Below are 115,343 nucleotides of genomic sequence, written 5' to 3' on the forward strand. Positions count from 1 at the left end.
CTTACACTCCTGCAGAGTGGGACTATAAATCACTCAGCTTTTTAGAAACTGGAACAGGGGTATTGCGATTCACCATGCCTGTAGAGACATGGCAAAGTCAATCTGATAACAACACTTCATATTTATGGCATAGAGTTAGCGAGCTTGCTTCATTTGAAATAGATACCACAGAAGCGCCCACACTTAATTACCTTGGCAGCAGTAAAGTAGATTATTCAAGTATTAGCCCAGAGGCCGCGCCATATGTATGGGGTGGGCTAGACAGGGCAGTAATACACAGCGACGACTTGTATTACATTCATGGCAATTATATTTGGCATAGCTTATGGCAAACACCAAGTGACAATAAAGGCCCACTCTAAAAATAAAAGTTTACGCATAATGCCCTAACTGGGTATTACCAAAGCTGGCTGCTGCCAGCTTTTTTTTATTCTAAATGACACGAATACCCAAATCTCAATTGTTTTGAGGGACTAAATCTAACTCTCGCTTCGTCAAAGATATCTATTTATTTGTAAAGGGGCTTTACATGTTTGAAAGAGAAAAACGGGGTATAAAAAAGGCGGAGGGAAACTGAGAAAACCCTCCGCCTAAAGCGTACTCTTTAACTGAATCGATACTCATAAACTAATACGGGCGATTAGTTTATAAATTCATCTTTTCAAGGGAAAAGAAAGTACATCACTTAAAACAGTTGTTACAATATAACAAAACATAAAGTGTTACAACATCACATTTTAAGTTTTTTTAATTAATTTTGTTTTTAAAGGCAACAAATGAAAAATGCCAACTTTAAGCTGGCATCAATCTAGGAAAGAATTTGGTTAAGTCAGTGCTTTAATTATAAGCAGCTTTGTATTTAAGGCGGTAGCTATGTAACAGCGGCTCGGTATAGCCATTAGGTTGCTGTTCACCTTCGAATACTAAGGCTAACGCCGCTTGATACGCTAGATTACTTGTTAGACTCTCATTACTTGATGCCATTGGCGTATAGTGTGTGTCGTGCTGATTTTGCGTATCGACCACTTCAGCCATCTTGGCAAATGTCGCTTGTACTTGCTCCGTTGTACAAATGCCATGTTTCAGCCAGTTCGCGATATGTTGACTTGAAATACGCAAAGTCGCTCGGTCTTCCATTAAACCAATATGATTAATATCAGGCACTTTTGAACAGCCAACGCCTTGGTCTATCCAACGCACCACATAGCCCAAAATCCCCTGTGCGTTATTCTCAAGCTCAGATTGAATATCTTCTTTGCTCAGCTCTTCATCAAGCAGCAGAGGTGGCGTTAATAAGTCATCAAGTGACGCTTGCTGACGCGCTTTCAGTTCAGCCTGAATAGCAAAAACATCCACTTGATGGTAATGCATCGCATGCAGCGTTGCCGCTGTTGGAGAAGGCACCCAAGCCGTATTGGCGCCCGATTTAGGGTGAGCCAACTTTTGCTCCATCATCATTGCCATTTTATCTGGCATCGGCCACATGCCTTTACCGATCTGCGCCTTGCCACTGAAACCGCATTTTAGACCAATATCTACATTTTGATCTTCATATGCCGCTATCCAAGGTTGTGCCTTGATCTGAGCCTTTGGCAATACCGGACCCGCCACCATAGAGGTATGAATTTCATCACCGGTTCTATCTAAGAACCCTGTGTTAATAAATACCACGCGAGATTTAGCTTGGTTAATACATGCCATTAAATTCACGGAAGTCCGACGTTCTTCATCCATAATACCCATTTTTAATGCGTTTTCAGGCAAACCGAGTAAACCTTCAACACGAGAGAATAGGGTATTGGTAAAGGACACTTCTTCTGGACCATGCATCTTAGGTTTAACGATATTGACGCTCGCCGCTGTCGAATTTTTAAATGGGCTATTACCTTGAAGATCATGCATTGCACACAGCGACGTGATCACCGCATCCATGATCCCTTCAAAGATCTCTTCACCATTTTGATCTAAGATCGCAGGATTCGTCATTAAATGCCCTACATTACGCACAAACATCATGCTGCGACCTTTCAAGCTCAAACGCTCACCACTCTTACTGATATATTCACGATTGGTTTCTAAGCTGCGCGTCAGTTCTTGACCATCTTTTATAAACGTATCCGTTAGGGTACCTTTCATCAAGCCTAGCCAATTGCTGTAAACACCGACTTTATCTTCAGCGTCAACAGCGGCCACAGAGTCTTCACAATCCATGATGGTCGTTAACGCAGCTTCAAGTAAAACGTCTTTGATCCCCGCTTTGTCGGCTTGTCCGATAGGGTTGTGTGGGTCAATTTGAATTTCGATGTGTAAATCATGATGCTTGAACAATAAAGCCGTTGGGTTCTGTGCTTGACCTTGATAGCCCACAAACTGTGCAGGTGTCGATAGTGAGACTTGCGAGCTGTCATTCAACGTAACAACAAGTTGTTCGTCTAGCACTGAGTAGTTGGTACTCTCAATATGAGAGCCTGATTGCAGTGGCAGGGCAATATCTAAAAACTGTCTAGCGTAAGCCATTACTTTAAAGCCACGCACCGGGTTATATGCTTTTTGCTTTTCAGCGCCGTCTTTTTCTGGCAATAAATCCGTGCCGTACAAAGCATCATAGAGCGAGCCCCACCTTGCATTCGCCGCATTCAATGCAAAACGCGCATTGCTTACAGGCACAACCAGTTGTGGGGCTGCTGTGAGCGCAATCTCTGGTTCAACGTGTTCAGTTGTAATATTTACTTCTTCAGGCTCAGGCACTAGATAACCAATTTCAGACAAAAATGATTTATAAGCCTCTGCATCCCATTGCCCTTGCTGCTTATGAAAGGCATCAATTTGCAACTGAAGCGTATCTCGCTTTGTCAGTAATGATTTATTGATTGGTGTAAGTTCATTGACCAGATCTGCAAAACCTTGCCAAAAAGTCTCTGCTTGCAAACCGGTGCCCGGCAAAGCCTGTTGATTAACGAAGTCATAAAGTTGCTGATCTATGGTTAAGCCAGCTTGTTGAACTGTTGCACTCATGAATATCTTCCTAAGCATAAAATTTGAACGGGTTTAGACAAACCATATCTTAAAAACAGCGAAAACCTAACCCCTAATCCATTCACAAAAAGAATACCCAAGATAAAAACTATAAATTTAAAAAATTATAAAAATCGGCCTAGTGTTGAATTAAGCGCCAAACAGAGCAAATAACCAACAGCTTTATGGTGTCACTCTCATAAACATGAATAAAAAGTTACACAGCAACCCGTTCGAAGGATTTTTATTATGACTAGCTATCAATCAAAACTTGACCACTTCAGCACACTTTGCCAAACACAGGGCAATACGTGGCAATCAATCAGTCCTGAGTTTGCAAGCCGCATGAATTTGCAAAACCGCTTTAAAACAGGCTTAGACATCGCAAAGTACACTGCAAAAGTGATGCGTGAAGACATGGCGGCCTATGACGCAGATAGCAGTCAATACACTCAGTCTCTAGGATGTTGGCACGGCTTCACTGCACAGCAGATGATGATGGCAGTTAAGCGCCATCAAAAAACGACTAAACGCTCTTACGTTTACCTAAGTGGCTGGATGGTTGCGGCACTTCGCTCTGAGTTTGGTCCACTACCAGATCAAAGTATGCATGAGAAAACCTCAGTACCTGCACTTATCGAAGAAATTTATACTTTCTTAAAGCAAGCTGATGCGCGTGAACTCGATCATCTATACAAAGAGCTAGATGAAGCAAAAGCAAATGGCGGTGACGTTGAAGCTGTACTGAGCAAAATCGACAACTTCGAAACACATGTAGTACCAATTATCGCTGATATCGACGCAGGTTTCGGTAACGAAGAAGCAACATACCTTCTTGCTAAAAAAATGATTGAAGCGGGCGCATGTGCCATTCAAATTGAAAATCAGGTATCAGATGCAAAACAATGTGGTCACCAAGCAGGTAAAGTAACTGTGCCACACGAAGACTTCTTAGCAAAAATTAACGCTGTTCGTTATGCATTCCTTGAACTCGGTGTTGAAGATGGTGTAATCGTAGCGCGTACTGACTCACTAGGTGCAAGCCTGACACAAAAAGTGCCAGTATCTAAAACTCCGGGGGATTTAGCTAGCCAGTACAACGCATTCTTAGACACAACACCAGTGTCAAGCGGTGCAGACCTTGAAGAAGGTGAAATGGCAATTAAGCTAAACGGTGAACTTTGCAAGCCAGTGCGCCTAGACAATGGCTTATACCAATTCAAAGAAGGCACAGAAAAAGACCGCGTAGTACTAGATTGTGTGACTAGCTTGCAATCAGGCGCTGACTTACTGTGGATTGAAACTGAAAAGCCAAACGTCAAGCAAATCGCAGAGCTTGTTAATCGCGTTCGTGAGCAAGTACCCAATGCAAAACTAGTATACAACAACTCACCTTCGTTCAACTGGACGCTTAAGTTCCGCGAGCAAGTATACACAGAGTGGCAAGCACAAGGTAAAGACTTATCTGCTTACCCAGATCCGTCTCAAGACATCAAAGCATTGATGGCACCTGAGCTAGATAGCTCAGAGCTTGCAGCTGCGGCAGATGTACTAGTACAAAACTTCCAAAAGGATGGCGCACGTGAAGCGGGTATTTTCCACCACTTAATCACGCTACCGACTTATCACACGGCCGCACTAAGCACAGATATTCTTGCTGAAGGCTACTTTGGTGACCTAGGCATGCTGGCTTACGTACGTGATGTTCAACGTCAAGAAATCCGCCGTGAACAAGCGTCTGTGAAACACCAAGACCTAGCAGGTTCAAACATCGGTGATACACACAAAGAGTACTTCTCTGGTGATAATGCACTAAAAGCAGGTGGTGAAGCCAACACCATGAACCAGTTCTAATTTTTGAGTCATATAGTTCCTTATCAGCAAAGGGCCCAATCGGGCCCTTTTATCATTTAGAGTAACCTCACTAAAAATATGTAAAGGGCCTTTACACTCCACATTTCAATCACAATTTGCGCTTAAGATTCAATAAATATTTCCCTTCAACAAAGCCATATGAAACGTTTTACCTTGTTGTTAGCGGCTTTGGCCTTTAGTTTAAGCGCCGCACCGTTAACATCAGAAATAATTTCTGAAGCCAAAAAGCTCACCAAGGAAGGTAAACTAGATGTCGCACTGAAAACGCTCGAACGAGAAAAACAGTTAATTTTTCAACCTCAGGTTAATTTACAAAGAGCCAAAATAGCCCGTGAGCAAGCGCAATATAACCAGGCCATAGAACTACTTTTGCCGCTACTTACACTGCCTGAGCAAACTCTTGATTTTAGATATAACGTGAATAAAGAGTTAGGGGTTAATTACCGTAGAAACATGAACACGGATAAAGCAGAATATTATTACTTAGCGGCAAAGCAAATCGCACTTTCGTTAGATGATGATGACCTTATAGCGCAATCAATGATAAACCTTGGTGTTTTATATGAAGCCCAAGGTGCATTTGATAAAGCGATGGAGCAACAAACCAAGGCACAAAAAGCGTTAGAAAGCTCAGATAACAATGAACTAAAGGCAGCCAATTACTACAACCTGTTTGGTTTATCCAATGTACTACGCCAAAGGACTCAAGCGCGTTTTTTCCTTGAGCAAGCCCTTGTTTATGATAAAAAAACCGGCCATAAACGCAATATAGCTTCGACAGCCCTAACGCTCGCACAACTATCGGCTAAGGAAGATGACTATCAAAACGCCATTCCTCAATTAAACGAAGCTATCTCGTTATTAGAACAGTTAAGTGCCAATGAAAGCTTATCTAGTGCGCATGGAACTTTATTCAGTATTTATGCAAAACAAAATAAGTTCCCTGAAAGTTTATGGCATGCAAAAAAAGAAAACGCATATGCTGAAAAGACTGAATCTACAGTGCGTAAGTTTTGGTCTTATATTCATTTGGCGCAAGCTTATATTCAACAGCAGCAACCTGATATCGCACTAGAATATCTTGCGCTATCAAAACCTCTTGCAATGTCATTTAAGTCAGCTTTTTTTTCCCATCAATTTAACCTGTATTCAAGTAAAGCCTATGCGCAAAAAGAAAACTATGAAGACGCTTATTCATATTTACTTAAAGCAACCGCAGACTTTAAAAGCGTCGCTAAAAATATCGAAGAGCGCGATGCCGTCACAATTAAGAAACGCTTAGACAATTTACTTAAATCACTTAAGCTCGCACAAGAAGAAAAGAAACATGCTCTAACAACTATTGAGTTAGAAAATGAAACCCTGCAAAAACGTATTTGGTTATTAGCCAGTTTACTCATCTCAGCTATGAGTGGTTTTGTTATTTATGCTTATTACATAAAGCAAAAAAATACTCACTATAAGGCTCAAATGTTTCAGCACAACCTAGAACAAAAGGAACAAATGCTTGCTGATATTTCTCATGAACTTCGCACTCCCCTGAGTGTACTTAAACTACATATTGAAGCCCTAGAACATAACCTGATTGACGATAAACTTTTAGCCTACGGCAAGATCAATGACAAAATTGCACAACTGAATAATCTTATTTCTGATGTATACCAACTATCTCAATTACAAAACAAAGCACTCTATATCGACTTGCAAGAAATCGATTTACACCAGCTTACGCAAAAGTTTATGTCCGATATTAAAGTACTTACAGAGCAACATCAGCTAAGGTTTATAAGTGACATCGACTTTGCTACAAATACGGTATTGAAAACGGATCAATCAAAGCTCAAACAAGTTATACTCAATCTTGCGAAAAATGCTTGTCTCTATACGGATGCGCCCGGACATGTCAGACTGAAGGTAAGAGCAAATCATACCCAAGTGTTTATTCAACTCGATGATTCTAGCCCAGGTGTGAGTGATGAAGACTTACCAAGGCTTTTTGAACGACTTTACAGGGTTGATAAATCTCGCTCTCGGGCCTTAGGCGGTTCAGGATTAGGGCTGTCAATTTGCCAAAGCTTAGTTCGTTCATTAAAAGGCAATATAGTTACCAAACATGGTAAATCAGGTGGATTGTGTGTTCAGGTCACTTTGCCAATTAAAAGCAACGCATAAAGCTTAATAACTCAATTTGTAGGCTACTCTGGGCCTACAAATTTACTCCACATTCACTCCATTTTTCTTCCACATTGGTTTGTTTTAATAACGCCATTTACACGGGAGAAAGAATATGTCTCAACCAACTTTAAAACATGGCGATTGGGCGAAAATCATTGAAACACGCCAAAAGCAAAATAGTACCCAGAAATCACGTAACTCATCGTTCAAATTTGTCTCTATTGGGCTTGTCTTCCTGACTATTTTTGCGGTTTTTTATTGGACTAGTTTACCTGCAACTCAAGCAGAAACACCACTGTCAGATGACTCGCAAACTCGCATTGCACGCTATTTTTCAAAACAATTTATGATGGGCACTTGGCAATTAGATGAAGTAAAGTTCAGTGAATACGGTGTTATCACACATGTTCGAGTACCTGAAAAGTTAAACATGGACGGTGACGTACTAAGAAATTACATACAACACTCTCTTTGTCCGCCAGCAAGCAGTGTGATCTGGCAAGATGTTAAAACACATCCTCTGACTCTAAATTTATTTGTGTCATTGCAACGAAAGGGGCAAAAGGCCAAATGTAATAACCCTAATTCAAGACAAAACAGTTAACCCAACAAAACTAAAAGGACAAAGGAGCCAAAAGGCTCTTTTTTTATTACTATTCTAACTCTAATCGGGCTCTTTCTTGCAAAGCCTCTGGCAGCTCTTTGGTGACTGACACGCCGAGCTCTTTAAACTCTGAAGCTTGTTTGATTAAATTACCTTTGCCAGCATAAAGCTGAGAAAAGGCTTTCTCATAACTCTCTTTGGCTTTATCTAATTGAGTTCCCACCCCTTCCATACTACTGAGAAAACCATTGAGCTTGTTATAAAAACGCTCAGCACGTAAAGCAAGTTCACGGCTATGCTTTGATTGCTCTTCAAAACGCCAAAGCTGTTTGACGATGTTAAGGCTAGTTAAAAGTGTAGTGGGTGTCGCCACTAAAACATTATGCTCTAACGCATGTTGATAAATGGCTGGATTATGTTTAACTGCCGCAATAAATGCCGATTCTACAGGAATAAACATGATCACCACTTCAGGTGAGTTGATCCCAGGTAGCTTTTCATACCGTTTATCGCCCAACTCCTTAATACGATCTGCCACAGCCTGATAGTGCTGGATTAAGGCAGTTTGCGCTTCAGCATCACATTCCGCATTCACATAACGAGTGTATGCATTTAATGATGTTTTAGCATCAATGATTAAGTGCTTTTGTTGGGGAAGGTAGACCAATACATCCGGTCTAAACTTGCCAACTTCAGTGGTAAAAGACGCTTCTCTTTTGTAATCATCACCCGCTCTTAAACCCGCACTTTCTAAAACATTTTCAAGCATAAGTTCTCCCCAATTACCTTGGGTTTTCTTTTGTCCTTGCAGTGCTGTCGTTAATTTATCAGCTTGTTCAGTGATTAATTTATTATTTGCTTGCAGGTGTAACAGTTCGGTTTTTAATGCTGCGCGCTGCTTAAGTTCTTCACTATGAATAGCTTCCATTTTGTCACGAAAGCCTTTTAATTCACCTTGAACTGGTTGCAGCAATTGACCAATTCTTTCTTGGCTTTGTTGCCCAAAACGCTGCGACTTTTCTTCGAAGATTTGATTAGCTAAGTTTTCAAACTCTTGTTTCAATTGAATCTTGGTTTGCTCTACATGATTAAGCTGAGCTTCTAATGCTGCTTGTTTTTGATCTGATGATGCTTTTAATTCAGCTAACTCAACCGCAATGAGGCTTTTCTCTTGCTGTAGTGTTTGTAGATTTTGTTCTCCCTGTTGCCAAAGCTTATGGAATTGTTGTGCCTGAAGTTGTTTCTCACTTAAGCGAGCTTGAGTTTGTTGAACTTGACCATGCAGCTGCAACTTATCATTTTGTAGCTGTTGCACTAATTGCTGCTCAGCTTTGTGAGCCTGCTGGAATTGCGCTTGTTGAGCAATATGTTGCTCAAGTTGTAATTCAAGTTGATGGATTAAAGATTGTTTTTTTACAAGGCGTTGCCAAAAAAAGGGCAAAGGAGCAGCAACGCCTAGGATACCGACTAAGCCATGTACCCAAGTTAATTGCGAAATAAACGAATCAATCATATCAACCTCTTAATATTATTATTAGGCTGATAATACCTCAGACAAGGGCAGGGTTCACTAATGGGTTAAATTGCCGTGTCTATTTGCTGTTCATCAAAACGATACCCAGCCCCATATACAGAACCTACCAGCTTAGAAGATACACCTATTTGCTTAATCTTCTTACGGATATTTTTGATGTGGCTGTCGATAACACGATCAGAAATATCAAAATTATCAGGTTGGATAAAGTCTAGAATTTGTTGACGAGAGAAAACACGACTAGGCGCTTTATAAAGCAGTGCAAATATATCAAACTCAACTTTAGTTAACGGTAAAGCTTGGCCTTTAAGCTTTATCAAAAGTTGCTCTTCATCTAACAGTATTTTTTCTTCTTTAACCTCTAAAGGGGCGCAACGACGAAGAATAGCCCTTACTCGCATCACAAGTTCAGCAGCACTAAAAGGTTTACACACATAATCATCAGCACCAAACTCAAGGCCTCTTAGCCTGTCAGCTTCAGCGACTTTTGCCGTCATCATCAAAATAGGCACCATTGAAAATTGTCTGATCTGCTTCATGCATTCAACCCCATCTTGATTGGGGATCATAATGTCCATTAAAATGGCATCAGGTTTATGTTGAGCAACCCAATCGACAACCTCTGCACCATCGGCAATATGGGTGACTTCGAATTGAGCGGCTTTAAAAAATAACATTACCTGCTCGGCAATGTCATATTCATCTTCAACAATTAGAATATGTGGCATGGTTTCTTATTTTATTACTGAGTCTTTAGACATTTTAGTTGTTTAAGCTGAGCTTTAACACTTTGCTTTAGCTCATACGATAAAGTTTCATCAAATAAAAGCATAGTTAAAATGCTTGAAAGATCTTCACTACTGGCAACTTCTGAAAGTAAATCCTGATCACAAGGTGAAAGTGGTTCAATAAAACTTAATTCAGATTGTTGATGGCAAAGCATAATCGACTCCAAACCGTCTAAAGAATGTAACTTAGTAAGCGATAGGGTAATTAAAGCAACACAATGTGGATCAAATGTGGAATGATGAAAAGCATTTAAAAAAAATGGCCAACTATTAAGTTGGCCATTAAAAACAAGTAAGTTAAGGGGGGAAATAAAACAGTAACTCTGCATCACTGTACTTATGGACTGCCCTTAATCGAGTTAGTTCAAAATAATTTTAACTTTTTTAGCTTTGCAATAATGCAAGCATTTGCTCCTCATTAAAACTATTGAAACTCATATGCTTGTCATTAAATAACGCATCGACCAGAGCCTGCTTTTGCTGCTGCATAGTAAACACTTTTTGCTCTATTGAATCAGCCATAATTAACTTATAGACAAAAACAGGCTTATCTTGTCCTATTCGATACGCTCTATCAGTCGCTTGATTTTCTACCGCCGGGTTCCACCAGGGATCAAAATGGATCACGGTGTCAGCTTGTGTCAGATTCAGTCCGGTTCCACCCGCTTTTAAACTTATCAAAAACACGTTGCTCTCACCTTCTGTGAACGTCGAGATCACTTTGTCTCTGTGACGTGTTTGGCCCGTAAGTATACTGAATGTAATACCAAGCTCATTACAATGCGCTGCAATCAAATCAAGTACTGACGTGAACTGACTGAAAATAATCACTTTACGGCCCTGCGCAAGCATTTCAGGCAGATGTTCACCCAGCCAAGCCAATTTGGCACCTACTTCAGAAGTTTCACTATCTACCAATTTAGGATGACAACAAATTTGTCTAAGCTTCAAAAGGGCATCTAAAAATGCCAATTTACTTCGCTCAACACCTTGTTCTTTAAAGAGTTCTAAGAGTTTATTTTCTAGTTGTTTTTGTATATTTGAATATAACTGAGCTTGTATTGGCGCAAACTGTAACTCTTTCACTAATTCAGTTTTACTTGGTAACTCAGTCGCTACTTGTTGCTTGGTTCGACGCAATATAAAAGGCGAAATAAGGTCTTTAAGCTCCGAGACACGGCTTTGGTCTTGCTCTTTTTCTATCGGTTGCTGGAAATAACCTTTAAATTGCTGCTTGGTACCTAATATTTCGGGCATAACGAAATCGAGCAATGATTTAAGCTCTAGCAAATTATTCTCAACCGGCGTGCCACTGAGACAAAGCTTAAACTGTGCAGACAATTGCTTAACACACTTAGAGACTTGCGCCGCTTCATTTTTAATGTACTGCGCTTCGTCTAGCACAATCGAATCGAAGTCGAGCCCTTTATAATACTCCAGATCGCGTTTCAATAATGGATAAGTGGTCAAGATAAAACGTGCACCATGAAGGTTGTTTAATACCTTATCTCGTTGACTGCCATGGACCGTCGTCAAATGTAAATTAGGCGCAAAACGCGCAAACTCATTTTGCCAATTCCCTACCAAACTCGTTGGACACACTATTAAGCTCGGCTTAGTCACTAAGGTATTATGCTGATTAATAAAGTAAGCAATAACTTGCAGTGTTTTACCTAATCCCATGTCATCAGCAAGGATCCCCCCTAGCTGATGGCGGTGTAGAAACTTCAACCAATTTACGCCCAGTTCTTGATAATCTCTTAATGTAAATAAATCACTGCTATGATTACTTGGTTTCAATTGAACTTGATCAGGGCTATTAAGCTCACTGAAGTAATCGAGCAGCTTTTTATCTTTACATTCGATGTTAAGTTCATCGATAGTAAATAGTTGCTTGATCACCGACAAAGGGAATTTAAATTGCGCACTTGAAGCGTAATAACTAAACCGCGCTTTTAAAGACATCAACTTATCATAAGCGCGTCTTTCAAGCGCATAAATTTGTTTGGCAATTTCCACATAATAGAAGTGATTCGCGAGTGTATTTACTTCAAGCTCAGCATGCTTGTCCCAGTCAAGCAAAACAGGGTTAGAATCGAGTAACACTTTGCCTGTGATATGATGATGCTTGTCCCTTTTCAACAATAAAGACACTTTTGTTGATATAACCGAACTCGATTCAGTGATCTCATCTACCCGCCAACCTTTGCTTTGCAAGTGACCTCTTATTTCATGGTTAAACCAATGGATAAATGCACCATCTTGTTGAAGCAAAACAAAAAGTTCATCTTCAAAACGCAAGCCTAGACCTAATAAATATTGTTCAGAGCGTTTCAAAGTTTTGCTGATTTCTGTATTTTTTGCATCTGTCTTTAGCGATGAGATCAGCTTAAAACCAAAATATGCGTCTGAGGCAACTAATTTAAGCTTTAAAGGGACACCTGATGACTCTAGCCCTGTTTGCGCACCATTTGGCATGCTGACGATATTATCAGCAAATACCTCTTGGAATCGCTTCACAACTTGCATCAGTTGATCATTCGGTACTGCAGGCATCGTGTTGATATGTGCTAGCTCTAGGGCACTCAACGCACTATTGATTCGACCTATGGTATGTGTATCTGTATCCAAATAGAGCGGTGGCTCAGTCTTAATAAGGTGCCAATTTTCAATTCCCTCAATCGACGCAACTAATTGTGACTTATCATTCTTTTGCTGCCAGTTAAGAGCTAGGTTGGCCTGGTGGCCAAGCTTTAAAAATGTTCTACTGTTTTGTAAAAAAAGTCGCTTTGTTTGCAAAAGCTGATTAACCGCTTCAAAGCCCCACTTTCCTGAAAGCTCATAATGACCAGGTGAGTTTTGAGAACGAACCCAACTAAATAGTCTAAAGTCAGACTCAAGCAAGCCTGGAGGGGCTACAGGGCTATTTAACTGAGGTTCAGTCAATAAACGACCTAATGGGTACTGACCATCAGGACGATAGGGCGACATTTTGGGGTAAAGCAAAAGTTCCTGACCGGTTGGTTCGAGCGTAAACAGCAAGACATTATCAGTCTCAATAGATTCGCCATGTTGCAAACTTGCTAACTCATTAAACCAATCATTCACTAGAAATGCTTCACCAAAGCCGCCTGAATGCTCAACTTTTAGCTTCAGGAGAACAGCAGCAATATGTCGACATTTAGCATTATTAGAGCAGGTACATTGAGCATCTACACTCGGGTTATTATTTACTTTAGTAATTTTAATATGTTGAGAGAAGGTATTACCAAAATTGCCTATGACTTGACTATCGATCGTAGAAAAGTCTTCGCTATGTTCTAAAAAACTAATTTGGGAATTATGAAGATACTCTTTTGCTTTAGATAAAAGGCTACTATTGAAGTACTGCTTTAAAAAACGCTCAGAAAGGGGAAATTGAGTCGCTTGCTCTTGTTTTATTTCCTCAAAAAGAGCAAATAACTGTTCTTTAGATAACTGCGTTGACATTTAATTCGCGTAAAAATCAAATCATCCGCCCAGTATATGGAAATATCACCAGCGAATAAACCCAATAACCTAGATATAGCAAAAAACTTAACTGGTAAGACAAGATCTAAATTTAACAATGAAAAATAGAAGTAAAAAAAGGGCCAAAGCCCTTAATTAATTGTAACTTGCAAGCAACTTTTGTAATTGCTCTAGACGTTTGTCGGTGATGACCTGATTATTAATTTTTATTGTTATGTCACCGCTTTTATTACTTCTTTGCAGATCAATAAATTCATTGCTAAACAGAGACTCGTTTCGGCGGACAGGCTGCTCAACATTAATCAGGAACTGAGTAATTTTGATAGCACGTTTCTCATCACTCATTTCTTCAAACATAAAAGATTGGTTACGTAAATCTTCTAACAACAAGAAAAACATATCTTGATCTTTTTTAATTGCGTCTATTAATTTCTTTGCAGCCTCACGACCTAAGTGATTTGGCGTTGGGTAGTGTTGCAATACTTTTAAAGGAATTTGTTCGAAAGCTTTTAATGAATCAGCGATTGCAGTGTGAGATACCCCTTCAAGCTCCGCAATCTCTCTGTAAGAGCCTTTCTTACCTTGAGCAATAAGTTCTTGCTTAGTATAAGCATAAGCTTGTCCTAGCTCCCACAAGCTAGGTGCAATATATTGATCAGAAGAAACCGCTAACAGTTTTGCATCTTCATCATTAAAATCAGGGGAAGAAAGCACGACATAATCAGCATCTGCAAGTAAACAGGCCTTACGGCGTCTAGAGCCAGATAAAACCCATTGAACATCGCCTTTTGACCAGCATAATGCAGGGTGGAGATTGCGTTGGTCATTTTTGATTGCAGGGAGAATGTCAGCAACTGATTTATGAGAAAGTAAACTTTGTTCACGGCGATTTTGACCAAATACTCTGGTTTGAGATTCAATATCGCTGTGTTTGATCACCTGACACGTTAATGTGATCGTTCTATTTGGATCACTCGGTGCCGGCATAGTTAATACTTCACCGACTGAAGCTTGTTCAAGTAACTCATCTAAGCTACTGGTACTTACAGGCGAAGCAAAAGGGTCTAAGCGAGTGTCATTTTTACGTTTTTTAGCCATGTAAAACCTATTAACCTTGTTGTTCTAGAGACGATTGAGTTGAAACCCAGTTTGAACGGATCAGCATTTCAAGTTCATCTACGACATCTTTGATATTTTCTTGAGATTTGATCAAAGATTCACGACTAGCAAGGCTATCAGAAGTTTTTTGATCAAAGATCGTATTGAAAGAAGAGGAACTCGCGGTAATAGCAGAACTATGGTTGATTGGATAACTCATAACCTGACGTCCAAAAGCACTACGAACATCTTTGACGATATCTCGTTGTGAATGATTACCTTTAACATAATTAGTAACAAGGAACTGCATAAAATCCCAACCTTCATGACCTAAAGCTGCAACTGTATGGTAAATCTCACCTAAACGTTTCAAGTATTTATTGTTTGCATCGAAGTCAACCGCTTCAGGATGAACAGGTATAAGCATCGCAGTAGAAGCCATTAATGCGTTATAAAACATGAAGTTTAAAGAAGGAGCAGTATCAATTAGAATAATATCGAACTGGTCTTCTACAGGCTTTATCACTTTTTCTAGCAATTTGTGATAATGACGTGTTTGTTCATAACTAGAGGACTCTTTTAATTCAGTTGCAGTTTCATGTTCAAAATAAAAATCATCCATCCCAGATGGTAAAAGACGGATATTTGGTATATGAGTTGACTGAAAAGCTTCACTAACGACGTCCGACCAAACTTCACCTTCGTCTAATTCAATACAATCGCGCATGAGATCACCAACAGTAATCGGCTCTGGGTCTTGAGAAGGAAAAAAACTAGAAGAAGAACCCTGAGGATCAAGGTCAATAATACCGATACGATAACGTTTGATATTTGTTGTTGCTAATGCAGCAGCGATGTTCACTAGAGATGTTGTCTTGCCACACCCACCTTTTAAAGAGTTAATGACAATAACTTGAAGCTTATCATTCTCTTTTCGCTGATCATGAGAAATTCCCATAATTTCAGCCATCGCAAAAATATTAGATAATGTGTAAGCATAATGACCGTTAGCGCCTTTTTGAATATTCAGCTTATCAAAGTCACCTTGGTCATGTCTTCGTTTGAGTGTTCTATTATTACAGCCAAGTAAGTCAGCAGCTGCTTTTTGTGTATATGTACGAAGCTCTTTTTCATCGCTTTTTAAATGAGCGCGATAATGTTGGATTCTACCTTCTAGAGACTGTTCAGCAACTTCTGCTGTGGCCTTTAAAAGTTTATAGGTTGATAGTGCGCGAGTATTAATTGACATACATAATATCCTTAACTTTATGCTAAAGATTATAATGTCCATAACTTTAATAGTAAACAACAAAAAAAGAAGACATTTGTAAAATTGTTACTTATAAAGAATAAATAAAAAGATTAAGTATGGTTAAATATAAGGTAATTAAGGTTAAGGTAGGAAAAAACTTAACTAAACAACTGATTTTAAAGAATATAACTTAAAATAAAGGATCACATTTTGACGAAGTAAAGATCAGATCTTTATTAACATGCAGATCATGATTTTACTAACTGTAAAATCAGATGAATACTTATCCACAGCTTGTAAACAAATTTATAAACATAAATAACGAAGAGATCAGATTTTTACTAAGATATATCAGATAGTTATGCACGGATCATTTGTGTATTGATTGTAATAAGTTAATAAAGATCTGATCTGTTCTTAGTACAGATCAGATCTTTATTAATTTGGAACTAGGTTATACACAGCAATAACGATAAGGTTTACCTTAAAACCATTAAAAGATATGACAAATCGACTTTGACTTAGTAAAATTTTGATTTGTAAAATGAGTTAGTAAAAAAATGATCTTAATAAAAATCAGGTTCAGATCAGTTTTTTACTAACTTTAATTATTAACTTTTGCTGTGGAATATGTTGTTATACCATGTCGTCGAAATTTGGAAGTAAAACAATGAGCCGAAAGGTGAACATCTCAGTAGATAATCTACCTGATTCATTACGTGGGCAAATTCATGGAGTAGAAAGTGCAACCGATAATGAAAATTTAGCACTATTTACAGATAACAAAGATGTTCGTATTACACTTGACAGTGCTGCACATGAACTTCGAGCGTATTCTAATACATTCAACCATTATGATCTTTGGGGTCGCTTTGTTCGTTCAGGTCATAAAAAGTTACCACTAGAAGAAGCACCGAAAAAAACAATAATAACACGACGTATCTCTGAAAAAGTTGATGGTATTCTCTATGAAGGTGAGATAAAAATTACGCCTGCAGTAGTGAGTACTAAACTTGAAGGCGAAGAAGTTGAATGCTTGGTTTGGCCATCTGATCGTGAAGAAAAAGTAGAAAGAGCATTAATTAGACTTGCCTCCAAAGGTAAAATTGTAAAAATCAATTTTAAGTCCGGTATTCAATATGCTGTTATATTTTCTATGAACGAATTGGCGCAGGAATTGAAAGCTGTTGGCCAATCTATGCCTTACCCACAAATTAAAGAATCACTTGAAGCACTTCAAGGTTCTAAATTATCATTTAAATATTCAGCTACAGATACTAAAAACACAGATATTGATGATTCTTTCTACGAATCTAATATGAATTTTCTTTCTTCCTTGCACTTTAGTGGCAAAAAAGGGCAGGGTGGCAATGTAAAATGTGTTGCTTGTTTGAACGCATTTGTTCATAACATGATCGATAACCTGGAATATAAAGGTTACTATTTCAACAGAGCACAAGAATTAAAGCGCGGTTTATCTCGTTGGATGATGCTTCGTTTGTATCATTTATGGCGATATGCAGCACCAGGAAAAACCTACCATTTTAGATTGCTTTCTATCATGGAAAAATACGGTTCTATTTATTCAACAGATGAAATAACCGAAAACAAACTGAAAGCATTGCGCCGAGATATGACAACGACAATGAAAGATTTGATCGAAAAAGGTGCAATTTCTGAATATGATATAACCAATGTAAAAGATGATAAAACTGGAAAAATCATCGATTATGTTTATGAGATGCATCCTTCAGAAGAGTTTTGTGATGAAATTCTGACTTTAAATAAACAAAATAAGAGAATCGAAATTCAAGGTGGTAAACGATTAGTTGAAGCTGTTGAAGTAATAGACGAAGATGTACTTGAAGAGATTGTAAAAGAGTAAACCTTGTATTTACTCTTTTTTCTCTAGATAAATTCTATCGACTAAAAAATTATACTCTCGTTTTCTTGGATCACTCACACTTGCATCATAGTTAAGAAGACTACCCACTTTTAATTTCTTGCTTGGATTTAACATAATAAAAGGTAAAGCACCACTTACATGGTATCTATTGCTCGCAGTAAAGCGAATATTTACTTCTGGCGTTACTCTAGTTGGTCTTCTTATTCTTAATTTAGAATCTGCCTGTAAACTTTGGACTCGAAGTTTTTCAGTTTCAACAGCCTTTAACCATGACTCTTGATCTATAGCTCGTGGGTTAGAATATTTAGAAGAACGATCTAGCATTTCTAGCGCTGCATCTTTGGTTAAAGTTTTAGTTGCATGCTTCTTCATCCAAGAGAATCTAACCGAAAAAGGTGATTCTGATTCGCAGTGGATTTTTCGATATGCAGCTAAAGTAATTAAATTAGGGACTGCAGAATGAACGGCTTCAAAACGTGCGTCATTATTAGGAATACTAAGAATTAACTCTTTAAACTTTGCCTTTTCAATGTTTATTGAATTGATCCTATTTTGCAAATGTTTAAATTTATCCTCAACTAAAACAATACCAGGGTGCCTTGTTAAAACTTTGCCACTTTTGCCAGATTCTAAAAATAAATCATTATATGAAAAAATAATCTTTTTTAAGGCTTCATCACCAGTTAATTCATTAACAATAATTTTTTCAGGAGCAGTATGTTCTTGCTCTTTATTATAGCCTGGCAGAGAATAATAATTAGCTGAAATAATATTTGCTGATTCAAGTTCTTTAGAGAAAAGTTCTAAATGATTTTGCAGCAAATCGAATTGTGCTTTGATAAGAAAGTTGATATTCATTTATGTTCAAATAATAACATTTATAGTATGATGTGTTCTTTAATTATATCATAAAATGACACCTTATAAAATTTATTCTTGTATTGCGTTTTCGTGAGGGATAATAACATTTTCATTATAGTCGAGAGTAAGACTAACTGTATTAAAACACTGAGACGAGATAAAAACGTTTTTCAATAACAGTTCTGCAATAAGGAATTGAAAAATACCTATTGTTTATAAAAAAGGAAGTAGTTGAAATAGTTACATTCTCCTAAAAATTTAGGATTTCAGTATCCAGCTGAACATTGAAAACAAAAACACCTTAATACAAACTTGGCAAAGTCAATGGTGTTCATGAAAAATTAAATGCATTAGCAAAATAACACTTAAATACGAGATTATATTTGATAAAACGTTAGTTATCTCTTGGACAATATTTCTCTCATTAAATTATAGGTAGTTAGAATTAGATTTTGGAAATCAACACATGAAATGTCTGCAACGTTAATTACAAAAAGACAAGATTAATTCTATTTCCTTGGTAGATAATAAATTCAGCAGTGTAATTTTTGCAATATTTAAGTATGATGTGTTCTTTTTTATAACACATTGAGCTAACGATTGTCTAATCTTGTTTAGCTTCAAGAATTAAATAGTTTTGGGGTTAAGTTAAATTGGGTTATGAATTACTATGGTGACATAATGATTATTAAGTAAAAAGTGTTAACTCTGTTTCAATAGGGCAAAAAATTATGTTGCCTAAAATTCAAGATTCAACAATGAAACTTTGAAAAGAAAATAAGACTCTTAAATACCAAAGCGTTGACGCACTAAAAGAGATCAAAGGCCAAAACTTAGAACAAAATAGCTATATAAATTATTAATAGCAAAAATTAAAGATATGAATAACCACTTTTACTTAGAGACTTAAACTGAAATTATGATCTGTTCATTTATATTCTTAAGAGAAAATTTGTAAAATTTCATGCAGACCTAATTTCAACCAAATTAGCAAAGCAACTTCATAGAACTATATGAAAATAAAAAATATCAAATGTCGGTAATTGATATTTATGAGTCTATTACTAGAACTCAAAGAAGTTTGAATTTATCTTAAGAGATATTTAGATAAGCGAAGTTAAGATTATCTAAAATTTTGGCTTGGAATTGTTTTGATACACAAATTTGTAATAACAGTCATGAAAACAGTAGTATCTTTATTGGTGTAGTTTTCAATAATGAGCAAAAAGATGAATTAGTTACCAAATAGATCTCTTGGTAATTAAATTAATATTAACTTAAATGAAATTGTTATAGATTGAGATCATTGAGTACATTCAATGTTCTATAGTCTAAAATGTATAATTAATGAAGGTATTCTTATTATTGTAATACGATACATACCATACGGATTTAATTTAATATTAACTACATTTAATCTCGTTCTATACGGTATTTAAAAAATATAATTTATAACAGATATTTAAGAACAGCATATCTGTTATGACATGATACAAATGAAAACAGTGCATCGAATACATCAACATTAAAAAAGCAATTTGATTGTAAAATTTAACGACTCAATCAATGCGCTTTATTTGCTGATCCGACAATGTATTAGCACTTTATTGAATTCATGAGAAATAACTACACTTCTTCGGCTAACTTTCGATGATTTCCGAAAGATTAGAGACTTAAAATTAATCTTGCATTTCTATTATTAAAAGTTCAGTTTTAAATTAAAGATGATTAAAGGACTTTAAATCTAAATAGTAAATTTCTGTATTTTTAAAGCTCTTGTAATAAAAAAACTTATAGCGCATCTATGGAAAGGGAGTGGCATAAAGTTTTTCTCAATGATGCTGATAACTTTAGATACTTATAGTTATAAAAGATTGATAAAAATATCGACGTATGAAACATACAAACCTCATGACTAATTACAATTAAGGCTTTGAAAATAATTCACACTAAGAAAACTTCAGAAGAATAAATTAACTACCAACAACTTCAATAGCAAATGGAAAAAGAGTTTATCAAATAAGTCAGCTCTTAGCGAAATAACCTTTAAGAAATATCTAAAAAGTAACGAAATTATCCTATTTTGGAGTTAAAAATAAATGAAAACTATAAATCACAGTGTACTTTTCTAGCAAGATGAATGACTTAAACATTCATTTTGACAATGGTTTAGCCTGAATTACATAGATTTTGCCTTTTCCTGATCTGCAAATAAATTCTAACTCTGTGTATATGAAAGCTTAAATAGTATGATGTGTTCGTAAATTGTCTTGCTAAATCTTATGATGTGTACTTATTGTGGTGATCTAGTCTTGTATTCCTTTGTAATGCGCCGTTTACGTATACTAAATTATTTTGTATGTTGTGTTCTTTGTTTGTGTTGTTAATATTGAGATCAAAATCACAATGTTGTAAGTTGTCAGTGTTCAAAATAAATATAGGAATGAGGAATGAACAACTGGAATCCAAATAGCTGGAGAGATTTTCCAATCGTCCAGCAACCTGAATATCCGGATCAGGCACAATTAAAACAAGTCGAAAAACAACTAAACTCTGCTCCACCATTAGTATTCGCAGAAGAAACTAGAAGCCTTTACAAAAGTTTAGCTGACGTGTGTGAAGGGAAAGCCTTCTTACTTCAAGGGGGTGATTGTGCTGAATCATTCTCTGATTTTAGTGCTGCAAATATTAGAGATACGTTTAAAACATTACTTCAAATGGCAGTAGTACTAACTTATGGTGGAAAATGCCCTGTAGTTAAAATTGCAAGAATGGCTGGTCAATATGCTAAACCTAGATCATCGGACTATGAAACCCTTGATGGTGTGTCATTACCATCGTACCGTGGTGATATTGTAAATAGCTTTGAATTTACTGAATCTGCTCGTATACCTGATCCAAACAGATTAATGACTGCATATCATCACAGTGCAGCAACATTAAATTTATTAAGAGCATTCGCACAGGGTGGTTTAGCAGATTTACACCAAGTGAACCGTTGGAATATGAGTTTCGTCGCTGCAAACCCATTAAAAGAAAAGTTCCAGCAATTAGCAGATAGGATTCAAGACGCACTTCAGTTTATGGAAGTGTGTGGAATTGACTCGACTGTTGCACCAAGTTTAAAAGAAACTTCGCTTTATACTTCTCACGAAGCATTACTGTTAGGTTATGAAGAAGCGCTAACTCGTAGAGATCACCTAACTGGTGATTGGTATGACTGTTCATCGCATTTTGTATGGATAGGAGAACGTACTCGACAACTAGATCATGCACATATCGAGTTTTTCAGAGGAATAAAAAACCCAATAGGCGTAAAAGTAGGGCCAGGCATGAAGCCTGATGAGCTAATTGAATTAATAGATGCCTTAAACCCAGAAAATATACCTGGTAGATTAACGCTAATAACAAGAATGGGTGCAGATATCTTACCCGAAAAGCTTCCAGCACTTGTAAGAAGAGTACAGGAAGAAGGTCGTAAAGTAATTTGGTCTTCAGATCCAATGCACGGCAATACTGAGAAAGCGACTACTGGGTATAAAACACGCAGCTTTAACAATATCTTACGTGAAATTAGTCAATTCTTCGCTGTACATAAATCAGAAGGCTCATACGCAGGTGGTGTTCATTTAGAAATGACCGGCCAGCACGTAACAGAGTGTACTGGTGGTGCATATGGTTTATCGGATGAAGATTTAGCACAACGATACAGAACTCAATGTGACCCAAGACTAAATGCAGATCAAGTTTTAGAGCTAGGTTTCTTAGTTGCTGACTTATTGAAGGATGCAAGAAAATAGATCTACTTTGATTGAGCAAGATATCAATTAATTTATAAACCCCACATTTTTTAGTGGGGTTTATATGATTAAAATTATCCAGAAATTTGAAGAATACAGATTTAAAAACTAGTACTTGCGCCTTACTAAGCCAGCTTCAGAAATAATTTTTGCAGAAATCTCTTCTACTGAGTGTTTCGTAGAATTTAAGTAAGGAGTTTTATGCTTCTTAAATAACATTTCAACTTCTCTCACCTCAATACGGCATTGACGTATTGACGCATATTTAGAGTTGGCCATACGTTCTTGTCTAATTAATGACAGCCTTTCAGGGTCTATCGTTAACCCAAAAAGTTTGTCTTTATAGGGTAATAAACATTTTGGGTAATTGCCTTTTTCGAGATCGTCTTCAGTCATCGGGTAGTTCGCAGCTTTGATACCATACTGCAAGGCAAGATATAGACTAGTCGGTGTTTTACCACTTCGACTCACTCCAACGAGAATAATATCTGCTTCTTCATAGTTCTTTATATTTGCGCCATCATCATTTGCCAATGCGTAGTTAACAGCGTCAATCCTGAAGTCATAGCTTGATTCGTGTATTGAGTGCGTTCTATGAATACGAGGAACAGGTTCTGTTTTTAGTTCTTTTTTAAGAACATGGCTGGCCAGTGTTAAAAAATCATAACAAACGGCATTACTAGATAAAATAATATCGGACAATTCCGGATTAACAAAGGTGAAAAATACTAAAGGGGTTTCACCATCTGCACTAACTGTATTATTGATTAATTCTTTGATTTCTTTTGCTCTTTCCACTGTTTCTACGAAAGGAATGGTTTTATGTTGAAATTCAACAGGAAAAAGTGAAAGAGTCGCATGACCAAAAACTTCAGAGGTAATGGCTGTTCCATCCGAAATATAAAAAGCAGTTCTCATAAATAAGCCTAATGAAATTTGTTTATTTTCCTTATCGCGGTTTACGCGACTAGCTTTGCCAGTGTAGAATGCACTCGACTATACTAATGGTCAAACAATCTCTCACATTTATTACAATTTGTTTATGGAGACAGTTCCGTGCAAGACTACGTTCTCTGGTATCAAGAGTTAGGTATGCAAGATGTACCTCGAGTGGGTGGCAAAAATGCGTCACTTGGGGAAATGATTTCAAACCTAGCAAACGCTGGTGTACAAGTACCAGGCGGATTCGCTACTACCGCCGAAGCCTTCAATGAGTTTTTAGAGCAATCAGGCTTAAACGAAAAAATTCACAAAATCTTAGACACATTAGACGTTAATGACGTTAAGACCCTCGCTAAAGTTGGTGCTGATATTCGTCAATGGATCATCGATACACCTTTCCAACCAGAACTAGATAAAGCAATTCGCGATGCATATAAAACGCTCCATGGTGATGCTTCTGCAGACGTTTCTTTTGCTGTTCGTTCGTCTGCTACTGCAGAAGATATGCCTGACGCATCATTTGCAGGTCAGCAAGAAACTTTCTTAAATGTTCGTGGTATTGACGCTGTAATGGTTGCAATCAAACACGTATTTGCTTCGTTATTTAATGACCGTGCAATTTCTTATCGTGTTCATCAAGGTTATGATCACCGCGGTGTTGCTCTTTCTGCTGGTATTCAGCGTATGGTACGTTCTGACAAAGCATCTTCAGGTGTAATGTTTAGTATCGATACCGAATCAGGTTTTGAAGATGTTGTATTTGTAACATCAAGTTATGGTCTTGGCGAAATGGTTGTACAAGGCGCTGTTAACCCGGATGAATTTTATGTTCACAAACCGACTTTGGCCAAAGGTAAACCTTCTGTAGTTAGAAGAAACCTTGGTTCTAAAGCAATTCAAATGGTTTACTCAAGTGATGAATCACACGGTAAACAAGTTGAAATTATAGATATAGAACCTGAACTATCAAATCGTTTTTCAATCACAGATGAAGAAGTACAAGAACTAGCAAAGCAAGCTGTGATCATTGAAAAACATTATGGCCGTCCGATGGATATCGAATGGGCTAAAGATGGAAATGACGGTAAACTTTATATCGTTCAAGCGCGTCCAGAAACAGTGCGCTCGAATGAAGACGCAAACGTGATGGAACGCTTCCAACTTAAAGCACAATCTAATGTTATTGCAGAAGGTCGTGCTATCGGCCATAAAATTGGTTCTGGTGTTGTACGAGTACTTAATTCAATCGATGAAATGGATAAAGTACAAGTTGGTGATGTATTAGTTACTGATATGACAGATCCAGATTGGGAACCAATCATGAAACGTGCAGCTGCGATCGTTACAAACCGTGGCGGCCGTACATGTCACGCAGCAATCATTGCTCGTGAACTTGGTATTCCAGCTGTAGTTGGTTGTGGTAACGCAACAGACTTAATCACTAATAACCAAGAAGTAACTGTTTCTTGTGCTGAAGGTGATACAGGCTATATCTACGAAGGCAAGCTTGATTATGAAGTAATTACTTCTGAAATTGACTCTATGCCTGATTTACCAATGAAAATCATGATGAATGTTGGTAATCCAGACCGTGCGTTCGACTTTGCTAAGTTACCACATGCTGGTATTGGCCTTGCGCGTTTAGAGTTTATTATCAACCGAATGATTGGCATTCACCCTAAAGCATTAATCAACTTTGATACACAACCAGCTGATTTACAAGCTGAAATCAAAGAAATGATAGCAGGTTATGCTTCTCCAGTTGAATTCTATATCGAGAAACTAGTTGAAGGTATTGCAACTTTAGGTTCAGCATTTGCACCAGAACGCGTTATTGTACGTATGTCAGACTTTAAGTCGAATGAATATGCGAACTTGGTGGGCGGTCAGCAATATGAGCCGGAAGAAGAAAACCCAATGATTGGTTTCCGCGGCGCGTCTCGTTATATTTCTGAAGATTTCCGTGAATGTTTTGCTCTAGAATGTGAAGCTATTAAACGTGTAAGAAATGGCATGGACTTAACGAATGTTGAGATCATGATACCATTTGTTCGTACATTAGAAGAAGCAGCTCAAGTAATACAACTACTTGAAGAGCATGGCTTAAAACGTGGTGAAAATGGCTTAAAAGTAATCATGATGTGTGAATTACCATCAAATGCATTACTAGCTGAAGAGTTCTTAGAATACTTCGACGGTTTCTCTATTGGTTCTAACGATTTAACTCAGTTAACATTAGGTCTTGACCGTGATTCTGGTTTAATCGCACACCTATTCGATGAAAGAAACCCTGCAATTAAGAAGCTTTTATCTATGGCTATTCAAACTGCTAAAGCCAAAGGTAAATATGTTGGTATCTGTGGCCAAGGTCCTTCAGATCATGAAGATTTTGCTGCCTGGCTTGTTGAACAAGGGATTGATTCTGTATCTTTGAATCCTGATACAGTGTTAGAAACTTGGTTGTATTTAGCAGATAAACTTAAAGCAAACTAATTGAAAAGCCGGCAATTGCCGGCTTTTTTCATTTTACTTTGTCTAATCTGTAACAAACATTTCTAAAAATTCGCTGTAATTTCTTCAAATAGATTCTAGCTTTAGGGTAATAAAAAGAAAAACACATTAGAGCAACCAAACCAAATATGATTGAAGGACCAGGCACAACAAAAAAGATTATTGCTAATATTACAAATAGACAACCTAAACTCAAAGTAAAAAATTTCTTCATAGCAGCCTCCTGTATTAAATAATAGCAAGTTAAATATAATTTTCTGTTTCTAACTGTAACAAAGAATATAAAACTCAATTTTCTTAACATTCTACCGTGATACAATAGAGTCATAAGTAATAAGTAAAAACCGTCATGATTGCTCAAATTTCTCAACAAGATAACGCAAATGAATTAATCAATAGCTATATAGATAAGCTTAAAAGTTCAGGCTTTACTGGTGATCTTGATACCAGTTACGCAACACGTATTGTTAATTCAACTGATAACAGTATTTATCAAGAAGTCCCTCAAGCTGTCGTTTTTCCTAAGTCAAATAAAGATATACAAATAGCACTTCAAACAGCCAACCAAGATCCATTTTTGTCTTTAACATTTGGACCGAGAGGTGGAGGCACAGGCACTAACGGGCAATCACTTACACCCGGCATTATTCTAGATTTATCACGACATATGCGTGAAATTATAGAAATAAATGAAGAAGAAAAATGGGTAATAGTTCAAGCGGGTGTGATTAAAGATCAGTTAAATGATTTTTTAAGACCCTTTGGATATTTCTTCGCTCCAGATTTATCAACGAGTAATAGAGCGACAATAGGCGGCATGATAAATACCGATGCTTCTGGCCAAGGTTCGTTAGTATATGGTAAAACCAGTGATCATGTTTTAGGCTTAAAATCATACTTGGTAGATGGCACCGAGTTAAACACAAGTAAAATTACTAAAGAACAAGCTGAGTTATTAGCAGAGCAACAAGCAAGTACGTCATCTGTATATAAGCAAGTACTTACTTCCTGTGAAAACAACAGAGAATTAATTCTAAAGAAGTTCCCGAGACTCAATCGTTTTTTAACTGGTTATGATTTAGAAAATGTTTTTAATGAAGATCTATCTACATTTGATTTATCAAGAGTAATAACAGGAAGTGAGGGCTCACTTGCGGTAGTTTCAGAAGCAAAACTTAATATTACACCCATTGCACCTTTTAAAACTTTAATAAATATAAAATATGATAGTTTTGATTCTGCACTTCGTAATTCTCCATTTTTAGTTGATGCCGAAGCAACATCCGTAGAAACCGTAGATAGTAAAGTTCTTAATCTAGCAAAAGAAGATATTATCTGGCATTCAGTTTCAGACCTTATTCAAGATGTACCTGACAAAGAAATGTTGGGTTTAAACATGGTTGAATTCAATGGAGAGACAGAAAATGAAATGGATGACAAGATTAATAATCTTTGTAATAAACTTGACGCACTGATCGAAAATAAACAAGCAGGTGTTATCGGTTATCAACTAACAAACGATAAATCTGAAATTCTTAAAATTTATACGATGCGTAAAAAGGCAGTCGGGTTACTTGGTAATACAAAGGGAAAACAAAAACCTCTCGCTTTCGCGGAAGATACGGCCGTTCCTCCTGAAAATTTAGCAGACTTTATCGCTGAATTTAGAACATTGCTTGATAGCCATAATCTACATTATGGTATGTTCGGTCATGTAGATGCAGGTGTACTTCATGTTAGGCCAGCACTCGATATGTGCGATCCTGAGCAAGAAAAATTACTTAGAAAAATTTCTGATCAAGTCGTATCACTGACAGCTAAATATAATGGTTTGATGTGGGGCGAGCATGGTAAGGGCTATCGCAGTGAATATGGTCCTGAGTTTTTTGGTGAAACACTTTTTAACGAACTTAGAAAAATAAAAGCAGTTTTCGATAAAAACAATAGATTAAATCCTGGAAAAATATGTACGCCAATAGAAAGTAAAGACTCACTTGTTTCAGTTGATGGCCAAAAAAGAAGTTGGTTTGATCGCAAAATAGATGTCACTGTTAAAGACAGTTTTGAAAATGCCATGAATTGTAATGGTAATGGACTGTGTTTTAATTATGATGATGACACACCAATGTGTCCATCTTATAAAGTTACCAAAGATAGACGACATTCACCAAAAGGGCGAGCATCATTATTTAGAGAGTGGTTAAGAATTCAAGAAGAGCAGGGCGTTAATCTACTCGAAGTTGAAAAACAGTTAATTAATAAAGAAAATGATACTACTTGGTGGGAAAGGTACCGAAACTCTGGTTCGAATAATTACGACTTTAACCATGAAGTCAAAGAAGCGATGGATGAATGTTTGGCTTGTAAAGCATGTTCTTCAGCATGCCCAATTAAAGTAGATGTTCCTACATTTAGATCACGATTCTTAAATTTCTATCACAGTATTTATTTACGACCAGCTAAAGATTTGCTCGTAGGAAATGTTGAAGCAACTGCGCCACTTATGGCTAAATTTCCTAGGCTAAATAATTTTATTGTAAACAATTTCCCTGGAAAACAATTCATTAATAATATAATTGGCTACGTAGATACACCTAACTTGAGTGTACCTACAATATCTGAACGCATAAAAACAAAAAACAAATTTGATTTCGAAAAAGTTAATTTACTTTCTGAATCTGAAAAAATTAATTCAGTTTTAATCGTACAAGATCCGTTTACTAGTTTCTATGAAGCAGAACTTGTTGCAGCAACGATTAAACTTATCGAAGCATTAGGAAAAAACGTTTTTGTTCTGCCATTTGTTCCAAATGGAAAACCTCAACATGTTAAAGGTTTTCTTAAAGAATTTAAAACGACTGCAAAAAATTCAAGCCAGTTTCTGAATCAAGTTGCAGAATTAAACATTCCTATGATTGGTTTAGATGCGTCTTTAGTAATGGTATATAGAGACGAATATAAAACAATTTTAAACTCTGAAGATAGAGGTCATTTTGAAGTTAAACTTGCACATGAGTTGTTCGAATCATTTGATTTTAGCTGCATAAAAATTAACAGCAATTCTAGCTTTACTCTGTTATCTCACTGTACAGAAACAACAGCAATGCCGTCAGCATCAAAAATTTGGAAAAATATTTTTTCTCAGATAGGTTTAGAACTAAAAACACCTACAACTGGTTGTTGTGGTATGGCTGGAACTTATGGGCATGAAAAGCAAAATTTTGATAAATCTAAAGTGTTATATGAATCTTCTTGGAAAAAGAAGATAGAAAATGAACAAATAGAGACTATTTTGTCGACCGGTTTTTCATGCCGCTCACAAGTTAAACGATTTGAAGGTAAGAAGCCACTTCATCCAATTGAATTTATTGCTTCTAAACTTTAAATATATGATTAATGTGGTTGAAATAATTCAACCACATTCAATTTAACATAATAAAATTGCACTATTATAAAGTTCTCTTAGACCCAGACTTTGCACGATCTGACACATTAGTTTGTACGTAAATCTGGTCTGTCGTCGCAATTTTTGAATGCCCAAGATCTTCGGAAAGATGTTTCAGTGGTCGATGTTTTGCATCATGTGTTGCACCTGTATGGCGAAGCCAATGAGATGTAGCTGCTTTAAGTTGTTCTGATTCATCTTCGAAACCGTCTCTTCCTAATTTTTCGATTGCAAGATCAAAACTTTCTTGTACTATTCTTCTTATCTGTCTCACATTCATTCCACCTTGACCTCGTAATTTATGAAGGATAGGGGATGGATCATCTGCGCGAGGTAAAGATTCATAACCTCTATGAATACGATACCTTTTCAAATACTCCAAAAATTCTTCACTCAAAGTTACGTCTCTGAGTTTGTTACCTTTACCCATCACGCGCAAAAACCAATAACTGTCTGAATCTTGCCAGAAATGACTCATTACAGGTGACCACTGAGGCCTATCTGACAGTTCAGAAATTCTAAGATATAAACCTTTTAAACAAGCTAAGGTGAATAAATTCCTTTCGAATTTGGGCTCTTTTTCACATTTATCTTTTGTCACACCGAAAACATATTCCCACTGAAGGTCACTTAGAGTATCAGGCATATTGATTTGGGATTGCACAACTAAATATGGAGAATTTTTTTTCACTACAGGCACATAGTTAAAAGCGGATTTTTCTTCTAACTGTGCAAATTTATAAAATACATTTAGCGCAGTAAACATGGCTGCAAGCGTTTGTTGACTCACGCCATTTTCTTTTTCTATAAAAGGTCGCCATTTATCATTAAAACATTTTATGCCGTCTTTATCTTTGAACCGCCATTGTACAGAATTTGTAGACCAAGATTTTTCAGGCTTAACCATGAAGTCGACATAAGCTTCTATATCTTCACGCTTTAAATTGAAAACTGATGACTTTGTAAAATGCCAAGACCATAGATATAAACGTTCGATTTCATTTCGAAAACGATTGAATGTTGCCTCAGATTTTCTTCCGTAAACATACAAAAACTTTAATAAAAATTCGTAATCCGAAGTTATAAAGTCATGTTTAGAGTTTAGTGTTGTGAGTTTAGACTCTAATTCAGGATATTCGGTTTTAAGGGTAGCATCTTCAACATGGGCAATCATGTATCTTAATTGCTTAACAGTATCAACTAACGGAAAAATCATGTTAAGTCCGATATTGGTTAGTATTGGACATAGTTTAGATATTTCAAACGTCTATGTAAACTAAAGTTTTAACCTAAAGTCACACTCTAATGTATATCAAATATTATTTAACATAACGTAAATTATACGATATTAACTAAAGAAGGAAATAATGCTAAAATTTACCCTCAATTATTAGTTGGCCAATAAAAATGAATGAACAAACCTTTTGGGAAATTTTAGAAAAAGTAATTCAATCTCCAGAAGATCAAAATGAAACGCTTAAAACAATATTAGCAAAATTAACGAGCAATAATATCGAACGTTTTGATGCAATTTATACAGAAAAACTTAAGAATCTTTGGCATTGGGATAACTGGGCGGTTGCGTTTATTATATGTGGTTGTAATACGGAGTATGATTTTTTAGATTTTTGTAATTGGTGTTTAGTACAAGGAAAAGAATTTAATATAAAACTTACTAGTAATCCAGACGAGCTGTTCGATTATAACTTTCCAATTAAAGATAATTTACCTTACCCTTATATTGATGAACTTGATTTGGTGCCTGGTCTATTATTTGAAGAATTAACTGGTGAAGAACTGCCGTATCATCAAGTAGTTAACTTTCAACCTAAGGGAAAAAGGTTTAAAAATAAACCTAAGTCCCTTAAAGAAAATTATCCAAATTTATTTAATAAATTTTGGAAAAAGAATTAATCGATAATAATTCTTAACATTCTTCTTAATGGTTCAGCTGCTCCCCAAAGTAGCTGATCACCCACAGTAAATGCACTAATATATTTCGGCCCCATCGTTAATTTTCTAATACGACCAATTGGTATATCTAATGTGCCTGTTACTTTTACAGGTGTTAATTCTTCTGCTGTAATAACTCTATCATTTGGAATAACACGAACCCATTCATTATGATTAGCAAGAATGCTTTCGATCTCTTCGACACTTAAGTCTTCTCTTAATTTTATGGTCATTGCTTGGGAATGACAACGCATTGCGCCGATTCTTACGCATAACCCATCAATTGGAATTGGTGAGCGACTTGAACCTAAAATTTTGTTTGCTTCAACTTGCGCTTTCCACTCTTCTTTTGATTGACCAGAATCCATTGGCACATCAATCCACGGAATTAAGCTTCCAGCTAAAGGTACACCGAATTGATCTTTAGGAAGAGAGTCAGATTTTATTTTCTCAGCAACAAGCTTATCTATTTCAAGAATTGCTGAACTTGGATCATCTAACAGTGCTTTAACTTCTGAATTAATTTCACCCATTTGAGTGATTAATTCACGCATATTACGCGCACCAGCACCAGAAGCTGCTTGATAAGTCATTGGAGAAACCCACTCAATTAAGTCACGTTCGAATAGACCACCAAGTGCTAACAACATCAAAGAAACAGTACAATTACCACCAACAAAAGTCTTAACGCCCTGCTCTAAGCCTTGCTTAATCACATCATTATTGACTGGATCTAAAACAATAATACTGTCACTTTCCATTCTTAGTGCAGAAGCAGCATCAATCCAAAAGCCAGCCCAGCCTGATTCTCTTAAATGAGGATAAACTGATTTTGTATAATCACCACCTTGGCAAGAAATAATAATGTCCATTTCAGACAAAGCAGAGACATCATTTGCATCGAGTAATGGTTTTGGTGTACCAGCAAAATCAGGCCCTAACTGACCAGTTTGAGAAGTTGTAAAAAAATGCGCTTCAATGTTGTCAAAATCATTCTCTTGCTGCATACGCTCCATTAATACGGAGCCCACCATACCACGCCAACCAACGAGTCCTACTCTTTTCATATTCATTTACCTTGTTTAAATTATTTAGAATCATTGCGTGAGTCTAGACGTCTAAAGCTACCAAAATTGAAATTATTTAACTAGTTTTATCTTTGCTAATTTACAAACTTTCATGCAGCAACTGTCTTTCAATATAAAGTAAGATGTGTTCGTTTTCGATTTAAATAAAAGCCCATATTTATATGGGCTTTATCTTCAATCCTTGAAGAATAGATTAAAATTCCATTGATACATCTAAACTGATCTGTTGTGCCATTTCTTTCTCACGGATCAACACATCATTTTGCTGTACTTCAAAGTTTTGACCCAAAAGATTTTTAACTTTGAAAGTCACTGTTGTATTAAAGTTAGGATAGTAGCTGTAAACAACATCTAAAGAATTGATAGGCTGTTCATATGCATCATCAAAGCCATTTACACCAGCAGCAAGTATGCGGTCACCAAAAACATTATATATAACAGAAGCTTGATGATTACCATTATGAGAGTCATAGTTCAATTGGAAGTTTGCTACGTATTTAGAATGACCTGTCATACGGCGTTTTAAGTTTGTTAAGTCGCCTTTATCTGATTCAAGGATCTCAACTTCAGAATCGCTTAATGTCACGTTACCAGAGGTAAAGAATGCTCCGCCAAGCGCATCAGCAGAAAGTTCCATCAACCATTCAGCCTCAATGCCGTACACAACTGCGGAATCAGCATTTTCAAACTCGAGCGTAAAACGACCATCAGACTCAGTAAGTTGCGCTTCTATTGGCTTATCAATATCTTTATAGAAAGCACCAACAGAGTAGTTATCGCCATTATCCATATAGAACTCAGCTCTAAAATCAAAGTTATCTAAGTAACTAGACTCTAAAAATGGGTTACCTAATGTACGATAATCTGTTAGAGGATCCTGATACTGTACCGGCGTTAGCTCACGTAAATCAGGACGAACCACAGTCTGACCATAACCAAAACGTAATTGATGTGATTTTTCGCTATACGTCATAGATAGTGCACCGAAGAAATCATCCTCCATTACACTAGCTTGTTGAATAGCCTCTTCACTTAACTTATCAGCAAGTAAAGCTGGATCAAATGCTGAACGAGAAAATGCAAGTGCTACTTGTCTAAAGTCTTCATAGCGAACACCACCTGATACACGCCAATTTTCTCCGATCAAGTAATCAATGCTACCAAAGTATGCATCAATTTTTTGTGCTGCTAAATAGTCATCAGCATTTGGCTCTTGGAACAAGATTTCAACATCAGTCTGATCAATTACTGAATCAACACTAAAATATGAGCCTATACCAAGTGCTTGTTTTTCATTATCTGCAAGTGAAAGTTGTTGATTTTGACCGAAGCGATAATTAAAGAAGTCCGTTCTATAATCACGTGTTTTATCAACAAAATAGCCACCAGTTTTGATTTCAAGCTCAGAGCCGTCAAAGTAAAAAGCTTTACTTGCGTTCCAACCCCAATTTTCAACCTTATCTTCCATATCAACGAAGCGATATAAGAAAGGATTACCACCTAGGCTACCGTTATAAACCGTTTCTTTGTATTGACCATTTTCATAGTTATCACGAACAGTAATTTCTAATTCGCTTGGAATTTCAGTTGTAGCTGTTGAATCAGTGTAATGCCAATCAAAACCTACACCATCTAATACTGACCAAGTTAAGTTATGTGTACCGCGAATTTGTAGGATCTCTAATTCACGCTGCTCAAAAGAAGTCGTATTCTTACGCTGCACTTGACCATCTTCAATGCTAAGTGACTTTGAAGGCTCTTGATACAATGCGTAAGAAGCTTCATCTTCTGTATCACGTAGCATCATATAACCAGCATTCACATCATGACCGTCCAGTTTATAGCCTAGGTTTAACGAGGCATTTAACTTAACGTTGTTTTTAGTAACATGCTTATCTTCTTTTGCAGAATAACAGTCAAAATTTTCCTTACTACAATCTAATTCTGAGGTATCAATTGTAGATAAAACTGAATTAAATTCCTTTGAATTTGACCATTCATTGTCATAAGCAAATGATGTCAGAAATCCTAATTGGCCACCAAAACCAAATACATCATCTAACCTATCGCCGTAAACAAGTTTAGCACCGAAATCAGGATCTAAGTCTTTTTCAACCATGCCAAAATCACGTGGTAAAGCTTTGATCAGAGATTTATTGATTGCAACTGCTTCAGCTTGACTGATATCAGAGCCCTGCTTTTGTGATTCAACCGCACGAATATTTCTAGTTGAAATATCTGATAAACCATTTACATATGTGTTTAGCGCCATTTGCATTTCAGCAGGTATAGCTCTCAGACCGTCATCTTTACCTAACCAGTCGTCGTCACTGCCATTATAAACTAGGCCACGATCATTAGTGTCTTTATATGCGCCACCGATCTCAATCTTGAATACACGATCTGAAGGGATACTTTTTGTACGGATATTTACATCACCACCACCGAATGCAGCTGGCATATCTGGTGAGTATGCTTTTTGTACCGCAAGAGATTCAATGATACTAGAAGGGAATATATCTAGTGGTATAACGTTACGAGTTAAATCCGGGCTTGGCACTAGCGCACCGTTTAAACGAACACTTGAGTAACGTTCGCCCAGTCCTCGTACATAAATAAATTTATCGTTTACTAAGCTCAAACCAGTTACACGGCGAAGCGCAGACGCGGCATCACTATCACCAGTTCTTGAAATTTGCTCAGAACCCATGATGTCAGCGACGAATGCTTGGTTTTTACGTTCTTCTATTACGGCACTTGCGCTACCTTTTAAGCGACTTCCAACTGCAACAACTTCTTCAATTTCTTGTGCAGTTTCATCAGCAGCGATAGCTTGTGTAGTCGGTGCCAATAAAGAAAGTAATGATAAGGTAATTAGATTTGCCTTAAATTGCTTTATTGGTTTCATAATTCATTCCTCTAAACCAAATTGATTCAAGAAGGGCGCAATACTGCGCCCTGAATACCATAATTAATGGTTTAGATTATTTAGTACGTGCAATTGAGGCTGCAACGAACTTAGACCATGTGCTTTCTTCACCTTCAGCTAAAGCACCTACATAAGCAACGTCTTTGAAGAAGCTGTTAGATTCGCTTAACTTAGCTGATTCAACTGCAACTGTATTTCCGTCTTTATCTGTAATAACAGACTTAGTAGATACACCATCTGCAGCTAATACATTATCAAAGCTTGAGAAACCGATTAGTTTATTCATTTCACCTGCTAAGAACCATTGTTCAATATTGAAGTCAGCTAAATCACCAGTCAGTGGCGTTTTAACTTCTTCGAAATTAAGACCACAAGCGAAAATTGAATTCATGAAAGTGATGTCACCAGCTTTAGCATTAGCATGTACACCTTCAGCACCTGACTGGTCTTTTTCGTTATAAAGGTCAAAACAACCAGCACCGGCTTCTGTAGAAGAGTTTACGAAAAGCATGTTAGCAAGTTTTGCTTTGCCCCACTCTTTCATCTCCATACCTGCGCCAGTACGACGGCCTTCAGCACCTTCTTTACCATTTGCAATTACTGTCGCGTTTGCGATAGTTGGATAAGACACTGTTGTAACAAGACCTTGGCCATCTTCTGAAGTTGGATCTTTCTTAGCACCATCCGTTTCAAAACCATGGTTACCGTACTCTTTAGAGTGAACTAAAATGAACTGGCCGTTACCTTTCCAACCTTCATCCCAGTCGATACCGTCATCGCCAGTCTCTGTAACAACAACGTGGCTGATATTTACAGAACCACCAAATAATTCGATACCATCATCAAAACCGTTATGAACATGAATGTAATCAATTGTAGTACCTGAACCAACAGCGTTTAATGTAAGACCGTTAAGTTCATCACCTTCAACACCGTAACCTGCATATTTAATAACAACGTGCTTCAATGTACCACTGTCGTCTTGAGGGTCATTACCGCCATAGTATGAAACAATACCTTCAGCCTTGTGATTACACATGCCTGCATTTGCGTCAGTTTCAGAACAACGGATTGAATGACCTAAACCGTTAATCTGTACACCACCCCAGTCACCAATTGCTGCAGTTGTTGAATCATCGCCGTCGAACTCTGCGTAGCTAGAGAAAACGATTGGCTTATCTACTTCACCAATTGCTTCAATGTTTGCACCACGTGCAATACGAATGAAGTTTTCTGGCTTAGTGAAAGCAACATTAACACCAGCTTCGATAGTAAGTGTTGGACCATTTACGTCAATTGTGCCGCCGTTTGAAGTGTCTACGTCAGTACCGATGAAAAGTGCACCTTCGAAGATGTGCGCACCGCCATTTGGTAAAGCTGGAATTAAGAAAGAAGCAGTAATGTCTTTTGCATTACTTGCAAATGCTTGGCTGTAGATACAGTTTTTGTTTTCGTTGTCTGCTTTACCTTTAAACTCTGCACCGTCCATTGTATAAGATGCACATTCAAGTGTTTCTGTAGGAGGAGGAGTAGTACCACCATTATTTCCTGAGTTATCTGAACCTGTATTGTTTGTAACGTTGCTTGTTGAGTTGTCAACACGGTTATCATTTGTTGTTGGTGTTACGTTGATATCACCGCCGCCACAACCAGCAAGTACAAGTGCAGAAGTAATTAAGCTAGCTTTAAAAAACCCAGAAAGTTTCATTTTAATCTCCAAAAAAATATTAAGTCGTTATAAGCGCAAAAAAGCTTGATGCATAAAGTAATGGAGATTTGTTACTGTTGGGTTACATAAAATATAAAGTTAAATGACAGTATTAATACAGTTTGATTAAAGGTAATAAATATTATATTGCAGTATAAAATAGAAAAAGCCGCTCCAGCTATACTGAACGCGGCTTTGGTGTTGCGATTTTGTTTATATTATAAAAGTGCTTTTTTCAAGCTTTCTGAATGTAGTTTTTCTTTCTCAACAAACTTAATCCATTGTTTGGCTAATCTAGCTGATTTTTTGTGTTTTTCAGCTTGCTCAAAAGCAATAATGGAAGCATCAAAATTTTCTAAGTTATATTGCGCCATACCAAGTGCAACATATGCGTTGGATTCAAAATTTAAATCACCTTTATCAAGGGCTTCTCTGGCATAATCAGCTGCTTCCTCAAATTTTTCTAGATTTAAATACACTTCGGCTAACCTTTGTGCATAGTTACCATGCTTTACTTTGCTTGTTGCCTTTTTAAAATGATCAATAGATTTTTCATCTTCCTTTGCTTGTACAAAAGCTTCAGCTATGAAAGCCTGGTTCTTTGCGGAATCTTCAATCTTTCCGTTTACAATCCCTTGTTTCAATGCCTCAGCAGCTTTAAAGTTCAAACCGTTATACATATAGACTTGAGCCAACTGCATTATTTCGTTTTTAGATTGAATAAAGCCTTGCTGCTTAGCCGCCTCAAGTATAGCCAGTTGCTTTTTACTTTCGCCCACTTCCCCATACATACCACCAAGTTGCACCCAATACTCAGGTTTGTTAAAAAGCTTAACCATCTTTTCTAGTACAACGACAACTTGCTCAGGTTTATTCAGTGAATAGTAAAGAGCTCGTTGTAAAACTAGCCAGTTCTCCTTTGGCAGCTCATTTTTACTTTCAGATAAATTAATCGCTACATTGATGCTCTCTAAAGCTTGGTCATACTGTTTTTGCAAGTAATGCGCGTTGGCTCGTAGGACATAATAGCTATTTGCAATCGGTTTAGTGTTACCACTTTTCCACTTATCAAGATAAGTGATTACTTTCGTATAATCATTGCTAGCCATAGCAAGCTGAGCCAGACTAAAAGTCGTAGATTGTCTCAAAGATTCAGGAATTTGCTCTTCTGAAATCACTTTCTCAAATGATTCAATCGCCTTATCTAACTGATTTTCGTTATAGTAAATAAAGCCATAGAAGTTATACATCATCGCAACTTCGTAAGCATTCATACTACTTGATCTGGCCTTAATATTATCTAACGCTTCAAGACCTTCTTTAACTTGACCTTCATCAGCCAATTTTTGAGCTCTCGCTAACTGGCTGTACACTTTGTTTCTAAGTGCTGGTACTCGCTTAGTTTTAGTTTCTGCATAGACTGTATTAATATCTGTTAAGGGCGTGACCGATAACAAACTTGGCAAAACAGACGCTGATAAAACAATACTAACGGTTAAAGTTAACTTTCTAATATTCATTACATTTCCTCGCAACACTCAAAAAAACTAACCATTAATTTGGAAAGAGATTTTGTTTTGAACACCGGCCACTTCAACCGCTTCGCCATTTACAACACGCGGTTTGTATTTAAATTTGAGTGCTGCATCTAAAGCAGCTCTGTCGAAAATACTCTGAGGCTCTGCTGTAATCACCTTAGGCTCTCTCACTGTGCCTTGTTTAGTCACTATGAACTCAACAATTACATAACCTTCAATGCCACGTGAAAGTGCACGTCTAGGGTATACAGGTGCTACTTTTACAATTGGAAGATACTCACCATCGCTTGACTCAAGTGCCAAACCACCGCCTAAATCTACATCAGCCTGAACATCTGCACTGAAGTCGAAATCAGCGCCTGCAGCATCTAAATTGTTTGCCTGCATTTGAGGTGCTTCCATAGGTGGAGGTGGCTCTTTAGGTGTTGGTGGCTTTTGTGGCTTTCGCTCTTTCTTTTGTACAGTTTCTTCTTTCTTTAACCTTACAAAATCAAGGACCTGGCCCTTAGCAGGATCTGTCATCACGCCTTCACCGCTTTGGATCAAAGCCTGCATCCCTAAAAATAGGAAAAAGGTGATCGTAGCGGCAATCAGTAAAGCGGTTAAATAACGCATCTTTGCTCCTATGATTCTTGTGCAGCAATCGATACATCAAACGCACCTGCAGCACGTGAAGCATCCATCACCTTGATTAACAACTCTGTTGTGGCTTTTTTATCTGCCTGAATAACTACACTACCCTGAGGATTCTCAGCTTTTAGTCGTTCGATGTTCGCCTGTACAGCACGAATATCAATTTGACGTTTGTTAATCCAAATTTCACCTTTATCAGAAATCGCAACTAGAATATTTGCTCGTTGCTTTTTAACGGCTGTTGCAGCTTCTGGACGGTTTACATCAATACCCGCTTCTTTTACGAAAGAAGCTGTAACGATGAAGAAAATTAGCATGATGAATACAACATCAAGCATTGGTGTCATGTTGATTTCTTCAGCTTCTTCTTCTTGAAAAACTTTTGCTAATGGTGCTCTCATAATTCTTTACCTCGTGTTACTTAGTGATCTAGCAACAATTTATCTTCTAACAACTCTACTTCACGTTTCGCTTTGCGCTGTAAAAATGTCACAGCAAATACACCTGAAAGTGCACCGACCATACCAGCCATCGTTGGGATAGTGGCTTTGGATACACCCGCAGCCATTGAACGTGCGCTACCTGTGCCTGTGATGGCCATTACATTAAATACTTCGATCATGCCTGTAACTGTGCCTAATAGACCCAATAAAGGACATAAGGCAACCATGACACCAATGTATGGCAGGTTTGTATTTAACTTAATACCAATGCGCGAAATCTGAGCTTGTTTAATTTGTTCCGCATTCCAGCTATTACGCTCTGAACGTGCTTTCCAGCTAGCGATTACCTCTTTGCGCTGTTGACGGTATAAACCGAATAGATAGATAAAGCGCTCTAAAATAAGTAACCACATTGCGAAGATAAGGACACCGATGACCAGGAGTACCTGGCCACCTGTATCTAGAAAGCTGCGTAGTGCGTTAATTGCATCTAGCAATAAAACCACGTTTACGCTCCTTTCTCGCTACGCTCTGCAATAATGCCAGCGCTTTGTTCTTGCAAAATAAGTAACAAGTTACGTGAACGCGTATTTAAAAGCGTGTATAAGAATACGGTTGGGATAGCAACAACTAGACCCAGTACAGTTGTAACAAGTGCCTGCGAAATACCACCCGCCATCAGCTTTGGATCACCTGTACCAAATAAAGTGATTGCTTGGAAAGTGTTAATCATACCCGTTACTGTACCTAGTAGACCTAGTAATGGTGCTACAACCGAGATAATCTTGATCAGGGTTAAATTACGAGTGATTTTAGGCATTTCACGAAGTATTGCTTCACTTAGCTTTAACTCAAGTGTGTCGTAAGCAACATCTGGATACTGCTCTTTAACTTTCATCACACGACCTAGCGGGTTATCTTCACGCGGTGTCGTGTCTTTAAGTTGACGATGAATTTTAGCACTCATCAGCATTAAACTAATGAAGCGTTCAAGTGCGATAAGTAAGGCAATAACACCGGTTGCTAAAATAACATAACCAACAGAGCCACCTTGATGAACTTGCTCTTCTGTATTTGGTGCTTGAACTAAAAGGCCTAAAATAGAACCGCCAGTTGGGTCTAGTGCAAAATCAACGACTCCGCCATTAGCTGCTTGTAAATCTGCCGCTGAAGTCTGATAACGTGCAACCGGCTGTCTTGTTAGTTCAGAAATTGTGTTAGTAACCGGGTTGAAAGTTAAGTATTTACCATCAGCAATTAAGTTAAACGCGCCAACACGTAAAACTTGTTTATTTACTTTCTCACCACCAGCAATAATGACTTCTGCGTTATAACGAGAAACCTTGCCTTGCTCTGTCATTTCACGTTGTAGTTCGAACCACACCTTTTCAATGTCTTCAATTGAAGCAAGTTTTGAGCTTGAGCCCATCTTTGCAGCCATTTCATCCATAAATGCACTACGACCTGAAATTTCAGCAGAAACGACAGATGTTTGGAACTTATTACTTGCATCACCAGAAACTTGTTGAAGTACACCAAATAACTCTTTAAGCGTACCCATACGTTTACTTAACGTATCAGACAAGTTTTGAAGCTTGATTTCATTTTCTTCAAATGACGTTTCTAAACGCTCTGATCGAGCTAATTGCGCATTTCTGTCTGAAGTAAGCTTACGAAGTGCCGCATCTTGCTCATTGCGTTTTGCAACAAACTCTGCCTCTCTCGCTTTATTTTCAGCAGTTTGTGCTACTTGGCCTTGCTCTAGCGTTTTAAGTAACGCATCTAAGTTAAGTTCTTCGGCCATTGCTGCGCCTGATAAACCGAATGTCGTCGCTAAGATCGCAGCTTGACAGAATTTCTTTAACAGTTTCATTTTAAGACCTCTTATTTCGCAGCGTTGATTGGAAGCGTTAGCATATCTGGGGCAAGTTGCTTACGTGCTATGCGTAGTGCTTTGTTAATTTGGCTGATATTCGTATCTGGTAATTCTTTGAATTGTTTTGATTCTTTTTCCCAAATACCTGCCATCTTTCCATCTTTAGTGACATACATCAGCTCTAAACGACCGACACGCAAGAAGTCAACTTCACGCTCTTGACCAGCAACATTAATAAGCGCTGGGTAGGCTTCAATGGTGCGACCGTATTCAACTTCAACTTGGTAAGCTTCAAGTACACGACGGAATTTTTCACTTGATGTCACATCAGCACGTTCCATCATTTCACGAAGCTTTGAAACGCGCTGCTTGCGCTCTTCTAATAAGAAAGGAACATCTAAAGCAACAAACTGCTCAAGGCCAGTGATCATGTTAAGCATTAACGGTGTGATCTGGCGCTCAATTACTGACACTTGATCCATTGATGCATTGATGTCAGCCATCTCTGCTAATTGGTTTTGAATTTGTTTATCTAATTGACTGTTGTAAACCATCAAACCATCAATTTCTTTATTTAATGTTTTGAATTGTTGTAATTTCGACTGCATAGAATCAGAAATAGAGTCAATTTTTCCCTGAGTTTTTAAAGCAGAGTCATTAATCGCTGCACTTTTTTCAACAACAGGATTTAAAGAATTGGCGTGAACACCAGTTGCTGTTGCTAAAACACCTGCAAAAAGCAGAGGGTTAATGCACTTCATCGCATACACCTTAGATTGATTGTTATGAAATTGCGTGCAGTTTAAATAGGTAAAATGACAGTGGTGTTGCGCAAAAAATACAATTTTATTACAGATGTAATAATTGATTTAAATTACTTGACAGAAGCGAGATATAATTAATTAGGTCTTATATCGATTTTAAATTTTCATTTATAGTTATAGTTATAGTTATTAAAAATATAAAAAGCTCCAATAGGAGCTTTTTATAATAAAAATTATAGTTAGTTAAACTTTAAACTTTAATAACATCTCTTCTAAGTTTTTAAATTGAGCTTGAAGTGTTCTACACTCTTCTAAAGTCTGATGAAGGTTATCGACACCTTGTTTACTAATATCGCTGATGTGATGAATATCAGAATCTAAGTTATGTATAACATCATTTTGTTGTTGAGTTGCACTAGCTACAGCATGGTTAACGCCATCAATTGCATCTATGGCAGATGTAACAGACTGCATTTTATCACCTGCGGCAGCAGCTTTATCTGCACTTTCTGATGAATCTTTCAATGCTTCAACCATAACGGCAACGGCTGTACTAGAACCAATTTGAAGGTCTGAAATGGTATTTTCGATTTCTTGAGTTGACTCTTGTGTACGTTGTGCAAGTTGTCTCACTTCATCAGCTACGACTGCAAAACCTCTACCGGCTTCACCTGCCCTAGCTGCTTCAATTGCGGCATTAAGCGCTAAAAGATTAGTTTGTTCACTTACACCTTTTATCACTTCAAGTACTTGTCCAATACTTGCTGAGTGCTGATCAAGACTGGTTACTGTATCTTGTGCTTGAGCCATCTTATCACTTAAAGAAGAAATCCCTGCAATATTAGAATTAAGCACATCTTGGCTATCTGCACTTAGCTTATTTGCTTCAGAAGCAAGTTCAGATGCATTATGTGCATTACTACTTATTTCTTGCGCACTAGAAGACAATTCATTAATTGCAGTTGCAACACTATCAGTGCGTTTCGTTTGATCGTTATACAAAGAAAGCGCATCATTTGCTTGCTCATTCATACTGGTGATAGATTGTTGTAGGGTTAAGGTAGATTCTCGAACTTGCTTAATTGAGTCATGGATCTTGTCAACAAAGATGTTAAATTGAGTTGACAATTCTCCAAATTCATCTTCATTGGAGCAACTTAAGCGTTGAGTTAAATCACCTTCGCCTTGCGCAATGTCTTTAATGGCGTCATTTAACTCTTTGACAGGCCTCATCAAGTATTTAAGCAATAATTGAAGCATCACAACAATTGCAACAACACCGATGACAAGATAAATCAAAGCCATGTTTCTAAATGAAGATACCGAAGAGTAGGCAATCTCTTTATTAATTACGACACCTAGATACCAATCAACGTTATTAATGCCTTTCATAGGCACGAAAGACACTATTTTTTCTACACCCTCTAACTGCATTTCAATAAACTCACTTTGAAGAGATAGACGCTTTCCAAACAAGTCAGTCATTGGTTTGTCATTTAATCTGGTATTTGGGTGAGAAAGAATTCTGCCTTCACTGTCTAGTAAAAATCCATAACCAAAGCCTAAAAAATCAATTTCGTTTATGATATCTGTGATGATGGCCATATCAATATCGCCACCAGCAACAGCGCTTAATCGACCACTTTCAAATAAGGGCACCACAGCAGAGATAGTTAACTCATTTGTCGTGACATCTATATAAGGCGTAGTAAATGCGGTAGAGCGCTTTTGTTCAGCCAGTTTATACCATGGCCTTGTTGTCGCGTCATAATCTGCAGGTAATTGAATTGATGGGTCATCTAAAACAAATGTGCCATCTGGCATACCAATGTAAGTATTTTTAAACTCACCTGCGATATCAGCTGTTTTTAAACGTCGTAAGATGTCTAATTCTGTGTCTGACTGTTTATGGCCTTTTGCAACTGACTCTACAATTTTAAGCCTGTCATTAAGCCAGTTTGCGATATTTTGGGAAACTGAATTTGATATTTCATGCAAAACAGCGGTAAGTTGTTCTTGTGTTTGGGCTCTCATAACAATGAAGTTATTGATTGTGAATAGCCCTAAGATGATCACTAAAACCAAAGACGCCGCGGCAGTAACTTTGGTAGAAAAACGTAATGATTGGAGCATGGGGATCCTACTTATTTTTATATGAACGCAACCTTTGCAACTCTTTTTTAACAAATTTTTTAGTGTTACGCTCTATATAATCGACAGAAATTCATAAATCTTAAGCACAATTAGTATAGAACATGTATTTTTTGCAATTGCAGCTTAAGTACAAATAAGTAAAATGCGTAATATTTTGCAAGGAGCGAACTAGAGTGACTATACACTCCAGGCTATGGTTGTTTTGTTTCCTAGCTTTATTAACTTCAAAAGCAAACGCTTCAGGTATTGCTGAACTCAAAGCAATTCAAAAGCTACCAAATAATGAGCTCAAACTTAGATTTTTTGGGCAGATTGATACCGCAAGCCTGACTGACCAAATTACAGCATGCGAATACTATGTTTCATTCTCAGATGTACTTAGTAATATGGGTCAAATTGATGAAGCAAAAAAAATACTACAAGATGAACTTGATTTTCCTACCTATGAATACAGCCACATAAATAGAGCACGTTTATTTAAAAAGTTAGCAGACATTCAGTATCACAACGATGAGTATGACATTGCACGTGAGACCATTATAAATGCGATTAATCACTTCAGAAAATCAGATAGCATTGAACTTTTAACTGGTGCAATTTCAAGGCAAGCATCAATAGAGCTTAGGACAAGTAACTATCAAAAAGGACTTGATATTGTTAGCGCTTATCACAAAAACAACAAAGAAAAATTAAATAAAAAGAATCTATCTTCTATCTATTACTTTTATGGTCGTGCTTATGATCATTTAGGTGACTTTCAAACAGCATTAGAGTACAAGTTAAAAGGCTATCAAATTATCACCAATCTCGAAGTGTCTGATAACAAAATGGCCAGTACTCTGTATGGTATAGCCGACTCTTACAACAAGATTGGTGAACATCAACAATCCTACAAAAAATTTCAAGAAGCACTCGTGTTAGACAGAAAAACTGACAACAAACAAGACATAGCACACAGCCTAACTAAATTGTCTAATCAAGCCTATAAGATTGAAATGTATGATATTGGAATTCAACATGCTCAAGAAGCAATAGATGTTTTTGGTTCTATAGGTAATAAACGAAATGTCGCCTGGTCAACACATAACATGGCTTTAAACTATGCTGGAAAAGGTAATTTAGAAAAAGCACTTTCACTTGAGGAGAGTAATTTAAGCTTCTTGGTACACATCGTAAAAGACTACCATCTAAAAACCTCTGTTTGGAATCACCTTGGTGAATTAAATCTAGCAATTGATAATCCAAATAAAGCACTCAATTATGCTAAACAAGCATTCGAAATTGGTGAACTGGATACATTGAAAGATAGAAGGCAAGCTAGTCTTAACATCATGCATCGTGCTTACTCTAAAATGAACGACTTTGAAAACGCTTATTTGGTACAAAATAAATTACTTGAATTACAGTCTATTGCGCATAAAGAAAACTATGCAAATAGATTAGCTTTTTTAAAAAATACAATTGAAGCTAAAGAAAAAGAACAAAAACTCGTAGAGAAAGAGCAGGAAAATTTAATCATAAGTAACGCACTAGCGCGTCAGCAAAACCAACAAATGGTCTTCATCATACTATTTACTGTATTCATATCTTTCACACTCATTATATATATTAAAATAAGACAAAGGCGTGTATTAGAACAACAACAAGGCTTACACCTTAATAAACTACTAGAACAAAGAAACCAATTATTTTCACAAATAGCGCATGATCTCAGTAACCCTGTTACAGTAGCTAGTTTGCATATTGAAGCAATGCAGCATGACATAATTGAGTGTAAACCAGAAAACCTTTCTAAAATTAGTGAAAAGCTTACAGATCTAAACCACTTAGTTAAGGACTTAGCAGGTCTTGCTAAACTTGAAACTGCGAATTTTACATTAACGACTAAACAAACAGATTTAAACAAGTTTGTTAGCGATATTCATGATGAGTTGGCGACTCAAACTACAGAACAAAAACTGACAGTTGGGAGTAGTGAGTTTAATGAAACTTTTGCTCAGATAGATCCATTTCGAGTCAAACAATTAATTGCAAATTTATATAGTAATGCAAAAAAATACACATACAAGAGTGGCCAGATTGACGTGCATTTTGCAGCATGTGAGCGTTATTTTAAAATAATCGTACAAGATAGCGCGCCATCTGTGCCAAAAGAACATTTAGGGCAAATTTTTGACCATCTATTTCGAGTTCCAAATATGTCGAACACAGAAACACCCGGCCATGGCATAGGATTATCCATTGTTAAGCAAATTGTTGAATTACATCAGGGTGAGATTAATGCATCAGAGAGCGAATTAGGTGGATTGAAAATAGAGGTTGATTTACCGCTAAAATAAATTATGCAAAGTAAAAGCTAGATAAAAAGCTCTAGCTTTTTACTGAGTTTGAATTAATCACAATCAAATTCTGGCCAATCTACAATGTAGTCTTCAAAATCTTCTTCAATATCGACGGTATTGTCTTTAGTGACTCTACCTTGAATACTAATTCCAAAATCATTCATTTTGTCTTTTGTGCCACTATTCAGTAAAGGGTGCCAACTTGCTAAGCCCCTGCCCTCATAAAGGCGTCTGTAGCTACAACTATTAGGCATGAAAAAAATATCTTTCAGGTTTTCTTTGGTGAGTTTGACACACGATGGCACGAGCGTTTGTCTTTCTGTATAACGTGTACATGCACACGTCTGTTCATCAATGTACTGACAAACTAAACTTGAATATATAAGTGCTTCTCCCTCTCGTAGGTGATCTGTACTTGAAAAGTCCTCTTCATCACTGTCTATAAATGAATGTAGACAACACTTACCACACCCATCACAAATGCTTTCCCACTCTTGGTCATTCATTTGCTCAAGCGATTTAGTTTGCCAAAATTGTTCTGCGCCCATTGTTTTCTCAAATTACTATAAACGCGTAAATTTTACTTGATGCAAGCAAGACAAGCAAAGGGCCAACAAATGTTGACCCTAAAAGCCCAAATTAGCGTTGTAATTCAACCCATTTTTTAATCTTAGATTCTAGAATTGGCATTGGCAGTGCGCCATCAATCAAGATTTGAGTATGAAATGCTTTGATATCAAATTTGTTACCAAGTTGCTGTTCTGAATAATCTCTTAGCTCTTGAATTTTAAACTGACCAACCTTGTATGAGACAGCTTGTCCTGGCCAACCAATATAACGCTCAACTTCTGCCGTAACATCAGACTCAGCCATAGACGAGTTCTCTAGCATAAACTGAATTGCTTGTGCTCGCGACCAGCCCTTTGCATGAAGGCCTGTATCAACGACAAGCCGCATCGCCCTTAATTGTTCGTCAACTAAGCGACCATACCACATGAGTGGATCTGTGAATAAACCAAGATCTTTACCAAGGCTTTCTGCATAAAGCGCCCAACCTTCAGCAAATACAGTGTACCCGCCAAACTTTCTAAAGCTTGGAAGACCCTTTACTTCTTGCTGAAGCGCAATTTGAAAGTGGTGACCAGGTGCGGCTTCATGAATAGATAAGGTCTCTACTAAAAACTTCGGCTGTGCCTTTAAATTATGCGCATTTATATAAAATACACCAGGTCGACTGCCATCAGGTGCAGGTGCAGCATATGATGCACCCGCTGCAGACTCAGCTCTGAAGGCTTCAACCAACTTTACTTCGTAATCCGCTTTCGGTTCTACATCAAATAACAGTGGCACTCGCGCATCTATTTTTTTCTTAACTTCCACATAGGCATTGATCAATTCATCTGAAGATTTGAAATAGAACTGTTCATCTTCTCTTAAAAACTCGAAGAAAGCTTGTAAGTCACCGTCAAATTTTAATTGTTCTTTTACCCATTCCATTTCATTTCTTATACGCGCAACTTCTTTTAAACCAATTTCATGGATTTCATCCGCACTCATGTCTAAAGTGGTATGGTTCGCAATCTGATATTCATACCAAGCTTTACCATTCGGTAACGAGCTATACCCAACACTTTCACGGCTGTTAGGTAGGTACTCTGTGTTCAAAAATTTAGTCATTTTCTTATATGCTGGAACAAGCTTTTCAAGAACCATGAATTTGTATTTAGCTGTTAACTGTTCTTTTTCAGTTTTTGTGAAAGAGTCAGGGAAGTTATTAATTGGTCCCCAGAAAACTGATTGAGTTTCGTCTTCTACAATATGGGCTTCAAACTGAGGAATGAGTTTAGTTGTTAGAGCTTTAGGTAAAACAACGCCTTTTTCTATCCCCAGGCGCATATTCGATTCAATACCTGCAAGCCATTCAATAAATCCATCAGCTCGAGAAACAAAGTTGTTATAATCTTCAACGCTATTAAATGGCTGAGCGCTTTGTCCTGAGCCTAGGCCGGCAAATACATTATGCAAACCAGACATTTGATTGATTGGCATCATATAACTTGGAAATTCAAAACCTTGTTTAGAAAAGGCAAGATCACGTTTTAGGATCTCATAACTCAGTAATGATTGACCAGACAAGTTATTTTTATCAATTTTATCTAGCTTCTGTTGATATGACGTTAGTAATTCATATGTTTCTTTAAGACTTTCATCGGTTGCAACAGCATCAAACTTATCATTGACACCTTGCCTGCCCATATACGTGCCTGAAATTGGGCTAAGTTCAACCATTGAGTTAAAGTAATCTTCACTTAAACTGTTAACGAGTTCATTTTGATTAAGCTGTTTGATAGATTCTACAGAACGCTGTGTATCAGTGCCTGTGGCACTGCAACCGACCAAAGAAGCAGTTAAAGCGATAGCTATTAGAGAGTATTTAAACATCATGTGTCCTTATTAAGGTATTTATGACAGTGTGCCAGAGCTTAATAAAAAAACCATGTGTTAATTTAAGTTTAAACGCTTTGTTACACTTTTAAAGGCAACACAATATGAACACTTAATCCACCCAGCGGTCCGTTTGAGGCGAAAATGTTTCCTAGATTCGCTTCTATAATTTGCTTACATAAACTTAAGCCAACGCCTTTATGTTTACTTGAGTTTTGTCTTGCTTCATCTAAGCGCACAAGGGGGTTGAATATGTCATTTAATAAATCTGAAGAGATAGCTTCTCCTGAGTTATCTATATTTATACTAAGTGCATCTGATTCATTATCAATGTTTATTGAAATATTCATTTGTGAACCTCCATGTGCAATGGCATTATCACAACACTCATTAAATACAGTGATCAGGCCTTGTTGATCGTAGTCTAAAAGCAGTTCCTTTTGTTTAGCTGGTAAAGAATTCTCATCAGGAAGTGCCAAACTCAACTTTGTTGTGTCTACATTGATAGATTGAATGTGTAATAATAAGTCTTTAACTGTATATTGTTTCACTGTTAAAGTTTGGATATTTGGCGATACTTGCATTAAATGATCGATAAACGAATTGAGCTCATCAATTTTATTCATCAATTTGCCGTAACTTGTGTGCACATTATCTACAATATTTTGCTGCAGTGATTCCACTTGTACTTTCATCACTGTCAGTGGCGTTCTTAATTCGTGAGATAAATCAGCAAATAGCTTTTCTTCTTTTTGTTTCACGGCTTCGATACTCGACTCTTGCTGAAGTTTCTCTTTATGAAGATTCTGATTTAAAACATCAACTTGTGTTTCAAGGTATGTTACGAGTTGATTTTGTACCGATTTATTTTGTATCGCCAGCGCGACGGTAAACAGGCTAACCTCAAGTAAATACCCTATTTTTATGTAATCAGAAATCTCAAGACTTGGAAAAATATTGCCGTAACTTGCACCGACAATCGTCAATATATTTACAAATAAAACATGATTAAAGAGGCTTAAAGAAAAAACTCTTATCCCTGGGGCTTTTTGATACCAACTCCAATAAGCGGTATATAAGAAAAGAGGAATAATCAAAGTGCTCAAGACTAAATTAAAAAATACTGTGTTAAACCACAATGAAACCGGGATGAGAACAAGATATGCGTATAATAAATACGTATAGATTTTACAAAGCACAGAATTAAATTGCTTAAATTGTAAGAAACTCTTGATAAACAGCAAATGAAAAATTGGCACTGATGTCATTAATAAAGTTGAAAATAAGCTGGACTCACCGCCTAACATAGGCCAGAAATATTTTGAGGTGAAGCCAGACATGTCTAACACAATCATTAAAAAAGTGAATGTCCAGAGTGCATAGAAAATATTGGTTCTATTAGGGTTAAAAAATAGATTTACACTAATTATGAGTAAAATAGCCATGACAACACCGGCTATTGCACCATTAATGAGAGTACTTTTTTGTGAGGTGGCTAAATAATGATTGTAGCTATGCAATCGGATATTGGCAGGCGCATTTGCAAACGTTCTGTATTCAACCAATAGTATGTGTTTTTTATTGTTGTTTAAATTTATAGGAATATAAAGCTGGGGGTCATAAATCGGTCTATCATAAAATGTGTCATTGCCATTAAGTTGAAATTTTAACTTTAAACTTGTGCCCTCAATTTCGTAAATCCGAAACAGGGGAAGTCTTGCATAACCAAAAGAGAGATACCAATTTTCTAAATCAGATTGATTATCTACTTCAAGTTTAAGCCATTTACTGTAATTATGAATTTGCGGCTTTTGTTTTAGACTATGCGCTTCAACCCAATTTTTTTTATCTCTAACAGTGCTATAGTCAAATAAATTATTGTCATAGTTAAGGTGCATCAAGGAAAAGTCCTTGAGTTCATAGACCGTACCATGCTCATCTAGCACTAAATCGCTTGCTTTGACAGCAAAATTGGATAGGACAAAACACGCACTTAATACAATAAAATAACAAAAACGCATCAAATAGAGTCAATTAAGAATTATTAATATTTACAATTTATGAACCAACTATGGATCAAATATGGATTGTATCAGATTACACACTAATCTGATTGTAAATGAATGTAAAATCATAAATCTGTAACTATATGTTTCTATAGTGTTCTCATTTAATTTTATGTCATTAAACACTTGAATGATTACACAATCGTCAGGATGAAATATTTCTGTAATATTTCTCTGTTTTAATGCCGCCTGAAACAAAAACTTCATGAAAATGCCATATAAGGCATAAACAAAACGAGAACATTATGAGTGCTTCTAATCAGCAAACACTTTTCAATAAAATCTTAAACTGGGCAGCAATTGCTTTCCTAGTTTATTTAGTATTAGTTGCCGTTGGTACAGTCAGTGGTGGTTTTAAATTAGCATCAGGTGGTAGTGCTGGTGCGAAAGAGATTTTCTCATTCGCAACTAATCCATTTGTTGCTTTATTACTTGGTGCACTTGCAACTGCACTGGTTCAATCATCTTCAACGGTAACATCTGTAATTGTAGGTTTAGTTGCTGGTGGATTGCCTATAAGTATTGCAATTCCTATGGTAATGGGTGCAAACATTGGTACTACAATTACTAATACATTAGTTTCTATTGGTCATATACGTTCTAAAGAAGAATTCCAGCGCGCATTTTCTGCATCAACAGTTCATGACTTCTTTAATCTTCTTGCAGTATTAATCTTCTTACCACTTGAGATTATGTTCGGCTTATTAGAGAAGTTTGCATCTAGCTTGGCACATTTATTTGTTGGTGATGCAGATCTTTCACTGAAAAGCTACAACTTCATCAAGCCACTAGTAAAACCTGCTGTAGGTTTAGTGAAAGACGCAGTTAGCTTCTTAGATGGCAAAGCTGTTGGTATTGCAATGGTAGTTATCGGTATTGCAATGATTCTATTTGCCGTAACTACGCTTGGTAAGTTATTGAAAAAAGCTCTTGTTGGTAAAGCAAAAGATTTACTTCACCGAGCCATCGGTCGTGGACCAATAGCAGGTATCACCTCAGGTGCTGCAGTTACAGTAATGGTTCAATCATCTTCAACCACTACCAGCTTAATGATCCCTTTAGCGGGTAGCGGTGTTTTCACAACTCGTCAAATTTACCCATTTACGCTAGGTGCAAACATTGGTACTACCATCACAGCACTGCTTGCAGCTACATCTATCACAGGTCCAGCAGCAGAAGTGGCACTCACTATTGCCCTAGTTCATGTAATGTTTAATGTATTTGCAGTAGCCCTAATCTATGGTATGCCTTTACTACGTGAGATTCCATTACAGCTTGCTGACAAGCTTGCAAAAATTGGCGCTGAAAATAAACCTGCAGCGTTAGGCTATGTACTAGGTTCATTCTTCGTACTACCTGGACTAATCATGTTCGCAGTAAGATAATATACTGAAGTAAAAATGAAAGAGGAGCCCTGCTCCTCTTTTTTGTTTTTTGATCTCCTTAATATTTATTCAATAATTTCCTTGCAATTGAATCCTGCTAAGTCTAAATTGATTTTCAAATTATATTGAAACTTTAAAAATGATTTTATCTCAGAAATTAGAAAACTTTGTATTGCACTGTGGTGAAATGGGTAGCCGTTGGGGTTTTAACAGAACGATTGGTCAAATGGTTGGTCTGTTGGTTATCAGTGAACAGCCTCTTAGTGCAAATGAGATTGCTGAAGCACTTAGAATAAGTCGTGGTAATGTCAGTATGGGCATCAAAGAACTACAATCATGGCAACTGGTTAAAGTCATTCATGTGCCTGGTGATAGGAAAGAATACTATGCACCAAATGGGTCTATTTGGGATTTGGCAAATAAAGTTTTTGAAGAACGACGAAAAAGAGAAATCGATCCGACACTTACTTTGCTTAGAGATTCGATTATAGAACCGGCTCAGTCTAATGAAGAAGCTTATGCGCAAGAGCAAATGCAGCAGATCCATGACTTATTAGAGACGGTTACTAAGTGGTCAGCCGAGTTACAAAGGCTTTCACCTGAACAATTACAAACTCTGATGAAACTTGGCTCTTCGGTCAGTAAAGTAATAGATTTGAAAGATAAGCTTTTAAAGAAATAATTTCACACTTGCAGGCATTAAGCCCAATCAAAAATGGCAGCTATGAAGCTGCCTTTTTTTATATGAGATTCGTACTAGATTTTTGGATAGCCAATTCTATCTGATAAATAGCCAACACTTGTTGCAAAGTAATAAGAGCGATTCCAATGCATTAAGGCTTTATAGTTATCATACGCTAAATACATTCGTCCATTTATGTCATCTGGCATAACTAACGCAGCTGTAATATCTACTTTAGGCAAGTCTGAACCATCCGCTCTTCGTAAACCCAGAGCTTGCCAGTCACTTAAAGAACGCTCTGAATCTTTCCAGTATTCCAGCCATTGCTTACGCGTTTTTGTACCACGCTTTAGAACATATTTATGATCAAAATTTTCAGGTAGTTGAATTTGACGACCCCAAGTAAGATTGTCATTCCAACCAGCTTGTTTTAAATAATTAGCAATGGAAGCAAATGCATCAACTTCTGTGGTCCAAATATCTTTTCGCCCGTCCCCATCATAATCAACGGCATAAGAATTAAAAGATGTTGGCATAAACTGAGTTTGACCCATTGCACCAGCCCAGGAGCCTTTGAACTTATCTAAACTAATATGACCATCTTTTAATATATCGAGTGCAGCCCAAAGCTGACGCTTATATAAAGCCTCTCGTCTGCCATCGAATGCGAGTGTAACAACAGAACTTATAACAGGATGACCACCTTGAATACGACCGAAGTTACTTTCAAGTCCCCATAGGGCAACGATAAATCTAGCTTGTACGCCATATTCTTTCGCGATCGTCTCTAAAACAGGCTTATGCTTTGCATATAGGTTTCGAGCTCTATCAACTTTCCACTGAGGAACGCGTTTTGGTAAATAAGTTTCCAAAGTCTCAACCACTTCCGGTTGATTTTTATCCGCTTTTATAACTTTCTTTTTGAATTTAACGGTTGCAAAAGCTTCGTTGACTAAGGTCTGACTATAACCCTTGTCTAACGCTTCAACTTTTAATTTTGAAACATATTCATCGAATTTTGCTTGTGTATTAGCAAAGGCTGAAAATGATAAACTCGAAGCGATTAATATGGGCAGAACAATTTTAGTCACTATCTACTCCGTTTTGTTTTTTTAATTCATCCAAAAGATTCTCTTCTTTTGGTGGTAATTGTAAATAAAACCCTTTTTCAGTTAACTCAGACTGAACAAGAACAATATCAGCAACACCTAAACGTTCTCTCTTAGATAAATCGAACATCATGACGTAAATTGGTGTGCCAAACATACCCATTAAAGGTTCAGGAATTTTGCTAAAATCATCACGTTTTTCAATGTAAAGGTAAGTATCTGCTCTTTTTGAGCTTTTGTAGACCGCAGTTAGCATTATAACCCTATAAATTCTTGCTTATATCTTGACAGCACTATAACATGACTAAAAATATAATTGGAAAGTTTAACGAGCAACAACTAAGCCTGATTAAGCTTTACTGCAATGCTCAATACCCTGTCTTTCTAATTTTATAAACTGGATAATTATAAGAACTGCGTAATATGTCTGAACAAACATTCGAGTTGAAAGGCAATCTTTTCACTCTTTCTGTATTACATCTATTTACTGTCGACTTAGCTCTATTACGCAAAGAGCTAGACGAAAAGATTTCTCAAGCACCAAAATTTTTCCAAGGTGCGCCTATCGTAGTTAATCTTTCTCAGGTTCAAGAAGAATCAATTAATTTTCTTGAACTTCGCAATGCAATTTCAGCTTTACAACTTAACCCTGTTGGTGTTTGTAACGGTTCTGAACATCAAAATAGCTCGGCTAAAGAAGTTGGCCTGTCAGTACTTAATTACAGTCAAGACGTGCAAAAGCCAAAATCTAACACTTCGACCGAGGTTGTTGAAAAAGAAGTTTATTCACCGCCGCAAGTCATTCAAACAACGGTGCGTTCTGGGCAACAAATTTATGCTAAAGGCAGAGACTTAATCGTGCTTGGAGCGGTAAGTCACGGCGCTGAAGTGATCGCAGATGGTAATATTCATATTTATGGTACTTTGAGAGGCCGAGCAATAGCAGGCGCTTCAGGTGCAGAAAATGCGGCAATTTATTGTCAACAATTAAAAGCTGAGTTAGTTTCAATCAATGGAAGCTATTGGTTAAGTGAATCACTTCAAGGTGAATATTGGGAACAACCAGCACAAATAACACAACGTAACGAATCTCTAGAAATAACAGCTTTGGTCAAAGGATAATTCAGATGGCAAAAATTATTGTCGTAACTTCAGGTAAAGGTGGTGTAGGTAAAACTACCTCTAGCGCAGCGATTGGCACAGGCCTGGCGCTCAAAGGATACAAAACAGCCATTATTGACTTTGATATTGGCCTTAGAAACCTCGATTTAATTATGGGTTGTGAACGCAGAGTTGTTTATGACTTTGTTAACGTTATTAATGGCGAAGCAAACTTAAATCAAGCACTTATCAAAGACAAAAGAGTCGAAAAACTCTATATCCTTCCGGCATCACAAACACGTGACAAAGATGCGCTTACTAAAGAAGGCGTAGAAAAAGTTTTAAATGAGTTAAAAGAAGAGTTTGACTATATTGTATGTGACTCGCCTGCAGGTATAGAAGCTGGTGCTATGATGGCACTATACTTTGCGGATGAAGCAATTGTAACGACAAACCCTGAGGTATCTTCTGTACGAGATTCAGACCGAATCTTAGGTATTTTACAGAGCAAATCTCGTCGTGCTGAACAAGGGTTAGATCCAGTTAAAGAACATCTACTTCTTACTCGCTACAACCCTGAACGTGTAAACGCAGGTGAAATGTTGTCTGTGGAAGATGTACAAGAAATCCTTGCTATTGACCTTCTTGGCGTTATCCCTGAATCAACAGCAGTGCTAAATGCCTCAAACTCTGGTCAACCTGTTATCCTTGATAATGAATCTGATGCTGGTCAAGCTTACGCTGATGCAATTAATCGCTTACTCGGTGAAGTCGTTGATTTCAGATTCTTAGAGGTTGAGAAGAAAGGTTTATTCAAGCGTATATTTGGAGGATAGAATGTCATTACTCGATTATTTTCGTTCAGAAAAGAAATCAAGCGCTTCGCTGGCTAAAGAGCGACTTCAAATTATCGTTGCACATGAACGCTCAAAACGAGGCACACCTGATTACTTGCCACAATTAAAGCAAGATATTTTAGATGTTATTAGAAAGTACGTGAAGGTCGATTCTGACGCTGTAAACGTCCAATTTGAACAAAATGAGGATGATTTAGCAGTCCTTGAACTTAACGTTACATTACCGGATGACGAAAAGTCTTAATTATAAGGCCTAGGCAATGCCTAGGCTTTTTTATTTTCATCGACAAACTTTAGCTATTGCCATTCCTCAAGAGCGTCTTTTAAAAACTCCCATCGCCAGGATTTAAGTAGTTCTGGCCTAATTAATAAATCCCTTGTTTCATCAGTGTGTTTCCATTTCCAACTGATCAATTGATTAATTTGTTTTTTTGAAGCAAATACATCAGCAGGAACTTCAGTGGTCAAAGCCACTTGCTTTATTTTAGTTGCAATGTCTTTTGCAGCTCTTTTGTATTGAGGATAATCAATCAAGCGAAGTAATTTCTCAGGACATGCTTCTATATCGACTAATTTCGCTTGCTCGATCAGGTTTAGAATTTCTTTACCAGAGCGATTCACTTCCATAGCCTCTACACCTGGGATATTTCTCAAAGAAGAAAGGCTAGTAGGCCGACGCCTTGCTATCTCAACCATATTTTGTTCTTTTAAAACAAAATTCAAAGCTAAATTTTTGTTCTTAGCTTTATCCCTTCTCCACGGCGCAAGCAGTTGTAAAGCTGCTAAATCTCGTGGTTTAAGTTGCCACGCATTTTTAATATCTTGATAGAGTAATTCATCTGGTAATTCGTAAGAACGTTTCTCAATAACCAATTGGCTTTCTTCAAGTACAATATCAATTAAACCCTTTTCAGAGATTTGCTTATTAATATGCTCAAAACATGGCAATAGGTAAAACACATCACTGGCTGCATAATCTAATTGTTTCGTTGTCAGTGGTCGCTGTAACCAGTTTGTCCTTGATTCACTTTTATCAATCTCTATTTCAAGGATTTGCTTAACCATATTGGCAAAACCAACACAATTGCCTTCACCTAATAATTGCAAAGCAAATTGAGTATCGAACATTGGGGTTGGTACAAAACCAGCAAAATTATTGAACACTTCAATGTCTTCAGACGGTGAATGAAGTATTTTTAATACATCATCTGATCTCAAAACTTCCCAAAAAGCAGAATAATCTAACTCTGCTAATGGGTCTATTAATGCTAAGTTTTTTCCATCATAAACTTGGATCAGTGCAACTTCAGGATAAAAAGTACGACGACGCATAAACTCTGTATCTAATGCCAATATAGTGGCGTCACCAATTGCTGTTACAAATTCATCTAATTGTTGTTGCTCTGTAATGACTTGGTACTGCACTTTCACTCCTAAGCCTTGGGTTATAAAAAAACCGGCTTTCGCCGGTTTTTATCAATCTTTTAAAGCACGTCTTAGTATTTTACCGACGTTAGTTTTTGGTAACTCGTCACGGAACTCTACTAGTTTCGGTACTTTATAATTGGTTAAATTATCTCGACAGTGATTGATTATATCTTTTTCTGTTAAAGATAGGTCTTTTTTCACAATAAATACTTTAACTTGTTCACCACTTACTTCATGCGGTACACCAATAGCAGCAACTTCAAGTACACCATCGTGCATGGCAACAATTTCTTCGATTTCGTTCGGGAACACATTGAATCCAGACACTAGTATCATGTCTTTTTTACGGTCAACGATGTAGAAGAAACCTTCGTCATCATAAGTTGCGATATCACCCGTAGCAAACCAACCATCCTTAAGACACTCTGCAGTAGCTTCTGGACGATTATAGTAACCTTGCATGACCTGTGGGCCTTTAACGCAAAGCTCACCAGCCTCACCTTTCGGTGCTTCTTCGCCATTTTCAAGAATAATTTTAAGTTCAGTACTCGGGGCAGGTAAACCGATTGACCCATTGTAACCATCTAAATCATATGGACAAATTGTAACAAGTGGTGCACATTCAGTAAGACCATAACCTTCCATTAGCTTACTCTTAGTTACTGCTTGCCACTTTTCGGCTACCGGACGTTGAACGGCCATACCGCCACCTAGAGACATTTTCAAATTAGAAAAGTCTAAATCAGAAAATCCAGGCGTATTCAATAAGCCATTAAATAAAGTATTTACACCTGTGATAGCAGTGAACGGATGCTTAGCCAACTCTTTTACAAACCCAGCCATGTCACGCGGGTTGGTAATTAAGATATTGTGACCACCATATTTCATAAATGTTAAGCAGTTCGCTGTTAATGCGAAGATGTGATAAAGGGGAAGTGCCGTAATAACAACTTCTTTGCCTTTATCAAGTACATTGTCTAAACAACCCGAAACTTGCTCTAAGTTACCCACCATATTGCCATGTGAAAGCATTGCACCTTTAGATACACCGGTAGTACCACCCGTATACTGTAAAAAAGCTAAATCATCTCTATGAATATCAGGTGCTTTGTACGCATTCGGATCAGCACTAACGACTTCATTAAAAGGGATCGCGTTTGGTAATGAAAATGGCGGGACCATCTTTTTCACGCGCTTAACCACAAAGTTAACTAAATGCTTCTTTACACCGCCCAACATGTCGCCAATTTGTGTAAGTACAACATGTTTGACGCTTGTCTTACCAATCACACTTTCAAGCGTATTAGCAAAGTTTGCAAGAATAAAAATTGCTTTTGTCTCAGAGTCATTCAATTGATGCTCTAATTCTCGCGCTGTGTATAAAGGGTTCACATTAACAACAGTACAACCAGCACGAAGCACACCTAGAATGCTAATTGGTGTTTGCAACAAATTCGGCATCATTACCGCAACCTTATCGCCTCGACCTAACCCTAATGTATTTTGTAGATAGCTAGCAACTGCTTTTGTTGCAATATCAACTTGTTGATATGTCATCGTTTTTGACATATTGCTGTATGCAGGTAATGACGCATACTCTGTAAAACTTTTGTCAAATAATTCAAGCAGTGAGTTGTAGTGCTCTGGATCAATTGTTTCAGGCATACCTTTTGGGTAACGCTTTAACCAAATTTTATCCACAGTAACTCCTCGTTTATCGTTCTTATTTTAATATTAACCTTAATATATCTAAGGCACTTTAACAATTGAGCAAAAACTCTAATTTACCGATATTCCCACATTTTTCGATAATGTACAATCAAGTTTCATTATATGCGTCGAAATGAGATGAAATTGTTTGTAAAGTTTGCGCTGCATTTTGCATATGACAATGATGACCTCCTGGCATAAAAGATATCGTCAAATTTAGAAAACAATGTCTGAATAATTCTAGTTGAGTATCTATCATAGAGTATCCCTGATCTGCTTTTATAAACAAAGTTGGGGTGTTTATACCATCTAAACAAGACAAAGCTTGTGCTGTAGAGAACCTGAAACCTGAATGTTGCTTTAAACGTGGATCAGTTTTCAGTTTAACGCCATGTTCTACAAAATCCGTATTACGTTTCATCAAAAGTTCTGCGTTATCATAATCTAATTCTGAAACCTTCATTCTTGCCTTTACAACATCATCAAAACTTATAAACGATTTGCTTACCAAGCTCTCAAATGATTTCTTTCTTTGTTTAAAAGCGTTTAATAATTGCTGTTTTGTGTCGCTCGGTTTTGTTGTGACTATCCCTATTCCATCAATCAGAGTCATAGCTGCAATGCGTTCAGGATAACAGGCGGCATATAGATTACAGATCATGGCCCCCATAGAATGCCCTACTAAAAAGACTTTTTTGAAATCAAGCTCTTCAATTAGTGTTCTCAAGTCATAAACATAATCAATAAAATAATAGTGGGCATCATGACTTTTCCATTCTGATTCTCCATGACCCGGTAAATCTATAGCAAGCCAAGTATAGTCCTTAGTATTTACTTTCTCATTCAGCATGGGTTTGAAGCTGTCGCAATTATCCAGCCAGCCATGAATACAGAGGACTAAACTTTTTCCATTACCTACAATTTCCCCTGATAAACCGAGTTTTTTTAAAACACTTAGCATGTTTTTTTCGTAACTTGTCATATTTTAATTATTTATTAAACGCTTAACTGATAATATCTTCCTCTTACTTAAAACTAAAAGCAAAACAATTCAACAAACATTTGCTATGCCTTGAGTCGATTAATAATTAGTTATTTTTAAGGTTTATCTTGTTGAACACACGGGAAGAAATAAGGAATACATATGAAGTACGCGATGAGTGCAGTAACTGCATCGTGCTTATTGGCATTCGCTAATCAATCTTTGGCTGCTGAAGCACCAAAAAATATTATCTATATGATAGGTGATGGTATGGGTCCTGCTTTTACCACCGCATATCGCTATTACTCGGACAATCCGAATACTAAAGTGGTAGAACCCACTATTTTCGACCAGATACTCGTTGGTATGGCACACACCTACCCTGACGATGATACTTACGTTACTGACAGCGCCGCTGGTGCCACAGCTCTAAGCACAGCAATCAAAACCTACAATGGTGCGATCGCGGTCGATACACATAAAAAACCTTTGAAAACCATGCTTCAAGTGGCAAAACAAAAAGGCATGCGTACTGGTTTAGTATCAACTTCACAAATAAACCACGCAACACCCGCAAGCTTTGCAGCGCATAATGAATCTCGTCGTAATTATGATGAGATCGCTGATGATTACTTCGACATAAAAGTTGCAGGAAAGCTACCCGTCGATTTAATGCTTGGTGGTGGAGTGCAATATTTTAAACGCAGTGACAGAAACTTAGTTAAAGAGTTTGAAAAAGCAGGTTATCAATATACTTCTGACTGGCTAAAATTAAATCAAATTGAACAATTACCAGTACTGGGCCTATTCGCTGACAAAGCGTTTCCGCACGCAATAGATGATAATCCAAACCGCTTAGAAAAAATGACTTTTAAGTCTTTAGATTTAATGTCTAAAAACAATGATAAAGGTTTCTTTATCATGCTAGAAGGCAGTCAAATTGATTGGTGTGGTCACGCAAATGATATCGCATGTGCCATGAAAGAAATGCACGACTTTGCCAAATCAATTGAACTTGCAAAAGCGTACGTAGACCAAAACCCGGATACATTATTAGTTGTAACCGCCGACCATTCTACAGGCGGTTTAACCCTAGGTGCGAATGGTAAATATACTTGGTTACCTGATGAAGTGAAGAAAATGAACTCGTCAGTTATGACGATGAGCAAAGCATTACTTGAAGCTAATGATTTAAAAGCTGCATGGTCTGAACATACAAGTTTAGAGCTTAGCAAAGACAATTTAGCTTCTCTGTCAAAAGCTAAAAAAGACGGAGATGAAGCGCTTTACAAAGCAATCAACAAAGTCATCAATACAGCTACTTATACTGGCTGGACGACAAGTGGTCATACTGCAATAGATGTACAAGTATTTGCTTATGGTAAAGGCTATGAGCAATTTATCGGGTCACAGAACAACACTCAAATTGCAGAAAAACTAATTCACTTTATCGAAAAGTAATTTATTGAGCAGTGATTTATATAGCAATAATCAGTAGTAAAAAGCCAGAACACTGTTCTGGCTTTTTACTTACTTAAAAATGATATCAGGTGTTATTCTCTACCAGGCAGCTTTTTCCAAGTTACCGTATCTCTGACATAATGTGGCTGCGCATCGGCAGGGTGAACCGTGTTACCTTTTTCAAATTCAACTTCTGCAATTTTTAGCATGTACGCGGCATCAGGTAAGGTAATTTCTGAGATGACATCTAAATTTAAACCGGTGGCTTGCTCAGCATAAGGTTCCCACGCGGTTCCTACCGCAGTTAAGCCTTTAATCGACTCAGGTAAATCAACTGGCGCACACACCACTTCATTTTCATCAATGCCCAATTCAGCGAGCCCTTTTTCAGATTTACGATAATGTGCGAAGTAAATCTCACCCATTCTTGCATCGATACCCGTGATGACTGAATCTAGCCCTTGTTCTTCAATCGCTTGCTGTGCCATTGCCTGTAATGTTGAGACCCCCACCAGCGGCAGGTTTGCACCGTAAGCAAGCCCTTGAGCGATCGCGACACTAATACGGACACCAGTAAAACTGCCCGGTCCGCGACCAAATACAATGCCATCTAAATCTTGTAACTTACAGCCTGCTTTGTCTAATAACTCAGAAACTAAAGGCAACACTTTTTGGCTATGTTGCTGAGGACAAACTTCAAAATGTTTAACTGTTTGACCGTTATATTGAATGGCAATACTTAGCGCTTCAGTTGAAGCATCTAACGCTAAAAGGTTATAAGTCATATTATTCTATGTTCTCTAAAAACTGTAATGCGCTTTGGAAATCTCTTGTGCGGCGCATATTAGGTAAGCTTTGTAAAAATGTCTGCCCATATTTTCGCGTAACTAGACGGTTATCGCAAATGACAAGTACACCTTTATCACTGTGATCTCGAATTAAACGGCCAACACCTTGCTTAAGGTTAATGATTGCTTGAGGTAATTGAATGTCTTCAAAAGGCTCACCACCGGTTAATTCACAATCTTTCATTCTAGCTTGTAATAATGGGTCGTCAGGTGATGTAAAAGGCAGTTTATCAATTAACACACAACTGAGCGCATCACCACGTACATCAACTCCTTCCCAAAAAGAAGCTGTGCCCATTAATACCGCGTTTCCGTGTCGAATAAACTGCTCTAGAATGATCCGTTTAGACGATTGGCCCTGCATAAACACAGGATATTCAGTGGCAGTGCTTAGCCCCTCGTAAACTAAGTGCATGACTCGGTAACTGGTGAAAAGTAAGAATGTACGCCCTTTTGCTGCCTTTATAAGCTCTTTGGCGAGTTTTACTAAATTATGCGGCATCATATCATCACTGGTTTCCGGCAAATATCTAGGCATACATAACACCGCCTGATTTTCATAATCAAAGGGACTTTCGACCAATAATTGATGCTTAGGTTTTAAGCCCAAACTCTTATTAAAATGATCTAACGAATCATTTACTGATAAGGTCGCTGACGCGAACGTAAAACTCGCTTGGGTACGTTCTATAATTTCTTTGAATTTATTTGCGACGTTTAAGGGTGTGATATTGATTGTTAAGAAACGTCTAGTTGTCTCGTACCAATAGCTGTAACCCGTTTGTGTGGTATCAAATGCGCGCTCTAATTGTTTTTTAAACTGCAAGACCTTTTCAAATGGGTGTTCAATTTTGTCGCTCCTATCAAGGCAAAGTTTTAAGACTTTATACAAAAAATCCAAATCTGAAATAACACGATGCAACGCATCACAAATGGTTTTGCTTGTTAAAGATTCTCGCCAATCCCCCCGTGAGCCCTCACCAGCAAAAGCAAGTCGAAGATCGGCAACTGCCGTTTCTAACTTATTAAGTGTATTGCCCAATTGCAACATATCTGGAATATCAGAGCGATAGATCAAACGCAAATCATTGATCAACGCCACCAGCTGTTTGGTACTTATACTGTCGCCAAAATAATCACTGGCTATTTCTGGAATTTGGTGTGCTTCATCAAAAATATAATTGTCAGCGTCCGGCATAAGCTCTGCAAAGCCTGAATCTTTCACCGCCATATCAGCAAAAAATAAGTGATGATTTATCACAACAATATCTGCCTCCATGGCTTTAATACGTGCTTTTCTAATGTAGCATTCAGCGTAATCAGGACACTCCTTGCCTAAACAGTTATCAGCCGTTGAATTTACATAAGGTAATACTTTGGCATCCTCTTCAATTCCAACACAATCGGCTAAATCACCCGTATTAGTTTGAGAGGCAAACTTTGCAACCATGGCTAGTTGATGCATCACATCAGGGTCATCGGTTGGCACATGTGCGACATGCTGCTCAAGTCGATAGGTACAAAGATAATTTGCACGCCCTTTTAATAGAGCAACTTTTCGACCTTTATTCAGAATTTTAGTAAGTTGCGGCAAGTCTCGATGATAAAGCTGCTCTTGTAGTGCTTTAGAGCCAGTAGTAATGATCGATTTTTTTTCGCTGAGTAACACTGGAATTAAATACGCGAATGTTTTACCGGTACCTGTTCCTGCCTCGACTACACATTGAGATTTATTTTCTATTGCGGCATGCACCATCTCAGCCATATCAATTTGAGGCTGTCTTGGTTTATATCCAGGAATATTTAAAGCTAATGGACCTGATTCTGAAAAAAGCGTTTTAATTTGCAAGAAGTGACTACAACAGTGTTTTTTGCAATTGTACGGTTTAGTGTTTAGATGAGCAACCGAGTGTTCGAAAACATAACTAATCTGTTACGCCCATACATCTAAATGCTTGCCATCTTCCTTGTCGTTTTCATTTTCTTTTTGCTTTTTATTGGGTGATTGCTCATTGGATTTTCTTTTTACGTCTTCTTTTTTGGCTTTATCGAGTTTTATTTTTTCAACTTTATTATCGATAACACCTGCAACATAGAAAGTCGGCTTATGTGACACCTCAAGCCTAATTATGTTATTTAACAAAGGTTTAAATGCATCCATTATATCCTCCTGCAAGCTTGTACCTACTCCTTATTATCGACCGTTATAATTTATACTTTAAAAAATTCAAAATTTTAGTTGCACTGAAACCGTAAAATATGTTTTCCTAATTGCGTTATCAAAATTGATTAAGAGAATTTACATGTTTATTACACTGACAACTATTCATCATCACCATCATACACCCGAATAGCCTGTCAGGTATTTCGCTGGTGGGTTATTCCTAAAAGGAACCTCCCGGCGACCAAACTCAGAATTTATATCGCCCCGAGGTTCCCTCGGGGTTTTTCGTTTTAGAACAAAGGATATAAATTATGAGTACTAACAACCGTTTAAGAATCGCAATTCAAAAATCAGGCAGACTTTCAAAAGATTGCCAAGAACTTCTCAAGCAACTAGGTGTTAAATTAAACCTACGTGAACAACGCCTAATTGCTCACTCAACCAATATGCCTATCGACGTTTTACGTGTTCGTGATGATGATATTCCTGGTCTTGTTATGGACGGCGTATGTGATCTAGGTATCGTTGGCGAAAACGTACTTGAAGAAACACAAGCTGAGCGTCAGAGTCTAAACCAATATTCTGAAGTACTTAAACTTTCAAAATTAGACTTTGGTTATTGTCGACTGGCATTGGCATGGCCACAAGAACTTGGTCCACAAGATAAGTCATGGTTTGAAGGCAAGCGTATTGCAACAACTTACCCTGAAATCCTAAAAGGCTATTTAAAGCGTGAAGGTATAAATGCGAGCGCGGTAATGCTAACTGGCTCTGTAGAAGTCGCTCCTCGTGCAGGCCTTGCCGATGCAATTTGTGACCTTGTTTCAACTGGTGCAACTCTTGAAGCCAATGGCTTAATGCAAGGTGATACGATCCTTGAATCAAATGCATGCCTTATTCAAAATCCAAAACTGAACGATGAAGATAAGCTTGCACTAATCAATAAATTAATGCCGCGCTTAAAAGGGGTTAAGCAAGCCAAAGAGAGCAAGTACATCATGTTGCACGCACCGAAAGCAAAATTAACCGAAGTGTGTGAACTACTGCCAGGTACTGGTCAGCCTACCCTATTATCACTTGCTGGCTCTGACGATTATGTGGCGTTACACATGGTTAGCAGCGAGACACTATTCTGGGAAACCATGGAAGAGTTAAAAGCACTTGGTGCAAACTCTATCCTCGTTATGCCAATTGAAAAAATGATGGAGTAACAACTGTGTTCAAGTGGAATGAGGGTTCTCAATCAGCACAAGCTGCAATTTTAGAAAGACCTGCAGTTACAGCCAGTGAGTCGATTGAGAAGCAAACACAAGCGATTATTGATGATGTTATTGCTAACGGTGACAACGCATTACTTAAGTTTGCTAAAAAGTTCGACAAACGTGAACAACCTCGTTTACGTGTACCGAGCGAAGAAATAGTGAAAAGTGAAGGCTTGCTCGAACCGTCTTTAAAACAAGCCATTGATTTAGCTTATAGCAACATCAAAGCGTTTCACCAACAGCAACAACCGATGTCTAAAAAGATTGAAACCGCACCGGGCGTGGTGTGTGAATTAAAATTTGAAGCCATCGATGCTATTGGTCTTTATATACCGGGCGGCAGTGCGCCACTGCCTTCCTCTGTTTTAATGCAAGGCGTGTGTGCGCAATTATCTGGCGCCAAAACTGTGGTATTAGCAACGCCAGTAAATGGTAATGAGCGCATCCACCCTGCCATTTTATATGCAGCTAAGCTTTGCGGGATCACCACTATCGTTGAAAGTGGCGGTGCGGGTGTTATCGCCGCTATGGCGTATGGCACCGAGTCGGTTCCTAAAGTAAACAAAGTATTTGGCCCGGGTAACAGCTATGTGACCATGGCAAAACAACTGCTGAGTCAGTCTGTTCCTGGGTTTGCGATTGATATGCCTGCAGGCCCTTCTGAAGTTATGGTCATTGCTGATGAGCGTGCAAACTCAGCTTTTATCGCCGCTGATTTACTCTCTCAGGCAGAGCACGGACGAGACTCTCAAGTTCTACTTGTGTGTAATAGTGAAGAAATAATCGCCCTAACACAGGAGCAAATAGAGCTTCAGCTTGAAAGCTTATCGCGTGCTGATATCGCACGTGCGGCGCTAGAGAACAGTGCCTTGATATTAGTCGATGACATGGCACAGGCATTTGACGTTTCTGCCAAATATGGTCCTGAACACCTTATTTTACAAATTGACCAAGCCGACCAATATGTCGGGTTAGTTAAAAATGCAGGCTCAGTGTTTGTTGGTGATTATACGCCTGAATCTGCGGGGGACTATGCCTCTGGCACAAATCACGTATTACCAACTTATGGCTACAGTAAAGTCTACTCAAGTCTTAATTTAATGGACTTCTATAGAACATATACTGTGCAAAGTATTACCCCTTCGGGTTTAGTGAATTTGAGCAAAGCGATTTTGCCGCTTGCTGATGCAGAAGGATTAGACGCACACGCCAATGCCGTTAAAGTGCGTTTGGAGAACTTGTAAATGAGTGATGTGATCACCACGCTGTTACCAAAGAACATCAATGAGCTAAAAGCGTATAGCTCAGCTAAAAGCATGAAACTAACGGGCTCAACTTGGTTAAATGCCAATGAAAGCCCGTATGCTAAAACTTTTGACGTAAGTGTAGATAACTTGAATCGTTATCCTGATCCACAACCACAAGCAGTGATTGAGGCATACGCTGATTATGCAGGTGTTAGCGAAGAAAATGTATTAATGACACGCGGTGCTGACGAAGGAATTGAGCTTTTAGTTAGAACTTTCTGCGAGCCGGGCAAAGATTCAATCAGCATTTTTGCACCAACTTACGGCATGTATAAAGTCACGGCTGATACACACAATGTCGCATTAAATGTATTGAGCCAAGAGCAACTCATTAATGACGATAAAACCGCAATTAGTGAAGCGTGTGCGCAATCAAAACTGGTTTTTATTTGTAATCCAAATAATCCAACCGGCGCAATTTTACCTGTAGAGAAAATTGCTGAAATTGCGGATGAATTGTCTGATAAGGCCATTGTTGTAGTAGATGAAGCGTATATTGAATTTTGCGAAGCATATTCTTCTGTAAGTCTGTTACAAGATTTCAATAATGTGGTTGTCTTGAGAACTCTTTCTAAAGCGTTTGCCTTAGCGGGTTTAAGAACGGGCTTCATGCTTTCTAACAGCGAATTATTGAACGTAGTCAAAAAGGTCATTGCGCCATATCCAGTTTCGACTGTGGTTGCTGCGATTGCAGCACAAGCATTAAGTAAAGATGCCATCACCCAAGTAAAACGCCAAGTGCAAATTTTAAACGCAGCGAAAGCTGAGCTTTCGTTGGCGCTTAAAAACAATAAGCAAGTAATCACTGTTTTAGACAGCTTTGCAAACTTTGTGACTATCCGTTTAAAAGACAAAGCAGCCATTGATGTTGCCATGCAATCTGGTTTGATAATGCGCCCATTTGTATTATTCGATCAAGATGATTGGATCAGAATCTCGATTGGCACAGAGCAAGAATTACAACAAGTCACCGACTGGCTGAATGGCCTCTAAGTAGTAAGGAATAAAAATGAGTCAACCATATCTATTTATCGACCGAGACGGCACCTTAATTGATGAACCAATCACGGATAAACAAGTCGACAGTCTAGAAAAGCTAGTATTACTGCCAAATGTCATTCCTGCGCTTTTACAGCTTCAAGCTGCAGGTTACCGCTTAGTCATGGTGTCAAACCAAGATGGCTTAGGCACTGATAGCTTCCCAACCGCTGACTTCGATATTGCACAAGACAAGATGATGGAAATTTTTTCATCACAAGGGATCAAGTTCGATGACGTGTTGATCTGCCCACACTTTGATGAAGATAACTGTAATTGTCGAAAACCTAAAACAGGCTTGCTTACAGAATTAATGCGTTCAGGTAAAGTCGACCTTGCTAAATCTTATGTCATTGGCGACCGTCAAACTGATTTAGGCCTTGCTGATAACTTGTGTATTCAAGGTATTTTGTACGAAGGTGATTGGCCGCAAATAGTGACTCAGTTAACCACTCAAAATCGTGAAGCATCAGTAACACGCAACACCAAAGAAACTCAAATTGATGTTGCTGTTAATCTTGACCAAGGCGTAAGCGGCGAAATTTCTACCGGTTTAGGTTTTTTTGATCACATGTTGGATCAAATTAGAACACACGCCAATATCTATCTAAATATTAAAGCCTCTGGTGACTTACACATCGACGAACACCACTTAGTTGAAGATATTGGTATTGCTCTTGGCCAAGTTGTGAAACAAGCCCTTGGTACAAAAACGCAAATTAACCGTTATGGTTTTGCGCTGCCAATGGATGAATGTAAAGCTGAATGTCAGATTGATTTATCGGGCCGCGCCTCATTTGTACTTAATGCTGATTTCTCCCGTGAAAAAGTCGGGGACTTAGATGTGCAAATGGTTGAGCACTTTTTTAAATCGTTCTCTGATAATGCTGCTGTGAGTTTGATCTTATCTGTTTCTGAGGGTAACTGTCACCACCAAGTAGAAGGGTTATTTAAAGCTTTCTCAAGAGCATTACGTGTGGCAATCCAAAAAGATGCGAGCCAATTAACAGCAAGCTCTAAGGGGTGTTTATGATAGCCATTATAAACACCGGCTGTGCCAATATAAACTCTGTACGTTTTGCATTTGACCGATTAGGTGCTAACCCTGAAATTATTACTGCTCCTGAACAATTAGCACAATTTGATAGAGCAATACTTCCTGGTGTTGGCCATGCGTCTGTTGCCATGAAACGTTTGCTTGATAATGGTTGGCAGCAAGCCATCGATGAATATCAAAATCCCTTGATGGGCATATGTTTAGGTATGCAGCTTTTGTGTGAGAAAACCTCTGAAGGCGACGTTAACTGCTTAGACAAGATTCCAGGCGTAGTTACGCAGCTCGAAGTAGGCAATTTAACTGCACCGCATATGGGCTGGAATAATTTAAGTATTGAAAAACCTCACGCGTTAACACAAGGGATCACTGCACAAGATCAAGTCTACTTTGTGCATAGCTTTGCGCACAGTGTAAACGACCACACCTTAGCATCTGGTGCATATGGTCAAACATTTTCTGCCATCGTCTGTAAAGACAACTACGCAGGTATGCAATTTCACCCTGAAAAAAGTGCACAAGTCGGCGCAAAGCTTTTAACAAACTTTTTAAATTGGAATGTATAGGCAGAGGTTAACATGATAATTCCAGCTTTAGATGTACTACAAAATCAAATTGTTCGCCTCTACCAAGGTAAATACGACACAGCCCAGTTCTATCCATTTGAATTAGGTGAGCGTCTGCTTGCCTACCAAAACTCAGGCGCAGAAAAATTACATTTAGTAGATTTAGAAGGCGCTCGTGATCCGCAAAAGAAACAGTGGCAACAAATTCAAGCAGCAACAAAAGCATTAAACGTTCCTTACCAAGTCGGTGGCGGCGTACGCAGCTATGAAGATGTAAAACAATGGATTGAAGCTGGCGCGGCTCAAGTTGTTATTGGGTCAATGGCCGTAGATCAACAAACGCAAGTTGCAGAGTGGATCAAAGAGTTTGGCCCTGAAAAATTTGTCATTGCACTGGATGTGAACAAAACCGGATCTGGTTGGGCACCTGCAACACATGGTTGGTTAAGCGATGCCGACAAAGACTTATTCACCCTACTCGACTTTTATGTGGAATTAGGAGTTGTTGACTTTTTATGTACGGACATCAGTAAGGACGGCACTATGACAGGCCCCTCTTTTGCCTTGTATGAAGAAATCGTTGCACACAATAACAACATAAAAGTACAAGCCTCTGGTGGGGTGAGTTCATTAGACGACATTAAGCGACTCGCTAAAATTGGTGTAGGCGGTGTCATATTAGGGAAATCACTACTTGATGGTGTTTTTACAGTTGAGGAGGCACTTGCATGTTATCAAAACGCATAATTCCTTGTCTTGATGTAAAAAATGGTCAAGTGGTCAAAGGCGTAAAATTCAAAGGCCACGAAGTTGTCGGTGAGGTACTCGAACTTGCTGAGCTTTACAGTAATGCCGGTGCTGACGAGCTAGTGTTCTATGAAATTTCTGCCAGTGTTGAAAAACGATTATTAGATGTCACTTGGGTAGAGCAAATCGCCCGTCACATCGATATTCCGTTTTGTGTTGCTGGTGGTATCAAGTCTGTTGCAGATGCAGCAAAAGTACTTGAAAGTGGTGCTGATAAAATAAGTATCAATAGCCCTGCAATACACAGACCTGAACTCATTAAAGAATTACATGATGAATTTGGTAAACAATGCGTGGTCGTGGGTATCGACAGCTTTTATGACGTAGGAACAGATCAATATCTTGTTTATCAGCTTACTGGCGATCCAAATGCGTCATCTAGAACTCGATATAAAACACAAGAGTGGGTGAAACGCGTGCAAGACTTGGGCGCTGGTGAAATTGTATTAAACTGCATGAATCAAGACGGTGTACGAAAAGGCTATGACAACAAACAGCTATCAGAGATAAGAACCATTTGTGACGTGCCACTTATTGCATCAGGTGGTGCAGGTACCATGCAAGACTTTGTTGATGTATTTAAGCAGAGCCAAGTAGACGGTGCACTCGCTGCCAGTGTATTCCACAAAAACGTTATAGACATAAACGAACTTAAACAATACTTAACAAACAATGGGGTCGCAGCTAGATTATGCAACTAACTAAAGATAACTTATCAAAACTTGATTTTAAAAAGTCCGATATGCTGCCTGCAATTATCCAAGATGCATCAACTGGGCAAATTTTAATGCAAGGTTTTATGGATGAAGCGGCCATTGCAATGACTTTCGAAAAAGGGCTAGTTACCTTCTATTCTCGTTCAAAGCAGCGTTTATGGACAAAAGGTGAAACGTCAGAAAACTATCTAGAACTCGTTGAAGCCCATACAGACTGTGATTATGACTCTATTTTAGTATTAGCAACGCCTAAAGGACCAACATGTCATTTAGGCACTACAAGTTGCTTTGGTGACGCAAAACCTGATTTGGCTTTTTTAGCTACGCTTGAAAATGTGATTTTTGAACGCAAAGATGCAGATCCAGCATCAAGCTATACAGCATCATTGTTTGCCAAAGACTTGAGCCGTAGTTGTCAAAAAGTGGGCGAGGAAGGTGTTGAAGTCGCACTAGCCGCAATGAAAAACGACAAAGAAGAATTGCTAAATGAGTCAGCTGACTTGCTTTATCACCTAACGGTTTTATTGCAGCGCTGCGAGCTAAATCTAAAAGATGTAATTAATACGCTTGAGCAGCGTCACAAGTAATTAACCTTAGTTTTGGTTAATTATCATCTAAAAATAAAAAAGCCCAAGTGATTAAAATAACTTGGGCTTTTTTATTATTTTAAAAGTGAAAATTAGAACGCATTTGGATGTTCTACACCCGTCCATGCTTTATACAATTTAGCCTGACGTTCAGTCGGGGCATTAACTGCTTTCACCTTTTTAGGTTTATCAAAGTCAGATGTAAGCTTTATTTTTGTCGTCATAAGTTGATGACGTCTAATAAAGCTTGCAGTAACTTCTTGCTCTGGCTCAAACAAAGCCAGCGTCTCTTTTAATGACTTACGTACTTGACGTCCATCTAAAGCAACTAACTTATCTCCGGCTGTTAAACCACCTTGCCATGCAGAACTTTCTCTCGCTACATGATTTAAAATAAGTAGCTCGCCATTAGATTTTGCCATCACATCCAAACCAGCAACGGCTTTGCTATTGTCTGGGCGTGTATATTCTAAGCCAACAATTGCAAGCAGCGCATCAAAGTCAATGCTGATCGGTGATTCAACATTATTTTTCCACCAGTTTGAATAATCCCGACCTGAAATTTGCTTTAAAATATTCTGAACATCTTGGCTATTAAAGCTCTTTGGTAGTTTAAACTGTTTATATAGTTCTGAATGCACATCTCTATAACTTACTTTACCTTCACTTTTATCTAGTAAGTCAATATCTAGTGCTAGTGACACTAATGACCCTTCTGAGTAAATATTGGTACTGAAGTTACGCCCATGGTCGCCACCTGCGTTGATCCACTTATCAAAACTTGTTTCAGCAGCAGATTGCACTTCTCTACCAGGCGTTTTTAAATGACGTGAAATTGTTTTATTGAGATCTTTATAAAACTCTTCATTAGTCGTTATTCCAGCACTCAATAGTAAGTAATTTTCTAAATAACTGGTTGAACCTTCAGACAACCACAACAAATCAGAATAATTAGGTGCAATGTAATCGTATGGCACTAAGCCTGCTGGACGGTAGTTTTTTACATTCCACGTATGGATAAATTCGTGCGCAGCCGTTGCAATGAAACCAATATAATCATCACGCTTAGCAAACGAATCTCTATGCCTTTGGATTATTGTAGAGTTTAAATGCTCAGTCGCACCGCGTGCGCCGCTAGTCGCATGAACCATAAATACATAACGTTCATAAGGATAGTCATGCCAAATTAAGCTGCCTGTCTTAACAAGCTTTTTGAGATCAGAAAGCATTAATTCAACATCGTAATTGCCCTCGCCCCAAATAACGAGTTCGTACTTACGGTCATCGACCTTAAATTTATATAAGTCGTTAATGCCTGTCTCAATAGGAGAATCTAATAAAACATCATAGTTGTCAGCTTTAAAACTATGCTTGTCATCTGCGAAATCCATTCCAGAAACTGATCGCCACCCTTTTGGTACATCTAAGTCGACAGTTACAGGCTCTTGTCTATATGAATCACTGAACATAAAGAAGCCTGATGCATCAATAAATGCGTGGCTATCATCAATATGACGAGAACGCATGCCCAATTGATTCGCATAAACTTGGTATGAAATGTTGACTTCTGTTGGCTCATTTAAATGTACGCGCCATGTATTTTTATCAATCTTTTTCCATTTAAGATCTTCGCCGTTTTCACTTTTTGCATTAAAAAAACGAATACCATTGGCAAGGTCTAAAATTTCATAGCGACCCGTGCGCCAGTCTGGGAGATGCACATCTAAATGTGCTTGAGCTGTTTTCGGAAAAGTTACTTTAACATCACCGAGATGATGCTCAGGTTCATGTATCGATAATTTATATTCCACATCGGAAAATGCAGGAAAAGCTGTAAAAGCAGCAAGAAGAGAGAGTGTAATTTTTTTCATACTGGTATTTATAATATTCATAGAAAAGTATAAGAAAAGAATAACAAACTCCCCTTATAAAGTTTAATAAAAGAGATAAACTACATATCATCAGGCTTGTTGTGATATGTAACAAACAAATTGCCTTCAAAAATGAGATAATTGTTGTAAACTTAAAGTGTTAATGAATTTATAGATGGCGAAATTTGTGACCAATAAAGATGCGCTAATAGAAAAAAAACTAAAACAAGCAGTTAAAGCACGAGCTGAGCTCGAGAATGCGCATAAAGATCAAATACAGACTCTGAGTAATTTTGCTGCGAAGCTCGCAGTGAGTAGTAAAGGTCAAGATGTTGCTCTAGATAATCTTTTGGCTAAATTTAGACAAGCGCTTAGTAAAGGCGTCAGCTTTGATGATTTAGCTCCTCTTATTAACACCATTACCCTATCCCTTAAAAATCAAGAATCTGTAAACGCTGAAAATCATCAAAAGCTTTCAAACAGTATTTCTGACGCAGGTAGACAATTACAAAAACTCAAAGGTATCCCAGATGATACTCGCCGCAAACTACGTAACTTATTAGATCATGAATTGACTGAAGTAAATGTCAGTTATGAATTTTTGCCAGTTTTTGAGAAGCTCATTGGCATTTATCAAAAAGTGTTAGCTGTTAAAACAAGCTCTGACGTAACAGCAAAACCAATAACAGTGCAAAAACCAGAATTGGCTAGTGAATTATTAACCTTAGCCAATGAAATTACATTCGAAGACGATGTATCTAAAGAAGTCATTGATATTAAAACGACACTATCTCAGTCTGCAGAAGTCGATGTATTACTTGATTGTGCGATTGCTATCATAGAGATAATTGCCAATAGCATTGCCAGAGAGCGTCAATCTGCTCAAGGTTTTTTAGTTTCACTGAATCAAACATTAGAAGAGCTCCATGCATCTATTCTTAGTACGACCAATTCGACTAAGCATATGAGTGCCGAGCTTTCAGGTCTAAATAAACAAATTGAGACTAAGATCAAACTTTTAAATGAACAAACGCAAAAAGCGACATCCATTTCCGATTTAAAAGAACTGGTTGACGGTGAGTTAAAGCTTTTGAGACAAGACTTAGTCAAACGTGAAGAATTAGAACAAAAAGATAAAGCGGACTTACTCGCCAGTTTTGAGCAAATTAATTCACGTATTAATGTTTTAGAGACTAAAGTTAATACTTATAAGAAAAAGCTTTCAGAACAGCAATTTAAAAGCTTGCTAGACGGCTTAACAAAACTACCTAACCGTGCAGCGTTTGATGATAGATTTAATCAAGAGTTTCACATGTTCGAACAGCATGGTAATGAAACGACATTAGTTGTTATAGATGTCGATTTCTTTAAATCAATCAACGACCAATATGGCCATAGCGCTGGTGATAAAACACTACAAGTAATCGCTAGAGCTTTAAAGAAAGCAATACGTAAATCTGATTTTATTGCCCGTTATGGTGGTGAAGAGTTTGTTTTATTAATGCCTGGTATGCCTTTGACTCATGCCAAAGCGCCATTAGAAAAGATTAGGAATACCATTAAAGCAATTCCATTTAAGTTTAAAGATAAGCAAGTACAAATAACTGTGTCTTTAGGAGCGACGCAATTTAAAAAAGGTGATACACCTTTGGCAGCTTTTGATAGAGCTGATGATGCACTTTACGAAGCAAAAAACAGTGGTAGAGATCGCCTTTGCATTCGTAAATAACAAGGAGAATGCCTATGCAAGTCCAACTAAATCCAACTGGCGTACTTAATTTGCTTTCAAAGCTTGAAGTCGACCTTTTACAAGCCTCTTCAAGTACAGAAAGGTATAAACTTTTTAGAAACTGCGTATTAGCAGTATTAAACGTAGGAAGTCATACTGATTCTAGCAGTGAAATCTACGACAAATACCAAGATTTTGATGTAAAACTCATCGCTAGAGAGCGCGGTATAAAAATTGAGTTAGACACCCCCCCCGAAACTGCCTTTGTAGATGGAAAAATAATCACAGGTATTCACGAGCATATATTTTCTGTAATCCGTGATTTGTTATTTATTTATCAACGCCATGAGCCAACTGAAGACGAGCAACAAATTACTCATATGGTCTTTGATATGCTCAGGAATGCTTCTGCGTTACCTGTTAATACAGATCCAAATATGATTGTTTGTTGGGGCGGTCATTCAATCAGTGAAATCGAGTATAAATACACAAAAGAAGTCGGATATGAACTAGGCTTACGCGGGCTAAATATTTGTACCGGCTGTGGACCTGGGGCAATGAAAGGCCCTATGAAAGGCGCAACCATTGGTCATGCAAAACAACGTATTACTAGTAACCGTTATTTAGGCCTAACTGAACCGAGTATTATCGCCGCAGAGCCCCCTAACCCTATCGTTAATGAGCTCGTTATATTACCCGATATCGAAAAACGTTTAGAAGCATTTGTCAGAACAGCTCATGGCATTATCATTTTCCCTGGTGGTGCGGGTACAGCTGAAGAGCTTCTATATCTATTAGGCATACTGTTACACCCTGATAATCAAAAACAATGCCTGCCCGTTATTTTAACAGGTCCTGAGTCATCAGCTGATTATTTCAAAGAAATCTGCCAATTTGTTGAAGATACGCTCGGTGAAGAAGCTTTAAGTAAGTTTGAAGTGATTGTTGGCGATCCAAAAAAAGTTGCTGTCACTCTCAAGCAAGCTATGCCTAAAGTTAGGGAATATAGAAAATCTCAGGGCGATGCTTATTATTTTAACTGGACGCTAAAAATTGAGCACCAGTTCCAAATGCCATTTGATCCAACTCATGAAAACATGGCTAATTTGAACCTGTCTTTAGATCAGAATAAAGAGTTTCTGGCTGCTGATTTGCGTAGAGCATTTTCTGGGATTGTCGCAGGTAATGTTAAAGATGAAGGCATTAGAGAAATCAAAAAGCATGGTCCTTATCAGCTTCATGGTGAAACCACATTAATGGAAAAAATGGACACCCTGTTACAAGCATTTGTAGAACAAGGTCGTATGAAATTACCTGGCAGTAAATATACGCCGTGTTATGTAGTGAATAAATGAGTAATACCTTAGTACTAATCGATGCGCTGAACCTCGTTCGGCGCATTTTTGCAATTGAACCAAACCAAGAAGATATTACCGCTGTAAATAATACAGCTCAGCGGGTTTCTTCAGCCGTCAATAAGTTATTAAATCTTACTTCAGCAACACATGCGATAGCTGTGTTCGATGGTGATGGAAGTTGGCGGTATCACTACTACGACAAATATAAAGTAGCAAGAAAACCTATGCCTGAAATCTTGTCTAGCAACATGCAGATTATTGAAAAGGCATTTGAAGAAACTGGCATACCCGTTTATAGACCAGATCACGATGAAGCTGACGATGTCATTGCAACTCTTGCAACTAAGGCAGCTGCTGCAAACGTAAATGTAGTGATAGCCTCAACAGATAAAGGCTTTTTTCCTCACCTTTCCTCAAGCATTAGAATATACGATTATTTTAAAAAAACCTGGATTGATACAAAGCAAATAAAAGATAAATTTAAAGTCGAAAAGCATCAACTTACTGAACTTTGGGCTATGGCAGGTGATAAAACAAATGATGTACCAGGTATAGCTGGAATTGGTTTAAAGACAGCACAAAGATTATTATACGAATGTGGTGATTTTGAAAATATTTTAGCTTACAAATCGCTAAAACCCGGTGAAAAGCAAAAGATCCACTCTGGTGTAGATGATTTTATTACCAGTAAGAATTTGGTTTCATTGAGAACAGATATACATTTAGGCTTTAATCTACAAGACTTGAGAGTTACCCGTTAATTATCTAATAAAGTTTTAACTCTTGAAGACTTTGATATACTGGCTTGGATTAATCTCTTGGACTTGTCATGATCAAAAAAGTACTGCAATACATAATTTTAGGCCTTGCTGTTTATGCAAGTATTGTCATGCTAGTGATCAATTTCTATAAAGATGACCCTCAAGCTATGATCTGGCAAGATAGAGAGGCATTCAATAACCGCTTTATTTCAAAACTTGATGAATCTGAAGTAATGCCATTAGAGGAAGTTCTTGAAACACTGGGAAGCCCTGATCTGACCTATGTGTCTAAGCAACAAGATAATGTTTTTCAAATTGTTTACTATAGAACACAACTTGTTAAATCTGATGGCATTACAACTCAAGACGAGTGCACGGGCCTCCTATTTAAAAATGGTATTTTGCTAGTTTGGGGTGATAATGCAACTCTTGAATATACAAAAATAAGTGGAGAATAATGCCACCGTGAAAGCATCTGCTACACAATTAAAAAGGCTCTTTGAGCATTCACATCAAGTTCTAAGGCTCTACTACAATAAAGAAAAATGGCCTGTTATATATCCAAGTATTACGCAACTGGCTGAAAGGTTTGTTCAGTGTTACAGTCAACAACCTGGTGCATTACATGCTCACCTTCACTTTTACGCAAAACATCAAGGGTACACCACCAACCTGGTTGTAAATCAATGCATACTTGTTACTTCAATCTGTCACGCACTAAATTTTAATAAAGAAATCACAGAATCATTAGTAATCGCGGCCATATCTGACCAAATTTGCACATCAAATGAAACTAATAAACTTGCTGCTGGGCAACACCTAACGAAGCAGGCTCTAAGGTTAGTTCAAAACCGACATGCACTCGCTGTGAAAATGCTGAATAAAGGTAATGTGCCCACAGGACAAGTACAAAGAATACTCGCCCGTTTAGATAAATATGCCTCAGCCATTACGGGTATTAATGCAATACCTCTTTATGATAATCCAAGCATTATCGTTGCAATTGCGATGCGCATTGCCAAAGCAATTACACCTAGACCAAAAGTAAAAACGTTTAGCCTTAATCAAGCGATAAAATCACTCTATTTAAGCTGTTATAACGAGTTCGCACAGAATGCATTATGTAAATTAAGTGCACAACTTGTTGCACACCCTTCAGGGCTTGCTGTGTCTTATAAGAATGAGCAATGTATTGTTTTAGCAAAAAACGGTAATGTCCATTATCTTGCGCTAATGATAGAAGATGAAGCCAGAAGGATCATCAGAACATCTCAGCCCATCATTGGTGAATACCGAAGTCAAATTATCAGTGATCCTATTCTCCTTTATAAAATCTGGTTTAATGAACAGTTACCTGAAATAAAAGTTAAAACTTTTAACGATAGTGAAAACCTTAAGTCTATTGCAAAGCTCGGAAACACTAAATACCCTGACTTTAAACAGCTAGAAAAAGTCGTTACTAATTTTGAACATATAGAGCAAGCACTAAGAACTGCAGCAAAGCAATATAATCGTCAAGGACAAAAAGCTGGGAGTTTGAGGCATAGCTTAACAATGGTGGGGTTAGATACAGCTGCTTTACTATGCCAGCGTGTATTGCTAGAAACCATGATTGCAAATATTAGTCACCCATTTGCCTCTGATATTATTAATAAATACGCGCACATTAATAAAGTTATTACCCTATTAATAAGTAAAAAGCACAGTGAGAAGTTTGAATTTTATCTCTGCCCTTTCGCCGCTTTTATTTACTTCTTACTTCATCAACACCCTGAAAAAATGATGCGTTTTATTCAAAAAGATGAAGATGAATTTTCGAGTAAACCACTCTCAATTGCACAATTATTTGGGCTAAAGGATTACCAACATGATTCATTAATAGATTATGTGAGCAATTACTTTTCTCAATCATTTTCACATCGCGCACTGTTAAATACTGAGACAAAGACTAAAAGTCAGTTGAATGACGTAGACAAAGAATTTGTTGCTATTAAGTATTTGGCAATGACAACACTATTTGATATTGATTTAGGAACACCTTGGCAAAAACAGACCACAACAGATGTCCTTAAACACTTCGAGTGGGAAAATATTGATGTATTCAAACTAGCTCTCCTAGACCTATCGCCACATTGTGTCATTGAGTAATATTTATTCTATAAATATTATCAATGACAAATATAAATAGTGATTATGCCTAATTTTCATTACTTGCTGGCATAAGATTGCATAAATTGATATAAAACGCGCTTAATTTTTCAAGCGAACACACACCTTCCTTCTTTGTTTACTACACTCTGTATTTAGTGCCCAAGTGGCTAGGTGTGAAAAATATATTGATAAAGGAAACCATAATGGCAAAGCAAACTATCACTGTGATCAAGGGCGATGGTATCGGTCCAAGCATTATTGATTCAGCAATTGAGATCTTAAACGCTGCAGGCTGTGATTTTGATTATGAATTTGTTGATGCAGGTTTAACTGCACTAGAAAAAACAGGTGAGCTTCTACCTAAAGAAACACTAGAAGTAATCGAGAAAAATAAGATCACTTTAAAAGGCCCATTAACTACACCTGTTGGTGAAGGTTTCACTTCAATCAATGTAACACTACGTAAGCAGTTTGGCTTATACGCGAACGTTCGCCCGGTAAAATCTTTTGCAGGTACAAAAGCACGTTACGACGACATTGACATTATTACTATTCGTGAAAACACACAGGGCATGTACTCAGGTCTTGGTCAGGTTGTTTCTGAAGATGGTAATGAAGCAGAAGCAATGTCAAAGATCACACGTGATGGAGCAGAGAAAATTGTTACATTTGCATACGAGCTAGCACGTCGCGAAGGTCGTAAAAAAGTAACAGCAGTTCACAAAGCGAATATCTTGAAATCAACTTCAGGTTTATTCCTTAAAGTTGCACGTGAAGTCGGTGAGCGTTACCCAGATATCGAATCTGCTGAGATGATTGTTGATGCAACATGTATGAAACTTGTTATGACACCTGAAGAATTCGATGTAATCGTAACAACTAACCTATTTGGCGACATCTTATCAGACCTATGTGCTGGTTTAGTGGGTGGTCTAGGTATGGCACCTGGCGCAAACATTGGTGAAAATGCTGCTATTTTTGAAGCAGTTCACGGTAGTGCGCCTGACATTGCAGGTAAAAACCTTGCAAACCCAACTTCGGTAATCTTAGCGTCAATCCAAATGCTTGAATACTTAGAAATGGGTGAAACAGCCGACCGTATCCGTAATGCAGTAGCTGATGTGATTAAAACAGGTGACAGAACTACGCGTGATTTAGGTGGTAATCACGGTACTACAGATTTCACACAAGCTGTAATAGACCGTCTTTAATAAAGAATGAAGCTTACATTAATTCTTGTTTAATAACTCGAAGAGCTGCCTAAGGCAGCTCTTTCTTTATGATTAAAATTTAAACCTTCTTAACATTAATAAGCCTGACAATAAAAGAACAAACATACTACCGCCAGAACTCGACTCTTCACTTTGATTTTCAGTAACTGTCACAGTTATTATTTCAGTCTTCGTTTTATTACTCTCATTGTCTGTTAATGTTGCTGTGACATTAAACTGACCACTCGTAGAATAGGTGTGTGACACACTTTCACCATTGCCTTGGTTACCATCACCGAAGTCCCAGCTAACACTATAACTTCCTGTACCGCCAGACGATGTTGCTTTAACAGATAACTGTAGACCATTCGTTGTCACTAAAGTAGTTATCTCAAGAGGGACGGATAAAGTAATCTGATTAGATTTTGAAACTGCATTATTATTGCCATCAGTCATAGTAACTTTAATCATGTAAGACCCGCTCAGTGAATAACTATGGGATATTTCTTCACCACTTAAGTTATTGCCATCTCCCATATCCCATTCGATATTATATGGTTCAGTGCCTCCATCATAAGATACTTTACCTGTCAAAACACCATTTACATGTGCTAAGTCAACTTCTGTTATCACTAATGGTTTACTCAAATTAATTTCTGTTTCGACACTATGAACTTGACCATTTTCTTTGCGTTGTGTGAATTTAACCGTATATTTTTGATATTGTTCAAATTGAATCGTGGGATGTAGAACTTCACTTGATTGCCCATCCGAAAATTCCCAAGTAAATATATCTGTCTCAGAAAATATAAAGCCACTTGCGGAAAAACGTACTTGCTTATCGTTGATGGCGTAACTTATGTCTGTTTGTCCAGGTGTATAAGCAATTTGAACTTCAGCATTAACGAAAGATTCTGATATATCAATAAGTTCTATTTTTAAGCCATATTTAGGCACCTGAACACCAGACTCAGGCTGTAATTTGAAAGTATAATCTAAACTATCATCAAAAAAGCTCACTGACGAAAGGTCGTTGTCTCCTAGTCCTTCTGATTGTGGTGTCAGTCGCATGGCCGCATCACGAACTTGTATCGCTGAACGAGCAACATCATTACCGTTAGACTTTAATATAGGTCTCTGATCAGTATCTATAATTAGTAAGTCACCAAAGCCTTGATGTTCTGATGTGTTATTATTCTCATAGTTTTCATTAGAATACCAAAGCGTCAAACCAGCTGGGTATTGTGCATACTGTAAGCCTTTATCTATGCCTTGATAACTCCTCAATTGTAGATAGTAAGCATGTTCGTTGCCTGCTTTATATCGCCCTATTTTTCTGAAACCGCTGAACTGGTTACTGTTATCACTTTCAGCGTTGTCACTTAGTATGACTTCTTGTGGTGAAGATATGGTTATGTCGTCGATTACTATTCCAAAAAAAGAAATCGCAGTATCTGTTTGATAAACAAATGTAATGGTTACTTGTTGATTAGAGTAAGAAGTAAGATCATATGTTAACTCTATAAAATCTGCATTTTTTACATCGGTCGTTGCCGAACTTCCATCGATGTAATGCCTTACACCTGGGTAGTTTGGGTGAGTTGTTTTCGTTACGTTACCAGCTAATGGCTCAGAATTTACATACACTTGAAAAATATCGTAATCAGATTCAATACTAAACTTACTCTTCATTTTTAACGTTAATTGATTAGATTCTGGTAATGACACCTTAAATGACATTTGATTATTAAGATTATTACCATCACCCGAATAATATTGAAATGCGCCTGAACTTGGCACGATAAAGTCTTCAAGAAAAGATGGTAAATTAATCTTGATTTGGTTCGTGGATTCGTTAAAAGCACTTGCATGGCTCAAATTAAGATTTGCAGAGCCATCAATAGAGGTTAATTCAAGCGATTTTTGGTTGACCCAATTTCCACCAAAACGATTTTGCAAAAAATCCAAGTTTTTCGGGCTGAACATGACAGGAGTCGAACCTCTGACTTCGCCCATCCAACTGCCACTTGACATGACTGACCAATTAGCAACAGGTTCACCAATCTCTATGTCTTTTAAATCGTACTCATCTGGCAAACCTAAATCATGACCAAATTCATGAACTACTACACCAATCCCAGCATCAATCGGATTAATCGTGTAATTAAACGCTTTGATAGTTGAGCCTGATATATTAGCTGGTTGATTTGAGCCATTTGTTGCAAAAAAACGGTGCGACCAGATCGCATTATCACCTAAAACACCGCCACCTGCTTCTTGGCCAATACTTGAATGGAATAATAAAATATGGTCAATCACACCATCTGGCTCATTGATAATACCATCGCCATCAATGTCGTATAGATCACTTTGATCGTATTCAGAAAGGTCAACACCTTGCGCAACTAAAGCCTCAACAGCTTCTATGACCAACTCAGCTACATTCTCATCTCGAATTTCTCCACTCTGTCGACCATAATAATCGGCCTTTTCTTTTGCAGTAACCCAACCATAAACGCTACCCGTTAGGTCAAAGTTGTTTCCTGTTACATTACGATAATATTGTCTTGCACTGGAGAAGGTTTCTCCGTTTGGTCCTTTAAAGCCATCAACAGAGTAAAGTAAATCACGATAATGTTCGGGTGGATAACTGTTATAGAACATATCTGTATCGCTTAATTCGAGTCTAGGATCACTTGACCTCAAATCAGGAAAATCTACAAGAATACCTAAAATTTTTACTTTATGAAGCGTATCAGTGTTGTTATTTTGTGCAAATTGTTTTGTGCGTTTTAGTGTTGGTTTCACTAATTCGAAAGGTGCTGTTAAAGATACTGATTTTGGCTTTCCGCTTTTAGATATATAATTATTTAATAACTGCATTTTCTCATATTCGCTTAAGGCTCGACCTAGTTTCTTCTCTTCCCAATAGATAACCCTTTCTTCATTTAATCGTAATAAATCAGGCATAGCATAAGATTGTAAGCTATATAAAAGGCCAAGATTTAGTAAAACAAAATGCTTTAAATTCATGCGGTACACCGATATCTGTCTATTAATTTGATACTATCATTACAAATGTGTATACGTCTGTACAAAGATAAAATCACAGAAAAATACTTTATTCATACACTCATTAAAAATAGACCACAAGAACAAGCAAATCATCACCTCCTATAAATTTATAGAAATTTTTATGCAACTTTAGTTTAAACAACCTTGACTTATGCATATAAAAAACCTTTAATAATTCTGTTCAAATTTTAATAGTATTTATATTTCAAGTTATGATTTCTAATTTATCTTTAAACGTCGTACTCGTACTGGTCTTATTCAAAAGCTCAGCGGGGACGTATTAACTTGATTTACGATGAAACCCCGCAATTGCGGGGTTTTTTTTTGTTTAATTTTACGATTGCACCGAGGAATGAGGATGGTACAAACGCAATTTAACGGCTCAGAGTTAGTCGTGAAAGCTTTAAAAGCTTTAGAAGTAGAATATATATTTGGCTACCCTGGTGGGTCAGTACTGGATCTATATGATGCATTATTTCAACAAAGCGACATTGAGCATGTATTAGTTAGGCACGAACAAGCTGCAACACATATGGCTGATGGCTATGCCAGGGCAACTGGTGAAGTCGGCGTCGTGCTTGCAACATCAGGCCCTGGTGCAACAAACTGTATTACTGGTATTGCCACTGCATACATGGATTCTATTCCAATGGTCGTACTATCAGGGCAAGTGCCTTCAAATCTGATTGGTGATGATGCATTCCAAGAAACCGATATCGTTGGTTGTTCAAGACCAATTGTTAAGCATAGCTTCAACTGCAGAAGTGCAGAAGAGATCCCTACGGTTCTGGCCAAAGCTTTTTATCTCGCTAATTCTGGTCGCCCAGGTCCGGTGGTCGTTGAATTACCAAAAGACATTTTAAATCCGCAGTTAAAGTTCGAGTTTAAAATGCCTAATCAAATAGAAATGCGTACTTATAACCCTAGTGTTAAAGGTCACGGAAAACAGATAAAAAAAGCCGTTGAAGCTATCTTAAATGCAAAGCGTTTAGTTATCTATTCTGGCGGTGGCGTTGTTTTATCTGATACATCAGATAAATTGAAAGAGCTGGTAGAAACTCTGAACGCCCCCATCACAAATACCCTCATGGGGTTAGGTGGAATTAGTGGCACTCACCCTAACTTTATTGGCATGCTTGGTATGCATGGCAGTGTTGAGGCGAACAAAGCGATGGCCAATGCAGATGTAATTTTAGCACTAGGTGCAAGATTTGATGATCGTGTTACCAATAATGTTAAAAAATTCTGTCCAAATGCGACCATTGTGCATGTAGATGTTGACCCTACTTCTATTTCTAAAACCATCAAAGCACATATTCCAGTAGTTGGATGCCTTGCGACTGTATTTGATCAATTGTTAAGTGCAATTAACGCTAGCTCAGAACGCATTGACCGAGCTGCACAAGAGGTTTGGTGGGAAGAAATTACAAAGTGGAGAGCACAAAAGTGTCTTGCTTATGAAACCAACCCTGAAGTATTAAAACCGCAAACTGTCATCGAGAAAGTATACGAGATTACTAATGGCGATGCCTACGTATGCTCTGATGTTGGCCAGCATCAGATGTTTGCCGCCCAGTACTACCCGTTTAAAAACCCGCGCCAATGGATTAACTCAGGAGGCCTTGGCACCATGGGCTTCGGCTTGCCTGCTGCAATGGGGGTCAAAATGGCTTTTCCTGAAAATGAAGTACTGTGTGTAACCGGTGATGGTTCTATTCAAATGAATATTCAAGAGCTATCAACATGTTTGCAATATGGTTTAGCAGTGAAAATTATTTCGTTGAACAACCGTTCATTAGGGATGGTGAGACAATGGCAGGATATGCAATATGGTGGTCGCCATTCAAGCTCTTACATGGAATCTTTACCTGATTTTGTTGCGCTGGCAGAAAGTTATGGCCATATCGGCATTAAAGTCGATAGCCCTGATCAACTTGACGAAGCACTTGAAAAAGCATTCTCTATCAATGATAGATTGGTATTTTTAGATATTCGTGTAGACGAAAAAGAGCATGTTTATCCTATGCAAATAAAGCTTGGTGCAGTTGACGATATGTGGTTGAAAAAAGGAGTGAAAGCATAATGCGTAGAATCTTAAGTATCCTTTTAGAAAATGAGCCTGGCGCATTATCAAGAATTGTTGGCTTATTCTCACAGCGAGCCTATAACATTGACAGCTTAACGGTTGGAACGACTGACGACCAAACCTTGTCGCGTATTACAATCACCACCCATGGTGACGATAGAGTCGTCGAGCAAATAACCAAACAAGTCAATAAACTGGTAGATGTGCTGAAAGTTCAGGACTTAACTGAAGTTCAGCATATTGAAAGAGAGCTGTTACTTGTTAAAGTATATGCAAGAGATGAAACCATGCGTGCCGCCGTAACGCGTATTGCCGATGTGTATCAAGGCGCCATTATCGACATGGGTAAACAAAGCTATACCCTGCAACTGCTTAGTAGCTCTGAGAAAATTGAATCGTTTTTAGATATGCTAAGACATGAGAGCGATATTATAGAATTAGTACGCTCTGGTGCGGTGGGGATAGGCCGCGGTGATAAGGCTTTAAGAGCCTAAATTAACAATAAAAAAAGGGGCTGAGGCCCCTTTTTAGTCAATTCAATATAAGTAAATATTACTGATTTACTTGATCTTTAAGACCTTTACCTGCTTTGAAGCTAGGAATATTTGCTGCTGCGATTTGGATCTCAGCGCCAGTCTGTGGGTTACGGCCAGTACGAGCTGCACGCTCTTTTACTGAAAAAGTACCAAAACCAACCAGTGCTACTGAATTACCTTCTTTAAGAGAAGTTGTAACAGCACCAGTGAATGATTCAAGCGCTCTTGCTGCAGCGGCTTTAGAAATTTCAGCATCAGCTGCCATCTTTTCAACTAGTTGAGCTTTATTCATTATTTAATTCCTATTTATTGTAATTTTGCCTAAGCAAAACCTATGTTTATGTATTTTTCGGCTTAGTGCAACTATTTACTACAGATTTTTATGAAAAATCGCATTAAATACCGTAAATAAAGGGCTTTCGAGTTGTTTTAGAGTTTATTTTAATCAAGCCACTTAAATTCTTTTAAACTCACTTTGTTATTAAGAAAAATCACTCCCTCATTTTCAAGCCTTTCTTTCTGTTCAAAAAACTTGCTGCTATCCACCGGAAATGAAATTTTTCCTTGAGCGTTTATAACTCGGTACCAAGGTAACTTAGAATCTTTTGGCAACGTTTTTAAAATCCGGCCGACTTTTCTAGAGTAATTGGCATGTCCCGCCAGTTTGGCGATTTGTCCGTACGTTGCGACATGACCATATGGAATTGCACCTATAATGGTATGGACTCGTGATTCTAAATCATCCATCATATATTTCACCTAATTGCTTAAATCTAGACCAAATCGCTCTAGCTACAGCTCCATGGTGTCTCGTATGCTTTCTGAATACATGGATGTTAGCTGTGAAACTGTCCTGTCTATCTACAATCCTTATTCGCTCTAATTCACCGTTATCAATTTCATTTTTACAATGCTCGAGACTGGTTAGTGCAAACCCTAAGCCGGATAACAAAAATGACTTCATAGAGGTCAGGTCATCGACTTTCATACGATTCGTGTTTAGGGTGTATGTCAAACGTTCACTATCAAAAGCAAACGCACTTTCAAACATAGCAATACATGGATAGGACTCTAACGCTTCGTAATGCAAAGATGTCGGTAACAAACCTTTTTTTGCGACAATTCCAAGCTCTATCTCCCCTACTTTCATCGTTTCAAGCTCACCCGTTGCGTGAAACAAATCAAACCAAGGGCCTATGCCTAATTCAGCTTTACCATTGTTCACTTGCTGTAGAGCTTCAAAACGCGGGCCACTGGTAATTGAAAATTCAGTAGACTTATACGTTTTAAACATATCTCCAATGGCCTCATTGTATATATTTTGATATGAAATAGGTTCATAACAAATACTAAACTTAGCTTCATTGCCCTCAGCAAATTCATTCGCCAATATTTTCAAATCATCACGAATAGCCAGCAACTTGGTGGCCTCTAGATAAAAATGTCTGCCTTGCTCAGTAAGTTTTAATCGATATGCTTCCCTATCTACAATACTAAAACCAAGGTTTTGTTCTAGTCTTTTAATAGACTGAGAAATGGCCGGCTGGGTCTTATGCATTCTTAATGCAACTTCTTGTAAGCTTTTAGAATTTGCAACTGCATCGAGTATTTCGAGATCTGCCAACTTCATAAATTTAATTTATCAACTGTACAATTTTTAATAATTTTAATTTTATCAGTTTTTTTCTTATCCTTACCGAAATTTTTAAGAGCTAATTGCAATTCGCTGAATTAAATGATCGATTTAGATGATTGGTATAAATAAATGGAGTAAACCATGTTGAGGTTAAGTGTTATCGCACTGCTTACAGTTTTGACACTAGGCTGCAGTCAAGAAAATGAAAAGTCTGAACAGATAGAGGTCATACGACCAGTAAAACTATTCGAAGTGAAAGATCCTACAGCGCACAATATTCGCAGCTTCCCAGCCGAAGTCGTGGCTAACCAAGGCTCTTACCTAGCTTTTCGTGTCAGTGGGGAACTAATAGAGTTCCCTGTTCGCGCTGGGCAAACTATTAATAAAAGCGACCTACTCGCTAAATTAGATCCAGAAGATTTTCAATTACAGTATGAACAACGTAAAGCACAATTCGAACTTGCTAGTGCTCAACTCAAACGTGTGGATTCATTATTTAAACGTTCTATTGCAACCAAAGCTGAGTTTGATCAGGCACTGGCTAACAAACAAGTCTCTGAGTCTGCATTTAAAATCGCTAAAACCAATTTAGAAAATAGCGAGCTTCGCGCGCCTTTCTCAGGAACGGTTGCTAAAGTCTTTGTTAAGAACTTCGAAAATATCGTTGCCAAGCAAAATATTCTGCGGCTCGAAAGTAGAGATAGGATGGATGTGGTTATTTACGTGCCTGAACGTTTAGTTGCCAGAGTTAAAAAGGATTTAGATTATCTCCCATCTGTGACCTTTGATGGTTATCCAGACAAAGCGTATGACCTATCAATCAAAGAATGGGACACACAGGCTGATCCTGCCACTCTAAGCTATAAGGTGGTTTTCTCGCTACCCATTCCTAAAGACTTTAATTTATTTGAAGGGATGACGGGTCAGGTTTCGATAGACCTTTCAAAAATCACCGAGCATCACAGCAATGCAATCACTGTCCCTGCCTCTGCGGTTTTCTCTTCAGATACAGAGCAGTTAGAAAATAACGCCTATGTTTGGGTTTATAATCCAGAAATACAGAGTTTGTCTAAGCGTAAAGTCTCGGTTGGCAATATCTATCAAGATCAAATTGATGTACTGGAAGGCCTTAACGTTGGCGAACAAGTTGTATCGGCTGGTGTATACCATCTGTCTGAAGGTCTAAAGGTAAAACCTTGGATTAAAGAGCGAGGTTTATAATGAGCCTAGCTAAATGGTCAATTGATAACAAAGTCATCAGTTGGATGTTTGCGCTATTGCTTTTAATAGCAGGTGCAGCCTCCTACTTAGATTTAGGGCAGCTCGAAGACCCTGAGTTTACGATCAAAAAAGCCATGGTCATCACCTATTATCCAGGTGCGTCTCCTGAACAAGTAGAAGAAGAAGTCACCTTTGTCATAGAAAATGCCATTCAGCAATTGCCTTATGTCGATACTATTTCTTCAATTTCTTCTGCAGGAAAGTCACAGATAACTGTTGAAATGAAAAGCACTTATAGAAAGCAGCATTTACAACAGATCTGGGATGAGCTAAGAAGAAAAGTAAACGACCTGTCAGGACGTTTTCCTAAAGGTGTTTCTACACCAAATATAATTGATGACTTTGCCGACGTGTATGGCGTGTTATATGCGATAACAGGTGATGGCTACTCTTATAGTGAATTAAAAGATTATGTTGATTACTTAAAGCGTGAACTCGTTCTTGTTGATGGGGTCAGTAAAGTCAATGTCTCAGGTACTCAGCAATCTCAGGTTATTGTTGAAATATCGACACAAAAATTATCACAACTAGGCATTCCGCCAGCTCAAATTTTTTCACTGTTACAATCTCAAAATCATGTTTCGAATGCGGGTAAAATACGAGTTGGCGATGAGTCAATCCGTTTTCACCCAACTGGTGAATTCCATGATGTGTCTGAGTTAGAAAGCTTATTAATTTCGAGCCCTGGCGCCAATGAACTTATCTATTTAAGAGACGTCGCGACAGTCAAAAGAGAGTTTGCTGAAATCCCTACTCATTTAACTAAATACAATGAGCAGCAGGCACTATTATTAGGAATTTCATTTAATTCCAGAGTGAATGTTGTTGATGTTGGTAAAGCAATCGATAAACACCTGGCTGACCTAGAATATCAGCGTCCACATGGTATGGAAATTTCTTCTATTTATAATCAACCAAGCGAAGTAGAAAAGTCGGTTAACGGTTTTATTGTTAGTTTAGTTGAAGCCGTCGCGATTGTGATTGTGGTGTTACTGGTATTTATGGGCGTGAAGAGTGGCATTCTGATCGGTGGTGTACTCCTTCTTACGGTACTTGGTACATTTATATTTATGAAATTGTACGCCATAGATTTACAAAGAATTTCTTTAGGTGCGCTTATCATTGCATTAGGGATGCTGGTTGATAATGCCATAGTCGTCACTGAAGGTATTTTAATCAATCTAAAACGCGGACAAACCAAAGTTCAAGCCGCTGTAAATATTGTCGCTCAAACTAAATGGCCGCTTCTTGGTGCAACTATCATAGGGATCACAGCATTTGCGCCTATTGGTTTAAGTAGCGATGCCAGTGGTGAGTTTGCAGGCTCTTTATTCTGGGTATTACTCATTTCATTGATGTTGAGTTGGGTTACTGCTATTACATTAACGCCATTTTTTGCTGACCTTATGTTCAAAGAAACAAAAAATAGTGATGAAAAAGCTTCAGATCCTTATCAAGGTGTTATTTTTACTGTCTATAAAGCCCTGTTAAGTACCGCGCTTAAATACCGTGTTTCAACCATTTTATTCATGGTTGCACTACTCGTTTCTTCTGTCATCGGCTTTGGTAAAGTAAAACAGTCGTTCTTCCCAGCTTCAAATACACCCATGTTTTATGTCGACTATTGGCATTATCAAGGTGCTGATATTCGCAGTACCGCAGAAAACATAGCTAAGATAGAGGCTTTCTTGTTAAATGACGAACTCGTTGAGGATGTTACAACAACAGTTGGTCAAGGGGCACCAAGGTTTATGCTTACCTATGAGCCAGAAAAACAATACAACGCCTATGGACAACTTATCGTCAGAGTGAAGGACCGTGACTCCGTTGTGGTTATGATTGAAAAGTTAAGATCGTTTGAAATGAATATGCCGATTGATGGCAAAATAAAAGTGAAGCGTATGGAAATTGGTCCATCTACGAGTGCAAAAATTGAGGCTCGTTTCTCAGGTGGAGATCCAGTTGTACTTAGACAGCTCGCAGAAAAAGCTAAACACGTTCTACAACAAGATAAAGGGGCATTTAACATTCGTGATAATTGGCGTCAGCGAACTAAGATGATCCGCCCTCAATTTAATGAACAAAAAGCCAGAAGACTAGGTATTAGTAAGACTGATATTGACGACTTACTGCTTACCTCTGTAACAGGTAAAACGGTCGGTTTATACCGAGAAGGCACAGAGCTACTACCAATTATTGCGCGCTCTCCAGTTGATGAACGTAATCAGGTAAATAACTTATCAGATTTACAAATATATAGCCCTATCCTCAATGTCTTTGTACCAATAACAACGGTTGTTGATGATTTTGAAGTAACTTGGGAAGATCCTCTGATCATGCGTAAAGATAGAAAGCGTACTATCACAGTTATGGCTGATCACGATGTCATAGGCGACGAAACACCAGCAAAACTATTTGCACGCGTGAGAAGTGATATTGAAGCGATACCACTCCCTAAAGGCTATCACTTAGATTGGGGTGGTGAATTTGAGGCCTCAAGTAAAGCGCAAAAAGCAATTTTTGGTTCATTACCCTTAGGTTACTTGGTCATGTTTATCATTACTGTTTGCCTGTTTAACTCTGTAAGACAACCGCTTGTGATATGGTCAACCGTGCCTTTAGCCATTATTGGTGTTACTGCCGGGTTAGTCGTGTTTCAAGCACCATTTAGCTTTATGGCTCTATTAGGCTTATTAAGCCTATCAGGCATGCTTATTAAAAATGGCATTGTATTAGTCGACCAAATAAATTTGGAGTTAAGTGAAGGTAAATCACCTTATCAAGCTGTTTTTGATTCGGGTGTGAGTCGTGTTCGACCTGTTTCGATGGCTGCTATCACCACTATCTTAGGCATGATCCCATTGCTATTTGATGTGTTTTTCAAATCAATGGCTGTGACTATCATGTTTGGGTTAGGCTTTGCCACAATCCTCACTCTGATTGTTTTACCAGTGATTTACTGTTTGTTTTACTCGATTAAACAAAAATAAAAAAATGGCCTTAATTGGCCATTTTTTCTGCATGTAATTACTTATGTATTTGCATGCTTTAATAATTCAGAGCTAGTTAATTTAAATCTAGCTAACTTAAAACTATTTTTATTTACGATTCAAAGACAAGGTGCCTTTTTTTCGTTCCGCAGGCTTTCTTGAATTCTTCTTAGGCTGCTGCTCACGCCTTTTAGATTTTGCATCGGTATAACGCGTCACAGCTTTTTTATCTGATGGCTTTTTGATTTTTTTATTGCTATCTACTGAACCTTCTTCTGTTTTAGCTGATCCTTCAATGGCTTTGTTTATTTCAGCCATTTCTTGCTCAGTTAAATGTCGCCATTGTCCAGATCTTAATCCATTCAAGTTAACATTCATAATTCGTACGCGTTTGAGCGCTGTTACCTCGTAACCAAGGTATTCGCACATTCGACGGATCTGTCTGTTTAAACCCTGAGTGAGGATAATGGTAAAAGTCTTATCGCCGGTCTGTTTCACGAAGCATTTTTTGGTTACCGTATCTAAGATTGGCAAACCACCTGCCATTCTTTCGACAAAACGTTTATTGATGCTTCTATCAACTGTAACCACATATTCTTTTTCGTGGTTATTGCCGGCACGTAGAATTTTGTTAACGATGTCACCTTCATTTGTGAGAAATATTAATCCCTCAGAAGGTCTGTCGAGTCGACCAATTGGAAATATACGCTCGGGGTAATCTATTGCACTGACAATATTACTTTTTATTTTTTTCTCAGTCGTACAGGTTACGCCAACTGGTTTATTGTAAGCAATGTAAACACGTTTAGGCTTTGCTTTAAGTGGCTTACCATCAATCAGGATTGTATCTTCGTCAGATACTTTCACACCCATTTCCGGTAGATTACCGTTAACCTTAATACGTCCAGCATCAATAAGCTTGTCAGCTTCTCTTCTAGAACAAAAACCTGTTTCACTAATGTATTTATTTAAACGTGTTGTAGCAGTCAAAAGACAATCCCAAAAATTCAATTGGCAGTATTTTAAAGGATTAGTATTTAATTTTCTCTAATTTTTCTGCCAAACCTTAGGAATTAAGTGGAGTTGATATTCAGATTGTTTATTTAGGTGCAAACTTTTAGATTTATAGTCAATTTGCCCCCAATTAGGATTACTTTTCATCCATTGATAATTTTGCACATTGTCTTTCGTAATAATACCCATAGGTATTACTAATTTTTTGTGTTCAGCCCAATAAGGGTGTTTGTTGTGATGATCAAATAAACTAACAAGCGCCCATGCCCCCATCATAAAATGCCCTCCGACGCTTGCTTGTACTTCACCTGAAGCTATTTTTTCTAGGCTTATTGATAACCAGTCAAACCCACCAAACACGATATTCTGACTTTCAGTGCAGGCTTGTTTGCATGCTTTCATTGCGCCAATAGCCATAAGATCTGAAGCAGCCCAAACAATATTTATATCTTGATGTCTTTTAAGTAGTTTTAGCGTTTGTTTAGTTGAGAGAGATTCGGACCAAGACGCATGAACTTCTTGTGCCACTTTCACACCTTTAGAAGAAAAGAAGTCAACGGCGCCTTTTGCACGCATATCTGACTCAGAGCCATAATGACCATTAATAAGTACAGCTTTTAGACTTTTATTGTTATTGCTTGAATTATAGAGAGATTCCGCCAGATCATACCCAGCTCGATAATTATCGTGGTAGACTTCACCTAGCCAAGATTTAAAATTTTCTCCAGGGCTTGCTATTTGTTGCTTTTCTTCCCCAGATATCGTCTCTTCTAAAGTAATTGAAGGCACTTTATACTTTTCAAGTAACTTTAGTGTTTCTAACGCTGCACCTGGATAAAGTATCAAAATGATGTAATCAGGCTTTTTTTGATACTCAAGATATTTCTTTAACTCTTGATACTGAATATGACGATTGCCTTCACCATAAATCACATCTAGTTCAAAGCCCAACTGAAAAGCAGCATGTTGACTAATAGTCTGTACCTTGCGCCAAAAAGGGTCATCAACCACTGAGGGATTTACAAACAAAACGGTTTGCTTTGCCGCAGAATTAAAAGCTAGTATAAACAGAAATAAGAAGAGCAACCTTAATTGAAACCGCATTTAAATTTTTCTTCCCATACCAAACCTAGAATGCTTTGTCTTTGTACATATCTGCCCACAAGATGGCTGATGCGTGAAATTCAGGTAGGCATTCATCACTGATGTTTAAATATTGACACGCTTTTTGTAATTTCCACCAGCTCCCTGATTCATACGCTTTAACGATATTTAAGACATAGTAATGAAAGTTTGCTTCACCTAACAAGGCTTTTTGAAGCTCTTCAGGAAAAGGCAATTTATCGACAACTTTTTCCATTGGCCTATCTAAAATTGCATCAAGTAATGAAAATAGACCAACTAAGAAACATGCTGATCCTGAATTTGGTTGAACCTTACTGCCTATTAGTTCACAAAATCGAGCGCGAACAATACTCATTCTAGTTAGCTCTGTTGGTTTGCCTTTGGCAACATGCGCTGTCATGATCAAGCCCACAAACTTTTTAGTACGTTCGTACCCTAAATAGACCAAAGCTTGCTTAATAGACTCAATTTTACTTTTTATAGGAAATACACCTGAATTAATTAATCGCAACAATTTATAAGCTAACGCAGTATCTTGGGAGAATAATTGCGCAATTTTAGTCACATTGAGATTGGGTTTTAAAACTTCAGTATAAATGAGCATGACTATGGTGTAGTTGAATTCAATATCATTCTCTTCAATAACACGGGGTTTTGCAAAAAAATAACCTTGAAAAAAATGAAACCCCATTTTTTTTGCTATTTCATACTCTTCTTCAGTTTCTATCTTTTCAGCTAAGAGTTTAATATTTTTTTGCTGTTTTAATTCATCAATAATAGGACCAAGTGTATCAAGCGGACTTTGCATCACATCGAATTTTATTAGACGAACTAATTTCAAAAATGGTTTCCACCCCTCTTCATATACAAAGTCGTCTAATGCTAGTTTATAGTTCTGATGAAACAAACTCCTAACGCGTTCATAGTTTTCTTTCGTAGGTTGAATAGTTTCTAACAGTTCTAGGATAACATCATTAGCAGGGAGAAATGTTGCAAGCTCTTGCTTTAAAGATTCAGGACCAATATTAATAAGAGCCTTCTTACCGGATGTAAGATACCGCGTACCAAGATTTAACTGATTATCAAGAATAAGTTTTGCAGTTGCTTTATCTTCAGCAATGTTGGGAAAACTGTTGCTCGAGCCATCTCTAAAAAGTAGCTCATAGGCAACAACTTGCTTTTTCCTATTAAAAATAGCTTGTCTTGCTACAAAAACTTTCAAGCATAAGCTCCTTTTCCCAAATACATCTTTTCAATATGCAACGTTTAATATAATAGCATTATAGTAAGACAAAAAAACCAAACTAAATAACTAAAAATAAAGTCATTAATTTAAAATTATAGCAAAAGATAAATAGGAATACGGCTGAAATAAGCATAGTTACTCATTTCAGCCAAATAAGTGAAGATTAATTATACAGTTTTATGATGTATTCATGCGCTAAACCCTGCCACTCGAAGCGGGCAGACTTAGCGTTCCTCGAAATAACATTGTATTGTGATTCATTGGTGCTGAGTAATGACAAAGCTTGTTCAAATGATTCGATTAAATTTTCTACTTGTTGAACTAATGACTCACCATTAAAGACAAAGCCTGTTTCGTTATGCGAAACTGTATCTTTTAACCCACCGACACCATGCACTAAACATGGCTGTCCATCACGCATAGCAAGCATTTGGCTTATGCCACAAGGCTCAAATGAACTCGGCATTAAGAATAACTTGCCTAATGGATATAGTGTATCTCCAAGCTTTTGATCATAGCCATTTAAAAATAAAACATTGTCTCTTCTTGCCATGACCTGCATAAATTGCGATTCAATATATGGGTCGCCACTTCCAAGAATAACTATGTTGCTATTAAACTTATCAGCAACTAGAGCTAAATCATCAAGTACAATACCATTTGCAGATTTTTGCATTAGCAATAGCACTTTTTGATCCGTTATACGGCCCACACTAGAAACAATTGGTTTCTCTTTCTCAGCTTTCCATTTAGAAATTCTTTGGTGAGCAATATAGTGTTTAGTTTCGATAAGGTGAGACTTGGACATCCATTTAAATATGCATTTTTCCGCTTCTTTTAGGTACTGTTTATAAGAGAGTTTATCCTTATCTGCTTTATTGTAATTACATCCATTTAGAATACCAAACAGCCTACCTTGACTCGCAGCCAAACGCATATCATGTTCTAGTCCTTCACCACCAAAAAAGCCTTCATCTGGCCGACTCGTTTCTTGTACCTCAAAGCTGTAAGTAGGTGAAACAACATGGATCACATCACATAAGTTAAGACCACTACGCATCGGGTTATAACAGTGAGGATATTGATGATCACAAATTTGATGACCATCATAATTTAATGTTGGAAACCAAGCTTCTAAGCTTGATTCATCATGATTAAAAGGTCTTATACCTTGAAGAGCTAAATTGTGTACCGTGTATACAAGTTTCAACGTTTTCAAATACACAAAGCGTGGGCTAAACTTAGCAAGCACAGACACACCTGCTGCATGCCAATCATGTAAGTGAATAACATCAAAGTTATCAATTACCCTATGTTCTATAATTTCACAAATTGCAGCACTAAAAAAAGCAAATTTCGTTGCATCAGAGGCAAACGGCCTGTTTGCACCATCATCACAATATATCTTCCCACCATTGTCTGAAAACAAGGAATGTGAAATGACATATTGATTTACACCTTCACTTGATTCAACTAACCACAAACTCGCTGTCTCTAAATGTTGCCTGAAAGGCACTGCTATGTCTGCGATAAAGTGTCGAGTTAATTGCTCTTGACCATAATCTGGTACCACAACCGATACCGTTAAGCCATGTTCGCTTAAAGCGTAAGGGATGTCACGGATAACATCCGCAACCCCCCCAACTTTACAATTAGGCAATCGGTCATTTTCAGCACCGACCATTAAAATATGCATACCTTGCCTTTTAAACTACTGAAAGCTCTTGTTTTTCTTCATTTACTTGTTGACGTTGATTATACGCAGCAAGCATATCTCTCGTCACCAACACAATGCCTTTTTTAGACACTCTGAAGCCATTCTCTTCGTCTACTTTTGAATCATAGCCAATCACTATGCCTTCTGGAAGTTCACAACTACGGTCGATGATGGCATTTCTAACTTTACAGTTTCTGCCAATTTTAACACCGGGCAGGATCACTGAGCCTTCAATAGTACAGTAAGAATGAACATGGACATTTGAAAAAAGTAATGATTTACGCACAACAGAGCCAGATATAATACAACCACCAGAAACCGTTGAATCTACAGCCATACCACGTCTTTCCTCGTCATCAAAAATGAACTTGGCCGGAGGTAGCTGTTCTTGATAAGTCCAAATTGGCCAGCTCGGGTCGTATAAATCTAATTGTGGCTCTGGAGAAACGAGCTCCATATTTGCTTCCCAAAATGAGTCAATTGTGCCTACATCACGCCAGTAAGCTTGACCTTTTTGTGTTGGCTCTCTGAAAGGAAATGCAAACACGTTATGTTCTTCGATGATGGCAGGAATAATATCGTGACCAAAATCGCGACCGGAACCCTCTCGTTCTGCGTCTTTTTTCAACTGCTCGAATAGGAATTCAGTATTAAATACGTAGTTGCCCATTGATGCTAGACAAGTCCCTTCTTTTCCAGGAATAGAAGAAGGTTCGGCTGGCTTTTCGTCAAAACGTCTGACTCGATTATTGTCATCAACCGTCATAACACCAAACGTATTAGCAGCTTCTTCACAAGGCACTTCAATACAACATACTGTCATATCTGCACCGGTTTCAACGTGCTTTGCTAGTAATGCGCCGTAGTCCATACGATAAACATGATCGCCTGATAAAATCATGACATATTTTGGCAATTCATGGCGAATAATGTCCATGTTTTGGAATACCGCATCCGCTGTTCCACAATACCATTCATCACCATAACGCTGAGATGCCGGTAAGATCTCAACAGATTCACCCAGTTCCTTTTTAAAATGTCCCCATGCTCGATTAACGTGGCGAATTAGTGAGTGAGATTTGTACTGTGTAGCAATGCCGACACGTCTGATTCCTGAATTTATACAATTTGAAAGCGGAAAATCGATGATCCTATGTTTACCGCCAAAGTACACAGCAGGCTTTGCACGCCAGTTAGTTAATTCATGTAAACGAGAGCCTCGACCACCAGCCAAAATTAGGGCATAGGTCTCTCTGGTTAAATTACTAATATAACGATTTTCATAACTAGGCATGTTGCTTCTCCATTTGTTCCTTGTCTGTAATCTGTGTTGTATCTGGCGCTATTTGCCAGATCTCTTCACTATATTGTGAAATAGTTCTGTCACTTGAAAATTTGCCACTGGCCGCAGTATTAAGAATACTCATTTGAGTCCAATGGTCTTTATCTTGATACGCTTTGGCCGCATTACTTTGCGCCTGACAATAACTGTCAAAGTCATAAGCGGTTAACCAAGGGTCGCTTGGGCATTTAACAGCATTAATAATGTCGTCGAAGATGTTTGGTTCGAATAAATTAAAGTGACCACTTTCAAGTAATTTAAATACCGCGCTCAAGCTTTCGCTGTTGTGAATGACTTTCTGAGGGTCATAGTGTGACCTAATAGTGTTGGTTTCTTCTGCTTTTGCACCAAATAAAAAGAAATTATCTGCACCAACATTTTCTAAGATTTCGATGTTAGCACCATCGAGAGTCCCGATTGTAATGGCACCATTCATCATAAACTTCATATTGCCTGTGCCCGATGCCTCTTTACCTGCGGTTGAGATCTGCTCTGATAGATCGGTCGCAGGGCAAATCGTTTCCATCGAAGTAACATTGTAGTTAGGAAGAAATGCGACTCTTAAGTAAGGTTTAGCCCTTTCATCTTTATTAATGACTTCAGCAACATTGTTGATCAATTTAATAATTTGCTTAGCCATGTAATACCCGGGCGCAGCTTTACCACCAATCAATACACAACGCGGTGTCAGATTTTCTGTTTTGCCCTTACAAATCTGAATGTACAAATGAATAACATGAAGGATGTTCAATAATTGACGTTTATATTCATGTATGCGCTTCACTTGCACGTCAAACATCATATTTGAATCAAACTCAACACCACATTGTGATTTAACTAAAACAACAAGTTTGTCTTTGTTCGCTTTCTTAACATCAAACCATTTGGCTTGAAACTGCTTATCATCATAGTAGCGACGCAAGTCTTTAATCCTACTGAAGTCAGCAATCCACCCATTGCCGATATAGTCACTTATTAATGATTTAAGCTCAGGATTGCAATGCGCAAGCCATCTACGTGGGGTTACCCCATTGGTTTTGTTATTAAATTTCTCAGGCCAAAGCTGATAGAAGGTGTTGAAAAGACCACTTTTCAATAACTCAGTGTGAAGTGCAGCAACACCATTAACAGAAAAACTGCCCACGATTGCCAAATAAGCCATACGAATTTGTGGCACATCCCCTTCTTCAATTAAAGAAAGCTCCCTTTGTTTTGTAACATCGCCTGGCCAATGAATGGCAACCTGCGCTAAGAAACGGGCATTAATTTCATAAATAATTTCTAATAAGCGAGGTAAAAGCTTTTCAAATAATGGAACTGACCAACGCTCTAATGCTTCAGGTAACAAGGTATGATTCGTGTATGCCATGGTACTTGAGGTGATTTGCCACGCTTTATCCCACTCGATTTCATAATCATCAATCAGCAAACGCATAAGCTCTGCGACAGCAATACTTGGATGTGTATCGTTTAACTGAAATACATGAAATTTAGCAAAATCATCAAAGTTTTCACCATGCTCTACCACCCAATCATATAGAATGTCTTGTAAACTCGAACTGGTTAAAAAGTACTGTTGGCGAAGCCTTAACTCTTTACCGTTTTCGCTACTGTCATTGGGATAAAGCACCATTGAAATTTGCTCTGCTAAGTTTTTTTGCGCTACAGCATCAGAATAGCTACCTTCATTGAATTCTCTTAAATTGAACTCATCTGTTGCTTCAGCTTTCCAAAGCCTCAGTGTATTTACTATGTCATTTTTATAGCCAGGAATTGGTACATCATAAGGCACAGCAAGTACATCCTGAGTATTCACCCACGCTCTATGTGTTCTTCCATGCTTATCGACATACGACTCAACATGACCAAAGAACTTAACTCGCTTTGACTGTTCAGGCGCACTCAGCTCCCAAGGGTGTCCCTCTCGTAACCAGTTGTCTGGATGCTCGACTTGATAACCGTTTTCAATAGATTGATTGAACATGCCATATTCATAACGAATACCATACCCAACAACCGGAAGCGCTAGACTGGCACAACTATCTAAGAAACACGCTGCAAGTCGTCCTAAGCCACCATTGCCAAGACCGGCATCATGCTCAGCACTACTTACACACTCCAACTCTGCACTATATTGCTCAAGCGCTGTTTTTACATCTTGCTCTAAATCAAGATTCAAAATAGCGTTACCAAGCGCTCGCCCCATTAAAAACTCAAGTGAAATGTATGCCGCTTTTCTAGTAGGCTGCTTGTTTCTCTGCTCATTGGTTTTTCTACATTTAGCTACCAGCCTATCTCGAATAGTTAATGCTAGTGCATGATATAAATAGAGCCTTGATTCGACATTTTTATCTCGCCCTAAGGTATAATAAAAATGTCGATTTAAATCTTCACTGACATCGGCTAACAAGGTGTCGACCTTGACTGTATCAGGCACTTGTCCATTTGAATTTTTATGACTCATTATCATTTCCTTCAAAATTAGTAGAAAAAACCCAGCTTGATTGAGCTGAAATATCTAAAACTTGATCTATTTGATTTATTTTTACCGTGGGCTCAGAGGTGATATGTAAATGCCACTTTTCAGTAACCTTAGGGAGACTGACATTGACTACTGCCTCTCCTGCATTGAAGAGTAACAACAGTGAAACTTTATTGTTGTTATCATCCAAACGACACATTAAAAATTGCGAAGTTGAGTCATGCCATTTAACGGTATCCATAGGCTGAGATTGTTCATCAAGCCAGTGCACAGAAAAGTCGCTGTCTTCTTGATGTACAAAAAAAGGATGCATGAAAATAGCAAAACAATTCCTTATCTCTACAAGTCTAGCAATAAAGTTTCTCAAATCGTGGTTGTTTTGCTCTTCCCAATTTAACCAACTTATGTCGTTATCTTGGCAATAGGCGTTGTTATTACCTTTTTGAGAATGGCAAAGCTCTGTGCCTGCGGCAATCATAGGCACACCACAAGACATGAACAGCGTGATAAGTGCATTTTTTTGCTGTTTTAGTCTGAGAGAATTAACGTTAACATCTTGGGTTTTACCCTCAATACCGCAGTTGAAACTGTGATTGTCATTGTGACCATCTTGGTTGTTTTCACCATTTGCAAGATTGTTTTTATGTTCATAACTCACCCAATCATTGAGTGTAAAACCGTCATGGCTGGTGATAAAATTGATTGAATTTAAGGGACCTCGCAAGTTGTGTTCAAATAAGTCGTTTGAACCATGGATCCGTTTAGCCAATTCAGGAAGGACATGTTGCTTGGCTTGCCAGAACTGACGAACAATATCTCTGTATTTATCGTTCCACTCACGCCATGGAGCTGGAAATGCACCTAGCTGATAGCCTCCAGGGCCAATATCCCAAGGCTCAGCGATGAGTTTACATTTACTTATAATCGGGTCTTGATGGATTGCTTGAAAGAAGGCGTGACCTTTATTGAACCCTTTGCTGCCTCTACCGAGAATACTGGCGAGATCAAACCTAAAACCATCAACCCCGTAATATTCAACCCAATATCGTAGGCTATCTAATATGAGTTTTAGCGTGTATGGGTCATCTATATTGACTGTGTTGCCACACCCTGTATCGTTAATGTAATCACAGTTGTCAGCTAACAATCGATAGTAACCAGAATTATTGAGCCCCTTAAAAGACAATGTTGGCCCTTCAAGCCCAGCTTCAGCGGTATGATTAAAGACAACATCAATGATAACTTCTATACCAGCTTTATGAAGTAGTCCAACCATTTGCTGAAATTCATCAATGTTTCCATCAACAAGGTATTCTTTATGTGGGGTAAAAAAGTTAAGCGTATTGTAGCCCCAATAATTCTGTAAGCCTTTGGCTGTTAAAAACTGTTCACTGATAAAGCTATGAACAGGCAATAACTCGATTGCATTAATACCCATAGACTTTAAATGATGAATGAAGTGTTCATGTGCAAGGCCAAGAAATTTACCTCTCAGGGCTTCGGGGATTTTGTTATTTAATTTCGTCGCGCCTTTTACATGACACTCATAAATAACAGTCTCACTCCATGGAACATTTGGCCTTTCTCCTTGATATTTTTGAAGTAAAGCTAATTTCGACTTCGTCATATCAAAAGCATTATCAGCATCATTGAAATGCCCAACAGGTAAATGACAAAAGTGCCTTTCGCTCCAATAAAAATGGCCGTGAAGGTCTTTTGCGTAGGGGTCTAGCAATAATTTATGTTCATTATGTAACTGACCTGAACTCAAATCATAATTACCAGAAGCCCGGAAGCCATAAATACAGCCTTCTTGTATGCCTTCAACACTTACTGACCAGACTCCCCCTTCATGTAAATGCATAGCCAAACGCTCTGTTTCAGCATAGCCACTGATATCGAATAAACAGAGTGAAACATATGTAGCTTGTGGAGCATACACTGCAAAATTCACTGAATTATTTGACTGTGAAGCGCCTAAGGGTGAGCTATTACCTTTACCAGAAATCAGCATTCTTACCCCGTCACGAATTTTAAATAGAGTGTGGATAATGGCGGGATGGTTATTTGAATACTTTGCTCAAAGCCATGACTGGCGATATCTTGTGTCTCGATAAGCTGTTGGCTGTGTGCAACTGCATTAACACCACTGCCCCAAAACGTCACATCATCAGTGTTCAGAGCAACTTGATATACACCTTTAGCCGGAACCCCCATTCTGAATTGGTGGTAAACTTGACCCGTGAAATGAGAAATTACGACGACATGCTCATTTAGAGATTTTGAGAAACGAATAAAGCCGAAAATACTTTGCTTACTATTATCACTGTCAATCCACTTGAACCCATCAGATTGCTGATCCAATTCATAAAAAGCAGGTGATGTTTTGTAGACTTGATTTAACTTTTGAATTGTCTTAAAAACACCATGATGCGCTTCATAGTTAAGTAAATCCCAATCTAAACCCGCATTGTGGTTCCACTCTTCCCTGGGTGCGAGCTCAGCGCCCATGAAAAGTAACTTTTTACCAGGGTGCGCATACATAAATGCATAATACGCTCTTAGATTAGCGAATTGTTGCCAATCATCCCCCGGCATTTTAGATAATAAAGAGCCTTTACCATGTACCACTTCGTCATGGCTGAGTGGCAAAATATAATTTTCCGAATAGGCATAAGCCATCGAAAAGGTCATTTCATGGTGGTGGTATTGCCTATGAATTGGATCACGCTTCATATAATTTAACGTGTCATTCATCCATCCCATATTCCACTTGTAACCAAACCCCAAACCATTATTATCAACAGAATTGGTCACACCAGGCCAAGCTGTTGACTCTTCTGCAACCATCATGATGTCTTTTTGGTTAGCATAACTGCGGGTGTTTACTTTTTGTAAAAGGTGTATGGCGTCAAAGTTTTCTCGACCACCTAAATGATTTGGTACCCATTCATTTTCTTCGCGGCTGTAATCTAAGTACAACATGGAAGCAACGGCATCAACGCGTAAGCCATCTATTTGATATTGTTCTAACCAGTAGATGGCGTTTGAAAGTAAATAAGACTGAACCTCAGGGCGACTATAGTTATAAATATACGTATTCCAATCGGGGTGGAATCCTTGTCGTTTATCCGCATGCTCATATAAATGAGTGCCATCAAAACAATGCAAACCATGTGGATCAGACGGAAAGTGCCCCGGTACCCAGTCCAATAAGACACCCAATTCAGCCTTTTTGCATGACTCAATAAAATAAGCAAAGTCATCTACAGAGCCAAATCGACTTGATGGAGAAAATAGCCCAACAGGCTGATAACCCCAAGAACCATCAAAAGGATACTCACTGATTGGCATTAGTTGAATATGCGTAAAACCTAGCTCTTTTACATAACTAACTAAATCATCTGCCAATTCTCGATAAGTAAGATAACGCGCCCCTTCGCTTTCTCTTCTTTTCCAAGAGCCTAGATGTACTTCGTAAATACTGATAGGCGCATCAACTCTATTAAGGGTATTTTGAACTTTACTCTTTTTTACGGAGACTTGAGGGATCGACTTTTGAATAACAGATGCAGTACCTGGAGACTGTTGTGTTTTTAATGCATAAGGATCTGCCTTTTCAAAACGATTTCCATGACAATCTGTAATCGCATATTTATAACCCTGCTCCGTTTCTATTTCTGGCAAAAATAATTCCCAAATACCACTTGCAGGGTGTTTGCGCATGAAGTTCTGATTAGCATGCCAATGATTAAACTCACCGATAACAGAGACTGACTGAGCATTTGGGGCCCATACTGCAAACCTAACACCTGATACACCTTGTTGCTCAACACAATGCGCGCCTAATAATCGATATCCGTGTTCTAAGGTGCCTTCATTAAATAGGTACATATCATCCTGGTTTAAGGACGATTTAAACTGGTAAGGGTCGTAAAAAACGTGGTCTGAGCCATCGTGGTATAAAGCCCTCAATTGATATGGCTCTGGTAAATCAACATTTTCTAGCGTTAGAAAAAATAAACCCGAATCATTAATGTTTGAGAAATCAATATTTCCAAAGGGACTCACCAACTCAACCGAGTGAGCACCTTTAATAAATGCTCTTATTTCAAACTGCTGTTCAGAATTAACATGTAATCCTAAGAAAGAAAAAGGATCACTAAATTGACCTTGTTGTAATGCTTTTATTTGCGCGTCGTAAGTAATTTCTTTGCGGACCAAAGAGTCAATCATTGCTTTTCCTTAATGCTGTTAAATCATTGAGTAAACTTTGCTGTGCAGTAAACACATCTTCTATCGGTGTGAGAATTCGGCGTCGCCAATTCTGATATTCTTTATCTGTACCTGGAATGTTAATCGGTAAGGTTTGCTTTGCTAAGTCATCAAAGTTTAAGCTAAAAAGTTTAGGTGGGGTTTGTATGAGCGTTTTAACTAGTTCATTAAACAATTCGTTCACATCACTTTCTAAATTAAGATGTGGTTTATTGAGCCAATTCAATACGCGATGTTTATCAATTTGTCTTTGTGACTTTAATTCACTTGCATCTGGCTCAGTGCAAAGAGAAAGACTTAATTTCAAGTCCACGTCCTGTGCATACCACCAAGCAATAAACGGGGGCACGTCATGGTTTGATAACATTAACATACAGTTTTCGCGGTAATCGTTACCATGTTTGAACTCGCCCATATGGTTTTTTTCAAAATAAAACAAAGTATTTCCATAAATACCACTTAACGCCAAGGCTTCAGTAACTTCAGGCGGTACAACCCCTAAATCCTCACCAACTAAACCGGTATTATTGAGGTGAGATTCAATCTTTAAAATAGCTAAAAGATATTCAAATGGATAATACACATAACATCCACTTTGCTCGGCATTGACTGTTAAACACCACCACAAACGCCTTAATGACATCACATGGTCAATTCTTAAAGCCCCAAAATACTGCATGTTCTCTTTTATTAACTGCTTAAAGTAAGCAAAGTTATTGTCCGCCATTTTTTTTGGATCAATGACCGGTAACCCCCAATTTTGACCATTCTCAGCCCAAGGATCGGGTGGTGCACCAATTTCAGCATGCTTAGCAAATATTGGTTGATTTGTTAAGAATTCAAGGCCATCTTTCGCGCAACCAACTGCTAAATCATTGATCAAACCTGTTTTCATCCCTAGGGACAAACACAGTTTTTGACATTGATTGAGTTGTTCATGAGCAAGCCATTGCCAGAATTTTGCCCGTTCATCATCTGCAAAAATGCTCAATAAATTACTTTTAGTTTGACAAAACCGACGAAAACTTCGTTGTAATTTCAAGCTGGCGTTCTGCTTAAACTGACGGTAAATAGACTTTAATAGTCTATATTTTGTCTCTGCGACTAGTTCGTAGTCTATATATTGCGCCTGTTTTTCAGCATCTAAAATTACTAATGCCGAATTATGTTCGTCTACCAATTGCGCAAAGGTAGGCTGAGTCAGACACTCAGCTATTGAAATGTAGAGTGGATTAATAAGTCCTCGGTGACTTGGGCTGTAAGGACTTGCTCTTTGAGGTTGCTCTTCAAACAAAAGGTGTAAAGGGTTTAACAAAATAAAATCAATGCCAAACTTTGAACTTTTGCTTATCAATTGCTGCAAATCTGAAAAATCACCAAAACCATAATTTTCAGTAGAAATTAATGTATACAGCTGTACGCTAACCCCAAATTGCTTATGTTCATTAAAAGTCACAGCTTCTTTGGGTGTCACCCACAATTCTGTAGAATATACTTCGTCATTAAGGGTTACCTCTGCAGTGAAATAACCAGCAGGTAGTTGTTTTGATATAGGCAACTTGAGTTCAACAAAACGCGTGCCAGCATCGATATATTCACCTGAGAAAACCGCTTTTTTAAACGATAGTTCAACACTTAAATCAATCTCTGGTACCGCTAAATATAAAAGCCCGTATTCTTGATCGTCTTTTATCCTAATCGTGAGATGAGGTTCAGACTGTTCAACTAATGTGATATTTGCTAGCAAAGAGTACCATGGCGCAACATCTAACTGATGGTTTAAAGCATGAATTGATTCAATTGAATTAAAATTTAACTCACATGCTTTCAGAGCTGCTTCTCTAACTGGCTGAGAAAATCTAACAATTTCACCAGTATATTTTGTAAACTCAGAACCTATTCCATACAAGTAGCAAAGTTGTTCAAATGCATTCATTCTGAATACCAACTTCCTTTATGGTAGACACTAAACTGTTTTCTGAACCAAAGCCATTTGCTTTATAGCCATCAGCTTGATTATCGTTTTCCCAAACTTCGCCATCTATCAGGTATCTGAACTGATATTGTTTATTTGTTGGTAAGCGAAATTTACTTTTGAATACTTGACGAGATTTTACGAATTTCATCTCAACTGGTTGCCAGTCATTAAACTCAGCAACAAGTTCGATTTTATCCGCATTTTTAAACCCACACTCGAAAGTTATTTCAGCTTCTGCTTTGGTCTTAAAGAATCGTTTATTTAGCATTGCCTTGCCTTATTCATAGAGAATTTACGCATCAAGTTCTTGCTTCTGAAATAAACTGCATTTCAGCTTTGAAGATTATTTACCTATTTAATCAACTGAATGTTTATCTTATGTGACAACTTCAGAGTCATCAGCGCAAGATTCAATGCGCAAGTTAAACAAATTCAACATTACGTTGAGTGGTTTGTATGTGAGAGAGAGAATTTTAAATTAGACCAAGTTTTAAACAGTGTAAAGTGAATATTCCTAATAAGTACTCAACTTTTACTCATAGCTATTCAGTTTGTTGCTAAATTTAAAATCTTACTTTCATAAATTGGCATAAATATGATAAAACTTAAGTCTGAAATTCTTTCTCCGCATGGGAATTGCTGGAACCAGCTGGTATGTTGAAAAAGCTTAAAATACAAGGACTACTCTTTCTCTGTGTGATTTTGTTGGGTTTTATATTCAACTTTCTATTCACCAAGTCTCTTATCGATATCACTAACGGAGATCAAACTAACGTAACTAAGCTGAATCCTACATCAAATATCATACCTTCTTCCGCCTGGTATAGATTTATGTTGCCATCTCATGAATTCATCGAACTACATAACACTGTTTATGTTTTGACACGAAATAAGGGTGAGCTAATGGCAGTAAAAGTAAAACATGCTTTTATTGAAAGCATACTATCACCCTACACCTTAATATCAATTTTACTTATCGTTATATCATTAAGTAGTCTGGCTAGAAATCAAAGGGCTCATCAACGTCAAAAAGTTGCCTTAGATGAGATCAACAAAGACGTACATGAACTGTTAAAACGTTTTGAGGTTGATGAAAAGAGTCTAAACTACGGCTCTACCGTTACGCAGATCAGACATGCAATAAATTTAATAAACAAACAAATTTGTGAAATTCAACAACAAACAAATCACCATGTTTATCAAGATAAACTCACCCAGTTAATCGATAGGCATGCCTATATCGAGCACCTTGAGAAGCAGCTCAAGCTTGCTGAGCAAAATAAACTTAGGTGTGGGCTTTTATTTATCGACTTAGATGGTTTTAAACAAGTGAATGATTCTTTTGGCCATAGCTTCGGAGATGAAATCTTAATTCAAGTTGCTAATCGTCTTAAAGATATAGTACGACAATTTAAAATCCAAGACCTTCACCCTCAAAACGGCATTGATCAAAATTTATCTAGACTGGGAGGAGATGAATTCTCAGTTTTTGTACCTGATATTAGAGAGCCAGCATTTTGCACTGAACTCGCACAAGCAATCCTGACTGAGATAGAACGTGATTTTGTACTCGGGAACAAGCTTGTGAAAATTGGTGCTAGTATTGGTATCGCTTCTTACCCAGAAAGCGCATCTCAACCTCATGCATTATTACAAATGTCTGATGTTGCCATGTACAGAGCGAAAACTGACGGTCGAGGCATCTTTAGGGTTTACTCTCCAGAAATGGGGAATAAAATGCGCAGATATCACTATCTTCTCGAAGAGCTGAGGCTCGCAATTAGCTCAAACAGCTTCCATATGTCTTTTCAACCGATTGTTCACGTTGAAGATTGTTCCATTGATTATTTTGAAGCGTTAATTCGCTGGCAGCATCCTATAGAAGGGCTTATCCCACCTTCTGAGTTTATACCAATTGCTGAAGAATCTAACCTTATCTTAGAGCTAGGAGATTGGATTTTGCTAGAGTCATGTAGGCAGATGTCGGCTTGGCACAACGCGGGCATGAAGAAAGTCAAAATATCAGTCAATGTATCAGGTATTCAACTTAAGCATAGAGACATTTACAACTGGGTAATGGACGCACTTAATAAAACAGGGCTCCCAGCTAGCTCTTTAATGCTTGAGATTACTGAGTCAACACTTATTACTGCCAGCTCAGACATAATTCAACAACTAGAGTCTTGTCGTAAAGCTGGTATAAGTGTTGCGATTGATGACTTTGGTACAGGCTTTAGCTCTTTGAGCACACTTGCAGATCTACCTATTGATGTTATTAAGATAGACAAGCTTTTCATTACCCAAGCCAATGAAAATCCTAAGTACCTTAAAATTTTAAACTCTATTAGTGAGTTAGGCCATCAACTTGGGCTGAAAATCGTTGCCGAAGGCGTTGAACAAATCGAACAGTTTGAACTAGTTAAAAACCTGGGTATTCGTTGTGTTCAGGGTTACTTAGTTAGTAGACCAGAAACCTCTTATAATGTGGGCTCAAAAGTTTTGACTGGCAATGTAAACCATATTGCAACGACTGGAACAGGTGTTTGGTTACCTGAAGTGCAAAAGAACTAAGCAGATGAATTTTTTATTGTATCTGTTCAAGTTATTTCCTTCTGTAAATCTGAGCATTTAACGTTTAAATTTGGTCTCTAGAATGACAGATGAGTTAGTCCTCTCTACTCCATCTAAATCACCGATGTCATCGAGTATACTACTGAGCTGCTGGAGACTTTGTGCTTCAACAATGGCAATCATGTCGTATTCGCCACTTATTGCATATAAGGCAGTTACGTTATTATGATGCTTCAAGGCAACCGTTGTTTGTGTAGTTAGTTTCTGCTTTACCTTTATCGAAACATGCGCAGAAACAAGCCCTTCAAGATACTCCTCTCCAAATTCAACGCTATAACCTTTAATCACTCCAGTTTGCTCGAGTTTAAGAAGTCTATTTTGCACTGTTGAGCGTGACTGATCGAGCATTCTTGCCAAATCTGAAATACTGGTTCTTGCATTCGCTCTTAATAGAGCGATCAACTTTTCATCTTGTAATTTTATCATAATGACCATTTATTTGGTTATATTACCAAAATTATCTATCAATTTGAAAAATATTGCACTGCAAATTTCTCTACTTCAGAGTAATAATTAATAAAACTATCAAACGATAGTAAAGAATAATTATTAAACACATGTTTTAGAGGCAGTATTATGCAAGTAAACCGCGAACTTTTTGACCACGTCATGGTGCCAAACTACAACCCTTCAGAAGTTATCCCTGTTAAAGGTAAAGGATCACGAGTGTGGGATCAAAAAGGTGATGAATACATCGATTTCGCAGGTGGCATCGCTGTTAACTGTTTAGGCCATAGTCACCCAAATCTTGTTAATGCATTAAAAGAGCAAGGCGAAAAAATTTGGCATTTATCAAATGTAATGACCAATGAACCTGCGCTTAGACTTGCTAAAAAAATTACAGATGCAACATTCGCTGATAAAGTTTACTTTGCAAACTCAGGCGCTGAAGCAAACGAAGCTGCACTTAAACTTGCTCGCCGCTTTGCACTTGATAACTTTGGGGAGCAAAAATCTAAAATTATTGCTTTCAACAAAGGCTTCCATGGTCGTACTTTCTTCACTGTAACTGTAGGTGGTCAAGCAGCTTACTCTGACGGCTTTGGTCCTAAACCTGCTGATATCGTGCACTGTGATTACAACGATTTAGAAACATTAAAGTCACTAATTGATGACAATACATGTGCAGTTATGATGGAACCGCTTCAAGGTGAAGGCGGTATTATCTCTCCGACGCAAGAATTTGCTGAAGGTGTTAGAGCATTATGTGATCAGCATAATGCATTGCTAATTTTTGATGAAGTGCAAACTGGCGTAGGACGTACAGGTCATCTTTATGCGTACCAGGGTTTAAATGTAACACCTGATATTTTAACAACAGCAAAAGCACTTGGCGGTGGTTTTCCTATTGGTGCAATGATCACATCAACTGATATTGCTAAACACCTTAAAATTGGTACTCACGGTTCAACCTATGGTGGTAACCCGTTAGCTTGTGCTGTCGCTGAAGCGGCTTTTGATACAGTAAATACCGAGTCTGTTCTTACTGGCGTTCAACAAAAAGAAGCGATGTTCCGCGAGTTGCTAGAAGCTATCAACACAAAATACAATGTTTTCAGTGAAATTCGCGGTAAAGGTCTACTTTTAGGTGCGGTTCTAAATGAGCAGTTTGAAGGTCGTGCTCGAGACTTCTTAGTTGCTAGTATGAAACATGGACTAATGACACTTGTAGCGGGTACTAATGTCGTTCGTTTCACGCCATCACTTGTGATTGAAGAAGAGGATATTAAAGCGGGCCTAGCTCGTTTTGAGCTTGCAGTTGCAGATGTTGTAAACGGCTAATATAGGATTTGGGGCCACATGGCCCCTCACTTTAATATGCAAATCTTAAGACCAATCAAAAACACTGACTTAGCAGCCTTAAAACAAATTGCAATAGAATCTGGTCATGGCTTCACGTCTTTACCTGTTGATGACGACTTACTACAAGATAAAATTTCACGTTCTGAAAATAGTTTCTCAAAACATGTTGAGACACCTTTTGATGAAGGTTATTTGTTTGTATTAGAAGATACAAACACAAATGAAATTGTTGGCACAACAGCGATTGAAGCTGCGGTTGGAACACAAGTCCCTCTTTACCACTATCACCTAGGTAAAACGGTTCACCATTCAAGTACATTAAACGTGTATAACACTGTTGAAATATTGAGTATGTGTAATGATTACACGGGTTGCTCTGAAATCTGTACTTTATTTTTACGTGAACAATACCGTAAAGGCCTTGCCGGTCGATTTTTAAGCCGTATTCGTTTTGCTTTTATGGCAGATCAAAGTAGTCGCTTTAGTGAAACTGTGATTGCAGAAATGCGCGGAGTAAGCGATGCTCAAGGCCATTCTCCTTTTTGGCAATGGTTACAAGAGCACTTTTTTTCAATTGAATTTCCTCAAGCAGACCATTTAGTTGGTTTAGGTGACAAGGTATTTATCAGCGAACTAATGCCTAAGTACCCAATTTACGCGAACTTACTAAGTGATGAGGCTCAAGCCGTTATCGGTCATGTGCATGAAAAAACCAAGCCTGCACTTAGACTCCTTCAAAAAGAAGGATTTGAGCATAGAGGTTATGTTGATTTGTTCGATGCAGGCCCAACAATAGAAGCAAAGCTAGATAATATCAGAACAGTACAAGAGTCTTATATTGTCCCTGTAAATATAGTCGACTCTGTTAACGGTGAGCAAACCTATGCTATTTCGAATCAAAAACTCATTGATTTCAGAGCCGTGTTTACTAATAACGTACTGTTAGACAAACAAGCGGTATCACTCACGATTGCGCGTGAAGAAGCTGAAGCACTTAGCCTAAAAAATGGTGATACAGTAAGAATTTTTGCGCTATAAAGCGAAAACAATTAATTAAAATTGGCATAAAATTATGCGTCGTGCTTGGCGATACATAAACTAAGCGGCTAGGCCGTTAAATTAAGGAACCATTATGCACAACAATGTTGACACACTATTTGATAACCTTTGGTCTAACTATTTAGAAGTTACACCTTCAGCAATTAAAGTTCATGAACTACTCGGTTCAACACAACAGTCTGACGTTATCAACGATCATATTGCACTTCGTACTTTCAACTTAGAAAAAGTTGGCCTAGAAAAACTTGCAGCGCATTTTCTAGCTGTTGGTTACAAAGAGTGTGGAGAATACCATTTCGAAGCAAAAAAACTATACGCAAAACACTTCGAACATTCAGACCCAACTAAACCAAAAGTATTCATCTCTGAATTACTTGTTGAAAAGTGCTCTGACTCTTTACAGAAAATTGCTAAAGAAATGGTCGATCAAATTGATGAAGAAGCTGTAACAGCTGACAATTTCTTATACTCAGGCACACATTGGCAAGTAAGTAATGAAACTTACAAAGCTTTACTTGAAGAAAGTGAATATGCAGCTTGGATGTCTGCATGGGGCTATCGTGCTAATCACTTCACTGTAAGCATTAATCATTTAGCGAACTTTGAGACTATTGAAGCGGTAAATACATCTTTAAAAGAAGCTGGGTTTGAATTGAATGCTTCAGGTGGTGAAATCAAAGGATCACCAGAAGTGCTATTAGAGCAATCATCTACATTGGCCGATCATGCAAATGTTGTATTCACTGATGGTGAGTTTGCAATTCCAAGCTGTTTCTATGAGTTTGCACTGCGATACAACAAACAAGATGGTGAAATCTATACAGGATTTGTTGCGGCGTCTGCTGACAAAATCTTCGAAAGCACAAACGCTCGTTAATTCGTTGAATTTAGTGGGAACTTAATGATAAGTTGAGTTCCCTTTCAAACAATACTCGAACAATTAATCGTCCCGTTTAATTGCTGAGAAATAATGTTATAGATCGAGTGCATACCTAAACCACTTCCACCATTTTCTCTATTCGTAGTGAAAAACGGATCAAACATACACCCTAACACATCACTAGGCATACCTTTTCCATTGTCTGAAATCAAAATACTGACTTCATCACCTGATTGAGACAGTAAAACATTAACTTCACCAGACTCGTGCTTTCCAAATGCATGAACTAGCGCGTTTTCTATGGTATTTGTAATAACTTGTGCTATTGCACCTGGGCAACAAAGCACTTCTATTTCAAACGGGTTAGGTTCAAGGTGAACCTTATGCGATGAGTTTTTAATCCTTGGCTTTAAAGTACGGATCACATCTTCTAAATAGGCATTCAGCTCTATCTTGCGTAGCAATTCAGAAGATTGGTCTACAGAGACTTGTTTAAAGCTGGCAACCAATTCAGCAGTTCTATGTAAATTACTTTTAAGAATAAAACAGCCTTCTTTGAAATCAGAAATAACCTTAATCAATTAGTGTTTTGTTAACTGACATGATTGCAACTTCTCTTCTAGATGTACCACTTCATCTTCAACAAATGAAGCTGCTGTGATGGCAACGCCAACGGGAGTATTAATTTCATGGGCTATCCCAGCAACTAATCGTCCTAGTGACGCATGCTTTTCTTGTTCAATCAATTTTTCTGTATCGTTTGCAATTCAGAAAGCGCCTTTAACGC

Annotated in this window: 88 protein-coding genes (2 of these 88 cut by a window edge); 38 read left to right on the forward strand and 50 right to left on the reverse strand. The window is 37.8% G+C overall.

Going from position 1 to position 115,343, the window contains the following annotated elements; genetic code table 11:
* Window positions 1–362 carry the final stretch of a beta-propeller domain-containing protein gene (locus ACGHEH_RS07305; RefSeq protein ID WP_390443434.1) on the forward strand. 1,684 nt of this gene lie to the left of the window's left edge, so the window shows 362 of its 2,046 coding nt (coding positions 1,685–2,046); the start codon falls outside the window, past its left edge; it ends in the stop codon at window positions 360–362.
* A gap of 475 nt (window positions 363–837) precedes the next feature.
* Here the strand turns inward: ACGHEH_RS07305 and ACGHEH_RS07310 are convergent, their stop codons facing one another.
* Window positions 838–3,015: a malate synthase G gene (locus ACGHEH_RS07310; protein WP_390443436.1), complete on the reverse strand. Its 2,178-nt coding sequence runs from the start codon at window positions 3,013–3,015 to the stop codon at window positions 838–840.
* 249 nt (window positions 3,016–3,264) lie between these two features.
* Here ACGHEH_RS07310 and ACGHEH_RS07315 point away from each other — a divergent pair, with 249 nt between their 5' ends.
* The 3 genes from ACGHEH_RS07315 to ACGHEH_RS07325 all read left to right on the forward strand — a co-directional run bounded on the left by ACGHEH_RS07315 (window position 3,265) and on the right by ACGHEH_RS07325 (window position 7,669).
* The gene (locus tag ACGHEH_RS07315) at window positions 3,265–4,869 is read left to right on the forward strand and encodes an isocitrate lyase (RefSeq protein WP_390443439.1); all 1,605 of its coding nucleotides are present in this window, start codon (window positions 3,265–3,267) and stop codon (window positions 4,867–4,869) included.
* Between the two features lie 159 nt (window positions 4,870–5,028).
* Window positions 5,029–7,062 carry an ATP-binding protein gene (locus ACGHEH_RS07320; protein ID WP_390443440.1) on the forward strand — a complete coding sequence of 678 codons (2,034 nt, stop codon included), beginning with the start codon at window positions 5,029–5,031 and terminating at the stop codon, window positions 7,060–7,062.
* 115 nt (window positions 7,063–7,177) lie between these two features.
* Entirely contained in the window at window positions 7,178–7,669 is a 492-nt protein-coding gene (locus ACGHEH_RS07325) for a hypothetical protein (protein ID WP_390443443.1), read from the forward strand.
* 49 nt (window positions 7,670–7,718) lie between these two features.
* Here the strand turns inward: ACGHEH_RS07325 and rmuC are convergent, their stop codons facing one another.
* The 6 genes from rmuC to ACGHEH_RS07355 all read right to left on the reverse strand — a co-directional run bounded on the left by rmuC (window position 7,719) and on the right by ACGHEH_RS07355 (window position 15,848).
* Window positions 7,719–9,182, reverse strand: coding sequence for a DNA recombination protein RmuC (gene rmuC, locus ACGHEH_RS07330; RefSeq protein WP_390443445.1), 1,464 nt, complete (start codon window positions 9,180–9,182; stop codon window positions 7,719–7,721).
* A gap of 65 nt (window positions 9,183–9,247) precedes the next feature.
* Window positions 9,248–9,931, reverse strand: coding sequence for a response regulator (locus ACGHEH_RS07335; protein WP_390443448.1), 684 nt, complete (start codon window positions 9,929–9,931; stop codon window positions 9,248–9,250).
* A 14-nt stretch (window positions 9,932–9,945) separates the two neighbouring features.
* Window positions 9,946–10,320 carry a hypothetical protein gene (locus tag ACGHEH_RS07340; RefSeq protein ID WP_390443451.1) on the reverse strand — a complete coding sequence of 125 codons (375 nt, stop codon included), beginning with the start codon at window positions 10,318–10,320 and terminating at the stop codon, window positions 9,946–9,948.
* Between the two features lie 55 nt (window positions 10,321–10,375).
* A complete protein-coding gene (locus ACGHEH_RS07345; RefSeq protein ID WP_390443453.1) occupies window positions 10,376–13,480 on the reverse strand; it encodes an SNF2-related protein in 3,105 nt (1,034 codons plus the stop codon).
* Between the two features lie 156 nt (window positions 13,481–13,636).
* Window positions 13,637–14,599, reverse strand: a complete 963-nt coding sequence (locus ACGHEH_RS07350; RefSeq protein WP_390443456.1) for a transcriptional regulator — start codon at window positions 14,597–14,599, stop codon at window positions 13,637–13,639.
* A gap of 10 nt (window positions 14,600–14,609) precedes the next feature.
* Window positions 14,610–15,848, reverse strand: a complete 1,239-nt coding sequence (locus ACGHEH_RS07355; RefSeq protein ID WP_390443459.1) for an AAA family ATPase — start codon at window positions 15,846–15,848, stop codon at window positions 14,610–14,612.
* Between the two features lie 673 nt (window positions 15,849–16,521).
* On the opposite strand from ACGHEH_RS07355, the gene ACGHEH_RS07360 reads away from it, so the two are divergent.
* Window positions 16,522–17,736, forward strand: a complete 1,215-nt coding sequence (locus ACGHEH_RS07360; protein WP_130254783.1) for a replication protein A — start codon at window positions 16,522–16,524, stop codon at window positions 17,734–17,736.
* A 9-nt stretch (window positions 17,737–17,745) separates the two neighbouring features.
* Here the strand turns inward: ACGHEH_RS07360 and ACGHEH_RS07365 are convergent, their stop codons facing one another.
* Window positions 17,746–18,615: a DNA replication terminus site-binding protein gene (locus ACGHEH_RS07365; RefSeq protein WP_390443461.1), complete on the reverse strand. Its 870-nt coding sequence runs from the start codon at window positions 18,613–18,615 to the stop codon at window positions 17,746–17,748.
* Window positions 18,616–21,068: 2,453 nt separating this feature from the next.
* Between ACGHEH_RS07365 and ACGHEH_RS07370 the strand changes: the two genes are divergently transcribed.
* Complete coding sequence (locus ACGHEH_RS07370) at window positions 21,069–22,418, forward strand: class II 3-deoxy-7-phosphoheptulonate synthase (protein WP_390443464.1); 1,350 nt, start codon at window positions 21,069–21,071, stop codon at window positions 22,416–22,418.
* A gap of 108 nt (window positions 22,419–22,526) precedes the next feature.
* Here ACGHEH_RS07370 and ACGHEH_RS07375 read toward each other — a convergent pair whose 3' ends face one another.
* On the reverse strand, window positions 22,527–23,336 hold the full coding sequence (locus ACGHEH_RS07375; RefSeq protein ID WP_390443467.1) for a pyruvate, water dikinase regulatory protein: 810 nt from the start codon (window positions 23,334–23,336) through the stop codon (window positions 22,527–22,529).
* 138 nt (window positions 23,337–23,474) lie between these two features.
* On the opposite strand from ACGHEH_RS07375, the gene ppsA reads away from it, so the two are divergent.
* Window positions 23,475–25,853: a phosphoenolpyruvate synthase gene (ppsA, locus tag ACGHEH_RS07380; RefSeq protein ID WP_390443470.1), complete on the forward strand. Its 2,379-nt coding sequence runs from the start codon at window positions 23,475–23,477 to the stop codon at window positions 25,851–25,853.
* Window positions 25,854–26,220: 367 nt separating this feature from the next.
* Entirely contained in the window at window positions 26,221–29,256 is a 3,036-nt protein-coding gene (locus ACGHEH_RS07385) for an FAD-binding and (Fe-S)-binding domain-containing protein (RefSeq protein ID WP_390443472.1), read from the forward strand.
* Window positions 29,257–29,320: 64 nt separating this feature from the next.
* Here the strand turns inward: ACGHEH_RS07385 and ACGHEH_RS07390 are convergent, their stop codons facing one another.
* Window positions 29,321–30,532 (reverse strand): tyrosine-type recombinase/integrase, encoded by a 1,212-nt coding sequence (locus ACGHEH_RS07390; RefSeq protein WP_390443474.1) that lies wholly within the window; start codon window positions 30,530–30,532, stop codon window positions 29,321–29,323.
* A 191-nt stretch (window positions 30,533–30,723) separates the two neighbouring features.
* Between ACGHEH_RS07390 and ACGHEH_RS07395 the strand changes: the two genes are divergently transcribed.
* Window positions 30,724–31,230: a DUF4240 domain-containing protein gene (locus ACGHEH_RS07395; RefSeq protein WP_390443476.1), complete on the forward strand. Its 507-nt coding sequence runs from the start codon at window positions 30,724–30,726 to the stop codon at window positions 31,228–31,230.
* Here the strand turns inward: ACGHEH_RS07395 and asd are convergent.
* The 10 genes from asd to ACGHEH_RS07445 form a co-directional block, all read right to left on the reverse strand.
* Window positions 31,227–32,336 carry an aspartate-semialdehyde dehydrogenase gene (gene asd, locus ACGHEH_RS07400; protein ID WP_390443479.1) on the reverse strand — a complete coding sequence of 370 codons (1,110 nt, stop codon included), beginning with the start codon at window positions 32,334–32,336 and terminating at the stop codon, window positions 31,227–31,229. The two genes, ACGHEH_RS07395 and asd, sit on opposite strands and share 4 nt — an antisense overlap.
* 214 nt (window positions 32,337–32,550) lie before the next feature.
* The gene (locus tag ACGHEH_RS07405; RefSeq protein ID WP_390443481.1) at window positions 32,551–35,265 is read right to left on the reverse strand and encodes a TonB-dependent receptor plug domain-containing protein; all 2,715 of its coding nucleotides are present in this window, start codon (window positions 35,263–35,265) and stop codon (window positions 32,551–32,553) included.
* A gap of 76 nt (window positions 35,266–35,341) precedes the next feature.
* A complete protein-coding gene (locus tag ACGHEH_RS07410) occupies window positions 35,342–36,994 on the reverse strand; it encodes a hypothetical protein (protein ID WP_390443484.1) in 1,653 nt (550 codons plus the stop codon).
* Between the two features lie 218 nt (window positions 36,995–37,212).
* Window positions 37,213–38,514 (reverse strand): tetratricopeptide repeat protein, encoded by a 1,302-nt coding sequence (locus ACGHEH_RS07415; RefSeq protein WP_390443486.1) that lies wholly within the window; start codon window positions 38,512–38,514, stop codon window positions 37,213–37,215.
* Window positions 38,515–38,541: 27 nt separating this feature from the next.
* The gene (locus ACGHEH_RS07420) at window positions 38,542–39,147 is read right to left on the reverse strand and encodes an energy transducer TonB (protein WP_138630202.1); all 606 of its coding nucleotides are present in this window, start codon (window positions 39,145–39,147) and stop codon (window positions 38,542–38,544) included.
* 8 nt (window positions 39,148–39,155) lie between these two features.
* Complete coding sequence (locus ACGHEH_RS07425) at window positions 39,156–39,566, reverse strand: biopolymer transporter ExbD (protein WP_058032525.1); 411 nt, start codon at window positions 39,564–39,566, stop codon at window positions 39,156–39,158.
* A gap of 20 nt (window positions 39,567–39,586) precedes the next feature.
* Complete coding sequence (locus ACGHEH_RS07430; protein ID WP_058032524.1) at window positions 39,587–40,114, reverse strand: MotA/TolQ/ExbB proton channel family protein; 528 nt, start codon at window positions 40,112–40,114, stop codon at window positions 39,587–39,589.
* A 2-nt stretch (window positions 40,115–40,116) separates the two neighbouring features.
* Window positions 40,117–41,481, reverse strand: a complete 1,365-nt coding sequence (locus ACGHEH_RS07435) for a MotA/TolQ/ExbB proton channel family protein (protein WP_390443491.1) — start codon at window positions 41,479–41,481, stop codon at window positions 40,117–40,119.
* A gap of 11 nt (window positions 41,482–41,492) precedes the next feature.
* Window positions 41,493–42,245: a DUF3450 domain-containing protein gene (locus ACGHEH_RS07440; protein ID WP_390443494.1), complete on the reverse strand. Its 753-nt coding sequence runs from the start codon at window positions 42,243–42,245 to the stop codon at window positions 41,493–41,495.
* A 246-nt stretch (window positions 42,246–42,491) separates the two neighbouring features.
* Entirely contained in the window at window positions 42,492–44,381 is a 1,890-nt protein-coding gene (locus tag ACGHEH_RS07445) for a methyl-accepting chemotaxis protein (RefSeq protein ID WP_390443497.1), read from the reverse strand.
* 407 nt (window positions 44,382–44,788) lie between these two features.
* Here ACGHEH_RS07445 and ACGHEH_RS07450 point away from each other — a divergent pair, with 407 nt between their 5' ends.
* On the forward strand, window positions 44,789–46,741 hold the full coding sequence (locus ACGHEH_RS07450) for an ATP-binding protein (protein ID WP_390443500.1): 1,953 nt from the start codon (window positions 44,789–44,791) through the stop codon (window positions 46,739–46,741).
* A gap of 53 nt (window positions 46,742–46,794) precedes the next feature.
* Here ACGHEH_RS07450 and ACGHEH_RS07455 read toward each other — a convergent pair whose 3' ends face one another.
* The 3 genes from ACGHEH_RS07455 to ACGHEH_RS07465 form a co-directional block, all read right to left on the reverse strand.
* Window positions 46,795–47,292, reverse strand: coding sequence for a YcgN family cysteine cluster protein (locus tag ACGHEH_RS07455; RefSeq protein WP_390443503.1), 498 nt, complete (start codon window positions 47,290–47,292; stop codon window positions 46,795–46,797).
* A 91-nt stretch (window positions 47,293–47,383) separates the two neighbouring features.
* Window positions 47,384–49,189 carry a DUF885 domain-containing protein gene (locus ACGHEH_RS07460; RefSeq protein WP_390443506.1) on the reverse strand — a complete coding sequence of 602 codons (1,806 nt, stop codon included), beginning with the start codon at window positions 49,187–49,189 and terminating at the stop codon, window positions 47,384–47,386.
* Between the two features lie 80 nt (window positions 49,190–49,269).
* Window positions 49,270–51,135, reverse strand: a complete 1,866-nt coding sequence (locus ACGHEH_RS07465) for a sensor histidine kinase (RefSeq protein WP_390443508.1) — start codon at window positions 51,133–51,135, stop codon at window positions 49,270–49,272.
* 365 nt (window positions 51,136–51,500) lie between these two features.
* On the opposite strand from ACGHEH_RS07465, the gene ACGHEH_RS07470 reads away from it, so the two are divergent.
* Window positions 51,501–52,640, forward strand: coding sequence for a Na/Pi symporter (locus ACGHEH_RS07470; protein ID WP_390443511.1), 1,140 nt, complete (start codon window positions 51,501–51,503; stop codon window positions 52,638–52,640).
* Between the two features lie 139 nt (window positions 52,641–52,779).
* The gene (locus ACGHEH_RS07475) at window positions 52,780–53,322 is read left to right on the forward strand and encodes a MarR family transcriptional regulator (RefSeq protein ID WP_349287025.1); all 543 of its coding nucleotides are present in this window, start codon (window positions 52,780–52,782) and stop codon (window positions 53,320–53,322) included.
* Between the two features lie 74 nt (window positions 53,323–53,396).
* On the opposite strand, the gene ACGHEH_RS07480 is transcribed toward ACGHEH_RS07475, so the two are convergent.
* Window positions 53,397–54,416 carry a lytic transglycosylase domain-containing protein gene (locus ACGHEH_RS07480; RefSeq protein ID WP_390444177.1) on the reverse strand — a complete coding sequence of 340 codons (1,020 nt, stop codon included), beginning with the start codon at window positions 54,414–54,416 and terminating at the stop codon, window positions 53,397–53,399.
* A complete protein-coding gene (locus ACGHEH_RS07485; RefSeq protein ID WP_390443514.1) occupies window positions 54,406–54,687 on the reverse strand; it encodes a YcgL domain-containing protein in 282 nt (93 codons plus the stop codon). The genes ACGHEH_RS07480 and ACGHEH_RS07485 overlap by 11 nt, the downstream gene beginning before the upstream one ends.
* Before the next feature lie 167 nt (window positions 54,688–54,854).
* Here ACGHEH_RS07485 and minC point away from each other — a divergent pair, with 167 nt between their 5' ends.
* The 3 genes from minC to minE are packed head-to-tail and all read left to right on the forward strand — an operon-like array spanning window position 54,855 to window position 56,633.
* Window positions 54,855–55,553, forward strand: coding sequence for a septum site-determining protein MinC (gene minC / locus ACGHEH_RS07490; protein ID WP_390443517.1), 699 nt, complete (start codon window positions 54,855–54,857; stop codon window positions 55,551–55,553).
* Window positions 55,554–55,558: 5 nt separating this feature from the next.
* Window positions 55,559–56,368 (forward strand): septum site-determining protein MinD, encoded by an 810-nt coding sequence (minD, locus tag ACGHEH_RS07495; RefSeq protein ID WP_138479393.1) that lies wholly within the window; start codon window positions 55,559–55,561, stop codon window positions 56,366–56,368.
* Between the two features lies 1 nt (window position 56,369).
* On the forward strand, window positions 56,370–56,633 hold the full coding sequence (minE, locus tag ACGHEH_RS07500; protein ID WP_058032510.1) for a cell division topological specificity factor MinE: 264 nt from the start codon (window positions 56,370–56,372) through the stop codon (window positions 56,631–56,633).
* 53 nt (window positions 56,634–56,686) lie between these two features.
* Here minE and rnd read toward each other — a convergent pair whose 3' ends face one another.
* The 3 genes from rnd to ACGHEH_RS07515 form a co-directional block, all read right to left on the reverse strand.
* Window positions 56,687–57,814: a ribonuclease D gene (gene rnd, locus ACGHEH_RS07505; RefSeq protein WP_390443521.1), complete on the reverse strand. Its 1,128-nt coding sequence runs from the start codon at window positions 57,812–57,814 to the stop codon at window positions 56,687–56,689.
* A 51-nt stretch (window positions 57,815–57,865) separates the two neighbouring features.
* Window positions 57,866–59,518: a long-chain-fatty-acid--CoA ligase FadD gene (gene fadD, locus ACGHEH_RS07510; RefSeq protein ID WP_390443524.1), complete on the reverse strand. Its 1,653-nt coding sequence runs from the start codon at window positions 59,516–59,518 to the stop codon at window positions 57,866–57,868.
* 118 nt (window positions 59,519–59,636) lie between these two features.
* Window positions 59,637–60,488, reverse strand: coding sequence for an alpha/beta fold hydrolase (locus ACGHEH_RS07515; protein WP_390443526.1), 852 nt, complete (start codon window positions 60,486–60,488; stop codon window positions 59,637–59,639).
* A 183-nt stretch (window positions 60,489–60,671) separates the two neighbouring features.
* Here ACGHEH_RS07515 and ACGHEH_RS07520 point away from each other — a divergent pair, with 183 nt between their 5' ends.
* The gene (locus tag ACGHEH_RS07520; RefSeq protein WP_390443529.1) at window positions 60,672–61,970 is read left to right on the forward strand and encodes an alkaline phosphatase; all 1,299 of its coding nucleotides are present in this window, start codon (window positions 60,672–60,674) and stop codon (window positions 61,968–61,970) included.
* Window positions 61,971–62,062: 92 nt separating this feature from the next.
* Here ACGHEH_RS07520 and tsaB read toward each other — a convergent pair whose 3' ends face one another.
* The 3 genes from tsaB to ACGHEH_RS07535 all read right to left on the reverse strand — a co-directional run bounded on the left by tsaB (window position 62,063) and on the right by ACGHEH_RS07535 (window position 64,979).
* Complete coding sequence (gene tsaB / locus ACGHEH_RS07525; protein ID WP_390443531.1) at window positions 62,063–62,755, reverse strand: tRNA (adenosine(37)-N6)-threonylcarbamoyltransferase complex dimerization subunit type 1 TsaB; 693 nt, start codon at window positions 62,753–62,755, stop codon at window positions 62,063–62,065.
* 1 nt (window position 62,756) lies between these two features.
* Complete coding sequence (locus ACGHEH_RS07530; RefSeq protein ID WP_390443533.1) at window positions 62,757–64,667, reverse strand: ATP-dependent DNA helicase; 1,911 nt, start codon at window positions 64,665–64,667, stop codon at window positions 62,757–62,759.
* Window positions 64,668–64,751: 84 nt separating this feature from the next.
* Entirely contained in the window at window positions 64,752–64,979 is a 228-nt protein-coding gene (locus ACGHEH_RS07535) for a hypothetical protein (protein WP_390443535.1), read from the reverse strand.
* 314 nt (window positions 64,980–65,293) lie between these two features.
* On the opposite strand from ACGHEH_RS07535, the gene hisG reads away from it, so the two are divergent.
* From hisG to hisIE, 8 genes are read left to right on the forward strand one after another with little or no spacing between them, the layout of a single operon-like run.
* The gene (hisG, locus tag ACGHEH_RS07540) at window positions 65,294–66,193 is read left to right on the forward strand and encodes an ATP phosphoribosyltransferase (protein ID WP_058032502.1); all 900 of its coding nucleotides are present in this window, start codon (window positions 65,294–65,296) and stop codon (window positions 66,191–66,193) included.
* Window positions 66,194–66,198: 5 nt separating this feature from the next.
* Complete coding sequence (hisD, locus tag ACGHEH_RS07545; RefSeq protein ID WP_390443539.1) at window positions 66,199–67,488, forward strand: histidinol dehydrogenase; 1,290 nt, start codon at window positions 66,199–66,201, stop codon at window positions 67,486–67,488.
* Window positions 67,489–68,544 (forward strand): histidinol-phosphate transaminase, encoded by a 1,056-nt coding sequence (hisC, locus tag ACGHEH_RS07550; protein ID WP_390443541.1) that lies wholly within the window; start codon window positions 67,489–67,491, stop codon window positions 68,542–68,544.
* A 16-nt stretch (window positions 68,545–68,560) separates the two neighbouring features.
* On the forward strand, window positions 68,561–69,622 hold the full coding sequence (gene hisB / locus ACGHEH_RS07555; RefSeq protein ID WP_390443544.1) for a bifunctional histidinol-phosphatase/imidazoleglycerol-phosphate dehydratase HisB: 1,062 nt from the start codon (window positions 68,561–68,563) through the stop codon (window positions 69,620–69,622).
* Window positions 69,619–70,209, forward strand: a complete 591-nt coding sequence (gene hisH, locus ACGHEH_RS07560; protein ID WP_390443546.1) for an imidazole glycerol phosphate synthase subunit HisH — start codon at window positions 69,619–69,621, stop codon at window positions 70,207–70,209. Before hisB ends, hisH begins: the two co-directional genes overlap by 4 nt.
* Window positions 70,210–70,221: 12 nt before the next feature.
* Window positions 70,222–70,956, forward strand: a complete 735-nt coding sequence (locus ACGHEH_RS07565) for a 1-(5-phosphoribosyl)-5-[(5-phosphoribosylamino)methylideneamino] imidazole-4-carboxamide isomerase (RefSeq protein WP_390443549.1) — start codon at window positions 70,222–70,224, stop codon at window positions 70,954–70,956.
* The gene (hisF, locus tag ACGHEH_RS07570; RefSeq protein ID WP_390443552.1) at window positions 70,938–71,717 is read left to right on the forward strand and encodes an imidazole glycerol phosphate synthase subunit HisF; all 780 of its coding nucleotides are present in this window, start codon (window positions 70,938–70,940) and stop codon (window positions 71,715–71,717) included. Before ACGHEH_RS07565 ends, hisF begins: the two co-directional genes overlap by 19 nt.
* Window positions 71,708–72,319, forward strand: coding sequence for a bifunctional phosphoribosyl-AMP cyclohydrolase/phosphoribosyl-ATP diphosphatase HisIE (gene hisIE / locus ACGHEH_RS07575; RefSeq protein WP_390443555.1), 612 nt, complete (start codon window positions 71,708–71,710; stop codon window positions 72,317–72,319). Before hisF ends, hisIE begins: the two co-directional genes overlap by 10 nt.
* Before the next feature lie 92 nt (window positions 72,320–72,411).
* Here the strand turns inward: hisIE and ACGHEH_RS07580 are convergent, their stop codons facing one another.
* Window positions 72,412–74,190 (reverse strand): M61 family metallopeptidase, encoded by a 1,779-nt coding sequence (locus tag ACGHEH_RS07580; protein WP_390443557.1) that lies wholly within the window; start codon window positions 74,188–74,190, stop codon window positions 72,412–72,414.
* Between the two features lie 187 nt (window positions 74,191–74,377).
* On the opposite strand from ACGHEH_RS07580, the gene ACGHEH_RS07585 reads away from it, so the two are divergent.
* The 6 genes from ACGHEH_RS07585 to ACGHEH_RS07610 all read left to right on the forward strand — a co-directional run bounded on the left by ACGHEH_RS07585 (window position 74,378) and on the right by ACGHEH_RS07610 (window position 81,400).
* Complete coding sequence (locus ACGHEH_RS07585) at window positions 74,378–75,919, forward strand: GGDEF domain-containing protein (RefSeq protein WP_390444179.1); 1,542 nt, start codon at window positions 74,378–74,380, stop codon at window positions 75,917–75,919.
* Window positions 75,920–75,933: 14 nt separating this feature from the next.
* The gene (gene ppnN, locus ACGHEH_RS07590) at window positions 75,934–77,274 is read left to right on the forward strand and encodes a nucleotide 5'-monophosphate nucleosidase PpnN (RefSeq protein WP_390443559.1); all 1,341 of its coding nucleotides are present in this window, start codon (window positions 75,934–75,936) and stop codon (window positions 77,272–77,274) included.
* Window positions 77,271–78,038 carry a flap endonuclease Xni gene (gene xni / locus ACGHEH_RS07595; protein ID WP_390443562.1) on the forward strand — a complete coding sequence of 256 codons (768 nt, stop codon included), beginning with the start codon at window positions 77,271–77,273 and terminating at the stop codon, window positions 78,036–78,038. Before ppnN ends, xni begins: the two co-directional genes overlap by 4 nt.
* 68 nt (window positions 78,039–78,106) lie before the next feature.
* Window positions 78,107–78,496 carry a DUF3192 domain-containing protein gene (locus ACGHEH_RS07600; protein ID WP_390443564.1) on the forward strand — a complete coding sequence of 130 codons (390 nt, stop codon included), beginning with the start codon at window positions 78,107–78,109 and terminating at the stop codon, window positions 78,494–78,496.
* A 7-nt stretch (window positions 78,497–78,503) separates the two neighbouring features.
* Complete coding sequence (locus tag ACGHEH_RS07605) at window positions 78,504–80,186, forward strand: hypothetical protein (RefSeq protein WP_390443566.1); 1,683 nt, start codon at window positions 78,504–78,506, stop codon at window positions 80,184–80,186.
* 206 nt (window positions 80,187–80,392) lie between these two features.
* Entirely contained in the window at window positions 80,393–81,400 is a 1,008-nt protein-coding gene (locus ACGHEH_RS07610; RefSeq protein WP_390443568.1) for an isocitrate dehydrogenase, read from the forward strand.
* Between the two features lie 72 nt (window positions 81,401–81,472).
* On the opposite strand, the gene ACGHEH_RS07615 is transcribed toward ACGHEH_RS07610, so the two are convergent.
* The gene (locus tag ACGHEH_RS07615) at window positions 81,473–84,433 is read right to left on the reverse strand and encodes an immune inhibitor A domain-containing protein (protein WP_390443571.1); all 2,961 of its coding nucleotides are present in this window, start codon (window positions 84,431–84,433) and stop codon (window positions 81,473–81,475) included.
* A 400-nt stretch (window positions 84,434–84,833) separates the two neighbouring features.
* Between ACGHEH_RS07615 and ACGHEH_RS07620 the strand changes: the two genes are divergently transcribed.
* Window positions 84,834–86,558, forward strand: coding sequence for an acetolactate synthase 3 large subunit (locus ACGHEH_RS07620; protein ID WP_390443574.1), 1,725 nt, complete (start codon window positions 84,834–84,836; stop codon window positions 86,556–86,558).
* Entirely contained in the window at window positions 86,558–87,055 is a 498-nt protein-coding gene (gene ilvN / locus ACGHEH_RS07625) for an acetolactate synthase small subunit (protein WP_138479431.1), read from the forward strand. Before ACGHEH_RS07620 ends, ilvN begins: the two co-directional genes overlap by 1 nt.
* Before the next feature lie 58 nt (window positions 87,056–87,113).
* Here the strand turns inward: ilvN and ACGHEH_RS07630 are convergent, their stop codons facing one another.
* From ACGHEH_RS07630 to ACGHEH_RS07640, 3 genes are all read right to left on the reverse strand, one after another.
* On the reverse strand, window positions 87,114–87,389 hold the full coding sequence (locus tag ACGHEH_RS07630; protein WP_138479433.1) for an HU family DNA-binding protein: 276 nt from the start codon (window positions 87,387–87,389) through the stop codon (window positions 87,114–87,116).
* Between the two features lie 149 nt (window positions 87,390–87,538).
* On the reverse strand, window positions 87,539–87,847 hold the full coding sequence (locus ACGHEH_RS07635; protein WP_390443578.1) for an MGMT family protein: 309 nt from the start codon (window positions 87,845–87,847) through the stop codon (window positions 87,539–87,541).
* Entirely contained in the window at window positions 87,837–88,727 is an 891-nt protein-coding gene (locus tag ACGHEH_RS07640) for a LysR family transcriptional regulator (protein ID WP_390443581.1), read from the reverse strand. The genes ACGHEH_RS07635 and ACGHEH_RS07640 overlap by 11 nt, the downstream gene beginning before the upstream one ends.
* A 147-nt stretch (window positions 88,728–88,874) precedes the next feature.
* Here ACGHEH_RS07640 and ACGHEH_RS07645 point away from each other — a divergent pair, with 147 nt between their 5' ends.
* Both ACGHEH_RS07645 and ACGHEH_RS07650 read left to right on the forward strand, forming a co-directional pair.
* Window positions 88,875–89,954, forward strand: coding sequence for an efflux RND transporter periplasmic adaptor subunit (locus ACGHEH_RS07645; protein WP_390443584.1), 1,080 nt, complete (start codon window positions 88,875–88,877; stop codon window positions 89,952–89,954).
* The gene (locus ACGHEH_RS07650) at window positions 89,954–93,004 is read left to right on the forward strand and encodes an efflux RND transporter permease subunit (RefSeq protein ID WP_390443586.1); all 3,051 of its coding nucleotides are present in this window, start codon (window positions 89,954–89,956) and stop codon (window positions 93,002–93,004) included. The genes ACGHEH_RS07645 and ACGHEH_RS07650 overlap by 1 nt, the downstream gene beginning before the upstream one ends.
* Window positions 93,005–93,112: 108 nt before the next feature.
* Here the strand turns inward: ACGHEH_RS07650 and rluF are convergent, their stop codons facing one another.
* The 10 genes from rluF to ACGHEH_RS07700 all read right to left on the reverse strand — a co-directional run bounded on the left by rluF (window position 93,113) and on the right by ACGHEH_RS07700 (window position 108,451).
* Window positions 93,113–93,994: a 23S rRNA pseudouridine(2604) synthase RluF gene (rluF, locus tag ACGHEH_RS07655; RefSeq protein ID WP_390443589.1), complete on the reverse strand. Its 882-nt coding sequence runs from the start codon at window positions 93,992–93,994 to the stop codon at window positions 93,113–93,115.
* A gap of 57 nt (window positions 93,995–94,051) precedes the next feature.
* Entirely contained in the window at window positions 94,052–95,047 is a 996-nt protein-coding gene (locus tag ACGHEH_RS07660; protein WP_390443591.1) for an ABC transporter substrate-binding protein, read from the reverse strand.
* Between the two features lie 100 nt (window positions 95,048–95,147).
* A complete protein-coding gene (locus tag ACGHEH_RS07665; RefSeq protein WP_390443593.1) occupies window positions 95,148–96,365 on the reverse strand; it encodes an EAL and HDOD domain-containing protein in 1,218 nt (405 codons plus the stop codon).
* Window positions 96,366–96,552: 187 nt separating this feature from the next.
* Window positions 96,553–98,085, reverse strand: coding sequence for a glycogen synthase (locus tag ACGHEH_RS07670; RefSeq protein ID WP_390443596.1), 1,533 nt, complete (start codon window positions 98,083–98,085; stop codon window positions 96,553–96,555).
* A gap of 10 nt (window positions 98,086–98,095) precedes the next feature.
* Entirely contained in the window at window positions 98,096–99,400 is a 1,305-nt protein-coding gene (gene glgC, locus ACGHEH_RS07675) for a glucose-1-phosphate adenylyltransferase (RefSeq protein WP_390443599.1), read from the reverse strand.
* Window positions 99,393–101,912: a glycogen/starch/alpha-glucan phosphorylase gene (locus ACGHEH_RS07680; protein ID WP_390443603.1), complete on the reverse strand. Its 2,520-nt coding sequence runs from the start codon at window positions 101,910–101,912 to the stop codon at window positions 99,393–99,395. Before ACGHEH_RS07680 ends, glgC begins: the two co-directional genes overlap by 8 nt.
* Window positions 101,902–103,944, reverse strand: coding sequence for a glycogen debranching protein GlgX (gene glgX, locus ACGHEH_RS07685; protein WP_390443606.1), 2,043 nt, complete (start codon window positions 103,942–103,944; stop codon window positions 101,902–101,904). Before glgX ends, ACGHEH_RS07680 begins: the two co-directional genes overlap by 11 nt.
* 2 nt (window positions 103,945–103,946) lie before the next feature.
* Window positions 103,947–106,166 (reverse strand): 1,4-alpha-glucan branching protein GlgB, encoded by a 2,220-nt coding sequence (gene glgB / locus ACGHEH_RS07690; RefSeq protein WP_390443609.1) that lies wholly within the window; start codon window positions 106,164–106,166, stop codon window positions 103,947–103,949.
* Window positions 106,159–108,141 carry a 4-alpha-glucanotransferase gene (malQ, locus tag ACGHEH_RS07695; RefSeq protein WP_390443611.1) on the reverse strand — a complete coding sequence of 661 codons (1,983 nt, stop codon included), beginning with the start codon at window positions 108,139–108,141 and terminating at the stop codon, window positions 106,159–106,161. The genes glgB and malQ overlap by 8 nt, the downstream gene beginning before the upstream one ends.
* Window positions 108,128–108,451, reverse strand: coding sequence for an isoamylase early set domain-containing protein (locus tag ACGHEH_RS07700; RefSeq protein WP_349286986.1), 324 nt, complete (start codon window positions 108,449–108,451; stop codon window positions 108,128–108,130). The genes malQ and ACGHEH_RS07700 overlap by 14 nt, the downstream gene beginning before the upstream one ends.
* 635 nt (window positions 108,452–109,086) lie before the next feature.
* Here ACGHEH_RS07700 and ACGHEH_RS07705 point away from each other — a divergent pair.
* Window positions 109,087–110,754, forward strand: coding sequence for a putative bifunctional diguanylate cyclase/phosphodiesterase (locus tag ACGHEH_RS07705; protein ID WP_390443613.1), 1,668 nt, complete (start codon window positions 109,087–109,089; stop codon window positions 110,752–110,754).
* 57 nt (window positions 110,755–110,811) lie between these two features.
* Here ACGHEH_RS07705 and ACGHEH_RS07710 read toward each other — a convergent pair whose 3' ends face one another.
* Window positions 110,812–111,240: an Lrp/AsnC family transcriptional regulator gene (locus tag ACGHEH_RS07710; protein ID WP_390443616.1), complete on the reverse strand. Its 429-nt coding sequence runs from the start codon at window positions 111,238–111,240 to the stop codon at window positions 110,812–110,814.
* Window positions 111,241–111,390: 150 nt separating this feature from the next.
* Here ACGHEH_RS07710 and ACGHEH_RS07715 point away from each other — a divergent pair, with 150 nt between their 5' ends.
* The 3 genes from ACGHEH_RS07715 to ACGHEH_RS07725 all read left to right on the forward strand — a co-directional run bounded on the left by ACGHEH_RS07715 (window position 111,391) and on the right by ACGHEH_RS07725 (window position 114,553).
* A complete protein-coding gene (locus ACGHEH_RS07715; protein WP_390443618.1) occupies window positions 111,391–112,596 on the forward strand; it encodes an aspartate aminotransferase family protein in 1,206 nt (401 codons plus the stop codon).
* A gap of 36 nt (window positions 112,597–112,632) precedes the next feature.
* Window positions 112,633–113,655: an arginine N-succinyltransferase gene (gene astA / locus ACGHEH_RS07720; RefSeq protein WP_390444182.1), complete on the forward strand. Its 1,023-nt coding sequence runs from the start codon at window positions 112,633–112,635 to the stop codon at window positions 113,653–113,655.
* Between the two features lie 94 nt (window positions 113,656–113,749).
* A complete protein-coding gene (locus ACGHEH_RS07725; RefSeq protein ID WP_390443621.1) occupies window positions 113,750–114,553 on the forward strand; it encodes a DUF1338 domain-containing protein in 804 nt (267 codons plus the stop codon).
* Window positions 114,554–114,597: 44 nt separating this feature from the next.
* Here the strand turns inward: ACGHEH_RS07725 and ACGHEH_RS07730 are convergent, their stop codons facing one another.
* The 3 genes in view from ACGHEH_RS07730 to ACGHEH_RS07740 are tightly spaced (each overlapping or abutting the next) and all read right to left on the reverse strand, a layout consistent with a single transcriptional unit that may run on beyond the window.
* Complete coding sequence (locus tag ACGHEH_RS07730; RefSeq protein WP_390443623.1) at window positions 114,598–115,137, reverse strand: sensor histidine kinase; 540 nt, start codon at window positions 115,135–115,137, stop codon at window positions 114,598–114,600.
* Window positions 115,138–115,302: a hypothetical protein gene (locus ACGHEH_RS07735; protein ID WP_390443626.1), complete on the reverse strand. Its 165-nt coding sequence runs from the start codon at window positions 115,300–115,302 to the stop codon at window positions 115,138–115,140.
* On the reverse strand, window positions 115,299–115,343 hold the 3' end of the coding sequence (locus ACGHEH_RS07740; protein WP_390443629.1) for a hypothetical protein. 1,083 nt of this gene lie beyond the right edge of the window; the window shows 45 of its 1,128 coding nt (coding positions 1,084–1,128); its start codon lies beyond the right edge, outside the window; the stop codon is at window positions 115,299–115,301. Before ACGHEH_RS07740 ends, ACGHEH_RS07735 begins: the two co-directional genes overlap by 4 nt.

The sequence above is a fragment of the Pseudoalteromonas sp. MTN2-4 genome (genome assembly GCF_042848605.1).
GTDB lineage: Bacteria > Pseudomonadota > Gammaproteobacteria > Enterobacterales > Alteromonadaceae > Pseudoalteromonas.

Excerpts from the sequence above, each read along its gene's own strand:
- ACGHEH_RS07310 (WP_390443436.1), bottom strand. The coding sequence starts at position 3,015 with ATGAGTGCAACAGTTCAACAAGCTGGCTTAACCATAGATCAGCAACTT.
- ACGHEH_RS07315 (WP_390443439.1), top strand. The coding sequence starts at position 3,265 with ATGACTAGCTATCAATCAAAACTTGACCACTTCAGCACACTTTGCCAA.
- ACGHEH_RS07320 (WP_390443440.1), top strand. The coding sequence starts at position 5,029 with ATGAAACGTTTTACCTTGTTGTTAGCGGCTTTGGCCTTTAGTTTAAGC.
- ACGHEH_RS07325 (WP_390443443.1), top strand. The coding sequence starts at position 7,178 with ATGTCTCAACCAACTTTAAAACATGGCGATTGGGCGAAAATCATTGAA.
- rmuC (WP_390443445.1), bottom strand. The coding sequence starts at position 9,182 with ATGATTGATTCGTTTATTTCGCAATTAACTTGGGTACATGGCTTAGTC.
- ACGHEH_RS07335 (WP_390443448.1), bottom strand. The coding sequence starts at position 9,931 with ATGCCACATATTCTAATTGTTGAAGATGAATATGACATTGCCGAGCAG.
- ACGHEH_RS07340 (WP_390443451.1), bottom strand. The coding sequence starts at position 10,320 with ATGCAGAGTTACTGTTTTATTTCCCCCCTTAACTTACTTGTTTTTAAT.
- ACGHEH_RS07345 (WP_390443453.1), bottom strand. The coding sequence starts at position 13,480 with ATGTCAACGCAGTTATCTAAAGAACAGTTATTTGCTCTTTTTGAGGAA.
- ACGHEH_RS07350 (WP_390443456.1), bottom strand. The coding sequence starts at position 14,599 with ATGGCTAAAAAACGTAAAAATGACACTCGCTTAGACCCTTTTGCTTCG.
- ACGHEH_RS07355 (WP_390443459.1), bottom strand. The coding sequence starts at position 15,848 with ATGTCAATTAATACTCGCGCACTATCAACCTATAAACTTTTAAAGGCC.
- ACGHEH_RS07360 (WP_130254783.1), top strand. The coding sequence starts at position 16,522 with ATGAGCCGAAAGGTGAACATCTCAGTAGATAATCTACCTGATTCATTA.
- ACGHEH_RS07365 (WP_390443461.1), bottom strand. The coding sequence starts at position 18,615 with ATGAATATCAACTTTCTTATCAAAGCACAATTCGATTTGCTGCAAAAT.
- ACGHEH_RS07370 (WP_390443464.1), top strand. The coding sequence starts at position 21,069 with ATGAACAACTGGAATCCAAATAGCTGGAGAGATTTTCCAATCGTCCAG.
- ACGHEH_RS07375 (WP_390443467.1), bottom strand. The coding sequence starts at position 23,336 with ATGAGAACTGCTTTTTATATTTCGGATGGAACAGCCATTACCTCTGAA.
- ACGHEH_RS07385 (WP_390443472.1), top strand. The coding sequence starts at position 26,221 with ATGATTGCTCAAATTTCTCAACAAGATAACGCAAATGAATTAATCAAT.
- ACGHEH_RS07390 (WP_390443474.1), bottom strand. The coding sequence starts at position 30,532 with ATGATTTTTCCGTTAGTTGATACTGTTAAGCAATTAAGATACATGATT.
- ACGHEH_RS07395 (WP_390443476.1), top strand. The coding sequence starts at position 30,724 with ATGAATGAACAAACCTTTTGGGAAATTTTAGAAAAAGTAATTCAATCT.
- asd (WP_390443479.1), bottom strand. The coding sequence starts at position 32,336 with ATGAAAAGAGTAGGACTCGTTGGTTGGCGTGGTATGGTGGGCTCCGTA.
- ACGHEH_RS07405 (WP_390443481.1), bottom strand. The coding sequence starts at position 35,265 with ATGAAACCAATAAAGCAATTTAAGGCAAATCTAATTACCTTATCATTA.
- ACGHEH_RS07410 (WP_390443484.1), bottom strand. The coding sequence starts at position 36,994 with ATGAAACTTTCTGGGTTTTTTAAAGCTAGCTTAATTACTTCTGCACTT.
- ACGHEH_RS07415 (WP_390443486.1), bottom strand. The coding sequence starts at position 38,514 with ATGAATATTAGAAAGTTAACTTTAACCGTTAGTATTGTTTTATCAGCG.
- ACGHEH_RS07420 (WP_138630202.1), bottom strand. The coding sequence starts at position 39,147 with ATGCGTTATTTAACCGCTTTACTGATTGCCGCTACGATCACCTTTTTC.
- ACGHEH_RS07425 (WP_058032525.1), bottom strand. The coding sequence starts at position 39,566 with ATGAGAGCACCATTAGCAAAAGTTTTTCAAGAAGAAGAAGCTGAAGAA.
- ACGHEH_RS07435 (WP_390443491.1), bottom strand. The coding sequence starts at position 41,481 with ATGAAACTGTTAAAGAAATTCTGTCAAGCTGCGATCTTAGCGACGACA.
- ACGHEH_RS07440 (WP_390443494.1), bottom strand. The coding sequence starts at position 42,245 with ATGAAGTGCATTAACCCTCTGCTTTTTGCAGGTGTTTTAGCAACAGCA.
- ACGHEH_RS07445 (WP_390443497.1), bottom strand. The coding sequence starts at position 44,381 with ATGCTCCAATCATTACGTTTTTCTACCAAAGTTACTGCCGCGGCGTCT.
- ACGHEH_RS07450 (WP_390443500.1), top strand. The coding sequence starts at position 44,789 with ATGGGTCAAATTGATGAAGCAAAAAAAATACTACAAGATGAACTTGAT.
- ACGHEH_RS07455 (WP_390443503.1), bottom strand. The coding sequence starts at position 47,292 with ATGGGCGCAGAACAATTTTGGCAAACTAAATCGCTTGAGCAAATGAAT.
- ACGHEH_RS07460 (WP_390443506.1), bottom strand. The coding sequence starts at position 49,189 with ATGATGTTTAAATACTCTCTAATAGCTATCGCTTTAACTGCTTCTTTG.
- ACGHEH_RS07470 (WP_390443511.1), top strand. The coding sequence starts at position 51,501 with ATGAGTGCTTCTAATCAGCAAACACTTTTCAATAAAATCTTAAACTGG.
- ACGHEH_RS07475 (WP_349287025.1), top strand. The coding sequence starts at position 52,780 with ATGATTTTATCTCAGAAATTAGAAAACTTTGTATTGCACTGTGGTGAA.
- ACGHEH_RS07485 (WP_390443514.1), bottom strand. The coding sequence starts at position 54,687 with ATGCTAACTGCGGTCTACAAAAGCTCAAAAAGAGCAGATACTTACCTT.
- minC (WP_390443517.1), top strand. The coding sequence starts at position 54,855 with ATGTCTGAACAAACATTCGAGTTGAAAGGCAATCTTTTCACTCTTTCT.
- minD (WP_138479393.1), top strand. The coding sequence starts at position 55,559 with ATGGCAAAAATTATTGTCGTAACTTCAGGTAAAGGTGGTGTAGGTAAA.
- minE (WP_058032510.1), top strand. The coding sequence starts at position 56,370 with ATGTCATTACTCGATTATTTTCGTTCAGAAAAGAAATCAAGCGCTTCG.
- ACGHEH_RS07515 (WP_390443526.1), bottom strand. The coding sequence starts at position 60,488 with ATGCTAAGTGTTTTAAAAAAACTCGGTTTATCAGGGGAAATTGTAGGT.
- ACGHEH_RS07520 (WP_390443529.1), top strand. The coding sequence starts at position 60,672 with ATGAAGTACGCGATGAGTGCAGTAACTGCATCGTGCTTATTGGCATTC.
- tsaB (WP_390443531.1), bottom strand. The coding sequence starts at position 62,755 with ATGACTTATAACCTTTTAGCGTTAGATGCTTCAACTGAAGCGCTAAGT.
- ACGHEH_RS07535 (WP_390443535.1), bottom strand. The coding sequence starts at position 64,979 with ATGGATGCATTTAAACCTTTGTTAAATAACATAATTAGGCTTGAGGTG.
- hisG (WP_058032502.1), top strand. The coding sequence starts at position 65,294 with ATGAGTACTAACAACCGTTTAAGAATCGCAATTCAAAAATCAGGCAGA.
- hisC (WP_390443541.1), top strand. The coding sequence starts at position 67,489 with ATGAGTGATGTGATCACCACGCTGTTACCAAAGAACATCAATGAGCTA.
- hisB (WP_390443544.1), top strand. The coding sequence starts at position 68,561 with ATGAGTCAACCATATCTATTTATCGACCGAGACGGCACCTTAATTGAT.
- hisH (WP_390443546.1), top strand. The coding sequence starts at position 69,619 with ATGATAGCCATTATAAACACCGGCTGTGCCAATATAAACTCTGTACGT.
- ACGHEH_RS07565 (WP_390443549.1), top strand. The coding sequence starts at position 70,222 with ATGATAATTCCAGCTTTAGATGTACTACAAAATCAAATTGTTCGCCTC.
- hisF (WP_390443552.1), top strand. The coding sequence starts at position 70,938 with ATGTTATCAAAACGCATAATTCCTTGTCTTGATGTAAAAAATGGTCAA.
- hisIE (WP_390443555.1), top strand. The coding sequence starts at position 71,708 with ATGCAACTAACTAAAGATAACTTATCAAAACTTGATTTTAAAAAGTCC.
- ACGHEH_RS07580 (WP_390443557.1), bottom strand. The coding sequence starts at position 74,190 with ATGAAAAAAATTACACTCTCTCTTCTTGCTGCTTTTACAGCTTTTCCT.
- ppnN (WP_390443559.1), top strand. The coding sequence starts at position 75,934 with ATGCAAGTCCAACTAAATCCAACTGGCGTACTTAATTTGCTTTCAAAG.
- xni (WP_390443562.1), top strand. The coding sequence starts at position 77,271 with ATGAGTAATACCTTAGTACTAATCGATGCGCTGAACCTCGTTCGGCGC.
- ACGHEH_RS07600 (WP_390443564.1), top strand. The coding sequence starts at position 78,107 with ATGATCAAAAAAGTACTGCAATACATAATTTTAGGCCTTGCTGTTTAT.
- ACGHEH_RS07610 (WP_390443568.1), top strand. The coding sequence starts at position 80,393 with ATGGCAAAGCAAACTATCACTGTGATCAAGGGCGATGGTATCGGTCCA.
- ACGHEH_RS07615 (WP_390443571.1), bottom strand. The coding sequence starts at position 84,433 with ATGAATTTAAAGCATTTTGTTTTACTAAATCTTGGCCTTTTATATAGC.
- ACGHEH_RS07620 (WP_390443574.1), top strand. The coding sequence starts at position 84,834 with ATGGTACAAACGCAATTTAACGGCTCAGAGTTAGTCGTGAAAGCTTTA.
- ilvN (WP_138479431.1), top strand. The coding sequence starts at position 86,558 with ATGCGTAGAATCTTAAGTATCCTTTTAGAAAATGAGCCTGGCGCATTA.
- ACGHEH_RS07630 (WP_138479433.1), bottom strand. The coding sequence starts at position 87,389 with ATGAATAAAGCTCAACTAGTTGAAAAGATGGCAGCTGATGCTGAAATT.
- ACGHEH_RS07635 (WP_390443578.1), bottom strand. The coding sequence starts at position 87,847 with ATGATGGATGATTTAGAATCACGAGTCCATACCATTATAGGTGCAATT.
- ACGHEH_RS07640 (WP_390443581.1), bottom strand. The coding sequence starts at position 88,727 with ATGAAGTTGGCAGATCTCGAAATACTCGATGCAGTTGCAAATTCTAAA.
- ACGHEH_RS07645 (WP_390443584.1), top strand. The coding sequence starts at position 88,875 with ATGTTGAGGTTAAGTGTTATCGCACTGCTTACAGTTTTGACACTAGGC.
- ACGHEH_RS07650 (WP_390443586.1), top strand. The coding sequence starts at position 89,954 with ATGAGCCTAGCTAAATGGTCAATTGATAACAAAGTCATCAGTTGGATG.
- ACGHEH_RS07670 (WP_390443596.1), bottom strand. The coding sequence starts at position 98,085 with ATGCATATTTTAATGGTCGGTGCTGAAAATGACCGATTGCCTAATTGT.
- glgC (WP_390443599.1), bottom strand. The coding sequence starts at position 99,400 with ATGCCTAGTTATGAAAATCGTTATATTAGTAATTTAACCAGAGAGACC.
- ACGHEH_RS07680 (WP_390443603.1), bottom strand. The coding sequence starts at position 101,912 with ATGAGTCATAAAAATTCAAATGGACAAGTGCCTGATACAGTCAAGGTC.
- glgX (WP_390443606.1), bottom strand. The coding sequence starts at position 103,944 with ATGCTGATTTCTGGTAAAGGTAATAGCTCACCCTTAGGCGCTTCACAG.
- glgB (WP_390443609.1), bottom strand. The coding sequence starts at position 106,166 with ATGATTGACTCTTTGGTCCGCAAAGAAATTACTTACGACGCGCAAATA.
- malQ (WP_390443611.1), bottom strand. The coding sequence starts at position 108,141 with ATGAATGCATTTGAACAACTTTGCTACTTGTATGGAATAGGTTCTGAG.
- ACGHEH_RS07700 (WP_349286986.1), bottom strand. The coding sequence starts at position 108,451 with ATGCTAAATAAACGATTCTTTAAGACCAAAGCAGAAGCTGAAATAACT.
- ACGHEH_RS07705 (WP_390443613.1), top strand. The coding sequence starts at position 109,087 with ATGGCAGTAAAAGTAAAACATGCTTTTATTGAAAGCATACTATCACCC.
- ACGHEH_RS07710 (WP_390443616.1), bottom strand. The coding sequence starts at position 111,240 with ATGATAAAATTACAAGATGAAAAGTTGATCGCTCTATTAAGAGCGAAT.
- ACGHEH_RS07715 (WP_390443618.1), top strand. The coding sequence starts at position 111,391 with ATGCAAGTAAACCGCGAACTTTTTGACCACGTCATGGTGCCAAACTAC.
- astA (WP_390444182.1), top strand. The coding sequence starts at position 112,633 with ATGCAAATCTTAAGACCAATCAAAAACACTGACTTAGCAGCCTTAAAA.
- ACGHEH_RS07725 (WP_390443621.1), top strand. The coding sequence starts at position 113,750 with ATGCACAACAATGTTGACACACTATTTGATAACCTTTGGTCTAACTAT.